This window comes from Flavobacterium sp. W21_SRS_FM3, assembly GCF_052113625.1.
Classification (GTDB): domain Bacteria; phylum Bacteroidota; class Bacteroidia; order Flavobacteriales; family Flavobacteriaceae; genus Flavobacterium.
On record NZ_JBGQOD010000002.1, the window covers coordinates 115,344 to 230,686 of the forward strand.

Genomic DNA, 115,343 nt, shown 5'->3' on the forward strand with positions numbered 1-115,343 from the left:
AAAGTCGGGAGATCGTGTTCAATTTAAAGCCGAGATGGATTTAATCGTAGCTTTAACGGCCTGTTCAGCAGAAGATAGTAATGGCGGAACTTTCAAGCCTATCCATTATATAGTGACTAATGAAAATGACGTAGAATAATAGTATTGCCAGTCTTTGTAAAATCCTTTTTTGAGCAGGCTTTTAGTAACAGCCATCATAAATAGAAAGGTTTAAGATTTTTTCATAAAAAAAGGGAAACGTATCGTTTCCCTTTTTTTTATTTAGTCTCGCAATTTACTTTCGAAAATTTATATTTCACCTTTTCAAAATCTATAGGTGAATCTTTAACAAAATAGGTTGCTCCCATTGTAGTTTCGATTTTCCCATTCCCTAAAATAAGTTGGTCCCCTTTTTTAAGAAAGGCCATCGGATTTTTGTATGTTTTTTTGGTATACCCTCCCTGTACAAAAGTATAGCTTACAAACAAGGTATCGCCACGGTATTCACCAACAATTTCTCCATCTTTTATAGGCATATCCATCACTTTCATAACCATATCCCCGGTAATTTCTCCGTTTTTGGCAGTATTCATTTTTATATCAACAGTATCCTGCTCGTATATGGCTCTGTAACAACTAACATCCATTGCTTGCTCTGCCTCTATTTCGGCAGTTTCTTCCACTTTTTCACTTTGATTATTTTTACAACTTGTGATTCCAATGCAGCTCAATAGCAAACAAAAAAGGCCTAGGTTTTTCATAATAATATATATTTAGTTAGTAATTTGGTTAATTGCTATTGCTAATTTACACAAAAATAGCGTGAAATAATAGTCATTTACTTATTATATCTTTCAATAGTGAGTAATTGCAGGAAGAGTTTTCAAAAAGGGTATTATTCAATTTAATAATCAAAAATGGATAACACTTATCGATTTAAGAACTGGATTTTCTTAAGATGATATAAAAGATGTTATATGGCTAAAGCCAATGAAAGCAGGCGGCAGCCATTGTGATTAATAGTCTTTTTTTAAATCTAACCTGAAAGGTTTACTAAAACAAAAGATTCAAAAATTATATCGCAGCTTTTAATAATTACTTAGTAGCAAAATAAAAATCGAAAATAATTTGATTTTATATTTTCTAAATCAAAAAAAAGTTTAAATTTGCACTCGCAATCAGCAAATGATAGCACAGAATGGAGAAATGGCAGAGCGGTCGAATGCGGCAGTCTTGAAAACTGTTGACTGTAACAGGTCCGGGGGTTCGAATCCCTCTTTCTCCGCCAGTTGAAAAACAAATGGTATCAAAACCCCGTAAATCTTATGATTTACGGGGTTTTTGCTTTTATGACATATTCAAATTATTCATCTAATCTCATCCTTAACGAGATAAAATCGAGACCCTAGAATTTTTTAAAAATCAGGGTCTCGCTAAATCAACTTAAACCTTTCAAACAACCAGTTCAATCTATGTTCCTTGACGGGTTCATCATTTGGACATCTTGTTTGATATTCTTTAGAAATCTAAATTGAATACTAATTAAAAGGTTACCACTATGAAAACTAAAATCACATTGCACTTCTATGCGAAGAGCACAAAAGCTAATGCTGCAGGTCTACTTCCTATTTATGTAAGATTAACTGTCGATGGAAATCGAATGGAGTTCAGTACCAAAAAATTCATAGATTCTGCTAAATGGTCACCTGAGATGTCAAAAATGAAAGGCAACACAGAGAATGCTCGTTCATTAAATGAATACCTTGATTTAATGAAATCAAAAATATTCGACATCCAAATGGAATTAATTCACCGGAATGAACCTCTCACAATTGAAGTTTTCAAAAATAGACTTCTCGGCATCCATGAACGTGAACGTATGCTCATCCCTATTTTCGAAGAGCACAATCGAAAAGTAGAAGAGCTAATAGGGCTCGAATATGCACCTGGAACACTAGAGCGATACAAAACCTCGCTTAAACACACCAAAGAATTCCTGCAATGGAAATACAGAATATCAGATATAGAAATTAATAAAATAGACCATTCTTTCGTAACAGAGTATGAATTCTATTTGAGAAGTGTTCGTAAATGCGCCAACAACACGGCGGTCAAATACATTAAGAACTTCAAAAAGATAATCAAGATCTGTATTTCAAATGGATGGTTAGATAAAGATCCATTTGCAAATTATAAATCAAAAATTCGCGAAGTCGAAAGAGATTATTTAACCCAGGAAGAAGTTCAGGATATCTATTCTAAAGTATTTGTAACCGAAAGATTAAATCTGGTAAAAGATATTTTCGTTTTCAGTTGTTTCACTGGCCTTGCTTATATAGATGTCAAAAACTTAACGGCATCAAACATCAGTATGGGTATTGATGGCGGTAAATGGATATTCACCCATCGACAAAAAACAGAAACAGCTTCAAGAATCCCCCTCCTCCCTATTCCGGAAGAATTAATTCTGAAATATGCCAATCACCCACAATGCATAAATGAAGATAAACTGTTACCAGTTTTAAGCAACCAAAAAATGAATAGTTATCTAAAGGAAATAGCCGATGTTTGCGGCATTAAAAAAGATTTAACTTTCCACATTGCCAGACACACTTTTGCAACCACTGTAACGCTTACAAATGGTGTTCCTATAGAAAGCGTCAGCAAAATGTTGGGGCATAAAAATATCAGAACCACACAACACTATGCTAAGATATTAGATAAAAAAGTGAGTGAGGACATGATGGTTTTACGAAACAAAATGTCAAACTGCAACAATGTAGAAATTATAAAAAAAACTAATTAGAATTTTTTACTAATCTAACTTTAGCCCTAATAAGTTTAGAATATATAGTTCAATTTAGGTAATTAAAGACAATTTTAAATTAATAGCTAATAAATGCAAACTCCGTAAATAGCTAGAATTCAAACATAAGTGGTAATTAAGCGGCTTCTTTTTGCAATTTACAGTACATTTATAATAGTTTAGTAGTTTTATAAAAGTAGAATATCATAAACTTTTATTATTTATTAAATAAAAATAATTCAAATGCCTAAAAAAACTCAATTTCAAATATTTTTTTGCTTGATAGTCATGGCAGTGATATCAATTATGTATTATTACAATCACAAAGAGACTTTGGCCTTGAAAAAAGAACTTTTAAAAATAGACCGAGAACTTTATTTGATAGAAGTCACTTTCGAAAGAAGACAAAAAGAATACAAGGAACAAAGTAAGCTACGCCACGCAAAAATCGAACGTATAATAAAAGAGCTCAAATCAGAGAAATAAAACTTATTAGCGATTTATTTCAAAGCGTATTGCATTGTTTGTACCGCGTACGCAACAAAACTCCAACTCCTATTAGATTGTATCTAATTCAGATTTATCATCTTCCCTAATAATTCTACTGGAGGCATGCAAATAGTAGTTGTAAATCTTATTCCTTCATCATTGTTTTTATGATGTAAGATTGTTGGGAATTTTTCCCATATATTTTCAACTAACAAAATCACCAAGTCTGTATTAAAACTTGAATTTATTTCAAATACTTGTTCTTTATCTTCTTTAGTAAACACTCCTAAAATTACATCGGCTCCAATATATTTTAACTGTTTCAAATGTTCATTTTCTAGAATGAATTTAGGATTTAATCTTTCACATTTACTAACAAATATTATACTGAAAGAGTTTAGTGAAGTTACATCATAAAGAATATCTTGTTTTGGGTCAAAAGTTACATTTTCCTTAAATCTCTTTTTTAAAAATCTAGCTTCAGAAACATTAATACTTTCAACAAAAAAAGGAAGGTAATTAGCTCTGTCTAAATTGAAAACATTTAAGCCAGGATTTAACGTATTGAAATAAATCTTTTTTTTTTTATCGTCTCTTGCTTTCGAGTGAATATTCCCATCAGTATGAAATGAAATATGATCAGGAAGATAACCATCTTCAATTATTCCTGTATCAATAATTTCCACTTCACTTTGAACATTACTCCCATAAGGATAATGGAAAAACAACTCAACTTTTTTATGACTTGCTCTAATGCTACCGCCATACAAAACTTGTTCTTTAATCTTGAAAAAAAATCTATATTCTGTGTTTTTCATAAGATAATTACTAACGTCAGTGGGTCCGATGGAAATCGCACTAAAAAAACCCAAACTAACTTTGTTTTGTTAAATAGAAAGTAAATATATGTGATTTAAACTATAATTATTTTTCTTTTCAAACTACCTCCGCTTGCGTTCAACACAGGTTTCATTAGTAGTGCCACTCATTTAACTCTAACTATTAGCTGCGGTTTTTAAAAATCATCCACGAATATCGAATAGACTCAATCCGTAATCATATTTTTCGTTGTGAATTGTTGGATAGACGGAGTTATTTCTTATTTCAAATACTGGAAGTCCAAAACTGTCTATCGCATTGTGTATAGTTGGATACAATTGACTATCTCTAATTTCGTAAACTGGTAATCCGAAATCATGAACCTCGTTGTGAATTGTTGGATATATTCTTTGTTCTCTAATTTCTAAAACTGGAAGTCCATAGTCATCTATTGAGTTATGAATTGTTGGATAAAATCTTGACATATGTTTTTTTTATTTAATTTTAAACCTTTTAATCGAATTTGAAACTTGTAAATTTTACTTCATCGATAACGAACTTGCTGTGCAAAAATCGCAGCTAAAATCAGTATGTCTAATAACCTGCAAACTACGTTGTTTTTTGCTATTCAGAAAGTAAATATACGGGATTTAGCATATAATTATTTTTCTTTTTTAACTATCTCCGTTTCATAAAATATAGGTTTCATTGCTCGTGCTGCACAAGCAAAGAAAATTTATCTATTATTTTTCGTTTTTGAGATTAAAATCCGTATTGCCTTAACAGATCTGCCTGAAATGTCATTCCTCGATTATATAATTCCTGAACCAAAACAGCCATAGGAGGTGAGTTTCTTAAGAATGATCCAGGTCCTGTATACATTCCGCCTCCAGGTCCTGTATACATTCCACCACCTGGTCCTGTATACATTCCACCACCCGGACCTGTATACAATCCTCCTCCGGGACCTGTATACAGTCCTCCCCCAGGACCTGTGTATAAACCTCCTCCTGGTCCAGTATACATTCCCCCTCCAGGACCCGTATACATTCCACCACCTGGCCCTGTATAAGCTCCTCCTCCAGGTCCTGTGTACATTCCTCCTCCTGGACCTGTGTATAAACCTCCTCTTGGTCCAGTATATCTATCTCTTGGCCACATAATTATATGATTTTAGTAAAGTTAATAATAAAGATTTTAAATAGTTTTTTAATTATTTGTCATTTTAATTAAATTACAAATAACTAATAAACAAGATCAATACGCCATCTAATTTGTAAGTTTCACCACGATTTGCATTATCTTTCTTAATTCGTAAATAAAAGCTTAATAAGTTGCATCCACAATACCCACATTTAGTGATATTTGACACAAATGAAAAATACCATAGAAAACTTTCTTCAGATAAATTAATAGGTAAAAGACACCTCACATTCTTCCCCTACTCCTACTTGTATCATTTTTATTTTAATCCCTCCTAAACTCAAAAACCTTCCCTCTCAGCTAAACACCTAAAAATCAAACCACAATAAATCCAATTATTCCATACCTCAACTATAGAACTCATCAAGAATTACACTTTGATTATGAAATTTAAAATCATTTCACCATTCACTTCTCACTATTCCCTGTTATCCTGAGCTTGTCGAAGGACACAACTCACTTTTTTCTAAAAAACACCTATTCAATTCCCGAATTGAACACTATACTTTTAGCTTCAAATAATTTATTTTGATAGGTTTGCAAAGGTCATTCCTTTTCTTCCACCAGCAAATCACTTCAAAAATATATAAATATGTCAGACCAATTTAATCAGGTCCGGATTAAACGTATTTACCAAATGCTGTTTGAAATGGCAACTGGAAATATGACCTTCCGCATCCAGGATAATAGTAATGATGAATTAAAAAACAGTGCTGTCGCATTAAATAAAATTGCAGAAGATCTCCAAAAAATAAGTCTGGCATCAGGATATATCAGTACTTACTATCCATACCAAAATCTAATTCAATTAACATTTGTATTGGATAATGATTTTGTTTTGTTGAGTTTTAATAATGAGGTGCCACACACTCTTAAATATAAACCGGATACAATTATCAATACCGACTTTGGAAAATTGATCGCTCAGCAATCGAAAGATATTTGGAACGGTATTCTTGATGAATTAGATAAAAACTCCAATTACAACACTACTTTGCAATTAATTTTAATTACTGGTGACAATCACCTACTGCCGTCATTTTGCACAGTATCACGATTACTATATAGCGATGAAATAATTGTAAGTTCAGTATCAACCATACTTGAAGAGATGCGTGACATTAATGACCGTCTCTCTGGTTCAAAAATTCGCAAACACAATGAAGTTACTGCGGTGCAAAATCTGCATGATTATATTTTAAGTCATCTGGATGAACCATTACCCACTTTACATTCCTTGGCTCAAATGTTTGCTATTGAAGAACACATATTAAAAAATGGTTTTAGAACTTTTTTCAAAACAAGTGTCTATAACTTTTATCAAGAGGAACGCTTGAAAAGAGCAAATCTAATGATCCGGCAAACAGCTGTTTCTTTAAAAGAAATTGCATATCTGAACGGCTTTAAGGGCTATCTTAACTTCTATAAGGCCTTCAAAAAAAGATTTGGCTACAAACCAAGTGATCTATCAAGACCCGAAGAAGATCTTCTACCCTAATACTTTTGCACTGTTTTATTTTTTGAATAACGAAATGCCTGATTTGCATAATGTTATATGTTTTTTATTTACAATTTTACAGTACTAAAAAAAACAGTAAAATGAAAGTAACTGCTACATTCAAAGAGAAATTCACGATCAGTATTAGTTACTTATTCATACTGCTTTTCGTCTATTCAGCAGTCAGTAAACTACTGGATTTTCACAACTTTCAGATACAGCTTGCTCAATCTCCTTTACTTACTGCCTTTGCTACATATATTTCTTATGCAGTACTAACAGTAGAATTTGCAATAGCTATTTTGCTATCAATACCAAAAACCAGAATAATCGGATTGTTTTCGGCATTTGGACTGATGCTACTATTTACAATTTATATCTACATAATACTCAATTACAGCTCATTTGTACCCTGCTCTTGCGGAGGCATCCTTGAAAACATGAACTGGACAGAGCATCTTATCTTCAATATTGCAATGGTAATACTTGCAGCGACAGCTTTGTATCTTTCCAATGATTGGCAGAATAAACCGCGATTTCATATCAGCATACGTCTTGTAGCAATATCGCTACTAAGTGTAGTTTTAATGGCTGGGCTGTTTCTTATTTCTGAAGACATGGTGCAACATCGCAATAACTTTGTGAGAAGGTTTCCTCCCTTTCCTGCCAAGCGAATTACTGTAGAAAACCTGAAATTCAATTCCTTTTACTTTGCTGGCGAAAGCAATGGTAAGCTATTTCTGGGAAATACTTCGGCACCAGCATTGATAACTACATTGGATACAGCACTTCAAGTGATCACAACCCAGCACATCAAGATTACGGATACGTTGTTCAAATTCCATAATATTCAATTACGAGTACTTCCACCCCACTTTTATTTATTCGACGGTACAGTTCCCATAATTTTTAAAGGAAATTTAAGTGATGGAAAAGCCGTTTTACAATCCAGAAAAATCCCCGGTTTCACAAAAGCAGTACTCATTGATTCCGCAACCATCATAATTCGAACGCTCAGCAATACTCGAGAAAATCTTTTAGCAACTGTAAACCTCAACGATGGCCAAATTAAAAAATCGGCTCATGAACTTCTTCAGAAACAAATTGATGGATTATTCGATACTGATGGAACAATGCAGTACAGTCAACAGCAAAGAAAATTTGTTTACTTATACTACTACCGCAATCAATATACGGTTACAGATCAATATCTTAACCTTGTGCATCGCGGAAACACAATTGATACCACTTCTAAAGCTAAAATCAAAATTGCATATGTAAAGGCGAAGAAGCAGAGGGTATTTTCAGCACCTCCATTATTGGTAAACAGAGTTAGCGCAATCCATAATAACCTGTTGTTCGTAAACTCAACAATACCTGGGAGATATGATGAAATAAAAATGTGGAAAAATGCAAATGTTATCGATGTATACGACATTCTAACGAAATCCTATTTAATGAGCTTTTACATCTACAAAATTGACGGTGAAAAAATTGATGATTTTATAGTAACCAATACCCATTTTTTTGCAATAATAGGGTCCAACATTGTTTCTTACAAACTAGCTGCAGCATTGAAAAATAAATACAATAATTAAATGAAAGACATACCGGCCAGTATCAGGGGTCAGATCGAAAACCTGTAAAAAAGAGTAGATCACATTAGTTAATTTTTAAATTTTAATATTATGAAATCTTTAGCAATTAAAATGATGTTTCCCGTTGTCGCCTTTGTGTTGGCATCGGCAGGTGCGGTAAGCACCAGTGATTCGACAACTAAATCTGAAATCGCGAGCGTGCAAGGGTTTAAACGTACGGCGCCATTCAATTGTCAGCCACAAAAAATCTGTAATAACATCGGAACTGTGCTTTGTGTTGACGGAACAGATCAAATGTATGCGAAACCTTCGCCAACATCGGACTGTACAGAGATATTGACCCACAAACCTTAAAAAATATTTAAGGTAAAATTAATGCAGGTCATAATTTCTTATGACCTGCATTTCTTATTGTACTCCTTCAGCAATCCATTTTTTGGGCGATTCTCCTTTTAAATAATAGCCAAACCAATCTTCAATTCGATGAGCAAAGTCTTGTTGATTTTCCTTTTTTACCAATGCATGACCGTCTCCGGGATACACTAGCAAGATGGCACTCTTTTTCAGTCGTTGCATCGCAAGATAAAAAGCAACACTTTGATAATAATGAATCTGTCTATCTTCTTCTCCTGTCCAAATGAGCACAGGCGTTTTAATTTTATTGACATAAGTAAGCGGCGAATTACACGCATAGCCTTCCCTATCCTCAAACAGCGATTTTCCCATGCGCCACTGCTGGCTCTCAAATCGCCACATCTCAGGTCTGCCAGCAGTCCAACCGATAGAAAGATACCATCCAGCAAGATCAAAAACAGAAGCCCCTGATATAGCACTTGCAAACAAATTGGTCTGCCCCAGTATAAAATTGGTTTCATATCCTCCAAAAGAGTGTCCAATTAATCCAATTTTAGAACTGTCGACTACGTCTTTACTTACAACCGCTTTGGTGGCAGCAATGACACAATCTGCAGCTGATACCCCTGGATTTCCCAACTCATATTCAATATCAGGGAGCAGCACAAAATAACCTTGAGCAGTTAGGTTAGAGGTATTAAATCCTGCCATATTATGGAGCGATGGATTGATGTAATAATGAAGTAAATAGGATTGCGTTTGGTATATGTGTACAATCATTGGATACTTCTTTTCTGGATTATAAGCTGCAGGATAATACAAGATCCCAGTTAAAAGTGTGTTTTTTGAATCCCGATAATAGATCTTTTCCTGCTTTGCCCACGCATATTTATAATGCTGTAAATTACTCTGATAGAGTTTTTTACTCGTCCCTTCCTTGCCCATGCTTATGCTTAATTCTGGCGGACTATTATATTTCTGTGATTCATAAACATACGCATTCGCTTTGCTGGCTTTTAGTATTTTTGTAGTAAGAAAATCACCAAAAACAATCGGTTCTACGTTCTTTTTTGGACCAAGAATAAAGTAACCACTTTCATTATTCCTTTTTGCACTTAACATTATTTTATTTTTAGTATTGATCGCTGCATCAATATGTCCAGTAAAATAGGGTACAAAAAATTCGCTATCAACTGGCGGAGCTATCCGAAATGTAATTCCCGACTCCTTCCCCCTAGTAAGTCGAACAGCTTTATTTTCTTTAAAATCTATTTGCCAAATATCAAACCGGTCATAAAGTAGAATACATTCGTCATGAATACCCCAGCCTACAATCCGGTAGTTAATTTGCCAAATTTTATCTTCCCAATCCGCTAATTGTAATCCGTGCCTTCCTGTAATATTAGAATGGGTACGAGTCAAAAAATTATACACCCACCAGTCGTTATCTTTAAAATAAGCAAAGTATTTTCCGCTGGGTGACAAACTTGATGCCTCTAGTTCTGTAGACTGGTTTTCTAAAAGCAAATTTTTCCGTCCCGTTTCTAAATCAGTAACATAATAGTTTACATTGCGATCCAGTTTGTATTGCGGTCCTAAATCTTTCGTATTATAAGTAATAGCAAAATCTTCACTAGCATTCAGAAAACCAAAGGGTTTGCTTTCATCGGTAATTAGCATAAAACGATCGCGCTCCGGCCACCATGCTGAGATTCTGGTATTAAATTCGACATCCTCCACAGTCTGCCTTTCAGGATAAACTACCGCATCATTGCCATTCCACAACTGCACACCATCAAACTTTTCTGCAATAGTAATTTCCTTCCTAATAGTAAAAAACACCCTTTTACCATCGGGAGAAAGCGTTAAACCACTCGCGAATCCGCTTTCCACATAAAAACCCTCTGGAATTTTATTGGGCTCCATTTCAAATAATGTAGTATTTTTTACAGAAAAACAGAAAACAGCCGGACGATTAATTCCACTGATACTATCTTTATTTTCTCTAAGAAAAGCAACAGATTGACCATCAGCATTCCATATCAGTTGCGAAAATTTCCCACTACCACTTTCAGCTACTACTGATTTCCCAATAGTTGACCCAAAGGTTACCTTCAGTACTTGGTAAACGCCACCGTTTTCAATGGTACAGACCAGTGCATCTTTGGTACTAGTCATGCGGAATTGATCAATCCCAGCGATGCTTTGCAGTAGCTCTCCTCCACTATTCCTGAGTTGTAATACCCGCTGCTTCGCTTTTCTTTCCACACAAATCAAATAGTCTCCATTTCCCGAAAAGGAATACGATTCCACTTCTTCAATTACACTGATTTTTCCCTTTTCCAAATCAAGAAGAGATAGTCTTCCATCAATATCAAGGCAGACAAATTGGCGATCCCCGCTAAATGCGCCCGCATTCGATTTTGCAAAAGTATACACCTTTTTTCCATCACTTCGCTTCACAAAAAGCGTATCAGGGCTTTCGTCATAGCGCATTGCATAGCTTACCCAGTTCCCTTTATCAGATATTTTGTCAGTATAAAGCGTTCCCCACAAATGATAATCGCTTTCTGTAACTGCTTTTTTTGGTAGTACCTGCCCGTAATTAGGGCAAGCAACTAACAAAAAAATTAAAAAATTAACCCATCGGCAAATAGTGCCACAAAGTGTCGTATTGGTCTTTCTATCGATTAATCGTAGAGTAGCGTTGTTATAATTGATCATATTAATATCCAGAATTTTGAGGTTTTAGAAATGGATTTACTAGTAATTCAGACTGTGGCAAAGGCCATAATTGGTCGGTTGCATTCCATCCAGGTTTCGTACCCAAGACAGCATCCAGCTTCCCAAAACGCTTCAGATCAAAAAAACGATGCCCATACTCGGTAAATAATTCAACCTTGCGTTCTTGTAATACGGCTTCAAGCAAGGTTGTTTGAGTAGTAGCATCCGTATCCGGTAGACCTGCCGTATGTCTTATTTTGTTTAAATCTTCTTTGGCACCTATCATGTCTCCTTGCCTAGCACGTGCTTCTGACCGAATCAGGTACTGCTCTGCTAGTCTGAAAATAATGGAGTATTCTAATGAGGAACCGCTAGCAATGTCTTGCTTGTATTTATAAGGATGATACCAAAGGCCACCTCCTTCGGTAACCGTCTTTATCCAATGACTCTTTCTCAAATCGTTGGTCTCAAATTGGGATACAAAATTATCTGACAAGGCAACCATCTCTGGCGGACCGGAAAAGAAAATAAAGGTGCTGCCTTCATCTGTATTCGCACCTTCACTTCCAGAAGCAATTTGCCATATAGTGCTAGTACTTTCTTTTAGAAATACGGAGTCAAGATTATCATCCCATATATAAAGCGAAGTATCATTCAATACTGCTGAGGCCATATTCGCTGCTTCTGCAAAATCACCATGGTACAAGTACACGCGTGCAAGCAATGCCTGAGCTGTCGCCTTATTGGGGCGAGTTCGGTCTGCTTTACTATAGTCTGAAGGTAGTAAGGTAATAGCAGTTTCAAGATCGGCAATGATGTTTTTATAAACGACTTCGGTCGCCATTCTCGGCACTGTACTGTTGTAAACATAATCGGTTGTACTTACATAAGGCACATCCCCAAAAAGATTTACGAGGTAAAAGTACGTAATGGCTCTTGCAAAAAGGGCCTCACCCTGTAATTGATTTTTATCACTTGGCGCTAATGAAGCCGAATTACCGACTCCTTCAAAAATAGCATTGGCAGCATAAATCTGATTATAGGAACTGTTCCATAATAGGGAAACAAAAGCATCTGAAGCTAGTAAAGAATTATTATAAAAATCGGCTGTCGTGTAAGCACCATTTTCATAAGAAACTAGTTCATCAGCATACGTACCCAACAGGCAAGAAATCCCAAAAGACTTTCCGGTTAACAGTCCGTTCTCTCTCATTTGTGCATAAACATCAACCATAGCTGCATTGGCCGTGGTCGCGTTCTCAAAAACCGCGTCCGTGGTCAACTGCGAATTAGGTCGGTCGACTGCAACAAAATCATCACAGCTTACAATGAAAAGAAAACTAGACAGAGCCAGTAGTTTTATAGAATAGTTCCGAATTCTTATTTGATTTTTCATGTGTTTGGATTTTAAATATTAAAAAGTAAGTTGCACTCCAGCTGAAATAACACGTAAAGGAGGTAAAGTACCGCCTTGGGTAAACTCAGGATCTCCACCTTTGTAAGAAGTGATAGTTAGGAAATTTTGTGCCTGTAGTGACAAACGACACCCCAACTGTGGCAACAATTCACGTGGAAAATCGTAAGAGAGCGAAATGTTTTTAAGCCGTATAAAAGAGGCATCACTTACAGCACCGTCACTCAAACCAAAATATTCACTAGCCTGCATAACTTGTTGGTCAGTGCCAGTAGTATACCTCTGATATGGAGCCAAATCCCCAGCCTGATGCCAGCTGTTGACATAAGCTGATGGTTGATTACTCAATAATCCAGCAAAGCGCTGCGTATTGGCAAAATTGAAATTCTCTTGTTTAACAAACTGGAATAGAAAATCCAATTGTAAGCTTTTTAAAACAAATAGGTTTTGCAGTCCACCATAGTATTTTGGGTTAAAATCCCTAACTGTTTCACGGTCATTTTCATACGATATAGCACCATCGCCATTCACATCTTTAAATTGATACAGTCCAGTTTGTGGATCGACTCCAGTAAAATGAAATAGTTTTCTTATTGTCGTAGGTTGTCCTATTACATAATCGCTTCTGTAGCCAGAAGATTCTAAATCAGGAAAAGAAACCAATCTATTGGTCGCGCTGGTTATATTAAAATTAGTCGTCCACGAAAAATTATTAGTTTTAATCGGTACTAAGCGCAGCGTAGCTTCAAAACCAGTATTTTCAACAGTCGCGTCTAAATTGGCTTGGATGCTACTAAAACCTGTGGTTCCTGCTAAAGGTAAACCAACCAGCTGGTTGGAGGAACGATTTTGATACCAAGCGGTTGTCAAAAAAATACGATCATTAAAAAATCCAAGCTCTAGCGCAGCTTCAAATTTTTTATTAGTTTCCCAACCAAAATCAGCATTATAAAGTCGCGCAGGCTGCAAACCATTGGTACCTCCATATTGATATCCAGAGGAACTGTAGGTGTTTAGAAATTGGTAATCCCCTATTTGATCATTTCCGGTAGTACCATAACTAGATCGTAGTTTTCCAAAACTGAGCCATGAACTATTTTCAGCTAGCAGTGGCTCTTTAAAAAACAACCAAGCCCCGCCTATGGCTCCAAAAGTAGCAAACTGCTTTCCTGGTCCAAAACGGCTAGAACCATCCCTCCTACCAGTGAAATTTACAATATACTTGTCGACAAAGGTGTAATTAGCTCGTCCAAAAAAAGCTTGGTATTTATAAAGTATAGCATTATTATTCAAAATCAGTGTCACCGATGCCGACGCCAAGTCAGCTAGCAAGCTATTACTTGTAAATCCACTGGCGAGGCTAAGTAGCTTTTTGCTATCTTGGTTTTGATAGCTGGCTCCTACCAATACATCAATTTTTGATTTCCCAAAATCCCCCCTCCAGTTCAATTGCGGCTCAATAATCCAAGACCGCCTGCTCAAGGTATTGCTATAAATGGAGGAATACTGACTGCCTAAATTATAAGCAGGATTATACACAGTAGAGGGTATAGAACGATTGTCCTCATTATGAAGATCAGTAAAACCCAAGCTTGTTTTAAATTCTAAATTTTTAGCTACTCGATACGAAAGCAAACTATTCACTATAAGGTCAGTGGTTTGAGCGATATTTTTGCTTTCTAAATTGGCCAATGGGTTTTCCCAAGTACTGTTCTCCCAGTTCAGCTTGTTCTCCGCATCATAAAGTGCGGGAGCATTCGGTGCAAGTTGCCTCGATAAGGTTACAAAGTCAATCCATGGTAAGTCGTTGTGCTGCGCGGTATAGCTTCCCGAAAAAGTAAAGCGAAACTTTTTGTCCTCGGAAGCATGGTCAAAACTAAGTCGAGCACCTCCTCTTTTATATAAAAAATCTCCGGGGAATACGCTGCTTTCCGTTCGATAATTTCCACTTAGTAGGTATTTAGTTTGTTCTGAACCACCACTAACCGAGGCCTGCAATCCCGTGACTTCCGATGTCCCTCCTATCAGTTTTTTTTGCCAGTCTGTATATCGGCTCGGATCCCAAGTACCGTTCACATCATAGGCGTTTGCGGGATAGCTAACAAAACCGTCATTGCCAAAAGCTTCCTGTCGCATCGCTAAATACTGCGAGGTATTCATTATTGGCATCATCTTGCTGACCGTTCCACTACTATGATTGCTGTTAATCGTAAAGGTGGTCTTACCCGCTTTACCTTTTTTAGTGGTAATCAGCACTACGCCATTGGCACCACGAGAACCATAAATAGCTGTGGCATCAGCATCCTTTAATATCTCAAGACTTTCAATATCGCCAGGATTAATACTTGCTAAGGGGTTTCCATCCCCAGGAATAGATGTCGAAGTTTGGCGATCGCTAATAGGATCAGACGAATAGGGCACGCCATCAATAATAAAGAGTGGCGCATTCGCTCCCTCACGAAGACTGTTTAACCCACGAATGTTGATACTGAATCCACCACCTGCAATCCCACTTTCCTGTACAATATTCACCCCTGCCATTCTCCCTTGCATTGCTGCAAGTACATTTGTTACCGGTTGCGCTTCAATGTCCTTAGCTGTAATACGGGCAATACTTCCGGTGCGCTCACTTTCTTTAACGCTATAATAACCCGCATTAATTCGTACTTCCTGCAATTGAGTCGCATCATCTTGTAATTGTACGTTTATTGTTTTTCGCCCATTTATTGGCTCAGTAACCGTTTTAAACCCCATAAAACTAAAGACTAGAATGTCATCAGCCGATGCTGTTAGCGTGTATTGCCCGTTAAAGTCAGATATAGTTGCAGTAGTAGCTTTCCCTTTTATCGAAACGGCCACTCCAGCAAGAGGATTGATACCATCAGTTACAGTACCGCTTATTTGATTTTGTTGTTGTAAGTAATGCATGGGCCTCAGTACTTTGTTAGCTGAAGCTGGGGTGTAGCTTAAGGAGAACCCGAAAATAATCAGGTACCAAAAAGCCGAACCACCCTTGTAAAATGATTTATTTTTCATAATATTGGTATAGTTAATTGAAACGTTAGTTTTGTTAGCGATGGTCCTCTGCGTAGTTGTCCAGACAGTCAGAGGGCCTTTTTTTGTTTGTTCTTAATTCATAGGCATCATTTTAATTTGATTAGTTCTTTTTTCTTTTTTCTTTTTTCTTTTTTCTGCAAGCAAATTGCTGTCTTTCCGGGATTCAAATGTCCTTAGCTTCCGCAGTCGAGTGTCAAATGTTTGAAGAATACGTAAAAAGAAAAGCTGTTTGAGCGGAGCGAGTTCTTTTCTTTTAGTATTTGAAAACTAATTTGACCGACGAGGGAGCAAAGACTTGATTTTTTTGTTTCTTTTTTGATCAAGCAAAAAAGAAAGTTTCAACCATAAACCCAAAGGCATATCAGTATTATTAATGCCACTATTAATGCAGCTTGAATTTGTCTGTAGTATTTCATCGTATCAATTTATGGGGGTTATAAAATGGGTTTTGGTTTTTAGGTTATGAGTTATCTTAAATAAGTGGATCTATTTCTTTATTCTATATTCCTTGTGCACATTTAAAATTTATAATTCAACATTTAAAATAAAAAAACAAGCCTGCATCTTTTACTAACAAATTCAAAATAAATTAACTAGGCGATTATTCAATGGACCTTTCGGTGCAGGTGTTTTATAGAGAGTATTGGTTTATTCAATCATAGGCATACAAGTTTTAGCGGTTTAAACTGCTGCGAGACTATAAAAAAAGAAGATAAAGCGCTAAGAATGAAGTGGAGTAAACACCAAAATTGGGAGCATAAAAAATGGCATGGAACTCAGCTTATTGACTTTGAGGTACTGGTATACCCGGCAACAATAAGTGAGCCCACGCCATGGGACGTGAGCATCATACTTATTATCTCGTTGCAAAATTACCAGTTTTCAAAGTCGAGATTCTAAGCGAATGCTTCAAATATTTTATATGAAGAATCGCAAATATATGTATTCAAAAACAAATATAGTAAAAAAACATCATACCATACATATATGTGTGGGATTAATATTCATTTATAATGGAAATTTATCATGTGGAAGAAAAAGAATTAAATAAAGTCCAAATTACCCTTGGGGCTACCATAAGGAGGATTAGAGAAGAAACAACAGATTTTTCTCAATCCAAGCTATCTATTGAAATAGGAATGTCAGAAAATCAGATTAGAAGAATCGAACTAGGGAAAAGTAATCCAACAGTTAATACTCTTGCCAAAATAGCAAAAGCTTTAAAAGTAGATATTAAGGTTCTATTTGAATAATTAAATTTTTAAGTATTAAAAGAATTCAAAAATATTCATCATGGAATGGTATAAAATAGTAATTGGTATTCTAATATGGATATTAGGCGTCTTTATCTATATGAAGTATAAAGACTTTCAAAAGAATAAATATCACAATGATTCATTCAAAAATAAAAAATTATAGATAATTTAATTAGATCCAGATTTCAGGACTATATAGAGATAAAAAGATGCTTTGAGGCATCTTTTTTTATGTTTATTAATGCTCCCATATTGCATATTGAATTTTCCAAAATGCATATTATATAAAAATTTAAACACCTATTTTGACCTTACTTAAAGATTTAAAATATGCAATGGTATGAAATCATAGGGTTTGCTGTGGTATGACTTTTAGGTCTATATCTGAGAGGAAAGTTAAATGAGTCAATAAGGGATTATTTTTGTAAGGATAGTAGCAGAACTACACCAAAGAAATGAAAAATATCCCACATTAGAATTAGCTTACTATTATACTCTTTAATTAAAGTCAAAATATCACTAAATGTGGGTATTGTAACAATAGTTAAAAATGATTTTATTTACGAACTAGAATATATAGCGTGAAATACGGTAAAACTTTAAAAAAGCGTTACTTGTTGATGTTATATACAAGTTAGCAGAAATTTCAAAAAACGCGGGAGAATTCAGTTACGGTTTTCCGTAATAAACAATTAATTTAATATTTTAAATTAGCAAAATATCAATATTAAGAAAATGCGATTACATACCAAAAAACACCAACTTTATGAATAAAAATTACGGTCAACTAGTTGAAAACATTAATAAAAGATCTAATCCTGAAAATTTAATCCTTGAAAAATACTTCTCCGATGAGTTATCGACTATAAAATATAACGATATTTTACGCTATGTAACATTAGCGATGAACGGAGTTGAACAATCTTATACAGAAATAAGTAAAGAAGCTGGAGAAAGAGTAAAAAATCATTTAAAAGAAACACTTTCTGGTATAGTATATAAATATCAAGGATCTGTAATGACCAATACGCACATAAAAGGTAATAGTGATATTGATTTACTTGTAATTTCTGATAAATTTTACACTTTTGATAAAGCAGGTATTGAGAAAACATTAACTGATTACAATCAAACATATTATCTAAATCAAACTCAAATTCAAAAACTTAAAAATGAATTAGTAGGAGGTGGATATACTACAGCCTTACAAGATTTAAGGGCTAATCGACTAAAATCAGAAAATAAACTTATAGATGTTTATGACATTTGTGATATTGAACATTCAAAAGCAATTAAAATTACCAACAAAAGCCTAAATCGTGATGTTGATATCGTAATCGCCAATTGGTATGATAATGCTAAATCAGTAATTAACAACAAAGATTCAGATTTTCGAGGTATTCAAGTTTATAATAAAGAAACAAATTCAAAAGGAAAAGCAGATCTTCCTTTTCTTAGTATCAAAAAAATAAATGAAAAAAGTTCTTTAACCAATGGAAGATTAAAAAAAATGATACGGTTTTTAAAAAATGTAAAAGCAGATAGTTCAAAAGAGATTGAACTAAGTAGTTTCGATTTTAATGCAATTTGCTATAATATAGACGTAAAATTGTATGAAAATTTAAACAAGTATTTTTTGGTAGCTACTGTCTTTAATCAATTATATGTATTAGCAACAAATGAACAATTAGCCAATAATTTGAAATCTGTGGATGAGCAGGAAGATATTTTTAGAGATAAACCTAAAAAGTACCAATCACTAAAAAATTTAATGGACGAAGTTAGTTCAATTTTAGTAGATATTAAACCACAAATAATATGAGAAAAAAAAGAATTTTTATAGGTTCTTCTACAGAAGAACTTGACTTAGCAAATGCTGCAAAAGCTATTCTGGAATTTGATAAAGAATTTGAAGTTACAATCTGGAATGAGGAAGTATGGGAAAAAGCAGTATTTAAACTTAATAATAATTATCTTAATGATTTAATAAGGGCAACATTACAATTCGATTTTGGTATATTAATTGGAACTCAAGATGATCAAGTTATAGTTAGAGGTAACGAAGAACTACAACCTAGGGATAATATCTTATTTGAATTAGGGCTATTTATCGGTAGATTAGGACTAAATAATTGTGCTTTTTTAATTGACAAAGAAATTAAGGTTCTTTCTGATATTAAAGGAATTTCTTTAGCTCGATTTGAAAGAGATAATTTGGATTCATTTACAAAAGCAATAAGCCAAGTGAAGAATTTATTCAAGAATCAAATGGATTCTGGTATTAACTTCTTTCCTTCATCAACTTTAGCAGCAGTATATTATGAAAATTTTATTAAACCCACGTGCTTACATATTCTTCAAAATAATGGAATAGAAGATGATGATGGGCAAAAATATGAAAATAGTTCAATAAAAGTGATTATACCAGAGCGACTAACTTCTGATGTTAATAGTCAATTTCAAACATTAAAAAAGAGCTTTAAAACAAAAAAACTCACATTTGATTACCTTGGAAGACCACGGAATATAGATATTGAAACTTTAATTAAAGATGGAAAATTATTTGTAATTGATTTTCCTACTGTTTTATCTGGAATTAATTATGCTATTTCAAATTTACTTCCTCACGATTTTAATGTAATGTCTGATGATTATGAATTAATTCTAAATCGTGAATTTGACAGATTTATTTACACATTAAATAAATTAGCATTACGAGATGGATACAATAATTTGATAACAGTACTCAATGAAAAAGATCTGAAATAAAAACTTCTGCTAACCGCCATTCCAATACTTATCAAATTATGAAGATGACTTAAGAAAAGATTCGATTAATGCAGAGGAATTACGTAAATTTTTCGCAAGAAAGATGGACAATCTATTTGATTTTCAACCGGACAAAAATGTTTGGTGGATTAATTAACAAAAACCAGCAACTAAAAACGTTTTGTAACAAGCTTAAAACTGACATTGTAAAATAAAATAATATGGAAAAATGCTTTGTAATTCAACCTTTTGACAATGGGAAATTTGACAAACGATACGTTGATATTTTTGAACCAGCGATTAAAAAGGCTGAATTTGAACCTTATAGAATTGATAACGATTTAAGTGTAAGAATACCAATTGACGATATTGAAAAAGGAATTGCAGAAAGTGCGATTTGTTTTGCAGAGATTACTACTGACAATCCTAACGTATGGTATGAATTAGGGTTTGCTCTTGCTTGTGATAAAGATGTGATTATGGTATGTTCGGACGAAAGAGCAGGTAAATTCCCTTTTGACATTCAACATAGGCATATAATTACTTACAAAACTAGTTCGACAAGTGATTTTAATAATTTAGAAGATACAATAACAAGAAAAATAAAAGCATTTCAACAAAAAACGAAAACTGTAAAACAGCTAAGCGTAACACCTGTTGTTGAAACGGAAGGTCTGAAAGGACACGAAATTGCATTATTAATATTAGTTATGGAAAATCAGCTTTCAAGTGAAGACAGCACCTCCGTTTTTGGTCTAAAACACGAAATGAACAAATCAGGTTATACAGCTATCGCAACAAGTGTTGGAATACGTTCCTTAACAAAAAATGGAATGTTAGAAACCTTTAAAACAATGGATGATTACAATAATAATCAAGAATATATTGCTTGCAAGTTGACAGAAAAAGGTGAAAATTGGATATTGTCAAATCAAGACCAACTTCAATTCAGACTGACAATGAATTCCGCAGACATTGTAGACGATTTGCCCTTTTAAAGTAGAAAAAAGCCAGCCACTAACAGCCATTCGATATAGCTGGAATTTAGTGGAATTACCTTTTCGCATCAAGTTTCGTTAAGCCGAAAATTGAGCGGTTACGAACTTCCAGCCATCTCAAAGTGGCATAACGTTGTGCCTAATTGTATTAAAAATCACGTATGAAAATAAAATTCTTAAAAGCAGGTACAGGAGACTGTATAATTATCAATCATAACTCTAAAAATATTTTTATTGATGGAGGTAATGAAAGTACCTACCTAATCTCTGAATATTATAAAATAAAATCAAGACAAGAGAGAGTTGATTTTCTAATTGTTACTCATCATGACGAAGATCACATCAAAGGAATTTTAGATTTGTTTAAGGAGATTGAAACGAGAAATGAAGATCCATTAATTGATAATATCATTTTTAATTCTCCTAGAAAAATATTAAATAAAATAGAAAAAATAGATGACTCAAACTTGCTATCTTATAAGCAAGCTCACGAACTTGAAAAATATTTGATAAATCATCGCAATATAAATTGGGAAACTTCTTTAAAAACAACAGAAATAGAATCTAAAATAAATTTAGTATTTAATGACCCGAATTTATCATTTAAAATGTTTTCTCCTAATAAAGATATTTTGGAAAAATATGCGTCAAACAAAGGTGCTTATTTAACCAGCGATCATAGATGTGATTGGGGAGCTTCATTATGTACATTAATCAAATCTATAGATGACAAAAGCCAAGATACTTCATCAAGTAATATGACCAGTATTGTTTTATTGCTTACTTATAAAGACAATAATTATCTTTTTACTGGTGATGTTACACCATCTCGTTTAAGCGAAATTATTGATAAAATGAGACTCCAAAATGAAATGGTTAATTTTAAGTTGATAAAATTACCACATCATGCAAGTTACAGAAGTCTTAATTCAGAAATTTTACAAAAACTAAACTGTAGAAATTTTGTGGTTTCTACAAATAGTAAAAAACATTATTTACCTAACAAAAAAGCTTTTTTGAAAATTATTAATAACAGAAAATCAAATGAAATAATCAATTTTTTCTTCAATTATGGTGAGGTCATTAGTAATCTAAAAATATCTAAAATAGATGAGAGAAATTACAACCTTAATTTAGTTTCTAACAATAAAAATTATGGTTATGCCTTTGATATCTGAAACATTAAAATCTTGTTCTGTTAAAATAGAGTCAATTGTTGCTGGAGTTCCTTCTATTGGGTCTGGAGTAATATATCAGACACCTAACAAATGTTATTACAATTATATCTTAACTGCAAAACATCTTTTATCTGAAGATTCTCATACTGAATTTGACTTTAGCAAACTACAAAGTATAGACATTAAATATTATACAGATAAATTTGAAAAATTAAGTTTTTTAAAGGGGAAAAGCTTAAACGAAAATGATATAATAATTTTTGAAAAAGAAGATTTAGTAATCTTAAAAATTCTTAAAACAGAAGGAATAAGTTTTCCATCTATATTAGTTTCAGACGAGTTAGAAAATGATGAATTAACATTTTCTTGTTGGTCGGTCTTTAAGGCAAATGAAGATGCTTTAAGTCTTTTTAAATTTAATAGAAATGACCCTTCAGAGAAAAAAATCAATCTTGAAAATAATGTTACTAAAGAATATCTAAATGGTTTATCAGGAAGTGGTGTTTTTATTCATAATAAGAATACACTATTAGGTGTAATATCTAAATATCCAAATGAGAATTTTGAAAATTCAACAATAGAATGTTCTAGAATATCATTTGCTAATATCAATTCAAAATTACATGGTTTAGGTTTTATTCAACTAGACACAAAAGGAAGTCATTTAAAAAGAGAGATAAAAGGAAGATTAGTTGAATTTTATCAGGCACAGATAAATGGATCATACTTGGATTTAAAAATTGCAATTGAAAGAACAAAAACTGATATGAATGACGATTGGTTTTATGATTCATTACAATATATAGATCTTCTTCACCCAGATTATTTATACGCTCAGTTAAATGACTATTTTTATGAAAATGGGTATAAAGCTACTAAAGCAGAAAAATTTTATATTCCAAAAAACAATTTCACATTAAGAGAAGCCTACATTTTACCATTGATTGATAGAATTATCTATATGGCTATTGCTGGTGAATTAGGAGAGTTAATTGATGATTCTTTAATTCCCAATGTTTTTGCACCACGCTATAATAGAATAAAACAAAATAGTTTGCTTATTAACGGTGTGGAGCAATGGCTAAAAATGAAATATAAAATTGCTCAAGAAATAAATAAAAAAAATAATGATCAGTTTGAATTTAATTGTATTCTGCATGTAGATATTTTAAATTACTATGACAACATTGATAAAAAATTACTTGTTGAAAAATTAAAAAGAATTGCCACAAATAATAATCATTTAAATACAATTAAACTACTTGAAACTTTTTTATCTAGCTATTCAGAGAAAAGTACAGGACTACCACAGAATAATGAAGCCTCTGCATTATTATCTACTTTTTATTTGAATCAAGTTGATGTTTTTATAAACAATCACACACATTCATATTTTAGATTTGCCGATGATATTAAAATATTATGCAAAGATAAATATGAGGCTCGTAAATTTTTAGTTTTACTAGAAAAGGAATTGAAAAGATGTCAGTTGTCCGTAAATTCACAAAAAACTAAAATCGTTGAAATTGTTGATTCATATGAAGAAAAAAGTGAGCTTGTAATACTAAGAAAAGAAGTTGCAGAAATTTTCAACCCTGAAATCGAACTGATTAAAGTACTTTCAAAATCGTCAAATTATCAGTACAGAAACGAGGCTTTTCATTCTGCAATTAAACTCTTAAGTGAAAACATTAATTTTGATGGGAATGAAAGCGACGAGCAATCAAAAAACTTAGTTTTTGCTTTAAGAATAATAGAATTTTTAGGAAAATCAAAAATACATTTTCAAACATATAAAAATGAATTATTACAATCTTTAGCAAAAGCAGTTAAAGTTTTAAAAGATAAGCCTTGGATTACCCCACAAGTTTGTAAAATTTTATCACTAATAGAAGCTGATCAATTCACAAGTGTTTTTGGACTAGACTTAAAGGAACTAGTTCTTAATCAACATTTGAATCTATATCCTTATCAACAGTTTCAAATATGGCTATTATTTGCAAAGCAAAAGTTTAAAAGTAAAGACTTAATAATTTATGCTACTCAACAAATAGAGATTAACGATTCTACTCAAAAGGCTACAACTTCTGCACAAATTTTATATTTGAGTACCGTAGATAAAAATTTCAAACGAATTATTTTAAGAAAATTTGAAGAAAATTTCACTGCAGGATATTTCCAAAACAGAGCCGCTTTAATAGCTATAAGATCTTTTAGTCTCTTAGAACCAAAAAAAGAGGCCATTCATCCAGCTTTATCAAGTTCATTTCCATTCACATCGGAATTTGGACATAAAGACTTAGTTTTTTACAGTGATATTGAATTAATGAATGAAGATGAAGATTTAATAGAAGAACTATTCTCAATATGAAAGAATTTATTATTTACTTTACACTAAACAAATGGTATTCATTAGATATATCTAATGATGAATTTATCGAAGATTATAATATCTCAATTAAAAATAAGTATTATACATTTCAAGTCTCTGATTTGATTAGAGAGATTAAATCTAAAAATTTCAAAATAATTCCTGAAATTATTAATATTGAATCTTTTGACAAACAATTTTCTCAAAAAGGAAAAGATCTATTAGATTTTAAAAAATGGCATATATTAAAAGCCCTAAGAAAAGAAGAAATAATAGACTCACATTATAGAGTTAATGATTTAATGGATTTTTTACTCAAGATCAAAGATTTAATAGATAAATTAAAAGAAGATTCAACTGATGAACTGAATCGTTTTAATAATATCGAGCTAAAAATTAATAAAATTATTCACAAAACATCGTTTGAAGGGATAAAAATTGACAGAGATATATTAGACCAGAAATGCATTGCCTTACATAGAATTATTTATGAAATAAAAAATGAGTTTCAATTTTCACACAACATTTTTCAGCCAGAAAATTTTGAAACACAAGCTGATTATTTAAAAAACAAAAATTATAGAATATTAGTATCCATTGAGAAAACAGTAAGTTTACTTAGAAAATCCGATATAATCTGTGACCAATTTAACCAGCTAAATAGATTGAGTAAAGATTTAAAAACTTTGATGGTACTTAAATCAAGGCTAGGTGGAATTGATTTTGTCAATCCTTATTTTGTAGGTTTTGGATCAATAACATCAAGAATCATTATAAAAGAACCATCACTTCAAAATTTAAGAAAGGAAAATCGAGATATAATCGTTCCAAATAATGGTAAAGAATTATTTTATATTGATTATAGTCAATTTGAGGCTAGTATTTTAGCTCATTGTTCAACTGATAATGAACTTTTAAAGTTAATAAACGCGGATGATGTCTATTCTGATATTGTTATCAAAATATACAATACAGTAGTGAATGAAAATAGTAGAAAAGAGGCAAAAATACTTTTTTATCGCTATTTGTATGGAGATACTTTTGACAACAAAAAAGAAAAAGAACTAAAAAAGAAAGTTGATAGCTATTTCAATAGATTTAAAACGTTAATTAAATTCAAAGAAGATTTAAAGAAAGAGGCAATTAAAAATGGGCTTGTTAGCACCCAAAATGGTAATATTAGAAAACTTGATTTGAATAATATAAATATATGGATTTTAAGTCATCTTATACAATCAAAAGCGTCTTATATTTTCAAGAAAGCTATTATTGAAACATTTCAAAATGTCAAAAAAGCGAGATTGTTAATTCCATTACATGATGGAGCGTTATATGAAATAGACATTGACGATTCTGAAATAATCAAAGTAGAAATAATAAACATTTTTGTCAAAACATTTCAAAACGAATGTAAATCACTAACAAATCCACAAGCAAAAGAACAGAAATTCCACCACAACTAGGCATAAACCCCAGCTGGATCGAGCATTAAGTAACACAGGCGCTGGCCCGGCTGGCTTGAGCATTAAATATCATAGCTGCTGGCGCGATGCGTCCCGCTCGTACCCACAATCAAAATCAATTAAGAGAAGTAATCCCGATGGCGCAGAATTGTATTCCGTGACTGCAATGTGAAGTGTAATTAAAAGTTTTAAAGAACAAATAGAAACTGTAATGCAAAGAAGAAAGGGCTGAAAAGCCCTTTTTAAGATTCTAAAGTCAAAAGAAACTCAGAAAATTTGATATTGTCAGAGTTACAAATCACTTCAGTTTCTTTTTCTAATAGATCTGCTGTAATAAAATCAAAATCATCTTTGTAGTTTTGAATACTCAAATCAAATAAATCGTATTGTAATGTACCTTGAATGGGTTCTTCAAAAGCAATTTTAATTTTTTTAACTGTAGTATTGGCCTTTTTCGCAAAGACATTCAAAGCTTCTTTTATAATTTTTGTTTCATACAAATGAAGCACCACCGTTTGTTCTCCCTAAACTAAAATCAACGATTTGAATGGCACTAATAGCGCCCGATGGCGCGGAATTGCATTCCGTGACTGCCACTTATAATCCTACAACGTCTCAAAGTAAAACAAATTAAGATAGGTTCATGCTATTTTATTTTTCATAATATAAATATTGATTAAATCTTAAATAAAAATGCTAATCAGAATAGATGTTTTAGCATTGATTATAGTCGCGTAAAACAACTTATTTATCTATTTGTAAGTACAGTACGATTAATTTATTACTTTTAACAATTAAACTAATAATTTATGAATAGATATTTGTTAGACATACCCACGGAAGAACTATTGGAAAAATTTGGAAAAGGAAGCCACATTCCAGGTTCGGGAAGTGCAGCAGCTTTTCAAGGTATGATATCAGCTAAGTTATTAGTTACCGTTATAAGTTTAACCTGTGATGAAAAACGAAAAATAACTTATGGCGCAGTGGTTCCGGAATTAATCAAAATGCAAATGAAAATTGTAGAGCGAATCTTCCCCGAACTTACTAATTTATTTCACAAGGACTCCTACCATTTCGATCTGGCAATAAAACTTAGAGAAGCTCGTAATAATGAAAAAGATCCTGCATTGCAAACTAACTTAGAAAGGCAGGCACTAGAGCAACTCAAACTTGCTATTGACATTCCATTAGACATTGCATCTTTAAATATTGAATTAGCTGAAATGGCTAGCTTTGTGTTTGATAAGGGTTGGAAGGCAGTGCGTGGAGATTCTCAAGTGTCATTAAGTGGAGCTGTAGCTGCTATCGCAGGTTGTCGTTCAATAATAAATCTAAATTTACTTTGTTTTGGAGGAGACGAATACAAATATATTGAAGGTATTAGTAAAAAATTAAATATACTTAAATCAATCTATGATGAATTGAATATCAATGCAAATACAAAAATTGAACAACTGGAGAATGAATTGAAAGAAAAAATGCCTTTGTTTAAAGAAGCAACAGAAATATTATTTAAAGTAAAGTCAAAAACCTACCTGTCAGATGCTGAAATCGAAAATAGTGCAATCGAACTGCAGCTATTACTTTGGAAATACAGAAGTCAAATTTGGAAAGAAGACTCTACTACACCTTTAAAAATTTTAAACCCTGCCCAAGCATTGCAAAAAGTATTTGGATATAAGTACTTTTTGATGGAAAACATCTCTCTTGCAGACCAAGAAGACTATACAAACGTTGCAGGTATTATTGACCAGAGAGATAAATTAGTCCTGATTTCAAAGCAATACAACGTTTCAACTCAAAATTTCACAACGGCTCACGAGTTAGGTCATGCAATGTTGCATTCGCAACTCGTTATGCATCGTGACATACCAATTGAAGGTTCTACACAATCCACAAAAAGAAGTAAAGAAGAAATTCAAGCTGATAAGTTTGCTTCCTACTTCTTAATGCCACGAAAACAAATTATAAAAGAGTTTACAGAAAGATTTATTAATTCTAAGTTTACAATTGATGAACAATCTGCTTTCAACTTAATCAAAGATGGTCCTGGGAAATTGAAAAGCGATTGTAAAAATTTAAGAGGTTTATCCAGAAAATTAGCCACAGCAGAAAGATTCGAAAATCAATCTTTTAATTCAATGACTGAATTATTTAATGTTTCTGTTGAAGCTATGGCAATTAGATTAGAAGAATTAGAGCTACTTGTTTTTTAAAATAAGATGGTGCATCCCTTGACTCTCACTACCATAGTCTTATAGGTCTCCTGACTTCGAACTACCAACTTTAAATACAATACCGCAAATAAGAAATATGCGGTGATTATTTTCATTTATCACCGCATATTTGCGGTAGATATAAAGTATAATCACAACATTATTTCAAAAATCAAAGTATGCAATTCGGGAATTACACTATTCAATTCGAGAATCGCACACCATACTATTTGGAAGCATAGCGACCATCAAATAGATTTACAGCCCAATTCAATTACCAAAAAAGTCAATTTGTAAATCTTAAACCGCTTCAATGAAATTATTTTCTGAATCCTTGATGTCCCAATTAGAACAGCAATTAAAAGTAATCCATCTGCAAACAGAAAATCCAATTCAATCGGCTGAATTGTCCATTAAAAGTAGCGTTAATGCCTTAGAGAAACTAAAATCCTTTTTCATAAAATACAAATCGTTGAACAAGAAAGAAGAAATAGAATTCTTTCGCGATATCAAACCAAAGTTTGCGGCTAAACTGATTTACTACAGCGACATCTATACTATAGAAACCAACAAGCCATTGGGTTCCCATAAAACAATAGCTAAATATTATAACTCCGAACTTCTTAAATTAAAAGTTTTCTTCAAACAAAACCAGGAATTTTACCGCTACTGCCGCACGGCTAACAACTGCCTTGATAGCAAATATTATATACGCGAAAAATACGACCTTAAATTAATGATGGACAGTGTTTATTTTCAAATAGACCATCGCTTCGCAACCTCTCACGACTATAAGATGGCTCGCATAATAGCGAACGATGAAATAAAAAATTTTCTGCTGGAGCAAATGGAAAAACTAGAAAGAAAGGCAATAACAGCACAATCGCCTTCCCCACTCCCTAAAAGCCTAAAATGGACAGGATCAAAAGTAGATTTGATAGAATTAATTTATGCACTGCATTCAGAAGGCGTTTTTAATAATGGAGCCACTGGGCTCAAAGAAGTCATCACCTTTTTCGAGTCTTCTTTAGAAATCGAATTGGGGCAATTCAATAGGGTTTTTCTGGAAATCCGCAACAGGAAATCCGATAGGACAAAATTTATGAATACACTCAAAAACAAACTCATAATCCGCATGGATGATGCAGATGAAAATTAAAAAAAAAGCTGCTCACACTAAAATGAGCAGCCTTCTAGCTTTGATTGTAATAACTCCTATCTTAAACCTGGATTCAACTACTAGTTGCTCCCTGTAGTTCCTGTAAAATGGGTGATAAGCTTTTTCCAGTCTGGATCAACGGTTTCATCTGCCTGCATTGCAACTGTATTAGTCGATAAACCTTCCGTAGCGAGCACTGTATCCCCCTTCTTGGTAGTATAATAAGGATTTTCGTTCTTCATATCTGACTTGCCTACAGTATCGCCCGCTACAAGAGGACTATCGGTTGTACAGGAAGCAAGTGCAAAAAGGACGGCCAAACAAATTAATGTACTAAAACCTAAATAGAATTTTTTCATTTTTGATAATGTTTTAAATGTTACTGATTACTTTTTAATCAGTTCATTTCTCCCGGGATAATCTGAACAATTTTGATGGTGGCTTTGCTCATAACAAAACCGTTTGAATTCAAAGCAAAACTAATAGGACCTTTCCCCTCCCACAAGCCAACAACTGTTCAATTCGGGAATCTATGATATGCAATTCCCGAATTGAACACACTACATTTTACTCTAAAATCCAAATAAACAGTAAGTTAAACTCCAGTAAACGAAAGAATCCTTAATAAGGGTAATTCTTGTAATCAATTACATTATTTTAGCTACATTTATTTTACAAAATACAGTCTCAAAGACATTAATCTTATGTTTTCTAATCAGTAAGCCACCCCAATCTCTTAGAAATATGACGAAAAAATATTTACTTATAATATGGTTATGTCTGTATTATAATGCTTACCCACAACAAAATAATTTTGTTATTCCGGATAGTCTTTCAACTAAAGACTATGAATATTTTAGTAAAAACATACTTTATGAGGAAAAGGACAGTATCAAAGAAAGTTTGTATGCACAATCATGGTTAGCTAAGGCAAAACGGGAGAAAAATTACGGACAAATGGCCCAATCCTATAAAGCCCTAATTTATACAAGCGATAAAAAACTACAACTTATATATGCCGATCGTATGCTGATAGCGGCAAAAAAAACAGCTGATTTCGCATTAATCGGATCAGGCTACATGACAAAAGGGGTTATCCAATATGATCGTAAAGAGCACATGAAGGCACTGGACAGCTATCTCATGGCAGACGAATACATTTCTAAGACAAACAACCAATACCAAATTTACAAAGTAAAATATGGCATTGCTCAGATCAAATATTACCTTGGGTTTTACGATGAGGCAATAGCATTATTTAAAGAATGTCTTGGGTATTTCAAGGAAGAAAATAGCCGTGCGTATCTGAATACACTTCATTCTTTAGGGCTTTCTTACAACCGCACAGGTAAATATAAGTTATGCAGCCAGATGAATCAGCTGGGGCAAAGTGAAGGTCTGCGTTTTAAAAACCTAGAAATGCAATCCTACTTTATCCATTCTGAAGGCGTAAATCAATATTTCAAACACAATTATCCTGACGCAATAAAGAAGTTGACAAAGGTACTGCCTGCTTTGAAAGAGACTAAAGACCTTACAAACGAAACGACGGCCTATTTTTACATCGGTAAAAGCTACTGGGCCCTAAAATTGCAGGAAAAAGCAGTACCCTACTTTAAAAAGATAGATGAAGCATTCCAAAAACAAAAGTACATACGCCCTGATTTACGGGAAGCTTATGAACTATTAATTCATTATTATCAGGAACAAAACGACAAAGAATTAGAGTTATATTATGTCACAGCCCTTTTAAAAGTTGACCAAGTTTTGATTAAGGATTATAAATACCTTTCAGGGAAAATACACAAAGAATACGACACAAAAAATTTAATTCAAACTCAAAGAAACATTGAACACTACTGGACCATTATAATTACCATAATGACAGTAATCATTGCAATACTAGTGTACAGACACTATAAAAATAAAAGATTATTTGAAGAATTAATGAATCGCAAACCCGAAACCATCCAATCATTGGTTTCAAACAATACCAGTAAAGAACTCGATATCAATCCTGAACTAATTACTGCAGTTCTAAAAAATCTAGAAAAATTTGAGCGCAATAAAAAGTACCTCGAAAAAGACATGAATTTGGCAAAAATGGCTTCATTACTAAACACCAATACAAAATACGCTTCTAAAATTATTACACGCTATCGAAAAAAAGGAATCGTCGAATATATCACCTATCTGAAGATTGAACATATTGTAGAGTTACTCAAAAACGAAAACCTATACCGCAATTACAAAAATGAGGCATTAGCTGACGAAGCTGGTTTCGGTTCTACCCAAAACTTTACGCGAGCGTTCAAAAATCAAACAGGCCTCTCTCCCACCTACTTCATCAGTGAATTAAAAAACCAACAACATTCATAAATAATAACAAGACATCCAAAATCGACTTCGCAAGACCAGTAATATCAAAAACAAACTTGTAATTACAACCTACTCTCCCCGCCCTTAAATAAAAAGCATAGCAAAACAACGAGGAAGTGAAGTGGCAGCAGTCCGCGAGTTGAGGACGAAGGACGAACGGCTCGGGCTGCGGAACATTTGAAATTAAAAGGAGGACTGCCAGTGGCAGTCAGGTAAATAACTAGCTAGTTTTCAAGCTTTTGATTTTCAGGCTTGAAATCGATGATTCATGAATACAAAAAAACAATAATAACCCATGAATATTTTTTTGTTACTTTTTTCATAAAGGAAAAAAGTAAAGACTTTCTTCAAATATAAAAACAGCAATCAACCAATAAACGTTCAACTATACTCTCCTCACACCGCCCTTAAATAAAAAGCATAGCAAAACAACGAAGAAGTGCAGTGGCAGCAGTCCGCGAGTTGAGGACGAAGGACGAACGGCTCGGGCTGCGGAACGGAACTTCAAGGTAGTTTTCAAGCTTTTGATTTTCAGGCTTGATCTTTTGTTTCTTTTGTATCAAGACAAAAGAAAAGATTTGCTTAAAAATAAAAAATAGCATTCAACCAATACACGTTCAATTACAACCACAACACCCTGAACACTGATTACTAAACACTACTTTTCTTTCACAACTTGTGAACCACTTGTGATATAAAATCAACCAATACCAACACTTTTGTACCATAACAACCTAAAACATAAGTTATGGCACTTGAAAGCAACAGCTCCACCAACACAACTAAAAACAGAATGTACCGTGAGCAATTAATTACAATGGAAGACTTAAACGAATTCCGAACGCTTCTTCTCAATGATCTAAAAGGAATCATGCAATCCAAACCACTCCAGCAGAAACAATGGCTCAAATCAAATGAAGTCCGGAAACTCCTGAATATTTCACCAGGTACATTACAAAACCTTCGCATTAACGGAACACTGACCTATACCAAAATCGGTGGAATTATGTATTACGACCAAACTGATATCGAAAAACTTTTAAACGGAAATAAAGTAAATGCCCTCCCTACACTTTTCAAGTAAAGTCATCGCACGTAACGAATCAATCAAAGTATCATTCCCGTCATCTCGAGCGCAGTCGAGAGACACAATTCACTAAAAATATGAACTACATCAAACACCTCACCGGATTTTTCAATAAAATCAGTTATGAAACAAACCTAAATCCAACCCACATTTCGCTCTATTTAGCACTTTTCCAATGTTGGAACGTAAACCGATTCAAGAACCCAACAAGCATATCGCGAGAAGAAATCATGAAAGCAAGTAAGATCAATTCAAAAGCAACATACCATAAGTGCATGAGAGAATTAGAACTTTTAGGATTTATGATATACAATCCAACATTCAATCCCCATTCCTCGTCCAACATCATTATGAAAAATTTCTCTGAAGAAGTAAACGCAAATTCAAAAACACCACAACCAACCCATTCAAATAATGAACCCGTTCACAATTTGACCAAAACAAAAAATGAACAAGTTATTGAACAGGTTAATGAACAGGTATATATATATAATAAAAAACAAACAACTAAAAACATTTTAAACAATATAAAAATAGATATAAAAAAAAATTCAATTAATCAACCAGTTCAAAATTTAAATCTATTAAAAAATCAAAAAAAAGAAATGCTGGAAGTATGGGCCGATGACAATCGGCAAATAATTTCAGCATTCGCTGACACCAATAAAAAACAAACTGAAAGCGGTCAGCAAAAAGAAAAAAGTTGCGCGAAAAAAGAAAAAGTAATTGAACTCGATTTAATTTTTGACACCACCACTGAAAATCAAACTGAAAACAGTTTGCACAAAATTGTCACTTCGAGCGAAGTCGAGAAGCCTTCACTCGAAATGATACTCGAATACTTCTCTTTCAAGGAAAGTTCCCAAACGGAAGCCAATAAGTTTTTCAATTACTACTCCAGCATCGGTTGGCTCATTGGTGGAAAAACAAAAATGAAAGATTGGAAAGCTGCAGCAAGAAACTGGATGCTCAACACAGCTAAGTTTGCTACTAACACCCAAAAATCCGATTACAATTCCCAACCAAAACCGATGCACCTGCACACGGCAACCCAAAAAAACTATGATGAACCATTGTAAATCCGTCCGTGAAACCTTCGTGATCCACAAAGGTTTCAAAATATATAATTTCCAAAAATGCTTGGAATACCTCGAAAATCAAGGAAAAGCCTCCTATGGAAATTCGTTTCATATCAGCGAAACAGATCACCCTACCATCTATAAATTGTTGATTTATATGATTCAAGATGAGAAAGCAGCTTTAAACCTAAAGTTAGACTTATCGAAAGGTATTTTAGTATCGGGTTCAATTGGTTGCGGAAAAACATCCCTAATGAACTTAGTACGCCCTTTTGCCTATCATTCATCCGAATACAAAATCAAAACATGTAGGGAAGTCTCGTTTGAATTTGCTAAAAATGGCTTTGAAGCAATCAACTGCTACACGCTAAAGCAAGCCAATCAATCGCGACTAACCGGTTATTGCTTTGACGATTTGGGTGCCGAACAGCAAATCAAGCACTTCGGTAACGACTGCAACGTCATGGCCGAAGTACTCATTAGCCGCTATGAACAGTTTGTCGAAAACAAATCCGTCACGCACATCACCACTAACCTTTCCGCCTCCGAAATCGAAAACAACTACGGCAACCGCCTCCGCTCCAGAATGAGAGCCATGTTCAACCTCATCACCTTCGACAAAAACACCAAAGACAAACGATAGATAGCTTGCCCTGAGCGAAGTCGAAGGGTCACTTCGAGTAATTTTTAAGTTTTTCACTTAAAAATTGTATCGAGAAGCAACCTGAAACTTTAAACCTGAAACAAAACAACAAATGAGAAAAATCAACACCTTTTGGAACTGGTTCCAAGACAACAACCAAACCATCAAAAGCCTCATCTATGAAACCCCTAAAAACCAAATTCATATCATCTATTGGTTATCAAAAAACCTCAGCTACTACTGCGAAGAACTAGACTTTATAATTCTATTCCCCAAAAATAATACGGATAAAACGGAACTCATCATAACCGCAAACGGTAATGTCGAATACTTCGGTCAAGTAATTGATTTAGTCGACAATGCGCCACAATTAAGAAAATGGAAATTCACAGCATTCTTACAATCAATCGAAAAAATTAATAAGATAATCAACGGATTGGACCAACCATACAACATCCAGGAACTTACTTTACAATCTAATGAATCTAAATTTCTACCCATAGATTATGATCCAATAAAAGCAAAAATCGACACTATCATTTTCCTGAAAGAATACAATTTGTATTGTAATACAAAAACTTTAGAGCAAGCCATTTTTATTATCCTGCAAAACATTCCAGGAGAAAATATCTTAGTCCAAAGTATTAGTTTAATTCAACTGCCATGTGTAAGCTATACCAAATCATCTATAGAAAACGAGGAGTTGATTCATTTATACGAATTAGAAAACTATTTGGATAGATACAATCAAAATTCTAATTTGTAAGATATATATAGTTTTACATCTATTTAATTATCGAACCAATATCACCAAAAGTGGGTATAGTAAATTCCTTAAATTTATTGTTCTTTTACACCATAAAGAATCAAAACAAATCAATCGAAAGTAGAAAAGCAAGCCATTTACGGTTTCACTCATTTATTCTAATTAAATATTCGATACTTTAGCAAATGAATTATTAGAATTTAATTCTAAAGTCGAATTGCATTAAAATGGTAATATAATAAGTCTATGAACATTGCTCAAATAGAAGAAAACCTTCAAAACCTTATATTAAACTACACCCTAGAAACCTTCATTTATGAATTATTATTGGCTTACGGTTTACCCAAAGCATCCATCACCAGGTTACAAAAAGGAAATTTAAACCTGTCAAAAGTAGAAGGGGAAATTTTTTGGAAGAAAAAACTGTTTTTTAAACCGGTTTTCAATCAGGATTTGCATCTTGCTATTTCCGAAATAAAAAACACACTCAAACAAGACCAGCGCTTTGTTATCGTGACTGATTATAAAAACCTATTGGCAATTGATACAAAAACAGGCGATAGCTTAGACATTGATTTTACTGCCTTACCCAAGCACTTTGATTTCTTTTTGCCCTGGGCAGGAATGGAAAAAGCAACCCATCAAAATGAGAATCCAGCCGATGTAAAAGCAGCCGAAAAAATGGCACGGCTTTTTGACGAAATCAAAAAAGACAATCCCGATAATTCACCGGAATTCATTCATGGACTCAATGTGTTCTTATCCCGATTGCTGTTTTGCTTCTTTGCTGAAGATACCGGTATTTTCGAATTAGGACAGTTTACCAATGCGCTCGCCAGCCACACACAAGCCGACGGTAGTGATTTGACGGATTATTTAGATAAATTATTCGCCGTTTTAAATACCCCACGCAGTATTGATAGTAGAGACGCACTGCAATGCGACTCTAAGGCACAATATTTACAAAATTTCCCTTACGTAAATGGTGGTTTATTTAGAGAACAACAACCCACACCCTTGTTTACCCGTCGTTCCCGCCAAGCCATTATCGATGCGGGACAAATGGATTGGGCTGCCATAAATCCCGATATTTTTGGTTCGATGTTTCAGGCCGTTATTTCAGTAGATCAACGGGGCAGTTTAGGACAGCATTACACCTCCGTGCCCAATATAATGAAAGTTATAGAGCCTTTGTTCTTGAATGATTTATATGCGGAATTCGAAAACGCCAAAGGCAATAAAAACAAACTCGAAGCGGCACTTAAACGCATCTGGAACATCAAACTATTTGATCCCGCTTGCGGAAGCGGAAACTTCCTGATTATTGCCTACAAAGAATTACGAAAACTAGAAATGGGTGTTTTTAAGGAAATAGATAGTTTAAATGGAAATTTAGGGACAGGGAAAATTGATTTTCAAGAGACCTCATTTTCTCAAATCCGATTAAACAATTTTTACGGAATAGAAATAGATGATTTTGCACATGAAATTGCCATACTTTCGCTTTGGTTGGCAGAGCACCAAATGAACCAAGAGTTTTTTAAAGCCTTTGGCCGTACCAAACCCGCTTTGCCACTAGAACAAACAGGATCTATCGTTCATGGTAATGCCACTAGAGTAGATTGGGAAATGGTTTGCCCCAAAAATGAAGGGGATGAAATTTATATATTGGGGAATCCGCCGTATTTGGGTTATGCTTTGCAGTCAGCAGAGCAAAAAGAGGATATGGCTTTTGTTTTTAAGAATTTAAACAATTATAAAAAACTCGATTTTATTGCTTGTTGGTTCTACTTAGGGGCTAATTACATTAAAGGGTATAATGCACAATTTGCGTTTGTTTCTACCAATTCTATTTGCCAAGGAGAACAAGTAGCAATTTTATGGCAAAGTATTTTTGATAAAAATTTAGAAATAAGTTTTGCCCATACTTCTTTCAAATGGAATAATAATGCCAAAGCGAATGCTGGCGTAACTGTAGTTATAGTAGGAATAAGAAATAATTCTAAATTATCTAAGTATTTATTTAGTGAAAATAGAAAGTATAATGCCAGTAATATCAATGCATATTTGGCAAATGCTCAAAATACTATTATCGAGAAAAGACAAAAGACAATTTCAGATTTTCCGACTATGATGAAAGGTAGTCAACCTACGGATGGGGGAAATTTAATATTATCTAAAATTGAAAAAGAGATGTTAATTGATAAACATCCTCAAAGCCAATTATTTATTAGAAAATTAAGTGGTTCGGAAGAATTTATAAACGGCTCTGAGAGATGGTGTTTCTGGATAACATCGGATATGCTAGAAAAAGCTATTGAAATTGATGATATTAAAATACGTATTGAAAAAGTCCGTCAAATGCGTTTGCTTAGCTCAAAAAAAGCAACGCAAGATAGTGCTAAAATCTCATACGCTTTTGGAGAAATACGCTTTTTACCTTCAAACTCAATTATTGTTCCTTCTCATTCATCTGAGAATAGGGACTATATTCCATTGGGTTTTTTGGACGAATCAACGATTATAAGCAACTCAGCATTTGCAATTTATAATGCTCAAAATTACCTTTTCGCAATCCTAAATTCAAATATGCATATGACTTGGGTTCGTGCTGTTTGTGGAAGCTTAGAAACTCGTATTCGCTATTCAAATACATTATGCTACAACACCTTCCCCTTCCCCCCAATTACCGCAACCCAAAAAGAAGAATTGACCCAATGTGTGTTCCGCATTCTGGAAGAGCGGGAAAACCACTCCGAGAAAACCTTGGCGCAACTATATGACCCGGTTAAAATGCCAGAGGGTTTGCGTGAAGCACATCGCTTGAATGATTTGGCAGTAGAGCGTTGTTACCGTAGTAAACCTTTTGAGAGCGATGAAGAACGACTGGAATATTTGTTTAAATTATATGAAAAAATGATAGCAGAGGAAAAGGAGAAAGACACTTTGTTTGCGAAGGAGAAGAAAGCTAAAACAGTAAAAATGTAAATGGAAGTAGCTGACAAAATAATTAAAATAGAAACAACAGAAATTCTAAATAATTTTAAACAACATTTAGAGTTTGATGGCAATAAAAGAATTCTGTTTTCTGGTCCTTTCGGCACCGGTAAATCTACTTTTTTAAAAGAGTTTTCTGAGAAAGAAAATGAGTATTTTTTTTATTTAAAAATATTTCCAGTTAATTATTCTGTCTCGGCAAATGAAGATGTTTTTGAGCTGATAAAGTTTGATTTATTGCTTCAATTAATGGGTAATTTTCAGGATGACATTGAATTAGAAAAGGAAGATTTTACCCTATTATTAAAAAGTCAAATATTTATAATGGAGCGCATGAAGTTTATGCCTCTATTATACGCAATATTAGGATTTAGTGAAAAAATTGGTACTCCAATTGTTAAATTTATTGAAGCACTAGAGAAAACTGTTGGTGATTTCAAAGCATTTAATGACGAAATCAAAATTGATGAAGAAAATGATATTACAGCATTTTTGGAATCAATACAAAATACCAAAGGGAGTAGTCATGAAATGGATGCGGTTTCAGAATTGATTTTTGATTTAATAGGACGAATCAAAACTAAGTATCCAAAAAAAGAATCCGTTTTAATAATTGATGATTTAGATCGATTAGATCCAGAACATATTTTTAGACTCTTCAATATTTTCAGTGCCCATTATGACGAAATTAATGATAAAAATAAATTTGGATTTGATAAAGTAATTTTTGTTTGCGACATAGAAAATATTCGAAAAATATTCCATCATAAATACGGTGCGGATGTAGATTTTTCAGGATATATTGACAAGTTCTACTCTATAAAACCTTTTGATTTTGACAATAGGAAATACATTCAGGAAAAAGTATCCGCCTTTATGAAAGCTATAATTTTTGACGATAAAATAAAGCATTTGTATGTTAATAATAAATTGTTTCATAAAACAGCCATAGCTCTAATTATTTCATTAATAGAAATCAAAAAGCTTAATTTAAGGGTGTTGCTAAATATTAATACAGTAAAGGTTTTTGAAAAAATATTTAAGAACTATCCAAGTGGTGACTCAATCGTCACTTATCAAACTCCAATAATAGTTTTGTTTCATTTGTTGAAAAACTTTTATGGTTCTTTTGAAATTTTACAGATTAGATTAAATCATTTATATACTTCTTTGAACAAAGAAACGCTAACGTCAGATTCTACTTATTCCAATTATTCGGGATATCTTGACTGCACAAAAGGAATAATTTCCTACTGCTTGCCTTTTATCCTGGAGAATGAGGGTAGAGAAGCTAAACCAAACGAAATAAAAACCTCGTTTGTAATAAAATATGATTGTACCATTCATTACAATGAAGATTATTCGGAATACAATTTTAAAAAATTTGACAGTGCCACAAAAGGGAATGATGCTACTTCAGAAGAAGTTGAATTAAATCCGTTTGAAATATTATTGGATACATTTAGAATTTGCCAGAAACGAAGTTTATTGAAATAAATCATTTGAGAGTGATGAAGAACATTTGAAGTATTTTTTCAAACTATAAAAAAATGATAGCGGAGGAAAAAGAGAAAGGAACATTGTTTGAGACGGAGAAGAAAGCGAAAGTAATCGTTTAATTATTAAAAGGATTTTAAAATTAGTGCAAGTATAATGATAAAAAGAAACTATTATTCTGTTCGTGCTGGAAAGCTTGATTCTGATGGGGAAATTGATTTCGAAATGTTAAAGAAACTTTTTTTGAGTAATTATAACATTCTTGATAAAACAGGTTATTTTCAAAAATATTTTGGTTTTGACTGTTCTGAAGGTTTCCAAAGAGGAGAAATAGGTGAACATTTTAATGATTATGTGTTTATAAATATTCGGAAGGAAAATTTATTTCCAATTGAGACAAAAATTCAAAATTATACAGAAAATGATTTTTTTGACGTTTTAGAATTTTTATATGATCATTGTTCAAAAGGTCAAGAAGGTTATTTTCATGACGACAATAGTTGGGGGGAAGGCTGTAAAAGATTTCATGATCAATCTTATGACGATTTGGAAGGACAGAAACATTTCAGGGAGACTATGAATACTATTTTAGTTGATTATAAAGATGGATTTGAAATTTCTGAAAACGGAGAGATATTAATTTTTTCAGATAATGGGCTGTCTCATTTATTTGAAGCTGATATTCCAACTACTGATGCTGATAATATTTCTAATAAGATGAATGCTGCAATACTAAAGTTTAGGAAAGCTAAATCTACATTAGATGACAGAAAAGAAGCTATTAGAGAATTAGCGGATGTACTAGAATATGTGAGACCTGAAATAAAAAAGTATTTAGATAAAAAAGATGAAAATGACATTTTTAATATTGCTAATAACTTTGGCATAAGACATCACAAGGTTGACCAAAAAACTAATTATAACAAAGCGATTTGGTACAGCTGGATTTTTTATTATTATTTAGCAACATTGCATACTGTTTTAAGAATAAGTAAATTAAAATCCTAAAAGGCAAAAAAATTAAATAGATATGGAAAATGAAATCAAACTATTTGAAGATAAAAAAGTACGAAGCCATTATGATGCCGAAAAGGAAATTTGGTATTTTTCGGTTATCGATGTTATTTCTATTCTAACAGGAAGCTCAGTGCCTAAAAGATATTGGAGCGATTTAAAAAAGAAGTTGACCAAAGAAGGAAGTGAAGTGTACGATAAAATCGTACGGTTGAAAATGCTTGCCGATGATGGTAAAAATAGAATTACTGATACCGCTGATACCGAAGCATTGCTAAGATTAATTCAATCTATTCCGTCGCCAAAAGCCGAACCTTTCAAACAATGGTTGGCTAAAGTAGGCTATGAAAGAATAAAAGAAATTGCCGATCCCGAACAAAGTATAGACCGAGCCAGAGAAAACTGGAAACAATACGGCAGAAGTGAAAAATGGATTCAGCAAAGAATGATGGGTCAAGAAACCCGAAACAAATTAACCGATTATTGGAAAGAAAGCGGTGTGCAAGAAAAAAAGGATTTCGCCATACTAACCAATATCATTCATAAGGAATGGACGGGTCTAACAGTAAAAAATCACAAAGAAGTAAAAGGATTAAAATCTCAAAATTTGAGAGATCATATGAGCGAAGCTGAATTAATCTTTACGGCCCTTGCAGAATTATCCACAAGACAAATAGCCGAAAATGATAAAGCTAAAGGAGTGCCCGAAAATGCAAAAGCAGGTAAAAAAGGAGGTGCTATTGCTAAAAATGCAAGAATTGCATTAGAGGAAAAAACAGGGAAAAGCGTGGTAACTGGAGAAAATTTTTTACCGCCAGAGAAGCAAGAAAAAATTGATTGAGGGATGAAAACCCAACTATTATAGATCTACCTAATTAGCTAAAATTACAAGAGATAAATCCCTTCTAAATAAAGGAACCAGCAGAAAACCTATTTGGAAAAAGTTTGTCTAAAATAGGTACAGATAAAAAACACTTTAGACGAACTTAGACAAACTTCAAGAAACAAGCCATGCCAGATATCGTAAATGTAAATTACCACAAAACAGGAAATAGCACTAAAATTAATACGATGGGAATGCGAGAAATGCAAACTCGTGCCTTTGAATCTCGCGATGCACAGTATTTATTATTAAAAGCACCTCCAGCTTCGGGAAAATCCCGTGCTTTGATGTTTTTGGCTTTGGATAAAGTAATCAATCAAGGCATCAAAAAAGTAATTGTAGCCGTTCCTGAACGTTCTATTGGGAGTTCATTTTCTAAAACTGATTTGAAAAAAGATGGCTTTTTTGCCAACTGGGAACCAAACGACAATTACAATCTTTGTACGCCTGGTGATGATGGTAGCAAGAGTAAAGTAAAAGCATTCCATAAATTTATGGATAGTGAGGAGCAACTGTTAATCTGTACGCACGCCACTTTACGCTTTGCTTGTGAGGAATTGGACGACGCAAAATTCAACAACACACTTTTGGCCATAGATGAATTTCATCACGTTTCTGCCGATGCTAATAACAGATTGGGGGAATTATTAAAATCGATAATGAGCAAATCTTCGGCTCATATTGTAGCGATGACCGGTTCTTATTTTAGAGGAGACAGCGTACCTATTTTAACGCCCGAAAACGAAGCCAAGTTTACCAAAGTAACCTACAATTATTACGAACAATTAAACGGCTATAACTTCCTGAAATCATTGGGAATTGGTTATCATTTCTATACTGGAAAATACACTTCGGCGATATTGGATGTTCTCGATACCGATAAAAAAACAATTCTCCATATTCCAAATGTAAATTCAGGCGAATCCACAAAAGACAAGCACAATGAGGTAAATTTCATTTTAGATGCTATTGGGGATGTAATCAAACAAGATTCTGATACCGGTGTAATTCATATCAAACGCCATAGCGATGGTAAACTATTGAAAGTAGCCGATTTAGTGGAAGACAGTTCCAGAGAACGAGACAAGATTGTAAACTACCTGCGAAATAGCAAAGAGGTTGACGATATGGATTTAATCATTGCGCTAGGAATGGCAAAAGAAGGTTTTGACTGGCCCTTTTGCGAGCACGCTTTAACGGTGGGATATCGAGGTTCATTAACAGAGATAATCCAAATAATTGGTCGCTGCACCAGAGATAGTAATAATAAAACACATGCCCAATTCACCAATCTTATTGCCAGTCCGGAAGCCATTCAAGATGATGTAAAAGTGGCCACCAATAATATGCTGAAAGCCATTACAGCTTCCTTATTGATGGAACAAGTATTGGCTCCCAACTTCAAATTCAAAACAAGATTAGATAATGATGACGAAGAGGCTAAGCCAGGTGAAATAAAAATAAGAGGATTCAAAGCGCCAAGTTCAAAGAGGGTAAAAGATATTGTAGAATCGGATTTGAATGATTTGAAAGCATCCATTTTACAAGACGATTCCATGCTGAAAGCGATGCCGGGAAACATAGATCCCGAAGTAATTAACAAAGTTTTGATTCCAAAAATTATCAGAATTAAATACCCGGAATTAACAGACGAAGAAATTGAGGAAATCCGTCAATATGTGGTAGTGGATTCAGTCATCAAATCGGGTGAAATAAAAGAAGTAGGAGACCAAAGATTTATCAGAATGGCAGATAAATTTGTAAACATAGAGGATTTACATATCGACCTGATTGACACGATTAATCCATTCCAAAAAGCTTTTGAAATCCTTTCGAAATCCGTAACGACAAAAGTGTTGAAAATTATTCAGGACACCATTGAAGCCACAAGAATAAAAATGGACTTTGAAGAAGCTAAAATTTTATGGCCCAAAATTATAGAGTTCAAGAAAATGTATGACAAAGAACCAAGTTTAAATGCAAACGACCCATTAGAACGAAGAATGGCAGAATGTATTATTTACTTGAAAGAAGAAAAAAGAAAACGAATGGCCAATACAAATGGATAAATTTCAAACCTTAGAGGACATTTTTGCAAACGATCAATTTGACATTCTAAATGTCAAACCTAAAGTTTCAACAATACGAAATGCGGATGAACGATTATTAGCTTCTTTTGATGAGGTTAATGACTTTGTTGAAAAATACAATAAAGAACCACAGCCCAATCCTGGAAACATATCTGAATTTCAACTCTATTCCCGATTAAAAAGCATTCGATCCGATATAGAAAAAATGGAATCTTTAGAAGAGCAGGATATACATGGTTTATTAAAATTGGAACAAAAAAAAATTAATTCAATCGATGATATTTTTAATGATGATAGTTTTGATTTGTTGGAGGATGATACTGATCTGTTTGATTTCAAACACACACCAAAAACAGAGGAAAGAATGGCGACAGATTTTGTTGCGAAACGAAAATCATTGAAAGACTTTGATAAATATGAATCTTTATTTAAAGAAATTCAATCTGATCTGACCACCGGAAAGAGAAAATTAGTGGATTTCAAAATGGACAATCTGCGTGTAGGGGCATATTATGTTCATAATGGAGTTCTGTTTTTATTAGAGGAAATTAATATTACCAAAAAAGAACATTACCGGGATGACGGTACCAGAGTTCGAGAAGATGGGCGTACTAAATGTGTATTTGAAAACGGTACAGTTTCTAATATGCTCAAACGTTCAGTTGAAAAGATACTCTATGCCAATGGTAAAGTAGTTTCAGAGAACATAGAAAAGGTAAACGAAAACTTCATTGAAAAATTTAGTGCTATTACTAATGAAGATGAAGCTGCCGGATACATTTATGTTCTACGTTCCAAAAGCAAAGACGAACGAATAACCGAAATTGATAATTTATACAAAATTGGCTATTCTAAAGTTGAGGTAGAAGAAAGAATCAAAAATGCAGAGAAAGACCCAACCTATTTAATGGCTCCCGTTAGAATCATTATCTCTTGGAAATGTTACAATATGAATCCGCAGAAACTGGAACAATTACTTCATAATTTCTTTGGTAAATCCTGTTTGAACATTGATATTTTTGATGAGAAAAAAAGGCGACACACCCCTAGAGAATGGTTCATAGCACCTATTGAAGTTATAGAACAAGCTATTGAATTGATAATAAGTGGGGAGGTTATTAATTTCAGTTATGATGCTAAAAATATGGGGATTACCCAAAAATAAAATTTACAATACGATTTAAATTATATAACAAATGCGTTTTAGGAATGAGTAATGAAGTAACAATATATTTTGATAGTCCAAAATCATTCGAACCAAACAATATAAAGCCATTAAATGGAATTGCAGGATTGTATTTTATTTTCAGTCAATCTATTGATATCCAATACCCTTTTGATAAATCAAAATTGCTATATATCGGAATGAGTGAAAGAAAAACGAATAGCATTGCAAGTAGATTATCTGGACATTTTGACGGGAAATCAAAAAATATAGGATTAACGAATTATAGAAAAGTGGAACCACTTTTATTTACATACATCAATTTCGAAATGCTTCAAAATATTTGGCATTTTCGTATTGAGGATTTGGAAAGCTATTTTTTATTAAATTTTGTAGAACATTTTGGTGTGTATCCAATTTGTAACAACAAAACAGGTTTTGAAATTCTAAATAATACATTATCAACAAGTTTTAAAATTGATTGGGACTATTTTAAATAAAACACTATGGAAAGCAAAGTAAAATCTGGGAAAGAAATATTGGACGACTTTTTTGAAAATATAGAGGATATTGAAAATGTAGATAAAGACATCGCAAAGATGTTAGCTGACTTGTACACACAAGGCAAACTTACTGATGTTAATGTAAAAAATGAACTTCCTAAACTCCGTGTAAAAGATGTCAATTAAAATAAATAATCTTAAAATTAAAGGTATTAGAGGAGCAAAAGACACTTTAGAGTTGCCTTTAAACGGAAAATCAATTTTACTCTATGGCGATAATGGTACTGGAAAAAGTAGTATTTCAGATGCTATAGAATGGTTTTATACTAATAAAATCAAACATCTGTCAACACCTGAAATTGATACAAGTGATGCTATTAGAAATGCAAAACTTTTGGATGTTGAAAATTCTGAAGTTAGTATATCATATACAAATTCAAGTTTAGATGCTACAAAAACACTGTCATTAAAAAATAATAAATTAGTTCAAAAAGGCTCAAATACCAGTGAAGATTTCAAAAAATATATTGATGATTCAGAAAAGGAAAATCTAATTTCTCGTTACCAATACATCAGAAATTTTGTTGATAGCACAAAAGGCGAAAAGTTAAAGCATCTATCTGATATTATTGGATTTGAAGAAGTTACTAAAATAAAAGGTGTTTTATTAAAATCTCTAAATAATGCAAAGAGCACTTTAAAAACTCAAAATTTTGAAACACTTATCAATAATGAAAAACAGAAACTTATACTAAACATTGGTGCATCAATTACTCAAGAAAAAAACTTATTTGAAACAATCAATGATAAAATAAAAAAACTAAATACAGGTATTGAAGTAAAATTATTTGAGGATATCCAAAATTTACTTATTCTTTTAGGTAAAGGAGTTGATATAAATCAACAATTTGAATTAAAGTTTCTTGAAGATTCAAAAAGTGCTTTAATACTTTTGAAAAATGAAATAAAATTACTTGACGATGAATATTCAAAATACTTTAATGAATTTGAAACTATTTCAAATGATGTTGAAGCAATAAAACAAACTTTTTTTGGAGATTTACTTAAAGTTGGAACGAAAATTTTATCAAGTAATTATCTTAAGGATGATAATTGTCCATTATGTTTACAGACAAAAAATTCAGACGATTTACTTTCAGAAATTAAAATCAGATTAGCTCATATTGAAGAATCTTCACAAAAAATGGGAAAGTTCAAAATTGCATTAAGTAATGTAAAGGGTATAGCAATTGAAAGAGTTAAAAGGTTAGATGTTTTATTGAATAATAACCAAGTAGATAAAGAAGATAACAAAATCATTAACGAAGGGTTAAATGCAATAAAAATAAAAATTCAAAACTATCAAAATACAGCTGATATCAAAGTAACTTCTGGAGATAAATTACCAGTTTTGGATATAATCAAATTAGTTGAAAATGATTTTGAATTTCTTAAAATTATAAATGATAGAATAATCAAAATCCAGGAATCTCAAAAAGGAGAAACCGCAACGGTTCTATATTCTAAAATTACGGCTTCTAGGGATGCTTTTTTAAACATCAAAAAATTTGAACTACAAAAAGTAGTTTTAGAAAATCAACAAATATCATTTGATTTGATTTATAATGAGTTTGAAAAACAGCAAAAGGATGGATTAGATAATTTTATAAATTCTTTTTCAGTAAAAATTAATGAGTATTATCAGTTTATGAATCCTGATGAACCTTTTCAAGATATTGAAATTATAACAAAAGGAGAACAGGACGAATTAAATGGACTTACAATTAAATATAAGTACAATGATAAATGGGAAATCAATCCATTAAAACATTTCAGCGAATCACATTTGAATTGTTTGGGATTATCATTTTTTTTAGCTTCTGTTTATGCTTTTAATACTGAAAATGATTTTATTATTTTAGACGATGTAATTTCAAGTTTTGATTCAAATCATAGACGAAGATTCGCGGATTTATTATTTGATAAATTCTCAAAGCATCAAATTATATTACTAACCCACGAAAAGGAATGGTTTACAAATGTTATTAGTCCTAAAGCAAAGAAAAAAGGATGGATAGTTAATGAAATTAAGTGGACCGAAGCCAAAGGCACACATCTTAAAGAAAAACCAAGTGATTTAAAAGAATCAATTTTATATCAATTATCTGAAGGCAATATTGATAACATTGGAAATCCAATGCGAAAATATCTGGAACATTTTTTAAAAGATATTGCTTTAAATTTTGAAGCCAAATTGAGTTTCAGGTATAACGATTCCAATGAACACAGAATGCCTTATGAGTTACTTATGGCGATTAGGTCAGAAATTAAAAAATCTAGTGCTGAATTAAAATTACAATATCCATTATTAGATAGAATAGAGAGTTCTGCTTTATTTGGTAATGCACTTTCTCACGCTAATCCTATTAATGTCAGTATAGGGGATATTAATTCTTTTTGGGCAGACATTCTAGAATTAGAAAAATTATTTATTTGCCAGGAATTGTCTTGTAAACGACCAAAAGTAAGCTTACAAAACTATGATAATGTGACTAATAAAATCCGTTGTGGTTGCGATGCAACAAAATATGATTGGAAAAAATAAACTTGTTTTCTATCTGGTATTAAAAAAGTATAATGTATGAAATTAGTAGCAATGTGGGTTGAAGATTTTATGAAAATCAAAAACTCAGGATTTAACTTCGGTAGTAAATTAATTTTCAGTTTCAATTTTGATGAGAAAAAAAGAAATTTAATAATCAGTGCTGAGACAACTGCCGATTACTTCGATTTGTTTTCCGGTTCAGGAATCGTAAATGTTACCGGTATAATAGGAACAAACGGTTCAGGCAAAACAACTTTGCTGAAAATTTTAAATACACTTTACGCTCAAAAACCACTGGAGAATCGTATAATAGCAATATTTGAGAATGAGGAAACTTCCATTTACGAAATATATGATTATAAAACAGTCGACAATTTTTTTGGAAATAAAAATGGAATACACATTTCATTACAAGAAAAAGGCTTGTTTTCAGGTGAGATGCAAAAAAGTGGACAAATAGAAATTAAAACAAATAAAGCCCCATTTGAAAATATTGATTTGATTTTTTATTCTAATCTATATTCAGACCAAAACGATAATTACCTGCTGACCGATAATCATCTAAATAGATCTGTAGATTACCAGACAATAAAATCTTTAACCCCTCACAAATTAAGGGAATATCTAAGGGTTTTTAATCTAAAAAAAGAAAGAAGAACATTTTTCATTGAAGAAAGTTATAATCCACTTTCGATATACCACTATGATAAATTAAGAAGATTAGTAACCTTTTTAGCGGATGTGGATCCGGAACTGGCTATGTTTTTTCACGACGATATTCCTTTTCCGGACGCTATAACCATTTGGCCGAATGAATCCATTCCTGAAAACACTTTTAAAGTTTTCGGAAAATATGAGGTCGATTTTAGGAAAATTGAACCTCTGTATGAGTTCTGTGTTACAAACAACTACGTGGCAGAAAACCCGAAACAACAACTTAAAAATGCGATTATTTACAGCCTTTTTTTCTTCGCTTTTTATAACGATTTTTTTAAAAAGAGTGAAAGGAATGGTACACTAGAAGATATTAAAAAATTTCTTGATGAATTGCCCTTGGATAACTTTGTTTATGAGAACATTAATAAATTTATGCAGTCACAAGAAAGTAGTCGAAAAAATAGCGAAATCAATACAGTTAAAAACAACTTATCCAGACTTGATTCATTGTTAGAAAATATAGTTGTAACTGAATCTACAGGTGCTTTTGGCAAAGGCGGGTATGACTTGGCAATAAACAAAAGCCTATGGCGATTCTTAAGTAGCTTACTTTCTATAACCGATCATAATGATGAAGCAGTCATAATGTATACCCTAAATCCATTTAGTGCCGGAGAAGGAGCTATTTTAGGACAGTTTTCAGAATTTTTTCAAGCTATAAAGCACATTAATAAAAAAAATGTCCTTGTTACCATAGACGAAGGCGAATTGTATATGCACCCAGAGTGGCAAAGAAAATATATAAATGCATTATTTAACTTTTTCAGTTATTTCGCCACAGAAAAAAATGTAAATTTCCAGATTATAGTTACATCACATTCTCCGTTCTTAGTTTCGGATATTCCCAAATATAATCTGATTTATTTGGATAAAAACAAAAATGGCACCACACGTGTATTAGCTTCAGCTGATCAAAAACCGACCATGGGAGGCAATATCTTTGAGCTCTTTCAGAATGGTTTTTATATGAAGGAATTCATCGGAGAATTTGCTTTTAACATGATTAATGAAGCAATAAATTTTTTGAATGATAAAGAGTCAATTTTTCATAACCTTATTGATGTTGAATCTTTTACAAAATTGATAGGTGAAGACATTATCAGGGGCGAATTACAGCGTGTAATCGATATGAAAAAAATAAAGGATTTTGACAAGTATTTTGAAATTGTTACAGATGATCATATTAAAGTAACAGATTTAAAGGAAAATAAAAAAGACGACAAAAAGAAAAAAAATGATTAGTCTGCACTATTCCAATTATAAGTCTTATTTAGATATTCACGTAGAGTCCATATTAGAATATTGCAATTTACCTGCCTCCAGAGTATATAAAACTGCAAAGCTTGATGATTTGGTAAAACTTTATTTTGGTACTATCATAACTGATTTTGAATCACTTTTACGGGCAACGCCAGACACTCTTAAAAAGATTAAAGATGTATTTGATGCTCTACCTTCAGCTACACAAACTAATGTAAAAAATACTTTTAAGGTTAAAGGTCTTTACGATTATTTTAATAAAGATGTTTTTAAAAATAAACGACTAGGAATATCCTATGGCTCGAGGTATTTGTCTGACAAACTCGATGTCTTCACTTGTCCTTATTGCAATGAAAATTTCATTTATTACTTTAATTATAAGGGAGGAACCTCCACTATACGAAGAACGTTCGATTGGGATCATATTTACTCACAAAATGATTACCCATTTCTAGCAATTTCTTTTTTTAATCTAACGCCGTGCTGTAAAGTCTGCAACCAAATCAAGCTGGATAAGAATTTAAACTATTTTAATCCTCATATTGATGTTGATGTCAACAGTGTGTACTTTTTTCATCTTAATCCTATCGGAGCTGGGTTTATAACTGACGGCAGTAAAATACAATTAAATATTGTGTACAAAAAAAGAAACTTCAAAGATGAAATAAAAATTACTGCTGATGCCATTGGTCTGCTAAGCAGGATGCGATGTCACAAAGAAATCGTCAAAGATCTGTTAAATAGACAGAGAATGTATCCTAACCCATATTTACAATCTGTTGCTGGTCAAATGTCTGGATTAAACTCTGGTGTAACACCTGCACAATTACGAAGAACTTTATATGGGACACATTTTAATCATCAAGATTATTTTAAACGACCTTTCTCAAAACTTACTGATGATATTTTAAAACATTCTCAAATTTAATTATATTAAATACTACTATGGTTTGTCAACTGTGCCTAGAAGATAAGGTCCTACTAAAGAATTCACATATTATTCCTAGTTTCCTTTATAAGGGACTATTTGACGTAAAACATAAAATTGTAAATGTGAATCTTAATGATTTTAGTGACGCCACTTACCACCAAACTGGGTTTAAGGATAAAAACATATTATGTGCGGACTGTGATAATGTCGTTATAGGAAAACATGAACGATATGCTAGCAACACCATTTTTGGAAACAATGAAAGCATCGAAATAGAAACTTACTCCGGTGATGAAATTGTTTTACCCTATGTAAGATTTAAAAACCTAAATTATACCTCAATCAAATTATTTTTCCTTTCAATCCTATGGAAGTCTAACATTTCAAAGAATTCCTTCTTTAAAGAAATTGACCTTGGAAATACCTATTCGGAAAAATTGCGTCAAATGATAATTAACAATGACGCTGGAGCGGAAGATGAATTTGAAGTTATACTTGTACGCCCTGAAACAAATGGAACCCGACCAACAAAATCAATGGTTGCTCCCAGACGTATTAAGGTTGATGGCAATACTGCGTATGTTTTCCATATCAATGAAATCACCTATCACTATAATATTTCTCGCTATAATAAGATGTCGATGTTTGAAACAGGCATTATCAAAAAAGATGGTATTTTAGATATAGCCATAGCAAAAGATGATTTTGGAAAAGGTTATTTTGACAGTTTTATGGGAAAGAAGATTACATTTAATTCAAAAAGTTTTTAATTATGGCTGCTTACGGTCGTTCTATAAAAGTTGCATTTGACAAACTTTCCGGAGAAATTCTAGAAGCTGACGATGTATTTGAAATAACGAAAGACGCATTTTCTGTCAGGAGGCAATTTCATATGGATGAGGTCGAATTGTACTGTTGTGAGTGCGACCAAAAGCTCTATGTTTCTACAAGCAAATATGACAGATTACATTTTAAGCATGGACCAAATGCAAATTATTGCTTTTTAAAAGATGCTAATTTTTCTCCTGAAGAAAAGGGGAAATTTAGCAGAATATATCACGCTAAGGAAAGTCCCAGACATCATGAGTTGAAAAATAAAATCGGAAAAGCGCTTTTGAATGTTCCCGGAGTTGATAAAGAATCAGTCGCGATAGACAATAAGTTTATAATTAAGGGAGGTGAGAAAAGAAGACCAGATGTCTATTGTAACTATGAGGATAAGGAACTCGTGTTTGAAATCCAATTATCTGATCTGTCGTTGCGATATATATTAAGCAGATATAACTTCTATAAAAAACATGGTATTTACTTAATATGGATTCTTGATAATTTTGATATTCATAATCAAGGTCAACTCGAGCGCGATATTAAGTATCTGACAAAATTTGAAAACTTTTTCAAATTAGACGAAACAAAGGATATATTTAGTTTAGAATGTCAGTATAAATTTCCATTTTTGACGGATGATAATAAGCTACTTACCAAATGGTTGACAAAATCTGTAGCACTCAATCAAATAAAATTTGATACAGTGGATTATCAAATTTTTTACTACAATCTCGATCGTGGTCGAACTACTGCAGAGGAAGAACAACTGAAGAAATCCGTAATCATTAAGGAACAAAAAAGAGAAAAAGCTGAACAAGCAAAGTTGCTTCGTGCTTCTTCTACATCTGATAAATTAATATCCACAATTAAGGATTTGAAGAAACGCAAAGTTTGCTACTATCTATCAGTAAATAATCTTATTAATGAATTAGATTCATATGAGTTGGAAGTGTTTAACAATAAACTAGCACTCAAAGAAAGAAAAAAGCCCGCCTTGATTGAATGGATTGTCAATGCCGAAAATGAAGACAATTCTTTTATTGAATTTATAGTGCGGTGTGAGAAAATAAAATTTGACATCAATGATGCTTGTGAAGATGGTCTGACTGTATTTCATGCAATTTATAAAAATGATAATATTCATAAAAATACAATAACGAAAGCTATTTTAGAGCGTGGATATAAGTTTACAGCATCAGATTTAAGTTTAATAGATGAACTTCCGAAAACCGATAGTGAAGGACTTTATAAGGTTGGTTTATTTAATGTAATTAAGCGTGTTAATAACCGTATGTTAATTGAGCAAGTTTACAAACATGATAAATTAGTTTTAATTATTGAATCTGCACGGCTTAAGACTATCACAGGTTTTAAATATAAAGCAGACCAATGGGTTGCTTTTGCAAACAATGCAGTCCAATATCATTCAGAATATTGGGAATACATAGAAAGTGCGTTTAAGTATTATGGCTTGTGGGAAACAATCATTGCCCAGGATAAGAAACTGTCCTTTCAAAATAAAGTTACGGAATTCTATAAAAACATGCCTATTCAGAAATTTGATTTTGAGATGATTTATAGCGAACTTTATCCTGAATTAGCATTTTAAAAATTTGGACAGTGGGCGTTAAAACTCTATAAATCCACCACTGGTGAGAGCATCGTGCCCACAACAAAAGTAAAAAATTACTCAAATAGTATACACCGGTAAGATTGTTCACCCAAGTTTCGTTTCCATAAGAAATACTATGATAGAAACATCACGGGCAATTAAGAGGTCTCTCTACGGTCGTTCCCTTTGTTCCGTTCGGCTGTTCCAGTCGGTCAACCTTACATTTTCATAAGAACATTTTGTATAAATAAGTCATTACTTATTTCAACTCTATAGTTAGTTTTCCCTCCGTTCCACAGGCACTTCACAGCACTAAAAAAACAGCAGCTTAAAAATAAGCAACTGTTTTTTCGCACTGTTTCGTTCCTCATCTTCACACGCTCTCTTACTACGTTCGGTCGGGCTTATGCATCCACAATACCGCTTCATTTCGTTACACTCCGCAGGCTACGCTTCACTGCATTCCAGCCATATTGCGTCTGCAGCCCTCCGTTTTTTCAGCGGTTGCTCCTTCGCACAGCCATCGGGTTTGGCTCCACTCACCTCACTTACGTTATCTTAGAAGCATCCATTTTCAATTATCAATTACCCTATCAATTATCAGTTGGTTCGGTCGCTTTGCCCTAAATCAAGGTACACCGCCAAAAAGGCGGTTGCTTTCTATTTTTTACCCGCCGTTTCACGCTCATAGCCGCTACGTTCCGCTCCGTACCTCCGCTCAACTCTCGCGTCTATGGTGGCTGTTCGACTGCCGCAACCCCGCCACGGCGCTCCTCATCCGCAAAAAAAAGTTCCTTGCCCTGAAAACGGGCACCACTTTTCTTGCTCCTTGCGGTGCTTGGGGGTGTTTGATTGCCGATTATACAACAACACCCCTAAGAAATTTCAACAAGTACGATAGTGCATTTTTCTGAAAAGAAAAAGAAAAAAATCCAGCAATAATAGCATTCATTCCTCACTTCCAGTCGGTCATTCTTCCCTCCATTTTCGTTCGTCATTTCTGCTGTTATAACGGCTTTCTTTTTTTCTCTTTTTTCTTTTCCGAAAAATTAAGGTCGAATCTTTAACACCAAAGCGCTATGCCGAATTTCATCATCAAAACACACCAAAAAAATGCTGTTTACAGAGCAAACCAAATCTTTATTCTGAACAAAGGAATGAACAGTGGCAAGCCTCAAAAAGAACCATTTACCAATAGCTTTGTAATCCTATTTCAAAACGATGAAGATGCCGAAACAGTGTATTGGTTAGCTTATAGTTTATGGAAAGCAAAATTCTGGCACCACTCATTATTTGGATCCGTAATTCCATTTTTAAGAATTGCTGATTTTAAAAAGGATTTTATATTAAAAGTTAACGAAATGCTACAAGAACACGAGCTGCATAAAAAACAAATCCAGGCGTTGAGGTTATTGGAACAAAAAGAGGACCTATTAAAGAAGAATATTGTCCTTATCAGTGAAATGAGAAGAGTGATATTGTTGAGGTATTGTAAATAACAAAAAAAAGCCTGATCTCTACGATCAGGCTCTCATATAAATTCGGGAAAAGGTTACCAAGCGAAACCCGAACTATTTCTTTTTAAATTTTGTCAATCCTTTTAAAAGGAGCGAAATAATGAAACTAATAATAGCTCCAATTACCGCTAAGATAATCGTTTTTAGAATATCCTCAGAAACAATATTTGGCATCACACTTAATAAAGTTCCGGATGCGGTTCCAATTTGCAGCGTGTTATTTGATTCCATCACGTGGTAAATTTTGATTGTCTTTTCTCATTCTATTTATTAGTTCATCATCTGCTTTCGCATCATCATCAACTGTCATTTGACTCACTGCAGAAAGCACTCCTCCAGCAACTGCCAAATATCCCGCAACACTAACAACAACTGTTGGCAAAACTACTGGTGCCGCAATCACACTTCCACTTAGTCCCAACAATGCCAAACCAATACTACGCAATACTCTGAAAAACTTCGGAGTGGGCGATTTTGTTCTTTCTACTACATTCATAATACTAACTTTTTAGATTGGATCTTTATTTTCACTTCTTCATTACGTCCCATAGCAGCATAGATCAATGTCGTAAGCTTTTGTAATGCTATTCGGGAGGCACTGCCCTTCCCTATTCCAGTATGTTTGGTTACGGGAGCGATACAGCCCAACAGTTCTTTTTTGGCGTCATTGGCTGGATGGATTAATATAAAATCTCGACCTGGAACATTTTGTAAATGCAAATGCCATTTGAATTTTGGGCTAAAACGCTTCTCTAAAACGTATTCTCCTTCAGGAATACAAGAAATGCGCCTTTGGTTTTCCAACCAAGGCAACTCGATGGTATAGCAAACTAGAGTGCCGTTCCATTCCAAAACTCCTTGTATTCCCTCGGGAAAATAGGTTCTATTTAATACTACAACCATCTTACAGACCGCTTACCTGTACCAATGCTAGTGGATTGTAAGCCCCATTTTTCAAAGGATACATTCTACCATTTACTTCCTGATAAAACTCCACTCCCAAAGCCAAAAACAACGGACTAACACTGTTTGGAGTCACAGCATTCAACTGATTAATGGCAACAACTGCTGCGGAATCCCACGGTTGGATAGCTGTCTCAGAACTGGAAACAACAAAAGTTTCGGCCTCAAAATTGATTTCGGCTCCCGCAGAAATGATTTTATAATGAGTAGTTCCACCTGGAGCAGCAATCATATTTGCAGGAACAAAAGGATCTATAGCAATTGAAATTTCGCCTGCAACTCTATCAATAGTTCCTACAAAAGGAACAAACAAAGTCGTACCTAATTTACCATTGATATTGAAATCAAAACCAACAAGCAATTCCGCTTCGCCATCAATTACATTACGTAATCCCCTTTCGTTCACTAAATCCGCTTGGATTACTTTGATCATAGATTGAGTCAAACGGCTTACCATTCTACTATCCGCAGAATTGATCAGTAATGTTCTAAATGCTGTTCTCAGCGTTTTTCCAGCTTTACCTGCTCTCCCAAACTCAGCTCCGTTTTCACGAGTTCTTTGGAATGCAGGATCACTTTTGATTCGGCTGGCATCAACACCGCCCTTTTCACGAGCTAAATGCCCGTCCTTGGTTTTGTAAAAGGTAATATCTCCGATAGTACCTTTCAATTTAATTATGCCTTTCTGTCTTGCCATAATTCCTAAAATTTAGATTAATTATTCAATTAAAACTCTTTCAATCATCATCCTGTTGCAACACTTTTCGATTGATTATGAAACAAATTTTAGCCAATTAAATCATATAAAAAAGACTGCCCTATCCCATATGTCACTTTGTGACACAAATGGCATAAAATGACCTAAATACCCATTTACAACCAACATTGACGGGAGCTGATTTCCGCTTCTGAACCAAAGGAATTATTTACTATTTTTATGGAATGCCAGAACTTGAACCATAAAGGTTCTAGATTAGGCAAAGCCCAATCAAAGTCATAGATAGAGTATGAGAGCCAAAAACAAGAGATTATGTATCTACCCTAAGGACATACAACGTATAACCGGAAAGAGTTATCGTCAAAGTATTAGACTACTTCAAAAAATGAGGATTAAGTTAAACAAACTAGAAGATGAGTTTGTGTCTATTGAAGAATTTTGCCAATTTACGAGCCTTAAAATTGAACAGGTTGAACCTTTAATAATTGGATAGATTTTATGTTTTAGATAACTAAATTTTGAACCGATTCCAGTTCAATAATAGTACTCAACTAGTTCAAAGTTCAAACAATGAAAGGACTTTTTTTACTTTGATAAACCTTTAATTATCACTATATTTACATTGATAAGTTTACATGATTTTTTACCTATAAATCGTAGGAGTAAAATCGAGACCCTTGTTTTAAAATAGTTTGCGAGACATCGTAAACACTAGCATAAAAAGAGTAATACAAATCCCTCTTTCTCCGCAAAGGAAACCCGAAACGAAAGCTTCGGGTTTTTTGTTTTTAAAATTATGACAAAAGATTTCTTTTGAGAATAAATTTAAAAACAAAAAACAAACTCAAAATTTATTTTGAGTGCAGGTTTGATTTGTAGGTCTCCCCTTCTGGGATCATGAAATAATCCCTCTTTCTCCGCAAAGGAAACCCGAAACGAACGTTTCGGGTTTTTTGTTTTTAAAATTATGACAAAAGCTTGCTTTTGAGAATAAATTTAAAAACAAAAAACAAACTCAAAATTTATTTTGAGTGCAGGTTTGATTTGTAGGTCTCTCTTACAGTTTGACCACCAGAAATCAACTTCTCGGAGGACAATGTAACCCAATGTATAGGAAGGGCGTTAAATAATAATTAAACACTACCTTATTCAATAGCTATCAATTCTTCTCTCCAATGGCGTTTATTTAAATGATAATCTGCTTTACGACAAATCAAAAATTAGTAGTTAAAAGGGGGCACCATCAAACTGTGATCTATTTTACATCTTAAATTTCATCAACAATAGGTTCACTAATAAATAGAAATAATACCCCAATCATTGCAATTTATATCATTTCCAATAAAAGCTTATGTAAACATGTTTCTATCCTATTTAGGAATAACTATTTTAGCTTTAAAACCTTTATTGGTTTGTGAGTCAAAGGTAAGTATTCCGTTAACTGCCTGAATACGGTTTTCCGCATTCTGCAGACCATTTTTTAAAATGAGCTTCTCCGAGAAACCAACACCATTATCTGAATAGCTAATTTTGAGCGTATTTTTCTCTACATCAAAACCAATGATTACAAAACTAGCATCACTGTATTTTTTCATATTTACCATAAGTTCTTGTAATACTCGGTATATCGCAATCTTTTTTTCTGTTGCAACTTTTGACCAATCAATGGGGTTTCCAATTTTAATAATAACTTCGGTACTTATACTTTTATAGCTATTGAGCATTTGTTTTAAATTTTGTTCAAAATTTGCTCCCGTTTCTATAGGACTATTCACTTTAGAAAAATTTCGCGTTCTAGTATATATTTTATCAAGATTTGCCAAAAGGTTTTCTTTTCTAATTGGATTCTGCAAATCTTGGGTTTCAGCAAAAGTCATGGCATAAAAAACATCGTTAGCCAGTTCATCGTGGAGCTGTTTGGATATTCGGGTTTCAGTTGTATAACTCGCTTGTAGCTGTTCCCGTTTGGTTTTATTTTTATAATAATTGATTATAAATACAGTCCCACCAAGTAGTAAAACAAATCCAAAGAAGAAGAGGTGTTTTTGGTTTTTTTGTGTCGCAAGTTGCAAAAGGATTTCTGCTCTTTGCCCCTTATATTTGATGTTTTCCAAAATTGCTTTTTCAGAATCATATCTAATTTTAGCAAATTTATTTTTGGCGTTACTCCTAACTTTTTTAATACTATCGTTTAGATTTAAATACAAAACGGCGTATTTATTAGTCCCTTGTTCATGATTAAACGACATTAATAAACCCAAAGCATCCAATCGTTCATCAATACTGTGATGTTTCGTTGCTTCATTGTAAGCTTGCAATGCATAACTTTTTGATTTTTGATAATCTTTATTTTCATAGTATTCAGCTAAATGCAAATAGCTTTCGATACTACCATAGGAATCTTTGCTGTTAGTTCTCATTGCTAAAGCCTGATTCATTAAAGCTAAACCTTTAGGAATCTGATTGTCTTTGTAATAAGCAAATCCTAGGTTATCCATAACTCTCGCTTTTTTATTCTGCAATGAATCTAAAAGGGCAGACGTTAAAAAGGGCTCTAAAAGTATTATCGCTTTTTTGTACTTTTTTTGTTCCATATAAACAGTAGCGATATTATTAAGAACAGCCACTCTAGACACTGAATCTTTTACCGTCTTTAAAATTGTGGAATAATAACGAACGGCTTCATCGTAATTTTTTAGTTCTTTGGCTGCGATTCCAAATAAATTATTTGCCGCCACCTGATATTGCAAATCGTTGCTTATGTATGGCAGAGATTCGGTCAATGTTTCTTCGCTACTATAGTAATCACCATAGGTCTGTTGGATATGTGCCATTCCAACTAAATTGTAGGCAATATAGCTGCTGTGGCCCTCTTCTTTAAAAAGTTCTGTTGATTTTAAATAGTAATAAAAAGCACTATCCAGTTTATTTTCCTTGCTAAAGGAATCACCCAATTCTGAATATTTTTCGGCTATCTTTTCTTTCTGAGTTTCTTTATAATTAGAAGTATCAGCACTTTTTTTTTCTTTCTTTTGACAAGAGATTATAAAAAGCAAAAGCACTAAAATAAAAAACGGGGAACGTAACATATAATGTTTTTTCCCCGAAATTAGTATTTTAATACAATTACTGCATTAAATTATGGTTTTTTTGGAGGTGTTATAATAATTATTTCGTCCCCAGGACCGTCACTTGCCATAATAGAGCTTGGATTAGATAAGTTACTTGTACCGGTTGCATTGAAGTTAAGACCCGTTTTATGAACTCCAGAACTTTTTGCTTGAGGACTTGAACTATCAATACCATCCGCTTCGCACGATACCATGACAACGGCGGTTACTGCAATAGCTGCTGTAAAAAATATTTTTTTCATAATTTTAATTGTTAAAAATTGGACATAGGTGTGGCCGTTCGATAAATGAAATCGAATAATTAGTAAGAAGCACACCATTAAAATGAGAACTGTTTTTTGGGTTGCGGGAAGTAATGTGGACTAGTACGGAATAGCTTAATTATACTTCCCGGAATAAAAATTCTGTTCTGTATAGCCTCACATGTATAGAAGTAGTTTTGTACATTTGTTCGTATCGCGAAATAGAACAAGAACTAATTCTGAAGCAAAGAAAAGACGCTTCCGCAATAAAATTGATGCGGAATTCCTATTATTCCCAACAATGCCGTGGTTTCCTTGAAATTCCTAAAAATTCCTTCAAGCTTATGATGAAAAATACTTTAGAAGATTACAGAGCGGCGGTTAAAGTCAAATATGAGAATGAAAAAACTGGAAGCTATTCTAGTTTTTTGCTAAGTCCTTCTCGTGCCAAATTAAGAAAATTGTGTGGCGAGTTATTTAAGAATAATTCTAACACTGATGACTTAAAAAGTTTTTCTGCATTTTTCCATTTTGATTATACGTTAAATTGCTCCAATAGATTAAAAGAACAAACAGATAAATTTAGGCCTATTGAAACATTCTTTAAAGGTGAAACAGATTTAAGTGATATTGAGGCAGTTAACATTGCAGCCATATTAGTCGATTTTAATCCAAGGCCATACCTTAAATTTGCTAAACAAGAAGCTATAAAAAAAGAGTTCATAACCAGTACTAATTTAGATAGTGCAGATACTGATGATGTTTTGTTAAATTCTACGATTGTTAGAAGCAATAGAAATGAAGAACCAATTCAACCCCAAAATTTTGTTAAGAAAGAATCAACTTTTTTTCAAAACAAGCTAATCTTTTCTGTATTGATTTCAGTAATAATCTTGATTGCTATTGGATACACTTTTTTACCCAAAAAGGAATGCATGCAATGGCAACTAGACCATTATGAAGCAGTTGATTGTGAATCTAAAGCAGTTGGTTTTGTAGATTTGTATTCAACAATGCCTTTAAATAAAAACATGCTGAATTTTAGAAAAATTAAAATTTGCGATACCACGACTTTTTTTAAAAATAATAAACCAGTAGTGTGGTATTGTAAAACGGATAATCAATTGTATTTTTTTAATGGACCTGGATTTAACCCTGAAAATGAAAAGCCTTTAAAACCGATTACGCAATATATGATAGATAAATATTTGAAGTAAACGGAAACAGCTGATGTGTATTCTTCTTATATGAAAATAAGCATAAAACATAGATCTTTTGTATCGAGTATTTTGTTTTAATATATATATTGCTTCTGTCTAAGGTTACAAATAGTTATTAAGGTGGTTACTGTTGTAGCCAAGGTTTGCGCGTTAAATCTAAATCTATAAACAACTTTCCTAAATAAAATTAAAGCAGCTATTCCTATTTTGTAAATGCTATATAAATGATTTGACGGTTTAAGAAAAATGTAGTTCTTCCTTTTTTATATCAATTGAAATATAGATATTCGTATTAAATACAAAGAATCCATGAATGATTATTTAATAGGTATAGGAAAGAGAATTAAAGACATTCGAAAAAAAAATAAAAAAACTATTAATACAGTTGCCTCTGATGCAAACGTAAGTAATGGACTGATCTCAAGAATTGAAAACGGTAGAACCATTCCTTCTCTACCTGTTTTACTGAGTATTATTAATGCCTTGGAAGTTGAAGTCTGTGATTTTTTTGAGGGTATGTCTAATAGTCCTGAAAATAGTTATATCATCTCTCGTAGTCAAGATAATGCAATGATCGAAAAAGAAGATGATGCTAAAGGCTTTGCCTATAAATATATTTTCGGAAAACAACTTTCTTCTTTAGGTTTTGAAGCTGTGTTGCTTGAAGTACAACCGAATTCTCAGAGAGAAAAAGTAGAAACAGATGCGTATGAATTCAAATACATACTTTCTGGAGAATGTTTCTATACTATTGGTGATGAAGAAGTATTATTAAAAGAAGGCGACTCTATTTTTTTTGATGGAAGAATACCCCATGTCCCAATCAATAGAAGTAAAACAGTCGCTAAAATGTTAGTAATTTACTTTTTTATTTAATTCTCGAAAAAGCTAAAAAAAACTCTCCTATTTAGTTAATCAAAAAGGAGAGTAAAAAAAACAAAAAATGAAACAAATTATAATAGTACAGCTCTTAATTCAATTATATTATCCATTATAAAACTAGGATTCGCCTTTTGAATTTGTTCTCTAGTTTGCGCTCCAGAAAGGACTCCAACGGTTATACCACAATTGGCATTTTTGCCCTCTTCAATATCTATTGCGGAGTCTCCCACTTTCATTACTTTTTCAGCATCAAGGACGCCCGTATTTTTCATAGCCAATAAAATCATATCCCCTTCTGGTCTTCCATTTACTACATCATTAGCAGTTACTAATCCATCAATAGTTTCTCCAACAATCCAGCCTAGCTTATTTAATAATAAATTAGCCGTTTTACGATCATAACCCGTATTTAAAACTACTTTTATATTACTACTTCTTAAATCTTTAAAAAGTTGCTCTGTCCCTTCAAAAGTTTTTATTTCTAAAGTATTGTAGGCCATTTCTAAAGCTGTTTTGAAATTAGTAAACACTTTATCTGCTATAGCATCAACAGAAATTAATGTAGTACACTCTTCTAAAACATCTCTTATCGCTTGGTGCTTTTCCTTTCCGGCTGCATATTTTAGGACTTCAGTTAAAGTGACACTATAGCCTTCGTCATTAATTAATTTTTGTACTGTTTTGTATACAACATTGTCCTCATCTACAGTTGTTCCGGCCATATCAAAGACGACCAATTCTATTTTTTTTATCATTCTTATGTATTAAAAATTTCATTAATATTTTCTTTTGAAAATCCAGCACTACCCGTCATTCCTTTTCCTCCTATTCCTGTTATAATATGAATATTGTTCCCTATCGTATGCTCAAATATATCTTTGGTTTTGCATTGGGAATACATACCATACCATCTGCTTTGAATTTCATAATTGGGTAAATCAATAATTTTTTTTGCTTCTTGTATCATGAAATTATCAATATCCATGTCTAAGTCAAAACCCAAATCATCTTTGTTTTTTGCATCAGCATACTGATGAGAATCGCCCAAAATGATAGAACCATCAGCTGCCTGTTTAAACAATATATGTATACCCCATTTCTTTTCTAAAGCATCGGGATTTTCTTTTGCTTTTATCGAATTAAAGGAAGGACATTCATAAAATGCCTCATACCTTCTAATAGACAAACCAGTAAGTATTGATCCTGGAAGAACATATTTTTTTTGTGGCTTCGTCTGCATCATTTGCAACTTAGAAACCTCTAAATCACTTTTATTAAAGAGTTCTGGATACAAATTTTTAAACTCACTACCGTTACAAATAATCACCTTGCTTGCAGAGAATTCTAAATTAGAAGTACTCAAAAGTGTAACTCCATTTGGCGTTGATTCACAATTAATAATACTTGTATTTGTAATTAGTTTTAAACCCATTTTCAAAGTCATAAACTCTTGTAATCTGTAAATCATCGTTCGTGGCTCAACAGTAACTTCTTCAGGAAAAAATAATCCTGCCTTTACATAATCAGATCGCAAACCCTGATATTTATCTAAGCATTGCTGCTTAGTCAACAAATGAGATTGATAATTATTGGATTGATTGATTTGATACAACTCTTCTATAAGTTGAATTTCTTCTTCGTTCGAAGCTAAATATACTGATCCATTTTGCCGAACTGAAATATCAAATTGGCTTTGAATCTCTTTATAAATATTCAAACTCTCTCTACCATAAGTTTGCCATTTTGAGTCCATTCCAGAGGGAACTACTTGTCCAAAATTTTGAATAGTCGCTCCTATTGGCATTTTATCTTTTTCAATAATAGCAACTCTAAGCCCCTTCCTTAAAGCGTGATAGGCGTGAAAAGTTCCTAAAACTCCACTACCAATAATTATAAGATCATAAACTGGTTTCATCTAACACTAAATTTAAATTTACACTATACCTTTTATCTTTTTTAAATTTTCTATTCAAATAAAGAGTGGAACTGATGGTTACAATGATTCCAATTCCTGCAACGAAATAGGCACAGTCCATATAAAAGTCTATCCAGGATAAATCATCTTTTCCAAAATTTTTATATAACAAAATACTTACACTTCCTAAATAGCCAAAAGCATCGGCAAGATAAATAAGGAAACCAGCGTTGCCTTTGATTTTAAATGCTCCTATAAAACGGTCAAAAAACAGACAGTTAAAAGGCACATAACAAATGTATAATCCAAAGCCCGAAATTACCATCCATGTAAATGGGTCTAGTCTCCCGGAATGAAATATGTATGTTGAAAAACCTAACAAAATGGATCCAGCCAAAAGTAAAATTTGATAAAAGTACAAGGCCTTCTTATTGTCTCTTAAATAAAAGGCAAAACCCAAAACTAATAATACAATAAAAGCGATCAATGTTTCTGAAGTGGAATAGACCGATACATCTCCTTTATACCCATTGGCATCCCATAATTCACGGGAAAAATTATCCCTAAAATCTCTAAAAGCAGTTAAAAAGGTATAAAACAAAACCCAGATAGTAATGGGATATAAAAATTGTTTTAACAATTTCTTCCTGTCTTTTGTATTCATAGGAACACGTTCAGAGCGCAGTTCGATATCTTCTTGAGTTGGCTTTGGAATTTTTTCTAATAACCAAGTAAAAAACAATAAGGGCAAGACAAATAATGCACCTGTAACTGAAGGCATCCAAAACTGAGAAAAACCCCAAGAATTCATCACGAAAAATCCGACCGATTTCACTACACCACTTGAAACGATGAAGCTGGTACTCAAAGCTACCCCTAATATTTCAGTAAATTTTCGGCCTTCTATGTATGAAAAAACAATTCCCCAAATCATTCCCAAGGGAACACCATTAAAAAACATAAAAATAACATTATAAGGTTTTGGCACTAGGGCAAATAATACTAACGCAGCTTCAGCTATTAAAATTAACCCCAACAAATAATAAGCACGTTGATTTGCTTTTAATTCTGAAACAACTTTAATTCCAATAAATTTAGAAAGCACATAACCCAATACTTGTGCGAAAATTAAAATAATTTTATAATCAATATGGAATACTTCCATCCCTTCAAATGTGGCTACACTAAATGGTTTTCTAAAGGCATACATACAAAAGTATACCCCAAACGAAGCCAGCGAAGCGTTCAGTACAAAAGGGATATTTGATTTTTTCGCTAACTTTTGCATTAGTTTTTGAATACTTTTATCGCTTTTCCTTTCATTTCAGCATCTATCAATTTGCTGTCTAAAACTTGTAAAACGGTTGGTGCAATTTGAATGCTAAACAACTGTTCTGCTTTTTTAACTTCGCCTAATACCTCAACATTATTACCAAAAGCAACTAACCAAACTTGGTCAGCCCCAACGATATCTGATCCATGACTTTTCCATGTTTTTAATGGCACAGTTCCGCGTCCATGATCCGTAGAAAGAATAAAAACAGTATTGTCTTTATAGAAAGGATCACTTTGTGTAAAATTCCACAATTGTTCTATCAAAGCATCTGCAGTGCGTGCCGATTTTAAATAAGCATCGTATTGTCCTTCATGAGCAAAATCATCCGTTTCGCCATAGGAAATATAGACCAACTCTGGATGCTCTTTTTTCATGTACTCCAAAGCATAATTTGACGTAAAAGCATCTAATCTTACAGATCCCCAAGGCGACGGAACTTTATCTTGCAGGTCGTTTAAAAACAATTCTCTATCGGAAAGCTTTTTAGATTTAGCTGTTTCAAAACCTGCATTTACAGGAATTCCAGAACGCTCTGCATTTATAATAAAAGGAAATACATCCCAGCTACCAAAAGCAGCTACTTTGCCCTTGTATTGTGGCATGTTATTAATTTTCTCTAAAACTGTCGTATTAGGATTATTAATCTTACTGTTACTATTAATTCTTTTATCGTCTGCTGATCCTGATAATATTTCGTTATATCCAGGATACGAAAACCACATGGTATTCGTCAAATTAACATTGCTTCCTAAGTTTCTGTTTCCGTGAATTTGTCCCATTGAAACCACTTTGTTCCAAAAAAAGGGCATTAACGCTGCTCTTCTATCTTCAGGAGTTGCTCTCCAAAATTTTTTCTTTAAATCCAATGTGTCTTCAACATATTCCTTATTAGCAATCAGTTTGGCATCAGCACCAGTAAAAAGTTCCTGCCAACGGAAACCGTCTAAAGTAATTAGCACAATTTTTGTTTTTGGGGATTCTAATTTCTGTTGTGCGTGAATTCCCAAAAAGAATAGTGTAAATAAGCTTGTCAGTAAAATTGATTTTTTCATTTTATTTTATTTTTTTGATTTTGTAGCATTATTGAACAAACCAGTTGCCTATTTAATCAGCCACATTGCTGCATTGATATCATCGGAACCTCCAAATTGCGAACTTAATGCAGCTTTAACATTTGCAGTATTGTTCTCAAATTCACTTACAGGGTATTTCCAACGCAAAGGAATTTTCGCTCCATTATTATTTGCAGGTCCAATATCAAAAGTTGGAACGCCTGTTCTTCTATAATTAAAATAAGACTCGCGACCCGAATTATTAAAAAACGCAATGTATTTTTGAGTCAAAATCTGATTCAATCCAGTTCCATTATTTCCTTTATAAACAACATTTGTATTTAAAAGAAACGTATCTATATCGGCTTGCTTTACACCATAAAATTGCATTGAGGCTTTAATGCCATTCAAATAATGACTTTCAGCATCACCTCCAGTAACCCATCCTCTATTTATCGCTTCTGCAATTGTAAATTCTTGTTCAGAATAACCAATTTGAATGTAGGGTTCACCTTTAAAATTACTGTAATATCTAGATTCATTAGGATAGCTATATTTACCTGCATCAGAATCAGTTTGCATTTGCCCTTGGTCATCACCAGTTTTAGCACCAATATAGGCATTCAAACTTTTTGGATCATTTGCTTTAAAGTAAAACGCAGCTGGATCTGCAACTATATAGATTCTTGGGTCATTATTATTTTTAAGCAAGTTTAAATACGTCGCTCCCATAATATTTCTATTTCTGTTAAACCCATAATTACTAGGGTTCAACTCATACCTATTCCCTTGTTCATCAGCAAAATTGCGAACCATATTATCATCTATTCCTCTTAATAAAGGATATTTGGAAGGATTAGAGATTATAGCATTAAATTTACTTGCAACATTTAATTCACTATTCTTTTTACTTAGATTAATCAACACTCTTAAATGAAAAGAGTTAATCGTTCTTTGCCATTTGTCTAAATCGCCATTAAAGAAAAAATCTCCTAAAATTCCCGAAGTACCTACTTGTGCTTGTGCTGCAGTAATTTGATCGTTTGAAGCTTCTAACAAATCCAAAATAGCCGTATAAATATCTTGTTGAGAATCGTATTTTGGCTGCGTAATTGCGGGATTAGCATCGGCTTTTAATGACTCGCTTAGTGGAATATCTCCAACTCGTTTAGTCATATAATCATAAAAATAGGCTTTAAAAAACTTAGCTAAAGCCTCGTATTTATCTTGATTGTCAAGACCTTTAGCCTCCTTTTCCATGGCAATAACATTAGCCAAGGTTTTGTATCTATAACTATTTATAGCGCCCCAATTATAATCTTGGTTTCCATAGTAATCAAATGAAATTACCCAAAACTGATTGTCTCTTTGAGCATCACTCCATGGTCCTTCGCCTCCAACATTGTTTACTACACTTAACACCTCCGACAACAACATTGACGGCGGCACACTTGTTGCTTTGTTTGGATCATCAGTTAAATCATCAAACTGAGTACAAGAAAACAGGAGTACTGATGCCATTAAAAGTGTTAATCCCTTTTTTAAATTATATGTTTTCATCTTTTATTTATTTAGAACTTAAGGTTAATATTTAAGCCGTAACTTTTTACAGTTGGCGTTTGCAATGGCGATCCTTTTTCATCATTAAACTGATCTAAGTCAATATCTTTATGTTTAGCGAAATAAATTAAATTCCTTCCTATTAAAGATATAGAAGCATTGTTAATAAACGTTTTAGATAAAACTTTCTTAGGAAATACATAGGTTAGATTAACTTCTCTTAATTTAAAAAATGTTTTGTCTATAATGTTTGCTGCTGTTTGACCATTGTATGATTTTGAAAAATCTTGATAGAAGATTTTTGTTGTATTTGGAGCAAAAGTACGCGTGTCTGAAAGTACATTTCCTTCTCCATCTGTAGTCAATACTCCAGCTGTAACCACAACTGCATCTGCTACATATGATTTTATTCCTTGAACATCATTAGCTCTTTCTGGAGTATCAGTTCCTATTTGTCTACCACTTTGCCACATTTTACGTGCAACATAATCTTCAATTTTCCCTCCATATCTACCATCTAATGAGAAATCCAATGAGAAATTCTTGTAACTAATATTATTTGCTATACCTGCTGACCAGTCCGGTGCTGCATAACCAGCTTTAGTTTCGTAAGCATTTTTTAATGGTTTACCATCAGAACCAACAATTAATTGCCCGTCGGGAGTTCGCATAAAATCTGTGATGTAGTACGCATCTACTCTATCACCAATTTTAATTTTACCATTGTTTGTTATGTCACCATAAACCTGTTGTAAATATTCTTTATAGGCTGACCAATTTATTCGAACATTCCAACTAAAATCTTTCGTTTTTATAGGTGTTGCAGATACCGCTAATTCCCAACCTTTGGTTTTTGTAGTAATACCATTTTGTTTTTTTCCATTATATCCCGAAGCCTCAGAATACTTTAAATCAAATATTTGAGGACCATTTTTATTTTCATAATAGGTAAGATCAAAACCTAATTTATTATGAAATAATTGTGTTTCCATACCAAACTCAGTTGAGGAGTTAAAAGCAGGCTCTAAATCTTCATTGGATAAAACAGAATTTACATAGGCTGGATTATAAGTTGTACCGCCTACCGTAAAAGGGTTATTTAACGCATAAGTATTTAAGTTACTATATATGTCTAATGAACTTCCCACTTTTGCAAAAGAACCTCTAACTTTTAAGAAATCTATACTAGGAACTTCTAATACTTCACTTAAAACAGCACTTAAAGACACTGAAGGATAAAAGAAAGTATTATTTTTCTCTGGTAATCTAGAATCTTTATCAATTCTACCTGTTGCACCTAAAAATAAGAACGATTTATAAGAGAAATCAGCGGAGGCATAATAGCCATACGTTTCGTAGTGACTTCTATAGTTTGTAGGTTGAACTGGAGTTTGCGTATTACTTAAGGTATAAAGTCCTGGTACTATCAAATAGTCTGTAGTTGCATAGGAATTTCTTTCTTTTTGAATATTTATATTTGCTCCTAAAGTAGATTTCACAGCAAAATCGCCAAACTTATTATTATAGTTCAACATTAAATCAGTGTAGCTTTTTAACTTATAGTCGTACCATTCTTTATAATCTCCTTGCGCTTTTTCTCTACCGTAGGTAGTCATCGAATAAGGGAATTTTTCATTACTGAACTCATTTTCCAAAGCTGCATTAGTTCTTACACTGGCGTCAAAATTATCAGTTATTTCATGTTTAAGGGTTACTTGTCCAGTAAAATCATTTGTTTGTTTACCTTTCAACCATTCATAAGCCATAAAATAAGGATTGTTGTAGCGTGTGTATTCAAAATTCTTTTGTTGAATACCTTCCTTACCTTCTTGCCAATAATTTCTAAGATCTCTAACATCATAATCAGCACCTCCCCAAATAAGCATATTGTATATGTAGCTATTTGGACCATACTCTACATTAGGATTGTTAGGTGATGTCTGAAAATTAAAATTAGCACTTGCGTCTATAGATGTTTTTTCGTTAAAGTTGTATTTACTACTTAAATTGAAATTATAAATATTCAGTTTTGTATTAGGATTAATCCCTTTTTGATAGGTATGTGACAAGGAGAAACGAACATTTCCCTTATCAAATTGAGATGCTATGGCAAGATTACTTGTTTCTAAAATCCCCGTTTCCATAAAGTTATTAAAATTATTTGCCCCTCTTGCTAGCCAAGGTGTAGGTATTAAATTACCACTTGCATCTAATGGACTGTCGTATTGTGTAATCAATTGACCATCAAATCGAGGTCCCCACTGATCATAATCTGCATCATTGATACCACCTCCTTTACCATCTTTAAAGGCATAATTCCCATAAGATCCCGGGCCATAGTTATTTTGTGTTTTAGGTACCGCATTGAATCCACCTTGAAATATGGTATTTTGATTAAACTCTACAACAAAACCCCGTGCATCTTTTGTGCCTCTTTTAGTAGTGATTTGCACAGCTCCATTCCCTCCATCAGATCCATATAATGCAGCTGCATTTGCTCCTTTTAAAACATTTATACTTTCAATATCATCTGGACTGATATTATAAGTGTCAGTCCCCAAAGGCACACCATCTACAACTATTAAAGGTTTTTTTCCACGTAAATATAATTTTGGTGCTGTGAAAAATTCTGCTGAAGAAGCCACTATCAAACCTGAAACTTTACCCGACAATGAGTTCATCACATTTGGATCTCTAGATTTTGTTAAATCACCTTTTACCTCTTGAACAGAATATCCTAACCTTTTTTTCTCTTTTTTGATTCCTAAAGCAGTTACCACAACTTCTTCTAAATTTTCAGAATTTGCTTTAAGTACTATAACAGCACTTTTCAATTTTGATGTATTAAAATCAACTGCATTAAACCCAATGTAAGAGATTGTAATAATTTCATTTCCCTTTGGTATTTGTATTTCAAAATTACCATCAATGTCCGTCACAGCACTAGTAGTTTTTCCTTTAATAAGGACTGTTGCTCCAGGTAGTGACCCATTTTGTCCATCAACCACCTTACCTTTAAACGGGGTTGTTTGCGCAAAAATTAATGATGTCGTCAACATCAATAATAAATTCATTACAGTTTTCAATTTTTTCATCAGATAATTAAATAGTTACTATTAGTAAATTTTACAAGGCAAATTTGATAAAATATTTACTATTAGTCAACTTTATAATTTTAAGAAATCTTTAACAGGGCATTATTGTATCATCAATTTAATGTTATATCATGCCGATCAAGTGTTTTATAAATGCGTTTATCATGATTAAAAAAAAAGCCAAACAAAATTATTATTGACAGGAATAATTTTGTTTGGCTGGTTAATAAAATAGAAATAATTATTAGTTAAATGCTATTTTTCTTTTTCTCTATTTTCTAATCGATAAGCATCTTGTTCCTTACTATCCCGAAACATATCTTCTACATTATCAATTTTAGGAGAATCCTTAAGTGCTTTCCAATTGAATTTTTCATCAAAAGGGTCTAGGGCCTTTTGAGGGTTAAAAACCTTAGGATCAACTTCTAAAGCATTGTACGGTTTATAATCTGGTGTAGTTGTAAAAAGATCACTTAAATCAGTTGCTCCAGCATCATATTGATTTAAATAAGGCATATCGAGAATATTCCAAAATGATTTAAATATACTTCCAAAACTATAATGTTGGTGACCTACATAATTTCTTTTGATCCAAGGAGAAATCAGCATCAGAATACTTCTATGTGCATCAATATGATCGACTCCATTTTGAGCATCATCTTCAGTAATCACGATAAGCATATTTTTCCAATAAGGAGTATGAGACAAGTACTCAACAATGCGACCCACAGCCAAGTCATTATCTGCCATATAGCTTTCTTTAAAAGGATATCCAGCCTCAGGTACATCTCCTGCTCCATGATCATTTGGTATTATAACTGTCGTAAATGGTGGCATAGTCCCTTTGCCATTCATCCATTTCATATTAAATTCTTTAATGAATTGATCTATCCTGAATTGATCAGGTATGGCGGTGTTATAAGTAGGATACATTTTAGAAGTCCTTTCAAATAAAGGTGCAGGCATTGGAAAATTAACGTATTGTTGAATTCCTGTATATTTAAACTCCGCTTTGTACAATGCTGGTTCAAACATGATACTAAAACCAAAATTATAAAAATCAACATTATGACGAGACAAATGATCCCACATAGAACCAGCTTCATTATAATCTTCTGGATAAATGGCTCCTGCCGCACCATTCATAGCAAAAACTCCTGGTGCTTTTGAATCTTCTTTAAAATTGCGGTTTCCCCCATAACTAGCAGCGGTAGCAGTTTCGCACCATTCGTTAGGATACGTATTAGTTAGCCAACGATGACCATCCGCTGAAACATCTGCATCTACATAAAAATTATCTGAAATACTAAATTGTCTGGCTAAAGCTAAGTGATTGGGCATAACGGTAGTATTAGATACAGAATCTGTTTTCTTTCGGTTTGAAAAAGAAGCATTTTCACCATATCTGGCTATTGTTGCATCTCCATCCCCTTTCTTAATCTGACCAAAAATTTCATCATAGGTTCTATTTTCTTTCGATATAAATACAATGTGTTTTATTGGACTTTCTTTCTCTCCGGGATATAAGGGAACAGGATTATCCACTCTGTTTTTCAAACTAGGATTTGTTGCATTGGTAAATTGAAAATTATTAGAAACCACCTGCTCGGTCATCTCTTGTAATTGTACGTCTTTTGGAATGTCAACTACTTGAACCGTTCCCTTCATCAAAGATCCAATATAACTTCCATCAGCACCTAATTTAAAATTTGCACCTCCATTTGGGCCACTTCCAAACCCTTTAGCATTAGCAATTATGAGTTTTTTTCCATCCCGACTCACCTCAATTTTAGAAGGAAACCAAGCTGTAGGTATGTGTCCTAAAACTTTCTGATTTGCTACATTTATTACTGCTACAGCATTTATTCCAGATTCTGCTACATACAAACGTTTTTTATCTGGACTTAAAGCCAATCCAAAAGGAATAATACCTCGAAAATGTTTTATACGATCATCCAATTTTAGCGGAATGGTATTCACTACAGAATCCTTCGCAATAGAGATTACTGAAATATTATCATTAGTACCATTACTAACAAAAACATAGTCATCAGTTGCTACAATTGAATTAGGACTAGAACCACCTACTGCAGGAATATCTTCCACTAATGCGCCAACCAAATTCCCTGTTTTTATTTTCGCAACAACTTTAGGATTTAAAGTATCCTCAATATTTATGGAAAATATAGAAAAAGCATCAATAGCATTAAGATCTCCTAACCCCTTAATGGCTATAGTGTCATTTTGAATACCCGTTTTCATTTCCTCTGAACCATAGGCGAAAGCTGGATAGTTTATTGATTTTATCTTGGCGTCTATTTCCTTACTTTCTTTTATATAATCGTATTCAAACATCCCAACATTAGCGACATATATTTTTTTCTCATCAGCTGATAAACATATTCCAAAAGGATAACGTCCGACGGGAACAGAATGAGTTAGCTTTTTTGTCTCCGTGTTTATAATTATCATCCTAAAACCAATTTGGTCCACAGCAAAAAGTTTTTTTCCATCTTTTGACAACTTCATGTCACCAATATACCCATGAGAATAATCAATACCCTCAGCACTAAAAGAGCAATCTATAGAGTCTTTCTTCACGCCTGTATTCAAATCAAATAAATATACTTTGTTCTCCTCTCCACCAGCAACATAGACCGTTTTATTATCAGGAGCTACTGCCAATCCCATGAATACAGAAGCCAAAACCCCTTTATCTGTGGCGGGACCGGGAGGAACTTGTTGCGCTACTGGATTATCTGACATAATATCACGAATAATGGTAATAGATAAAGGATTTGTTCCTGAATTAGCTGTTACTGCAATATTTCCGTTTGGACTTAAGGTCAATCCATAAGGATGTGGTGCAGTTATAATATTTTTTCCAGCAGCTGTAATAAAGCGACCATTCGGTATAACAGTTTTCCCTTTTTTATCAATTTTTGTTATTTGGTTTCCGCAAGGCGCACCTATAATCCACAAAGGTTTTTTTGTAGCAACAGGTTTAACTACACAAGCAGTAAACATAAGTAATAGTAGAACTCGAAAAATTATTTTCATCTTTGGTATATTTTGGATAGCCTACAGAATCTTTTAAAATTAGATTCAATGTTTAGGATTAATAGTGTGGTAACAATTATTCATTTTAAATTTATAAAAATTTACTATTGTTATATCCTTTTCTCTTAATTGCTGAAAACAAAATTAAAAGATTTTAATAATTTTCATGAATTTCACATATCAATCTACTGTTACCATACTGTTAGATTAATAATTTAAAAAGTGTTTTAGCCTAATTATATAAGACCATTTTGATATCTAAAACGTGAAAAACTCAACCTTATCTGACGATCTAGTTAAGTAGCTGTTTAAAGAAACTATTATAATAGGGACTATTTACTTAATAATAAGAAAGCAACTAAATATTTAACCTTACTATAAAATTAAAAAAAGACCTTAAAAACAAATGTTTAAAAGGTCTTTTATATTTATTCCGACAAAAACGTAAAAAATGCTTCTTCCCTTACGATTTAATATTAAATTATAATTTGAAAACGTCAACGCTATTTTCTCTCACCTATTTGTTGTCTCCACATTGCATAATAAAGTCCTTTTTCATCTAGAAGATCTTGATGTTTTCCTTGTTCAATGATGTGCCCTTGTTCTAGTACAAAGATTTTATCAGCGTGCATAATCGTTGATAGACGGTGAGCAATTAAGACCGTGATCTGATCTTGCTTAGATGAAATGCTTCTAATTGTTTTGGTAATTTCTTCTTCGGTAATAGAATCTAATGCCGATGTAGCTTCGTCAAACAACAATAATCTTGGATTTCTTAATAAAGCTCTTGCAATCGACAAACGCTGTTTTTCTCCTCCCGAAACTTTAATTCCTCCTTCTCCAATTGTGGTATTCAAACCGTTTTCAGCTCTTTCTAATAAATTCTGGCAAGCAGATTTTTGCAAAACATCATTTATTTCTTCATCAGTGGCTGTTGGTTTTACAAATAGTAAATTGTCTTTTATAGTCCCTGAGAATAATTGTGCATCCTGAGTAACAAATCCTAATTGTTGCCTCAACTCGGTTAAATCAATATCATTAGCATTCTTATCGTTATAAAATATGGCACCTTCAGCGGGTTTGTATAATCCAACTAACATTTTGACTAATGTTGTTTTTCCGCTTCCGGAAGGCCCTACAAAGGCAATTGTCTCTCCTGCTTTTGCTTCGAATGAAATATCTTTCACTGCGTAACTATTAGCGGTGATGTGTTTAAAGGAAATATGAGAAAACCTTAAGTGTTTAATAGCCCCGATAGTCTTAGGGTGTTGTGGTGTCTCTTCACTTTTTGAATTCATTAAATCTCCAAAATTATCCATAGAAGCTTTGGTTTCATTGTAAGTGGCAATCACATTTCCCAATTCTTGTAAAGGATTGAATAAAAAGAAAGAAAAGAACATCAACGTTATTAAATCTCCAGGTTTAATGATTCCCTGAAAAATAAACATATATAAAGCGAAAACTAGTCCTGTACGCATAAAATGAACCGTTGTTCCCTGAATAAAACTCAACGAACGAATAAAACGTACTTTCTTTAACTCTAATCCTAATATCTTGTTAGTGGTTGTATTTAAACGGTTCACCTCTTGTTCCGTCAAACCCAAACTTTTTACTAATTCAATATTTCTTAAAGATTCCGTTGTCGCACCAGCCAAAGCGGTTGTTTCTCCTAAAATTTGTTTAGAGACCTTTTTAATTCGTTTACCCAAAAAAGAACTTACTACAGCAATAACAGGAACGGTAGCAAGGAAAATAGGACCCAACAGCCAGTGAATATTAATCGCATAAATAACCACAAAAGTGATTCCGATGAGACTTTGGAAAACCATAGAAATAGACAAAGTGATAAACTTTTCACAATCTATTTTTACTTTTTGAAGCTTCCCTAAGGTCTCTCCACTACTCTGGTCTTCAAATTGTTGAAAAGGCAACTGCAATGCTTTTTGAATTCCATCAGTATACATATGTGCACCAGTGCGTTGAATAATGATGTTGGTAAAATAGTCCTGAAAGTTTTTGGCTATTCGCGAAAGCATGGCTGCTCCTAATGAAAGTCCTAACCATCCTAAAACGGCTTTTACAAACTCGGTATAATTGTTATTAAAATTGGCTACTCCTACTCCGCATTCATTAAGAAGTTTACCAATGATTATAGAATCATAAAGGGAAAAACATTGGTTGATGGCAGCTAAAAACAAAGCTAGAAATAATAATGGCTTATGCGCCTTGATGTAAGTATATAGTATTTTCATTGTAAATGTTGTAGAAAAAGAAGTGTAAAATTAGTACGTATTTATTTAATAATTTAATATTGAAAGTTAAAAAACACAATCTACAATTGTTGATCATTTTTTTTTTGAACTTTGTAATTCACATGCAACACTATCTTCATATTTAATATTCCAGTCAGAGATCGTTTTTAATATAGGAACTAATTCTAGTCCCTGTTTTGTTAATGAATATTCTACACGTGGCGGAATTTCTTTATAAGCAGTACGAGTTAGAATTCCGTCTTCCTCTAATTCTTTTAATTGTTCCGTCAATACTTTACGGGTTATTAAAGGAATAATGGCATCAAGCTGACCAAAACGGACCGTTCTATCTTGAATGACATTTATAATTATGGGTTTCCATTTATTCCCAATCTTGCTAATTGCCCTAGTTAAAGGACAATGGGAGCTACAAAATCTTTCATCTCTCATCATGATTTATTTTAAGTAGTTACCTGGTGGTAACCACTATTTAACCTATTAGTATCTTTTACATACTAATGATAGTATCTTTGTGGTACAAATGTAAAATTAATAATTTAAAAAAACTTAGATATGAGCAAATTAAATCATAAAGTAGTTATTGTAACTGGAGCCTCAAAAGGGATTGGTGCTGAAATTGCAAAACAAATGGGTGCAGCAGGAGCTAAAGTTGTTGTCAACTATGCTTCTAGTAAAGAAGGTGCTGATGCTGTTGTGGCAGAAATTGAAGAAAATGGAGGAACAGCCGTTGCTATTCAAGGAGATTTATCTAATTCAACAGAAGTAAAAAGCCTTTTCGCGGCAACTAAAAAAGTATTTGGTACACTTGACGTTTTAGTAAACAATGCGGGTGTATATCAATTTGCACCAATTGAAGATATCACTGAAGAAGAATTTCATCGCCAATTTAACATCAATGTTTTGGGTCCTATTTTAGCTACTCAAGAAGCGGTGAGGTTATTTGGCGAAAATGGTGGAAGTATAATTAACATGAGTTCAGTAGTGAGTAAAAATGCTTCTGCGATGGGCTCTGTTTATTCTGCAACTAAAAGTGCAGTTGATTCGCTTACACAATCATTTGCAAAAGAATTAGGTCCTAAAAAGATTCGTGTCAATTCTATATGTCCAGGTATTACAGAAACTGAGGGTACAAATGCAATGGAAATTATTGGTTCCGACTTCGAAAGACAAGCAGTTGCGAACACTCCTTTTGGTCGTGTGGGTCAACCCAATGATATTGCAAAAGTGGCTGTCTTCTTAGCCTCAGATGATGCTGCATGGATTACTGGTGAAAGTATTAGTGTATCAGGCGGACTTAAGTAATCTATTTAGCAGAACATACTAGAAAAAAAGCTGTAAATAACTCTTATTTACAGCTTTTTCTATAATTGATACACCATATTATTTGGACGTAGTATTCTTCCTGTAGCATGCCTCAGTCCTAAACTTCACTTTATCGCTATACTCTTGCGCCTTTACGCAAAGATTTAATAAAAATACTGAACAGCTACTCCATCTTTTTTACCCTGATGAAGAAATAGTTTTTCAACTAAAAGGTCCATATAAGTAGCCTTAGCTAAGGCTATCAGATGGTACATTAAATAACAACTCTTTAGCAGAAATTACCGTTAATAAATTTACTGCTACAAAAGAATAATTGGAAATAATAAAAAAAATAGCTCGCATAAATGATACAATCACACCTATAAATATTTCTTTAAACCATTCTGAAAGCTATCCCAATATGGCTTTTTATAAAACTCCAAATGCTAAATCTAAAGGACAACTCGTTCCGCCTCAAGAAATGTTGTCAAAATGAAATTTATTTCCCAATTGTTCACAAAATTATCCGTCTGCACATTTCGATAGGTCGTCGACTATTTCCTGAAAACTTAAATATAGCGGGAAGCAGCTGTACTACAATCGAATTTAATTAACTCTGTGAGAATAAGATTTTAAGACGTTTGAACCTTAACCATAGACTGTTTAAGATTATAACACAATTTCCTTTTCCTGGAAATCCTGTAATAGTGCAAGAGAGACTTTTTTGAAAGTAATGCCGAATCAAACAAACTCCTTTAATAGCTATTCGATTTAGAGTTTATCTCTTTTTCAATAAGCCACTAAAGAGACCACGAGCAATTACAATTTTCATGATTTCATTAGTTCCAGCATAGATACGTGCTACCCTATTATCAGCATACATTCGGGCAATAGGATAATCCCACATGTATCCATAACCACCAAACAGTTGCAAACATTCGTCAACTACGCTGCCGCACATATCTGTCGCCGAGTATTTGATCATGGAAGCCGTTTCGGTTGTTAATTGATGTTCTGCTAATAATTCAATACATCGGTCTAGAAATGTCTGATGAATTTGCAACTGAGTAGTGCATTCGGCCAGCTTAAATTGGGTGTTTTGAAATCCTGCAATTTGAGTTTTGAAAGCAGTACGTTCTGTGGTGTAAGCTACTGTGTCTTGAATAGCACCTTCTGCTGTTGCTACTGCAAAAATTCCAACAGTTAAGCGTTCCCGAGCCAATTCTTCCATCATAATCTTAAAGCCCATTTTTTCGTCACCAAGCCTATTCTCTTTTGGGACTTTCACATTGTCAAAAAACAATTCACAGGTATCTTGAGATTTCATTCCGATTTTTTTAAACGGAATACCTTTACTGAATCCATCCATAGTTGTTTCCATAATAAGCAAAGTCACTCCTTCCTCCTCAGTATTCACATTCGTTTTTACTGCAACTATTGCCATATCGCACATAAATCCATTGGTAATAAAAGTTTTTTGACCATTGACTAAATAATGATCGCCTTTATCCTCGGCAGTGGTTCTAAGGGCTTGCAAATCACTACCACAATTAGGCTCAGTCATTCCTATCGCAGTAATGATTTCTCCTTTAGCCATGAGTGGCAAATAGTTCTTTTTTTGCGCTTCAGTTCCGTATTTCAATAAATAGGGAGCCACAATATCAGAATGCAAAGAAAAACCCGGTCCGCTTATGCCTTTTTTGGCAAATTCTTCAATTAATAAAGCATTAAATGTAAAATCCAATCCCCCACCACCGTATGCTTCTGGCATATCAATACACAGCAGTCCTAACTCTCCTGCTCTTTTCCAAATTTCCCGGCTTACCATTCCATTTTTTTCCCATTCATCAATATGATCCATAATTTCAGTAGCGATGAATTCCTGAATCATGGATTGCATCATTTTATGTTCTTCAGATGCATAAATCTTTCTATCTAATAATATATTCTGTAACATATTTTAATATTTTTTAGTTTTTAATTTTTAGTTTTTATAGAAAACACGGTTGGTTCCCGCTATTTTAATTCTTTCTTTTAAGCTTTCGGGTAATTGAAAACGTTCCCCGTATTTAAGCGCTAATTTTTTGCTGTAAGCAGCAAATTCCGCTGCTCCTACATAATCAATATAGGACATCACTCCACCAGTATGAATTGGGAAGCCCAATCCTAAAATAGAGCCTACATCAGCATCTTTTGGTTCCCGAATTACACCAGAATCTAAGCATTTATAGGAATCGATAACCATTGCAAAAAACAATCGTCGTCCAATTTCTTCTTCGTCAAAATCAGTTTGAGTAGGATAAATTGTTGCCCATTCTTTCCAAATTGATTTTCTACCCTCTTTTGGATAATCATAAAAGCCTTTCCCTTCTTTTTTACCAGTTCTTCCATGAATTTCAATGATTGAAACTAATTTACTTTTCAATTGCATTTCGTGTTCATCTAAAGTTGGATCTTCGCTCATAATATCCAATATCAATTTCAAATTAACCTCATCCGAAACTGCCAAAGGTCCCACAGGCATCCCTATTTTTTTAGCCACATTTTCTATTACTGCTGGCGGAATGCCTTCAGTAAGCATGGCTATTCCCTCATTGATATATTTCCCAAATACTCTGGATGTAAAAAATCCGCGACCGTCATTTACAATTATCGGCACCTTTTTAATCGCAATTACATAATCTATGGCTGCCGCCAAAGTTTTATCGCTGGTTTCTTGACCTACAATAACCTCCACCAAAGGCATTTTTTCTACTGGTGAAAAGAAATGCAATCCAATAAATTTATCTGGTTTAGAAGAGGCCTCTGCTAGTTTTGATATTGGAATTGTTGATGTATTCGTAGCATAAATTACCTCCTCGTGAATTACTTTTTCAGTTGCATTGGTCACTGAATTTTTAAGCTTTTCATTTTCAAAAACAGCTTCTATAACCAAATCACAAGTGGCTAAATCAGCATCTGAATCCGAAGGTTTAATTTTTTGAAGTAAATCATTAATCTTAGCTTCAGTTGTAAATTCGTTACTTAGCTTTTTTTGTTCTTGTGTTTTTACATACTCTTTACCCTTTTCTGCTTTTGCAAGACTCACATCTTTTAGAACAACATCAAGGCCTGCCTTTGCATTTACATAGGCAATTCCAGCTCCCATCATACCTGCACCTATCACTCCAATTTTTTTAAAAGAGACATTATCATAACCTTTGGGTTTTGATTTTCCTTTAGCCGCATCATTAATATAAAGAAAGGAAGCGCGAATTATGTTTTTAGTTTCTTTACTAAACAAAGTGTCTACAAAATACCTCGCTTCAACTTCTAATGCTTTATTAATATGGCAAGCTGCGCCGTAATAAATAGCACTCAGTACATTTTTAATATGTGGTAGATTCCCGTGTGTTGTTTTGTAAGCCATCGCATTCGAAACACTAAAAAACTCACTTACACCCGAAACCTGCCCTACACCTAATGGAGTTCCCGGAACTTTAAATCTTTTATTATCCCATGGTTGCTCGCATGTTCCTTTGGTTAAAATCCAATTTTTTGCCAACGCAATAATATCGTCTTCTGGACTACAAACTGCATCTACAAGTCCATCTTTTAATGCTTGTTCTGCCCTTAATTTTTTGGATTGGGTAATGTATTGAATGGTTTTTTGTGAACCCATCATTCTTAAAAAACGCTGTGTACCTCCTGCACCTGGGAACAAACCTACAGAACATTCCACCAATCCTATCTGACTCTTAACATGATTACTCATAATCCTATGATGACATGCCAATGCGACTTCACAACCTCCTCCAAGTGCTAAACCATTTATCGCTGCTACGACAGGTTTTCCACAAGTTTCCATTTTCCTCAAATGAGTATTGGTTTCCATCAACATATCAAAACATTCCTGTTTGGATTTATCATAATTCAAAAACCATTTCAAATCGCCACCAGCAATAAAATCTTTTTTGGCGGAAGCAATAACAATCCCTTTTACAGCGTCATCTTCTATAGCTTGATTTATAATCGAAAAGAATTCAGCCATAGTAACCTCATTCATGATATTTACCGGAGAATCTGCCACATCCCAAGTGACGATTGCAATACCTTCTTTATCAATACTATATTTTATATGTTTACTATTATTCATAATCTAAAAGATAATCAATTTTTAAATACGTTCAATAATTGTTGCTATTCCCATTCCGCCTCCAACGCATAAAGTAGCTAGAGCCGTACTCTTGTTCTGACGTTCTAGTTCATCTAACGCAGTTCCTAAAATCATACAGCCGGTAGCTCCTAATGGATGTCCCATAGCAATTGCACCTCCATTAACATTCACTTTTGAATGATCAATATTAAAATGATCCATCAATCGCATGGGTACAACAGCAAAAGCTTCATTAACTTCAAAAAGATCAATATCCGTTACATTCATCTTAGCATTGTGCAATGCTTTTATGGTAGCCGGAATTGGACCTTCAAGCATAATCAATGGTTCGCTACCTATTACAGCTCCCATTTTTATTCTTGCACGAGGTTTTAATCCCAATTTCTCTCCCATTTCTTTAGAACCAATCAGCATTAAAGACGCACCATCAACAATACCAGATGCATTTCCTGCATGGTGCACATGGTTAATTTTCTCGACTTCTAAATATTTATCTATAGCGGTTTGATCAAATAACATTTCTCCCATTTTTTCGAAAGCAGGAGATAAACTCGATAAGATTTCGAGAGTGGTATTGCTTCGGATATATTCATCCTTGTCTAGATGCACTAAACCATTGATGTCTTTTACAGCAATTAAAGATTTATCAAAAAACCCGTTTTTTTGTGCCAATGTAGCACGTTGTTGAGAAGCTAAAGCAAAATGATCTACGTCATTTCTAGAATAGCCATACTTAGTCGCTATCAAATCAGCAGAGATTCCTTGAGGGACAAATTTCCCAAAAGCAGCTTCTGGTTCCATTACCCAAGCAGAACCATCAATTCCCATAGGAACTCGAGACATCGATTCTACCCCTCCTGCTATAATTAAATTAGACCATCCTGACTTTACCATTGCTGCCGCTTGATTAACGGCTTCTAATCCTGATGCGCAATACCTATTTAAAGTTACCGCAGATAAGTGATCTCCGTAATTCGAACATTGGGCAGCCACTTTAGCAATATTTCCTCCTTGTTCACCGGTTTGCGTTACACAACCTAGAATTAAATCTTCGACCAAGCTCGTATCTAAATTGTTTCTTTCCTTTAAAGCATCAAGCAATGTAGTTAACAATTGCACCGGACTTAACTGCGCTAATGAACCTATGTTTTTTCCAATTCCTCGAGGGGTTCTTACTGAATCATAAATATATGCCTCCATTTTTATCATTTAAAGTTACCAAGTGGTAACATTTACAATAAAAATGTTACCACTTGGTAACAAATATACTTTTATTTATCTATATTTAAAATTTATTTTAAATAATTAAAGTATTAATATTGCAGCTAACCATTAGGTTACATAATTTATTCGCTATGGAACAATACACCCAGGAAACCTATCATTTTGATTTTGCCAATGAAAAAATACAATCCTTTCATGCTTTGATAAAAAAGGAAAATACCAGTTCAAACAAGGAATTTGCCATCAAAGCTTATGAATATGTGAGGGACAACTGGCCTTATTATCCGTATCGTTTTAGTTTAATAAATGAAGATTGGCGTTCCTCAGAACTAGTGACTCATAAAAGCGGACATTGTATTGACAAGGTCATTATTTTGATAGCCATTCTTAGAGTCGAAAAAATTCCGGCTCGTCTGGGTCTGGCGAAAGTAAGAAACCATATTGCGGTGGATCAAATAGTCGAAAAATTTGGTTCAGATGTACTCGTGCCTCACGGATACATCGAAATTTATTTAGACAAGAAATGGGTTAAAGCAACCCCTGCCTTTAATAAAGAGTTGTGCGAATTACTAAATGTGAAAGTACTCGATTTTGATGGAGAGAACGATTCCATTTTTCAAGAATTTGATCAAACGGGAAGCAATGCCTTTATGGAATATTTAGAAGATTACGGTACCTTTAATGAAGTACCTTTGCCCTATATGTTTCAGTTAATGCAAGAACATTATCCAAGAATAACCGCCTCGGGTATTACGTTAGGTAGTGTATTAAATTTATCCAAGTTATAATGAAAAAAGACAGAGGGCTAACCGAAGAGAAAATATACAATGCATTTTTAGATATTCTAAAAGATAAAGGTCCGCAGGGTGTGGGTATTAATGCTATTGCAAAAGAAGCTGGGGTTTCTAAAACCTTAATTTATCGTTATTTTGGTGGTATGAAAGGCTTATTATTGACCTTTGCTCAAAAAGGGCACTTCTTTAAATCTTTATTATCTATTGACGAAAATAAAGACAACTTAGACAATTTGCGAAGTTTTATTAAAGAAGGAACAAAGGAACTTCGAGAGAATAGCTTAACACAAGAAATTTTGCGTTGGCAACTGATTGAAAACAATGAAGACACTAAAAGCCTTTTTAAATACTTCAATGCACAGGTGGGAAAAACCTTTACTATAAATGAAAAAGACGAATCATTGAACGCTGCTTTTCAATTGATGTTAGGTGGATATGTATATTTTACTCTATTATCTAAGTTTAATAAAACATTTATTTCAACGGACTTAACCTCAGCCAAAACTTGGGAAAACTATGATGAAGCGATTGCCAAAACGATTGAAATGTTTAGTAAACTATAATTCTTTCAGCAAAGGATACACCCGTTTGAATTTGGCGAAAGCCTGTTCATAGATCGCTTTATTATTTCTATTTGGCACAAAAACCTTCCCTTCCACTGGAGGAGATGCTGTTATTTTAAAAGCGTCAAAACCAATTAATACAGCTCCCCAGGCGGAGGCTTCTACCGTCTCGGCCACTACTACTTTCATCTGAAAAATATCGGCTGCCATTTGCAACCAAAAATCACTTTTGGCAAAACCGCCACTAGCCATAATTGTTGTTGCTAATCTCTTTTGTGTATTGGGAATCAGTATTTCAGTAATACTCAATAGCCCGTACAAAATTCCTTCCATGGTCGCACGAATAAAATGACCTTGCTGATGGGTGATTGCAATTCCTAAAATTGTTCCACGAGCAGCTGCATCCCATATAGGTGCTCTCTCTCCTAATAAATAGGGAACAAATAATAAACCTTCTGAACCTGCTGCAATGCTTTCGCCTTTTTGAAATAATTCTTCAAAAGACTCCTCAGTTTTAAGTACAGCTTCTTTAAACCATTGTAAAACTACGGCTCCATTGCTGACAGCTCCTAATGTCAAATACTGTTTTTGATTTACATGGTAACATTGCGTTCGCATCTCGGAGTCAATAAAAGGTTCAGATATAGGCAAGCGAACAGCACCACTTGTTCCTATTGTTAACGCCATTGTACCTGGCTCCATAGCAGCAGTTCCTAAATTAGCCAGTGCTCCATCACCCCCACCTATTACATAAAGTTGGCTGTCTTTTATCCCTATGCAAGAATGTGTAGGACTTACGACTTCCGACAATTGTGAAGGTTTTATATCCAAAAAATCTACGATATCAAGATCCCATTCTAAGCTATGGATATTCAGTATTCCTGTACCAGATGCCATCGAGGAATCAATAACATATTCACCTGTTAGGTAGTGCCATACATATTCTTTTAAACTAATAAATTTAAATGCTTTACTGAATACTTCTTTATCATGCTCTTTCAACCACGCTATTTTGGTCATTGGAGAAAAAGTGTGAATGGGTATCCCCGTTTTCTGATAAAACAAGCTTCCTTGTGCTGAATTTTTTAGGACTTCTGCCACAGCATGCGCCCGATTATCGGCCCAGATAATTGCTGCTGTAAGGGGTTTTCCATCCTCATCAATGATCATAATACTTTGCATGGCCGAACTAAAACTAATAAACTCGGCACTATTTTCTTTGGTAATTTCAGCAATACAATCTAAAACGGCTGCTAGAACTTCTGCAGGTTCTTGAACACTCCAATCATTTTCTGGGTGGTACATGGCATACTCCTTTGAATATTCTTGAATTACTCTTCCCTCAATATCAAAGCAAACTGCCTTAGTAGCAGTTGTTCCTATATCAATACCTATATATAATTTCGTCTTCTTCATTGCTGAGATTTAATTACCCTACAAATAAATTAAGTACTAATACGCCAGCTAATCCCATTACACCAACAATGGTTTCCATTGCGGTCCACGAACGAAAAGTATCTTTAATACTGATGCCAAAATATTCCTTGAACATCCAAAAACCCGTATCGTTGACATGAGAGCACATTAAACTTCCCGCACCTATAGATAATACCATTAATTCCGGGCTTACACCTGAAGTAGCTACTAATGGTTGCACAATACCTGCTGCGGTTAAACCCGCAACTGTTGCAGATCCTAGGGCTATGCGTATAATAGTCGCGATTAGCCATCCCAGTAATAAAGGAGATAGGCGTGAGTTTTCAAAAGAAACTGCTAGATCAGTACCAATGCCACTATCAATTAGCAGCTGTTTGAATGCGCCTCCTGCTCCAATAATCAGCACTATCATCGTGACTGCCCCCATAGAAGAGCCTAATTTTTCCATCACCTCTTCCATTTTTTTTCCTCGCTTAAGACCTAGAAAAACTATTCCTAAAAGAACTGCTAGTAACATTGCTGTAGTGGGATCTCCTATGAATTCTATCGTAGAACGCAAAGGAGAATTAGCCGTTAAAAAAAGAGCACTTGCAGTGGCTAGGCCCATTAAAATAACCGGAGTCAATGCAATTAAAAAGCTAACTCTGAAGGAAGGCATTTCCGCTTCTGCGAAGTTTTTACTCACAAATAAACCTTTGGGCGGATTTGTGGCTATTTTTTTGACAAACTCTGGAAAAATAATTCCCGCTGCGAGCAGTGCTGGTATTGCAACCAGAATTCCATATATCAATGTCTTACCAATATCTGCTTTAAAAATAACTGCGATAGCTGTGGGACCTGGATGCGGAGGCAAAAATCCGTGCGTAATAGAAAGTGCTGATGCCATTGCAATTCCTAAATAGATGAAGGGTTGCTTTGTATTTGTCGCAATCGTGAAAACCATTGGCACTAAAATTACAAAACCAGCATTGTAAAACATAGCTATTCCCACCGCGAAGCCCGTAACTAAAACTGCCCATTTGACTCTTTTAACTCCGAAGGAACGAATAAGTACGGAACTGATTCGTTGAGCAGCTCCACTTTCAGAGAGTAAACTCCCGAGCATGACACCAAAAGCCAAAATAAGAATCAGAGATCCCAAAGTACTCCCTACACCGGACTGTATGGAATTAATAATCAAATGAAAAGGCATTGCCTTTGCTATTCCCACAAAAAAGGAAGCTAAAAGCAGTGCGATAAAAGCATTGAGTTTAAATACACTAATAAAAACAAGCAGTAAAATAATGCTGGCAACTAATATGGCTATGGACATGGTAAGGGCGGTTTAAGGTACAGAATAGAATAGATGAACGCAATTATGTGCTATTCGTTTTTTTCTACAGCATGACCTCCAAACTCATTTCTAAGTGCAGCTACCACTTTGCCTGAAAAAGTGTCTTGCATTTGGGATCGGTAGCGCATCATAATAGACAAGGCGATGACAGGTGTGGGTACTCCCAAATCTAAAGCTTCTTCTAATGTCCACTTGCCTTCGCCTGACGAATGCATGATTCCTTTAATGCTATCGAGTTGTGGATCTTTAGAAAAAGCACTCTCAGTTAACTCCATCAACCAACTTCGAATTACCGATCCATGATTGAATAATTTGGCTGTTTTCTTAAAGTCTATATCAAATTCGGAATGCTCAAACACCTCAAATCCTTCTGCTATAGATTGCATCATCCCATACTCAATACCATTGTGCACCATTTTTGTAAAATGCCCACTTCCAGCTGCGCCAGTATACAAAGAACCGTCAGGAACTGAAATAGCTTCAAATACTTTGGCCACATACTCATATACCTCTTTATCACCCCCAATCATCGTACAAGCACCATTTAAAGCTCCAGAAGTTCCACCAGAAGTTCCACAGTCCAAATAATCAATTCCTTGTGCTTTTAAAGCCGCATAACGCCTCTTTGAATCTTTATAATTGGAATTTCCGCCATCAATTATAATATCTTTAGGCTGAAGATGAGGAAGTAATGAATCAATCACGGTATCGACTATCGCACCAGCAGGCACCATCATCCAGATCACTCTTCTGTCTTTTAATTTTTCTGTTAATTCATTTAGCGTCACCGCTGTTTGAATTCCTTCTTTAGAAATATTTTGAAGAAATTCACTATTGACATCATTAGCTACAACATCATAACCATTTCTTTTTAAATTAAGAGCCAAATTAAATCCCATTTTTCCTAAACCGATAATTCCTATTTGCATTGCTTGATTGTTTTAATTTTATTGAAAAGTGTTGTATAAAACACTATAAGTGAAGATCCTTATGTAAAAATATTAGTTTTAAATTTTAATTAGCCTTAATAATTAAAAAATATTCAATTTTTGTCTATGAAGTTAATTGCAGATGATCTTGTTGTCAGGAAATAAATTTTTAGACGTCTATTAAATTAAATACCTTTATAAAAAAATACCATGCTTCGTTACTTCCTTTATATCTGCCTCTCCTTTTCATTAACGCTTTCTGCACAAAGTACCATTCCGCAAGTGCTAAAAAAACTGAATAAAGAAACGGTACCTTACATAAAAGTGTCCGAACTGCAGCAGCACAAAACCAGTGTTTTTTTAGATGCTCGTGAACCAAAAGAATTTAACACTAGCCATATAAAAGGAGCTATTCCGGTAGGTTTTGAACATTTTAATGCCAAGAGAGTTTCAGCAGCAGTAAAAGATAAAAATACCCCGCTAATTGTTTATTGCTCGATAGGTGTGCGAAGTGAACAAATAGGTGAAAAGCTACAAAAACTGGGATATAAAAATGTCTATAATTTATATGGCGGAATTTTTGAGTACAAAAATACGGGTGGTAAAGTAGTAAACAATCAAAACAAGGAAACAGACAGTGTTCATGCCTTTAATAAAACATGGAGTAAATATCTAACGAAAGGAATCAAAGTGTATGAAGACTAATGCTTTACTCATTTTTACTCGCAACCCAGAACTAGGTAAAGTAAAAACCAGACTAGCTAAAACAATTGGTGATGTAAAAGCATTGGCTGTATACAATGACCTATTGTTGCACACCATGCAGGAAACACAACAACTAGATTGTGATAAATTTGTATTTTATGACAGTACAATTGTTGAAGATGACATTTGGGCCACTGCAAATTTTCAAAAAAAGCTACAAGCCGGTGGCGATTTAGGGCAGCGTATGCGGCAGGCTTTTGAAGATCTTTTTGAATTAGGTTACCAAAACTGTATCATTATAGGCAGTGATTTATTTGACTTGAAAGCGATCATTATTGAAGACGCTTTTGAAAAAATGCTGACTAACGATGTCGTGATGGGACCAGCAGAAGATGGAGGCTATTATTTGCTAGGATTAAAAAAAAGTACCGCTTTAATCTTCGAAAATAAAAAATGGGGAAAAGAAACGATATTCCAAGAAACATTGAAGGATTTAAAGGGCCAGCAAGTTGGCCTTTTACAAACATTAAATGACATTGACACTTTTGAAGATTTACAACAAAGCAGTTATTCCTTTTCAAAACTAGATAAAATCTAACAACTAACAATAGCTCTTAAAAATAGGTTTCACTTATTTACGATTGCGGAAAAAATACAATTAGACATTAATAATGAAAAAATATATTGACGTATTACTCAACTCTTATGGCGGTTATTTTAACTACCTTAAAAATGAAATTCTGTACTGGAAATGGGATAACTATTTTTATGGATTAATTGCTATTTCACTAGTAGTGTGGCTACTCGAAATCCTTTTTCCTTGGCGAAAGAATCAAGCTATTTTTCGAAAAGACTTCTGGCTAGATTTATTTTACCTTTTCTTCAATTTTTTCCTGCTCAATTTAATTCTTTTGATTGCACTCTCGAATGTCACAGAGCAAATTATAAATGATGTGCTGCAGCTTGTAGGTTTAGAGCTAACTTCAATTCAGCTGTTTTCGATTTCGCAATTACCCAAACCGCAAGCTCTAATTTTGTTTTTTATTATTAGTGATTTTATTCAATGGAATGTGCATCGACTCTTGCACACGATTCCTTTTCTATGGAAAATTCATAAAACCCATCATAGCGTTAAACAAATGGGGTTTGCAGCCCACTTTAGATACAACTGGATGGAACCTATTGTTTACAAATCCATTTTGTACATTCCGATTATTCTTATTGGAGGTGTGAATCTTGAAGATGTATTTATCGTGCATTTTATCTCGATTGCCATTGGGCATTTGAACCATGCTAATGTAGGCTGGGATTATGGATTTTTGAAATACGTTTTTAACAACCCAAAAATGCATATTTGGCATCATAGCAAAAAGTTGCCCAATAAATACGGGGTTAACTTTGGAATATCATTGAGTCTATGGGATTACCTATTTAAAACAAATTACATCCCTACAGACGGACGCGATATCGAACTTGGATTTCACGATGAAAACGAATTTCCAAAAGATTTTATCCATCAAGAAATATATCCTTTAAAAAAATAAGCTTTTTGTGTCAGGAACAACGGTTTCCTCTGTCTATACTATTATTCAAATAAATCAATACCGATGAAAAAATATTTTCTAATCTTGCTCCTTTTACCTTTACTTTCTTGTGGCAAAAACAGTAATAGTGCGTCACTGCCTCCAGCTGCCTATCAAAGTACTGCATTAGAAACGATTAAAAACTTGGATCATGCTAAGTGGGATGCTTTATTGCACAGAAACGTTTCAAAAAACGGAAATGTTAACTACAAAGGTTTTCAAAGAGACAGTAAAGAGCTGCAAAGTTATTTGAGTGAATTAGCATCAAATGTACCTGCAAAATCATGGTCAAAAAACGCGACTCTTGCCTATTGGATTAACGCTTACAATGCATTTACAGTAAAACTAATCATCGATAATTATCCCACAAAAAGTATTAAAGACATAAATGACCCCTGGGGTAAAAAATTATTTAGTTTAGGTGCTAAAAAATACAGCTTAGAAGAAATAGAACATGACATCCTTCGTAAAATGGGAGAGCCTAGAATTCATTTTGCCATTAACTGCGCGTCCTTTTCTTGCCCTAATTTATTAAATGAGGCTTACACTGAAAGTAAATTAGACAAACAATTAGCTACTGCTGCACAAGGATTTATCAATGACAGATCAAAAAACATCTTGACTGCAAACAAGTTAGAAATTTCAAAAATATTTGATTGGTTTGCAGCTGATTTTAAGAAAAATGGGACTGTCATTGACTTTTTGAATCAGTATAGTAAAGTAAAAATCAATAGCAATGCTAAAGTATATTACAAAGAATACAACTGGAGTTTAAATGAATAAAATTTCGATTATCATTCCTGTTTTTAATGAGGCAAAAAACATTAACCAGCTCCTATCCCATTTAGAACAAAGTGCTGGTGAGGGAAGTAATTTGGAAATTATTATTGTTGATGGTGGGAGTTGTGATGGAATAGCTGAAATAATTAAAACCGACACAAACGTACATTTTATTGAGAGCGAAAAAGGCAGAGCCAAACAAATGAACACGGGCACAAAAATGGCCAGTGGGGCAATCCTGTATTTTTTACACTGTGATAGTTTTCCGCCTAAAAATTTTGATTTATTGATTCAGAATGAAGTCGATAGAGGGAATAAAGCAGGTTGTTTCAAGATGCAATTTGATTATGGCCATCCAGTTTTAAGGATATCACAATGGTTTACGAGGTTCAATCACCTATCTTGTCGTGGTGGCGACCAATCATTATTTATTACTAGAGATTTATTTGAAGAAATTAATGGTTTTAATGCCCAATTAATAATTTATGAAGACAACGAAATCATCTCCAGACTCTATCAACTGAAACAGTTTACAGTAATTCAAAGAAGCATCACCACCTCAGCAAGAAGGTACCGAAGAAATGGAGTATGGCGATTACAGTATCATTTTTTTATGATTCATCTAAAATACAGATTGGGGCATTCGCCAGAAAGTATACTTCAATATTATAGGAAGAAAATAATATAACCGCAACAAATGCCAAACCATATTAGATTACAAAAACATTCTAACAAAAAAATGAATACCACAATGAGAAAATTAATTTCTGCATCACTTATCGCCACTTTCGCATTTATAGGATGTAAATCCACTGATGAAAAAGAAAAATTTACTGAGAAAATTGGAGAGGCACATCAAAAAGAGGCTTTTTTATCAAAGGAAGCGGTACAGTTTAAGATGCAGCTCAATATTGGTGGTAAAGAAAGAATGAATGCTCTTTTTACCGTTCTAACCAATTCTAGTAAGGCAGTTATTGAATATGAAAATGGAGCAAAAATTATTGTTGACAAAGATAAAGTCTACTATTCTACTGCGATTCCTAATAAGGAAAATGTGCGGTTTGATGCGTATACCTGGCAATACTTTTTTCTTTTCCCCTACAAGTTAAACGATCCTGGGACCAAATGGAATACCTATGACAATAAAGAAGCAAATCATGCCGATTATTTGACTGAGAAACTGACTTTTGAATCAGGCACTGGAGACGCTCCTGATGACTGGTATGTGGTGTATGCTGACAAAGCAACTCATTTATTAGAAAAAGCAGCCTACATTGTAACCGTAAGAGGGAACAAAGAAGAGGCCGAGAAAAACCCGCATGCCATTCAATACTTGGAATATAAAAAGGTAGAAGGTGTTCCCATTGCTACAAAATGGATTTTTTGGGAATGGAAAAAGGACGAAGGACTGACTAAAAATATAGGGACTGCAAACCTGACAGCTATACAATTTGTAAAAGAAGATCCTACATATTTTACTCCAACTGCCAATTTTAAAACAAAGTAATACAACCAACACTACTTCTTATGGAACATATTGTCATCATCGGTAACGGCATATCTGGAGTAACGCTTGCGCGTCACATTCGAAAAAAATCAAAAGCTAAGATTACTATAATCTCATCCGAAGCTACTTTTTTCTTTTCCAGAACGGCTTTGATGTATGTTTTTATGGGACATATGAAATTTGAGCACACACAGCCTTATGAAAATGATTTTTGGAAAAAAAATGATATTCAGCTCATAGAAGGTTTGGTAGTCAGTGTCGATGCTCAAAGTAAAACAGTACAACTGCAAGATAATAGCAGTATCTCATTTGATAAATTAGTACTAGCTACGGGTTCTAAGCCTAATAAATTTGACTGGCCAGGACAAGATTTAGAAGGCGTTACGGGCCTGTATCACAAACAAGATTTAGAGGCATTAGAAAATTGGGCGCCAAGCACTAAAAGAGCGGTTATTGTAGGTGGAGGCTTAATTGGAATTGAACTAGCTGAAATGCTTCATTCCAGAGCTATTCCTGTTACATTTTTAGTTCGTGAGAAAAGCTTTTGGGGAAATGTTTTGCCTTTGGGCGAAAGCCAAATGATCAATCGCCATATTCGGGAACACGGTATTGAGCTGCGTTTAGAAACTAATCTAGTCCGTATTGAAGCGGATGAAAATGGTCGTGCAAAAGCAATTATTACTGATAAAGGAGAAACCATCCCTTGTGAAATTGTAGGTCTTACCACGGGAGTTTCCCCTAATATTGCGTTTTTAAAGGATTCTGGAATTGAACTGGGAAAAGGTGTTAAAGTAAATCGTTTTTTAGAAACAAATATTAAAGACATCTACGCAATTGGTGACTGCGCTGAACAACAGCAGGCTATTGGTATGCGACGACCTATAGAAGCCGTCTGGTATACTGGCAGGATGATGGGAGAAGTCTTGGCACAAACGTTGACTGGAAACCCCGCTCCGTACCAACCCGGACATTGGTTTAACTCCGCTAAATTTTTAGATATAGAATACCAAACTTACGGTTGGGTTTGGGCTAAAGCCAAAGAAAATGAAGAACATTTTTATTGGGAACATGCCTCTGGAAAAAAAGCAATTACCATTGCTTTTGACAAAGAAAACCGCACTTTTTTAGGAATTAATACTTTTGGTATCCGCATGCGTCATGAATTCTTTGACCAGGTACTCTCCACTAAAAAAACGGTGGATTATGTTGTTACTCATTTAGCAGAGGCTAATTTTGATCCAGAATTATTTACGTCCCATAATAAAGAAATAAAAAAGCAATTTATCAGTCAGTTTGCTGATGCAAAAAATACAGAAGCATGAGTAAAACAATTAAAAATACGGCCGTAGTTTCTCACGAAAACATACAAATGGACGGTATCCAAAAAGGAGCTATTGCTTTAGGGTTATTTGGGCTTTTCATAATGGCTCTTTCATTATTCAATATTAACTTCCCTAATAAAGCATTGTGGCTAACTGGTTCAATTGTAGCTATTTTTACAGGAATAGTACTTTATGCTAACCGCACTTATTTAAATCAGCCTGAAGGAATAAAAAATAATGGAGTGTGGCACAAAGACTTTAGCAGCAGAGGCAGTTGGGCATGGATGATGGGCGTTATTCTTACGTTATTTTATATTGTTCTATACTGGTTTCCCCAATATCTTGGTCTTAGTCAAGATGGCAGTGCTAATACGGGAATTGTGGCTTTCTTTGACCCCTTGAGTAAAGTATTAAATGGAAAAGCAGCGAGTCAGTGGTTTGTTTATGGAACTTTGTATACTATTGCTATTCTTGGTCTGGGATATAAATTTATTTTAAAGTACCGTCACAATAAGTACCAATTAGTTAGAACCCTATCTGTAATGTTTTTTCAATTAGGATTTGCATTTTTAATTCCTGAAATTTTAGAAAAACTGAATCCAGAGAAAGCTTATTTTACTAAAGACATCAAAAATATGTGGCCGTTAAATTATTATTTTTTTAATGATTGGCATCTTAAAAACATGTTAGAAGGCGGCAATTTAGGTATGTTCATGTTGGTTTTTGGGATTGCAATGATTTTTATTATTTCGCCTATACTTACCTATTTCTATGGCAAAAGGTGGTATTGTTCCTGGGTTTGTGGGTGCGGAGGACTTGCCGAAACTGCGGGAGATAGCTACAGGCATCTCTCTAGCAAATCAACAGTATCCTGGAAGATAGAGCGTTGGATGATCCACTCCGTACTCGTGTTTTCCTTTGTTATGACAATTGCTGTTATTTTTACTTTTCTTACAAATAATCCCGAGATGAGTTTTATTACTAAAGATCAGTTCATATATGGTACTGTCTCTTTTTTAGTGGTATTCACAGCCGCACTCTATATTTTTAAAAGGAAAGACCTGGATACAGATGCTGTTTATACCCTTTTGTCTTTAGTAACTATTATAATTATTTCTTTATTAATTAATTATTTTTCTGGAAATCAAAACATCCTTTTCATAGACAGTAATGCTTTACGAGAATGGTATGGTTTTGCTATAGGTGCCGCATTTAGTGGTGTTGTAGGTGTGGGCTTCTATCCCATTTTAGGAAATCGTGTATGGTGCCGTTTTGGTTGCCCCATGGCCGCCATTTTAGGATTGCAACAACGTTTATTTTCGAGGTTTAGAATCACGACTAACGGTGGTCAATGCATCTCTTGTGGTAACTGTTCTACGTACTGCGAGATGGGAATTGACGTGCGAAGCTATGCTCAAAAAGGAGAAAACATTGTGCGCTCTTCCTGTGTTGGCTGTGGTATCTGTGCTGCTGTTTGTCCGCGTGGGGTGTTAAAACTAGAGAATGATAGTCCAGCGGGAAGAATTAATTCAAACGAAATACTACTAGGAAATGATGTTGATTTGATGGACTTAATAAACCAAAAATAAGTCAGGCATTTTTATATTAATTCTTAATTTGCAAACCAGAAAAAACATTCCTAGGAGTCTCTAAAATACTATGAAAAATATTAAAGTTATTATTCCAGCATACAATGAAGAGAAAGCCATTGCACATGTGATTCAGGATATTCCTTCTTATGTTGATGAAGTAATAGTCATTAGCAACAACTCTACAGATAATACGATCCAAGTTGCTCAAAGCGCTGGTGCTACAGTACTCTCAGAAAGTAGAAAAGGCTATGGCCATGCCTGCTTAAAGGGCATGGAATACATAGCCCAATTAGACGTAAAACCGGATATTGTTGTTTTTTTGGATGGTGATTATTCTGATTTTCCTGAGGAAATTACACAAATTGTAGCTCCAATTGTCACTGATGGAATTGATTTTGTTGTAGGCGCGAGAGTTGCCCGTTTACGATCAAAACATTCAATGACACCGCAGCAAGTTTTTGGAAACTGGTTAGCAACTACCTTAATGAAAAGCTTCTTTTCTGCTAGATTTACTGACTTGGGTCCGTTTAGAGCCATTAAATATGATAAGTTATTGGCCTTAAACATGGAAGACAAAACCTATGGCTGGACAGTCGAAATGCAACTCAAAGTCTTGAAACAAAAAATGACCTATGTTGAAATTCCTGTTCGTTATAAAGATAGAATTGGTGTTTCAAAAGTGTCTGGAACTGTAAAAGGAACCATTATGGCAGGAATAAAAATAATAGGTTGGATTTTTAAATATACCTTTAAATAAAAGCCCAGTAAAAGGGTACATTACAAACATGCTACAACTTTCTTATATCATTGTAATTCTATATGGCATTTCTATTTTGCTACTGTTTTTCTATAGTTTGGCACACTTTAATTTGTTACTAAATTATTTAAAAAGTAAAAAGAATACAGATAATGCACCTAAGTTTGATCTTTCAAATCCAAACGAAATTCCTCTAGTAACAATACAGTTGCCTATTTATAATGAGAAATATGTAGTGGAACGTTTGTTAGCTGCTGTTGAGCAAATGAAGTATCCAAAAGACCGTTTAGACATACAAGTTTTAGATGATAGTACAGATGAGAGTGTCATCGATACCGCAGCGCAAATTGCTACTATGGTGCAGTCTGGTCTCGATATAAGTCACATCAGGCGAACGAATAGAGTTGGATTCAAAGCTGGCGCTCTGAAAGAAGGTTTACTTACAGCTAAGGGAGACTTTATTGTTATATTTGATGCCGACTTTGTCCCGCAAAAGGACTGGCTTTATCAAACCATTCCTTATTTTAAAGACCCCGCAATTGGCGTGGTGCAAACGCGCTGGGGGCATCTGAATCGCAATTATTCTTTGTTAACCAAAATCCAAGCTTTCGCCTTAGATGCTCATTTTACGTTGGAGCAAGTGGGTCGCAATTCTAAATTGCATTTTATCAATTTCAATGGCACTGCGGGTGTATGGCGAAAAGAATGCATCTTGGATGCTGGAAATTGGGAAAGTGACACCCTAACAGAGGATTTAGACCTTAGTTATCGCGCACAGTTAAAAAACTGGACATTTAAATATTTAGAAGATGTAGTTACGCCAGCGGAATTACCGGCAATTATAAGCGCGGCACGTTCCCAGCAATTTAGATGGAATAAAGGTGGTGCCGAAAATTTCAGTAAAAACGCCTGTCGGTTACTGAAATCAAAATCCATTGGATTTAAGACAAAAGCGCACGGCGTTTTACACCTATTAAATAGTACGATGTTTTTGGCTGTTTTTACAATGGCTGTACTTAGCGTACCGATGCTGTACATCAAAAATGAGTACAGTGAATTCAACAAAGTATTTGATCTTCTGATCTTTTTTATCATAACTTCTTTGCTCTTTTTTATAAGCTACTGGACTTCTTATAAAAGTATTCATGGCGGTGGTGTTAAAAAATTTGTAAAATACAGTAGTTTATTTCTATCCTTTTTTACAATTGTAATGGGATTTTCATTTCACAATAGTATTGCCGTTCTAGAAGGTCTATGGGGAAAGAAAAGCGAATTTATTAGAACTCCAAAACTAAACATAGAAGGTTTGAAGGAAAAATGGAAGCAGAACTCCTACTTAACACATACCCTTTCAAAAAATCTTATTATAGAAGGATTGTTATTATTATACTTCCTTTTTGGAATTTATAGTGCCTATACTTTAAATGATTACAGTTTAATTAGCTTGCATATTATGCTCTTTGTAGGCTATGGGTATGTATTTGTAAAATCCATTCAAACTAAGTGATGAGTACAAACAGATTAAATTTGGTCAAGTCCTACGGCTATCTAGTTTTAAGCGCAATTGTTTATAGCTTTATTGCGTATGGATTACAAAGAACCGACTTTACAAGTCTGCTACTTTCCTGCTGCCTGCTGTTTTTTTTAATGTACCAATTGGTACAAACCAATAAAAACAATGCCTCTTTTTTGATAGGTGCAGCAATCCTTTTCAGACTTATATTTCTAGTAGCGCTGCCTGAATTATCACAAGATTATTTTAGATTTATATGGGATGGCAATTTAATTTTAAATCACATTAACCCTTATTTACAACTCCCCAATGATTTAATAGCTCAAAGCAATTTTACACTGCCCAATGCGCAAGCGCTTTATGAGGGTATGGGAAGTTTAAGTGCCAGTCACTTCTCTAATTATCCTCCTATCAATCAGTTTTTATTTGCCGGTGCGGCCTTTTTTAGTAAACAATCTATCCTAGGAACAGTCATCGCTATGCGAATAATAATTATTGCTGCCGATCTGGGAATTCTCTATTTTGGAAGCAAATTATTACCATTATTAGGAATAAATAAACACCGAATATTTTGGTACCTCCTGAATCCATTAGTAATTATTGAATTAAGCGGTAATCTGCATTTTGAAGGTGTTATGCTTTTCTTTTTTGTTCTTGCGATGTATTTTTTGCAAAAAAACAAATGGCCACTCGCTGCCTTCATTTTAGCGTTGTCCATATCTGTAAAATTATTACCACTGCTATTGCTACCCCTATTTTTAAACAAATTAGGTTGGAAAAAAGCAACTGCCTTTTATAGTATCGTTATTGGAATAAATGTTGCTTTATTCCTCCCTTTTCTATCTGAAGAGCTCATTCAGAAATACAGTGCAACTATAGGCTTGTGGTTCACGAATTTTGAGTTCAACGCCAGCCTCTATTATCTTATTCGTGCCCTTGGGTTTTGGATAACAGGTTACAATATTATACACATTACAGGACGGATTATCCCTGTTTTAATGATTGCTTTTATTGCTTACCAAGCCGTAAAAGGGAAAAATAAAACGACTGAGCAATTGTTTGAAGGCATGTTGCTCGTTTTAACCGTTTACTTTTTTACTGCTACTACAGTGCATCCTTGGTATGTAATAAACCTTGTATTAATAAGCATTTTTACTAAATACAATTATCCTATCATCTGGAGTTTAACGGTAATACTGAGTTATAGTGCCTACTCAAAGCCTGAATTCCAGGAGAATTTTTGGCTCATAGCGCTAGAGTACATCGTGGTCTTAGCGTATTTAATTTATGAAAAAACTGGCTTTTTACAGTCCAAAAAAGCAGTACATTTGGATTATTAAAACCACAGATGGCTATATTCATGAGCGAGATTACAGATAATAATAAAATAGTTTTAGAAAAATGGGTGAATCAATTTAGTGACGAACTCTACTCTTGGGCGCTATACAAAACATCTTCTAAAGAAACAGCCGAAGATTTAGTTCAAGAAACTTTTTTAGCAGCTTTTCGTAAATTAGATACATTTCAAGGAAAAAGCCAACCCAAAACGTGGTTGTTTTCAATACTTAATAACAAGCTGATTGATTATTATAGGTCAAGTGCTAAAACTACAAAACAAAATTTTAGCTTGACTGAAACTAGCGGGGTTGCATTAGCCGAAGGCCTTTTTAATCAGTACGGTTGCTGGAAAAATAATGATGTTAATCCTATTTGGGATCAGGAGGAAGAGTTATTGGATAATCCCGACTTCAATAACACCCTAGAAATATGTATGGAGGAATTACCAACTAAATGGAAATTGGCCATCACGTCTAAATACCTGACTCATAAAAATGCTACCGAAATCTGTCAGGAACTAGAGATAACGGTGTCTAATTATTGGCAGATAGTGCATAGATCAAAACTGCTAATAAAAAAATGTTTGGATGTCAAATGGGTTTACTAACACTTTAATGAAAAGAGCATGCATATAGTATTAAGAAAGCTATTGAGAAGTTGCCAAAAATCAACAGAACTCATCGATAAACAATTTTTTGTTCCATTAACGGTGACCGAAAAAGTACAGTTAACTGCACATAAGGCAATCTGTAAAACCTGTAACAGTTATGAAAAGCAATCTGAATTAATTGATGCTGTTCTAATGAAATGGTTTAATAATAACAAATCCATGTTAACAATGCATACCGCTAAAAAATTTGAGATTATTAATACGATCAAAGAATTATAAAACTCTGCTACACCTTTTTAGATAGTAAATAAAAAGACTAAACGATAAAAGACACCATCTTGTAAACCGATAAACCACCCTATTTATTGGTTTTTTTATTTTATATTTAAACAATGATACTTAGCTACGTTTTTATAGCTAACTAGTAATAACTCATCTTCAGAATGTTATGATAAAATCAAGTTAGCCTTATGAAAACTAAATATCTTATCTTCTCATTGTTTTTTGTTCTTTTAATCAGTGGCTTTGCGTATTATAATGCTAACAAAACGGTGCCAGCCAAAAACTTTTTGATGGACTACAAGGGAATGAATTTAGTAGCTCCAATCAGTGAATTAAAAAATAGCACTTTAGAAGATTTAAAAAATAACCATGTTAACGCGATATCCTTAATACCATATGCATTTGTAAATATTGATGATGCCTCTATTCATTATAATGACAACCGCCAGTGGTGGGGAGAAAGAGCTGAGGGAATCAGAGCAAGTGCTAAAATGGCACATGAGTTTAAAATGCGTGTGATGCTAAAACCTCACCTTTGGGTTAACCATAATTTTTATACAGGAGATTTAGATTTTACATCTGAAATCGAATGGAAACATTGGGAAGCAGATTATGAAAAATACATACTTGATTTTGCTAAACTAGCTCAGGAAGAGCATATAGCGCTTTTTTGTTTTGGCACCGAATTAGGAAATGCTGTTGCAAAAAGACCTGCGTTTTGGAACCATTTAATTTTAAAAATAAAAACGATCTATAAAGGAAAGCTTACTTACGCTGCTAATTGGGATGATTTTGATACAATTCCCTTTTGGAATCAGCTGGACTATATTGGGATAGATGCTTATTTTCCTTTATCCAATGAAGAAAAACCAACCACTGAATCCCTAAAAGAAGGATGGGAAAAACACATTAAAAAAATGGATGGCGTACAGCACAAATTCAACAAAAAAATGCTGTTTACCGAATTTGGTTATAGAAATTCTAAACATGCTGGGGAAGCTCCTTGGAAAGAAACCAACAATGAAATAAACAATGCTGCTCAGACAAATGCATACGATGCATTATTTCAAATGATGACCCAACAACCATGGTTTGCAGGAGGATTTGCCTGGAAATGGTACGCCGATGATTATCACAAACGAGCTAAAAATAATATTGATTATACGCCGCAGGGAAAACCTGCACTTGAAACCATTAAAAAATGGTATCGCTAATTTAAAAGTAACAAAAATGACTATTCACAAAAACAAACCACTAATTGTATTTGATGTAAACGAGACTTTACTCGATATGACTCCGTTAAAAAAGGCAGTTAATGAATTGCTAGATGAAGAGCAAGGATTCCGAATTTGGTTTGGAACATTACTACATTTCTCCACTGTATCGAATAACATTAATGAATACCACAATTTTACAACTCTAGCTGCTGCAACCTTGAAGATGACGGCAACATCATTGCAGAAAGAAGTTACTGAAAAGCAGATTCAAGCATCCTTATCTATTATAAAGTCACTAAAGACCTATCCAGATGTCATTGAAGGATTACAGCTTTTAAAAGAAAATGGCTTCCGATTGATTACTTTAACTAACTCTCCTGAGATTGCTTTACATGAACAATTAAAAAACTCGAATCTTACGGATTATTTTGAGCAAGCCTTGAGTATTGATACAATAAAAAAGTACAAACCCGCAGCTGAAACCTACTTATGGGCAGCAGAAAAACTAGCGGTTACACCCGAAAAAATGTTGATGATTGCGGCACATGGTTGGGATTTAGCTGGAGCAGCACATGCTGGTTTAGCAACTGCTTTTGTTGCACGTGAGGGACAAGCATTGTATGAATTGTCAAAAAAACCTGATTATGTAGCCTACGATATTTTACTAATGGCTAAGCAATTAGTTGCTGTATATAGTAAATAGTAAAACCCAAAAGGGCGTTTGTTTCAGTTGAAACAAACGCCCTTTTTTTGAACAAAAATAGTAACCAATTTTTTATTTTGATTCTTGAAATAACATGGCTGCTGAATTCATACAGTAACGCAAACCTGTAGGACTAGGCCCATCATCAAATAAATGCCCTATGTGTCCACCACAACGTGCACAAACTATTTCACCACGTTCCATTCCTAAACTTTTATCTACAACCTCTTTAACACGGTTTTTATTTATGACATCATAAAAACTAGGCCATCCTGTTCCCGAATTAAACTTGGTCTTTGAAGAGAACAAAGGTAATTTACAAGCTGCACAAAAGTAATTTCCCTTCTTGTGGTTGTCATTAAATTCATTTTGAAAAGGTCGCTCTGTACCTTTTTCACGCAAAACATAATACTGATTTGCGGTCAATACTTTTTTCCACTCCGCATTTGTTTTTTCTACCTTCTTAAGTGAAGTATCGTTTAAGGATAAAACGGGTTGTTGCGTCATCGTATTTTCCGTATCTGTAACCGCATGATCACTTTTATTAGCTTGCATGCAGGCCATGAATCCAAAAGCAACAGCCGGTAGCAGTAAGAGTTGTTTGTATCGTTTCATAATATTAAGATTTAGGTTTTAATTTTCCCTTATATGTTTTTTTAAACTTATTGTAGCGCGGAATAGAAACTGCCTTAACATAAGGCTGATTCGGATTATTTTTTACATAATCTTGGTGGTAGGCCTCCGCTTCATAAAAGTCAGCAACGGGTTTAACTTCCGTTACAATAGGATTAGCAAATACCTTATTAGCAGTTAGCTCCTTAATTTTATCTTCGATAATTTTCTTCTCAGTTGCATTTTTATAAAAAGCGATAGAACGGTACGAAGATCCTTTGTCCGGACCTTGCTGATTGGGTGTCGTAGGATCTTGAGAAGCAAAAAACACCTCAACTAACTCCTTAAACGAAACAACTTTTGGATCATAAAACACAGCCACTGCTTCTGCATGACCCGTTCTATTAGAGCCTACATATTCATAGGTAGGATTTTTTACATGCCCACCAGTATATCCTGATATGGCTTCGTCTACTCCTACTACTGCTTCAAAGACATGCTCACTGCACCAGAAACAACCTTCGGCAAAGACCGCCACGGCTTTTCCTTTTTTAGGTTCTAAAGACAATTTTTTTGTCTGTGCATTGCAACTCAAAATGGTAAACAATACAATTACATAACTTGCTAATTTAATTTTCATAATGGAAATGTTTTATACTAATATACGTTAGTTTGATCGTTATGGTTTTTAAACAAATCTTAAAACTTTGTTAGATTAACCTTATGCGTTTTAAGAGATTAAATAGGCTCATTATTGCATTACTTCGTCATATTAACAACAGCCACCACCATTATAGTGGAAGGTGCTTTCGCTGATAAAAATATCCTTCCTTTCAAGACTTGCCAATGCAGCGGCGGTTTTATCACAAACTGCCAAAGGTTGATTTTTCAATAAGAAATGCCCCTTCTGGTCATCAAAATGATCTTCTGTCCCATAATAGATGGCAGCTTTGCCTGTAAACACACAAGGACCATCGGCAGGCATTGGGTCTTTAATAGCACAGACTTCGATACTTTCAATAAAAACTAGCTCATCAGTTGGATAGTTTGCTGGATCTAAAATTCTATAGGGTCTGCGACCTCGAATTTCAATTGTTCCAAAACCAACATCAGTTAACGCTTTGATATATTCTTTAATGGGAATGCTTCCGCTTAAGCATAATGCTCTTAGGTGATCGTCATTCCGTAACGTATCATTCATCGGCTGTTCGCAGGTGGGATCACTCATTACCAGTCGTCCGTGTGGTTTTAAAACGCGATACATTTCCTGCAAGGCTTTCTTTAAATCCTCAGCCTTAAAAATATTAAAAAGACAGTTTTGTGCTGCTACATCAATACTTTCATCTGCAATGGGCAAATTGAGAGCATCTCCTTTTTTCAGTTCAACGAACTCGCTTTTAAACCAATCGTTTTGTTGCTCTGCAAGTAGGAAATTTTTACGAGAAGCTTCTAACATTTCGTCCACAACATCTACACCTATTACCCCTGACTTTTGTCTGGAAAAGTACGAGAACTGCAACAGCTCCATTCCTCCTCCTACACCCACATATAGTATTTTAGGGTTATTCACTAAGTCTTGAGCCGATATGGTACTTCCGCAACCATAGTTCATTTCTTGCATGATCATAGGAATTTCCAAACCAGGAAATTTCCATATAGGCGTTGTGGTACAGCAAAGTCCCACATCTGGTGTCAAGGCAGCATTTTTATATAAATCGTTGGTTGCGTCTAAGTAGCTCATAATTCAGTATATTATCTTTAAATATTAATCTAATCTTTGAATCAAAGTTTTGAAAAGTGTGATCATTCTGGGTTCAGCCATTCCGGCTATAGCAATTATTTCAGCAATATTTACTGGTTTTAAATCATCAGGATTACATTCATCTGTTAAAACAGAAACTGCAATTACGGGCAACTTTAAATGATTTGCCACAATTACCTCCGGTACAGTGCTCATTCCCACGGCATCAGCTCCAATTACTTTTAAATAACGATATTCAGCGCGGGTTTCTAATTGTGGGCCTACTACTGCGGCATAGATCCCTTTGTGCAACGTTATCCTATTTTCTTTGGCAATAGCCAACATTTTTCTATTTAAATCTTCATCATAGGGAGCACACATATCGGTAAATCTTTCACCAAAATCAGCTACATTTTTAAATGCCAAAGGAGACCCTCCTTGTAAATTGATGTGATCGTCTAGCAACATTAAATCGCCTTTTTTATAGTCTAAATTGATGGCACCTGCTGCATTCGAAATAAATAATTTAGTGATTCCTAGCGCTTTTAAAATTCGCACTGGAAAACTAATTTCCTGCAAACTATATCCCTCATACAAGTGGAAGCGTCCCTGCATTACGATCACTTTTTTATTTTCTAGGGTTCCAAAAAGTAGTTTACCTGAATGGAATTCAACTGTTGAAATAGGAAAGTTAGGAATGTCAGTATAATTAATTTCGGCTTCTATCGTAATACGATTTACTAATTGTCCTAATCCTGTGCCTAACACAATTCCAATTTCTGGTGCTAAAAAACCTTTCGATTTTAAAAAGTCAACTGTGCTATGTATTGTTTCTATATTCATATTTATAAAATTGTCTGTTATGCAACGGTTCCTTGACAACTGCTGCCAGCTCCTGCAGTACAACCGTAGCAATGTTGTGAAATTAAAATGGTTCTGTTTCTTAAACTTTCTTCATTAAACATCGAGATATGATTCTCCTTTGAAGCTACTTTCAAACCTAACATTTGATTGAAATCACAATCATAAAGCCATCCGTCATAACTCACCGAAATAGTATTGGTACACATCACATTAGGAACAGCGTTAGGATTAAAAGCTTCTACTAAAGAATACATATAATCTTCATAATTATCTGATGCTATTAAGTAATCTAAAAACCGACTTATAGGCAAGTTTGTAATTGCAAAAAGGGAATTAAATTCAATATTAAAATCTTCCTTTAGTGCTTTTTTAAAGTCTAATTCCAGTGCATTTTGGTCAGTTGGTAAAAAAGCACCTGAAGGGTTGTATACCAAGTCCAATTTCAAATTACTATTGGCTTGACCATAACCTACTTCATTTAACATTTGTAAAGCCTTTATCGATTTATCAAACACCCCATCGCCGCGCTGTTTGTCCGTTTTTTCTCTTTTATAGTAAGGCAGCGAAGAAATGACATGGATATTGTGTTTTGCAAAAAAAGCGGGTAAATCATGGTATTTTTTGTTAGCCAAAATAATCGTCAAGTTAGAACGTACAATAAAATCTTGAACACCTAATTTGGAAGCTTCTTCAACAAACCATCTAAAATTTGGATTCATTTCGGGCGCACCTCCAGTTAAATCTAACGTATGCACTCCAGTATTTTTTATGATTTCGATACACTGCTGCATCGTTTCAACAGTCATTATTTCTTTTCGATCAGGTCCTGCATCTACATGACAGTGGGCACAAACTTGATTGCACATATAGCCCATATTCAGTTGCAGAATTTCAATTTTTTTTGGCCGCAATGGGAATTGATTTGCTTCTTTAATCTTTTCATTAAAAGTAGGCAAACTGCCATCTTTAAAAATACCTGATGACAGAATTTCTAATTGCTTTTCCGTTTTAGATAGCGCACTTTTAATGGCGTGTAGTGATTTTAAAGTCATTGTCTTTTAGTTCTACTGTTTAGTACCTACATCGATAATTTATCATATTTATTCATCATTTGAACACTATGAACTAGTGTTGCCCCACCTCTTATCGCTGCTGCAACATGCACTGCTTCCATCATCTCTTCTTTAGAAATCCCTCTTTTTAATCCGTCACCAGTGTAGGCATCAATACAATAAGGACATTGCACGGTGTGAGAAACAGCCAAGGCAATTAATGACTTTTCACGTGCAGATAAGCTTCCTTCTTCAAAGACTTTACCGTAATACTCAAAGAATTTACTCCCAAGTTCTTCATTCCAGTCACTTATTTTTCCAAATTTTTTAAGATCAGCAGGATCATAATATGTTTTATCCATGTTTTATTGTTTTTAAAAAGATTGTTATCAAAAATACAATCTTGATTTGAAGATTACTATTTACACACAACTATTAACGCTTTATTTAAGGATAGTAATAAATTCCCTTTTGCTTAAAACTAAAAAATATCTAAAAATAGTTTCTATGTTACTCCTCCTTATAAGTGACGAAACAGATTCACTTTCCTGACAAGTACACTCCATTATATTATAAGTTATACATAAGAGTAGTACTTTGTAAAACAGAAATAAAAGCACAACGTATGAAGCTAATGTAATCCTAAAAAGAATTATTCCTTACATAATTTTAACTGTATGCGGTACGAAGACTATCAAGAATTGCTTTAAAATAGGGTCCTCCATATAATTTTGTACCTTTGCCCCATGCAGAAAAAAATTTCCAAACAATACCTAAAAAGAGAAAGCTTCCCTAGCCTTCCTATATTATGGTTCTTAACTAAAAAGCGTATTCCTTCTTAGAAATTATTTTTTTTTCGCAAATTATTTCATTTTTTTAATTCCCAAAAAACAGTAGATGTTTTCAAAAATCACTTTGATAATTGGCTTTGTGCTATTATCAACTGGAGCTATTTATGCCCAAGACAAGCCACAAGTAGAAATAGGTGGCGCTTTACGATTCAATTATAATTTATCTTCTTGGAAAGAAGGACAAAAGAAACGCGGTGGCGATTTTGGCTATGATGTGTTCCGGCTTAACGCCAAAGCAAAATACAAAGGCATCAAATTAAACGCTGAATACCGCCTGTACTCTGAAGGATTTGGAGGAGGCATGTTGAAACAAGGTTGGTTAACTTATGATTTTGATTCTAAAAACGAACTGCAAGTTGGACTTACTCAAGTTCCTTTTGGTAACACCACTTATAACTCCCATAACTGGTTTTTTAGTGTAAACTATTATATAGGTCTGGAAGATGATCATGATATGGGTGTAAAATTTACCCATACTGCCAAGAAATGGAATTATGCTATAGCCTTTTTTAAAAATGCAGAAGAAGTCGATTTTGGTAACAATTCTGATATTTCTAACAGTAGGTATTCTTACGATGTAGCTTCTATTGATCTGGATGGCGATGGAATCTTAGACCTGCGTAATAAAGAAGTGAATCAGGTAAATGGCCAACTTAATTATGTAATAGGAAATGACAGTATTAGTCACAAAATAGGCAGCTCTGTCCAGTATGGAGGACTTTATAATTTAGACACAGAAAAAATGGGGTCTCATTATGCTGTAGCCTTACAGTACCAGCTAAAATACAAACGCTTTGGAGTAAAAGCACAATTGTCGAAATATAAGAAATCTACAAGAGGTCCAGTATATGAAAACAAAGAAATAGTTGCCATGACGGCTTATGGGGCACCTTACCTTGTTGCTGCAGCCGGCAACAGCTATACTGTAGGAGTCCAATACACCCTTCCTGTACAATGGGGTCCCGTGTCATCATTACAGTTTTATAACGATTATGGTTATTTAGAAAAATTAAATGCTGATTTTGAAGATAGTGCAATGAACGTTACAGGAGTGTTAGTATCTGCTGGAAACGTGTATACCTACTTTGATGTAGCAGCCGGTAAAAACCAACCTTGGTTAGGTCCAGTATGGAAAACTGCTTTAGCAGATGGAACACCGAATGCCAATTGGGAAGTTCGTTTCAATATGAATATTGGGTATTATTTTTAAAACTTAAAATTCGTCACTATCAAAATATAGTACAATCTGTTTTTTAGCATTGCCGCTAAAATAGATAGCAGCCATAAAACATTTATAATAGCTAAACAGCCTTTAATCTAATGTAGATTGAAGGCTGTTTTTTTGTTTTTAAATCACAAACATCAAATTCATATATTTTTCAACATACAATTAACCCCATATAAAAAACAAGTAATTACCAAAAATAGCAACCATATTAAGATTTTACTATTAAATATATCAGTATAGAAAAATTTACCCCTTAAAAAAATAGAGGTATAACTAAAAATATATCGTTACGAATATTTCAAAATAGTTTAATAAAAAAATTGAATTGTTAAAATTTGCTATTGAATTTTGCTTATTGATAATTCTGCAACAAAAGCGTTAAAAAGACCATTTATTTTTTTTTGTCTTAAAGAAAAGTTAATAAATTCGTTTTCATCAAGGGTAAAAAAGCAACACTATTTATCAAATATTTGAAAGCCGTTTGACATTAAAAAGAAGCACTATTTAATGCTAAATCCATATAAAAAACCAAAATCAATTAATTACTAAAAATCATTAACTAATGAAAAAAATTGAAGCAATAATTAGAAAATCTAAATTTTCTGATGTAAAGAAGGCACTACATGAAGTAGGTATTAACTTTTTCACTTACTGGGACGTTACCGGTGTTGGAAATGAAAAAGAAGGCCACGTTTACAGAGGTATAACTTACAGCACAAGTGATATTCAAAGACGGTACATATCAATCGTGGTATCTGATCCATTTTTAGAAAAAACAGTTGATGCCATTTTAGAATCTGCCTATTCTGGACTAGTAGGAGATGGAAAAGTATTTGTTTCTGATATTCAAGAAACGTACAGAATCCGTACTAAAGAAAAAGGAAATGATGCTGTCAACTAACTAACCAAAAACTAACTAATAAATAAAATATTATGGATACAAATGCTGTATTAGACTTAATGTGGGTGGTAATCTGCGGAATACTAGTGTTTTTTATGCAAGCAGGATTTACACTTGTGGAAACAGGTTTTGCTAGATCAAAAAACACTGGAAATATAATTATGAAAAACCTTATGGATTTCTGTATAGGTAGCGTTGGTTTTTGGGCCATCGGTTATACTATTATGTATGGGGATTCTATTGGATCATTTATAGGCAATCCTACATTATTTTTTGATAGTGTAAAGGACATGCACAGTTTGTTTTTTCAAACCGTATTTGCAGCGACTGCCGCGACTATTGTTTCAGGAGCTATTGCTGAAAGAACAAAATTTTCGACTTATCTTATCTTTTCTCTAATGATGACCGTCTTTATTTATCCGATATCGGGTCACTGGGTATGGCAAGGTGATGGATGGTTGACCGAACTAGGTTTTATTGATTTTGCCGGATCTACTGTTGTGCACTCTGTAGGAGGTTGGGCCGCTTTAGTAGCCGCTATATTAGTAGGTCCCAGAATAGGGAAATATACTGATGGTATCTCAAACGCTATACCGGGACACAACCTGATGTTAGGCGCTTTAGGAGTTTTTATCCTTTGGTTAGGTTGGTTTGGATTTAATGCCGGTTCTCAATTAGCGATATCAGGAGATAGTGCGAATGCTGTTGCTGGAATTATTATTACTACTAATCTTGCGGGAGCGGCAGGCGCTTTGGCTGCCATGTTTGTGACTTGGGGTGTGTATGGAAAACCAGATATTTCGATGACTTTAAACGGTGTGTTAGCAGGTTTAGTTGGTGTAACTGCAGGTTGTGCTGTTGTTAGCCCAGTAGGCGCTGCATTAATCGGACTTATTTGTGGTACCGTAGTGGTATTTGCAATTGAATTCATCGATAAAAAATTGAAAGTGGATGATCCTGTAGGTGCTGTTTCTGTACACGGTGTTTGTGGTGCATTAGGTACAATTTTAGTAGGTGTCTTTGCCACTGATGGAGGATTACTTTACGGTGGGGGCTTCCATCAACTAGGTGTTCAGGCAATAGGTGTATTTGCTATTGGTGCGTGGGCAATCGTAACCTCATTTGTTGTTTTATTTATTCTTAAGAAAACAATGGGATTACGCGTAACTAAAGAAGAAGAAATTGATGGATTAGATATCCACGAACATGGAACTAACGTTTATAACGAACAAAACTAATAAGTATATAGTTTACTACTATTAATTTCAATTTGCTGTTTACTAAACTTAAATCTGCCTATTTATAGGCAGATTTTTTTTATGTAATAGTATCGTTGAACTTACTATTTTATTTGTTCCTACCATTAATCAAGCAATAGCAGCAGTTAATTAAAAACTAATTAACAATACGACTGTTAGGATAAGAACGAAACTTTGATAATTTTACTGTGAAATTAAACTTTGTACCCAAGTCCCCATGTCAAAAGAAAAGCTCAGAATAGACAAAACCTGTCTCAATTGTAACCATGTTGTGGAGCAGCGTTATTGCCCCCATTGCGGACAGGAAAATACAAAGACCAGTCCAACTTTTCATCATTTATTTATTCACTTTTTTGAAGATTTGACGCACTATGACAATGCCTTCTGGAGAACTATTTTTTATTTATTTTTTAAGCCTGCTGCCTTAACGAAAGCCTATGTCGAAGGTAAACGCCTCAGCTTCTTAGCACCTGTACGGCTCTATATTTTTATCAGTTTTATTACTTTTTTATTGATTTCGCTTTTTCCTAATCATCCCAATGAAAGAACTTTAATTGCTGCTGATAAAAAAGAACAACTAATTATTCCTACGATTGATTCCTTACATATCGAGGAAAAAGGGATGGATGGACTGACAAAAGTGGGAATACTATCTCAAGAAAACAATGACACAATAAAGAAGATAATTGTACAGACAAAAGATGTCGTAAATGCAAAAACAGCTGAAGCTGAAGTAACTAATTTTGGTTATAACTCCAGTAGCGAACTGGATTCCATTCAAAAACATGGTAGTACTCAAACAAAAGTTAGTGGCACCGAGTATTGGTTTTTAAAAAAATGGCTAAAGGTCAAAGATAAAAACACTAATGAAGAGATCATTAGTAAGTTTAGTGAGTCATTTTCTGGTAGTCTTCCTACCGTGCTTTTTATGTACATGCCTATATTCGCTTTTATTTTATGGCTTTTTCACGATAAAAAGAAATGGCTGTATTTTGATAATGGAATTTTTACGTTGCATTATTTCTCCTTCTTACTGCTTCTAATCCTCAGTTTGTTTTTTATTGAAAAGCTATTTCTATTTCTGGGAAATAATACCATCTTAGAATGGATTCATTTTATAATACGCACAGCGGGGATCTTCTGGATGACTTATTATTTCTTTCCCGCGCATCGGCGTTTATATGGAGAGCGGTTTACAGTATCCTTGTTCAAGAGCTTTGTGATTATTACACTTAACGTAGTAATAGTTACCATTCTTATGGTATTGTTTGCCTTCTATACCTTCATTAATATCCATTAAAAAAACGTCCCTGATTAGTTTTTCTAATCAGGGACGTTTTTTATATAACATCATCATTGTTTTCTTCTAAATCATTGTGATTATCGCCACCTATGCTATAATGATTGTTTTCTTCATCTTCACTCCCAACTTGTTCTTGGGCGTCATCTAATTCTGAACCTGGAATATCTAAATCCGCAGCAGACATATCCCCTTCTGGATTTATTTCATTAAAATCATTGCGATTATTTACATCAATAGGGATTTTCTTTTTTGTGATATCATCTGGGTTAATATCACTCTCCTTTTTTAATTGATTGTAAATATCTTCGCTTGGTGGATAAAGCAAAGATTCAGGTAATTTATCTTCTTTATTTTGTCCTTCACTATTGGATTTCTTATCTTTATTTTCCATATTTAAGTATATTATAGTTACTGAATTTTATACCTACTAAGTTACTGATTTTAAATTGTAATTAACCATTTGTTTTTGAATCAAAACCTGGTGTGCGCTAATTTTGAAAAACATAAACAATTGACTTCCATACCCTAAAAATAAATATATTTTTCTATTTCACTGCCTTCACCTTCATATATTATAACATATAAACAGCAGAGTATAAAAAATAGCAGTAGGCTTAAGACTAACTTTATACTAGGTTAAAAACGCAATTAATTAATATAAAAAACAAACATATGAGCTTGATCGACGATAATGTAATTCCAGGAAACCACGGTAAAATTTTTGGAACAAATGCCCAAGAAGAGGCTGACTTAAACGCTATTAAAGAAAGCATTTTAGAGCTAGACGGTATCACTAATGTAATCATCAACAACACTATTTTTCCAAGAGAATTTACAGTTCATACTGATAAATTGGTTTCAATTGAAGCTATTGAAAAGAAAGTGATCGAAGCTGGTTTTCATGCAATTCCTAAAAGTGCATTCCAGCTATAAAAGCAACGTGTAACTAACACTAATCCCGTTAGTTATCTGAATTTAGATTTCAGTAGCTAACGGGATTTTTTTTTACCTTTTATCAATAAAACATTCTAAAAGATAAGTTTGAATGTACAACAAGAATACTTGACTAATGACACAAATTCTTCACTTAACCATTTGTCGTAAACCCTGGATAACAGGTCATTCCTCCGTCTACAAAAATGGTCGTTCCATTGATGTATTCTGATTCATCAGAAGCTAGCCAAACGGCAGTATTTCCTATGTCTTCTGGCACTCCAATTCTTTTGTAAGGAATTAATTTATTCAATTCCGTCAAAGCTTCTGGTGTTTCCCAAGCTGCCTTATTAATTGGAGTTCTAATAGCACCCGGAGCAATACTGTTGCATCGTATTTTTTGAGGCGCATATTCTTGACAAATACTTTCCATTAACATGACAATAGCACCTTTAGAAGCAGCGTAGTTAGCGTGACCTGCCCACGGAATTATTTGGTGTACAGAGCTCATCTGAATAATTTTACCTAGCGATTTAGAGACATCAGGCCGCATTCCTCTTCGCATAAATTCCTTTATCGCTTCTCTAGCACATAAAAACTGTCCGGTTAGGTTAACATCTATAACTAATTGCCAATCTTTAAGCGTCATTTCATGCAAAGGGGCATCCCGTTGTAAACCAGCGTTAGGGACACAGATATCTACAGTTCCATAATGACTTATGGTTTTCTTAAACATGTTCAGCACTTCATTTTCTTTACTAACGTCACATTTAACGGCTATGGCGTCACCACACTGTTTATCCATAGCAATTTTATGCGCTATCTCTTCTGCTCTTTCAGGATGGGAATTATAATTAACAATAACATTAGCGCCATCTCTTCCCATAGCCATTGCTACTGCTTCTCCTATACCTGAACTAGCTCCAGTTACGATGCAGGTTTGTCCTGCCAGTCTATTATTTGTTTTTTGCATAGTACTTGTCTTTAAATTTAATATATCAAATCTTATCGCATGTTGTGATAGCGTTAATAAGAAATACGAACAGCCCTTTCCTAAAAAGCCCAAGAAGTAATATAAATAACACTCTTACCTTCTATTACTCTTTGATCACTTCTATAAAAATACAACTATAAGACAAAACAGCTATTTTTTTAATATTTTATTAGGATTTCCGTTACGCATCTACACCGTCTGTGCACTTCTTTGGTTTTTATCTTGCTTGTTACATTAGTTTATCGTAATATTGCAATATAAATATATCACAATGGGAATTACAAAAACCGAACATTTTACAGAAGAGCAAAATGAATTGGCCATTTTAGCCAAAGCGATTGGCCATCCAGCGCGTATTGCTATCATTCAACATTTGATCAAAGTGAATAGCTGTGTATGTGGTGATATCGTAAATGAGCTTCCATTGGCACAGCCTACCGTGTCTCAACATTTAAAAGAATTAAAAAATGCGGGACTTATCAAAGGGAATTTTGAAGGAAACGCCATCTGTTATTGCCTTAACGAAGAAGGATTTGAAAAAATAAAAGGCTTTTTCGAAAGCATCAATTCCTATTTAGAAAATAAAAATCAATGTTGCTAATTTTTAAAATTTAGAATTATGAAATTATCTGAAATTAAAAACCATTTAAATACACTAGACAACGTAACTTTTGTATTACCAAATGGGACCTACGTTCCAGAACATTTTCACGTTACTGAAGTGGGTTTAATCACCAAAAACTTTATTGATTGTGGTGGAAAAGTGAGAAAAGAAACTGTAGTCAACTTCCAATTGTGGGATGCCAATGACTTTGAGCATCGCTTAAAACCAAAAAAATTATTGGATATTATTGAACTATCAAAGAAAGTCCTAGGTATCGGAGATTTTGAAATTGAAGTCGAATACCAGGCCGGAACTATAGGAAAATATGATTTGGGTTTCAATGGTAAAGATTTCACTTTGTTAAACAAACTTACTGCCTGTCTCGCTGAAGATCAATGTGGGATTCCGCAGGAAAAACAAAAAGTAAAATTATCAGAGATTCCAGTTCAAAACAATAGTTGTACGCCAGGAGGCGGATGTTGCTAATCTAAATGTATTGTATAAAATGATGCCATCAAAAACACAAATTTTTCCTGCTATCGAAAAGGAAATAGTATCCCTTCATCCAGAAAATATTACTTCAGAGCGTAAAGCTATTTTACAACCGCTTATTGATTATATCCAAATAAAAGTAAGCAATCAAGACGAAATTAGACTGAATTTCATCTGCACACACAATTCTAGAAGAAGCCATTTATCTCAGGTTTGGGCACAAACGGCAGCCTCTTATTTCAATTTCAGCAATGTATTTTGTTATTCTGGAGGTACTGAAGCTACTGCTTTATTCCCTATGGCGGCACAGACATTAGTTAAATCTGGATTTAAAGTAAAAACACTTTGTGAGGGACCAAATCCCGTGTACAGCATAAAATATACTGATAACGAACATCCTATTATTGGTTTTTCTAAAACCTATGACGATGATTTCAATCCACAGGCTGAATTTGCCGCTATACTAACTTGTTCTAGCGCAGATAATG

At 33.8% G+C, this 115,343-nt stretch carries 101 protein-coding genes and 1 tRNA gene (2 of these 102 cut by a window edge); 64 read left to right on the top strand and 38 right to left on the bottom strand.

The genetic code is table 11. The features are described 5' to 3' along the window. Positions 1-139: the end of a DUF1989 domain-containing protein gene (locus ACEN2K_RS04030; protein ID WP_441758036.1), read on the top strand. 464 nt of this gene lie to the left of the window's left edge; 139 of the gene's 603 nt are visible here — the last part of the coding sequence; the start codon falls outside the window, past its left edge; the stop codon is at positions 137-139. A gap of 118 nt (positions 140-257) precedes the next feature. Here ACEN2K_RS04030 and ACEN2K_RS04035 read toward each other — a convergent pair whose 3' ends face one another. Further along, on the bottom strand, positions 258-740 hold the full coding sequence (locus ACEN2K_RS04035) for a hypothetical protein (protein ID WP_441758037.1): 483 nt from the start codon (positions 738-740) through the stop codon (positions 258-260). Positions 741-1,179: 439 nt separating this feature from the next. On the opposite strand from ACEN2K_RS04035, the gene ACEN2K_RS04040 reads away from it, so the two are divergent. The 3 genes from ACEN2K_RS04040 to ACEN2K_RS04050 all read left to right on the top strand — a co-directional run bounded on the left by ACEN2K_RS04040 (position 1,180) and on the right by ACEN2K_RS04050 (position 3,271). Then, positions 1,180-1,267, top strand: a tRNA-Ser gene (locus tag ACEN2K_RS04040). Between the two features lie 270 nt (positions 1,268-1,537). Next, a complete protein-coding gene (locus tag ACEN2K_RS04045) occupies positions 1,538-2,785 on the top strand; it encodes a site-specific integrase (RefSeq protein ID WP_441758038.1) in 1,248 nt (415 codons plus the stop codon). Between the two features lie 288 nt (positions 2,786-3,073). Beyond that, on the top strand, positions 3,074-3,271 hold the full coding sequence (locus ACEN2K_RS04050) for a hypothetical protein (protein WP_441758039.1): 198 nt from the start codon (positions 3,074-3,076) through the stop codon (positions 3,269-3,271). An 83-nt stretch (positions 3,272-3,354) separates the two neighbouring features. Here the strand turns inward: ACEN2K_RS04050 and ACEN2K_RS04055 are convergent, their stop codons facing one another. The 3 genes from ACEN2K_RS04055 to ACEN2K_RS04065 form a co-directional block, all read right to left on the bottom strand. Then, positions 3,355-4,092, bottom strand: coding sequence for a hypothetical protein (locus ACEN2K_RS04055; RefSeq protein WP_441758040.1), 738 nt, complete (start codon positions 4,090-4,092; stop codon positions 3,355-3,357). Between the two features lie 204 nt (positions 4,093-4,296). After that, on the bottom strand, positions 4,297-4,578 hold the full coding sequence (locus ACEN2K_RS04060; protein WP_441758041.1) for a hypothetical protein: 282 nt from the start codon (positions 4,576-4,578) through the stop codon (positions 4,297-4,299). A 277-nt stretch (positions 4,579-4,855) separates the two neighbouring features. Continuing rightward, positions 4,856-5,254, bottom strand: coding sequence for a hypothetical protein (locus ACEN2K_RS04065; protein WP_441758042.1), 399 nt, complete (start codon positions 5,252-5,254; stop codon positions 4,856-4,858). A gap of 634 nt (positions 5,255-5,888) precedes the next feature. On the opposite strand from ACEN2K_RS04065, the gene ACEN2K_RS04070 reads away from it, so the two are divergent. The 3 genes from ACEN2K_RS04070 (at position 5,889) to ACEN2K_RS04080 (ending at position 8,746) form a co-directional block, all read left to right on the top strand. After that, complete coding sequence (locus tag ACEN2K_RS04070; protein WP_441758043.1) at positions 5,889-6,794, top strand: helix-turn-helix domain-containing protein; 906 nt, start codon at positions 5,889-5,891, stop codon at positions 6,792-6,794. A gap of 101 nt (positions 6,795-6,895) precedes the next feature. Then, complete coding sequence (locus ACEN2K_RS04075) at positions 6,896-8,392, top strand: MauE/DoxX family redox-associated membrane protein (protein ID WP_441758044.1); 1,497 nt, start codon at positions 6,896-6,898, stop codon at positions 8,390-8,392. A 90-nt stretch (positions 8,393-8,482) separates the two neighbouring features. After that, the gene (locus ACEN2K_RS04080) at positions 8,483-8,746 is read left to right on the top strand and encodes a DUF6520 family protein (protein WP_132109417.1); all 264 of its coding nucleotides are present in this window, start codon (positions 8,483-8,485) and stop codon (positions 8,744-8,746) included. A gap of 54 nt (positions 8,747-8,800) precedes the next feature. Here ACEN2K_RS04080 and ACEN2K_RS04085 read toward each other — a convergent pair whose 3' ends face one another. The 3 genes from ACEN2K_RS04085 to ACEN2K_RS04095 are packed head-to-tail and all read right to left on the bottom strand — an operon-like array spanning position 8,801 to position 15,920. After that, complete coding sequence (locus ACEN2K_RS04085; protein ID WP_441758045.1) at positions 8,801-11,470, bottom strand: alpha/beta hydrolase family protein; 2,670 nt, start codon at positions 11,468-11,470, stop codon at positions 8,801-8,803. A 1-nt stretch (position 11,471) separates the two neighbouring features. Continuing rightward, positions 11,472-12,866: a RagB/SusD family nutrient uptake outer membrane protein gene (locus ACEN2K_RS04090; RefSeq protein WP_441758046.1), complete on the bottom strand. Its 1,395-nt coding sequence runs from the start codon at positions 12,864-12,866 to the stop codon at positions 11,472-11,474. 18 nt (positions 12,867-12,884) lie between these two features. Continuing rightward, positions 12,885-15,920, bottom strand: coding sequence for a SusC/RagA family TonB-linked outer membrane protein (locus ACEN2K_RS04095; protein ID WP_441758047.1), 3,036 nt, complete (start codon positions 15,918-15,920; stop codon positions 12,885-12,887). A gap of 747 nt (positions 15,921-16,667) precedes the next feature. On the opposite strand from ACEN2K_RS04095, the gene ACEN2K_RS04100 reads away from it, so the two are divergent. The 8 genes from ACEN2K_RS04100 to ACEN2K_RS04135 all read left to right on the top strand — a co-directional run bounded on the left by ACEN2K_RS04100 (position 16,668) and on the right by ACEN2K_RS04135 (position 25,976). After that, complete coding sequence (locus ACEN2K_RS04100) at positions 16,668-16,841, top strand: hypothetical protein (protein WP_441758048.1); 174 nt, start codon at positions 16,668-16,670, stop codon at positions 16,839-16,841. Positions 16,842-16,954: 113 nt separating this feature from the next. After that, positions 16,955-17,194: a helix-turn-helix domain-containing protein gene (locus tag ACEN2K_RS04105; RefSeq protein ID WP_441758049.1), complete on the top strand. Its 240-nt coding sequence runs from the start codon at positions 16,955-16,957 to the stop codon at positions 17,192-17,194. Positions 17,195-17,963: 769 nt separating this feature from the next. Then, on the top strand, positions 17,964-19,019 hold the full coding sequence (locus tag ACEN2K_RS04110; protein WP_441758050.1) for a nucleotidyltransferase domain-containing protein: 1,056 nt from the start codon (positions 17,964-17,966) through the stop codon (positions 19,017-19,019). After that, positions 19,016-19,966: a CBASS system CD-NTase-associated NAD(+) hydrolase Cap12 gene (cap12, locus tag ACEN2K_RS04115; RefSeq protein ID WP_441758051.1), complete on the top strand. Its 951-nt coding sequence runs from the start codon at positions 19,016-19,018 to the stop codon at positions 19,964-19,966. Before ACEN2K_RS04110 ends, cap12 begins: the two co-directional genes overlap by 4 nt. A gap of 221 nt (positions 19,967-20,187) precedes the next feature. Then, complete coding sequence (locus ACEN2K_RS04120) at positions 20,188-20,964, top strand: hypothetical protein (RefSeq protein WP_441758052.1); 777 nt, start codon at positions 20,188-20,190, stop codon at positions 20,962-20,964. A gap of 161 nt (positions 20,965-21,125) precedes the next feature. After that, positions 21,126-22,142 (top strand): ComEC/Rec2 family competence protein, encoded by a 1,017-nt coding sequence (locus ACEN2K_RS04125; protein WP_441758053.1) that lies wholly within the window; start codon positions 21,126-21,128, stop codon positions 22,140-22,142. Then, positions 22,126-24,513, top strand: coding sequence for a reverse transcriptase domain-containing protein (locus ACEN2K_RS04130; RefSeq protein ID WP_441758054.1), 2,388 nt, complete (start codon positions 22,126-22,128; stop codon positions 24,511-24,513). The genes ACEN2K_RS04125 and ACEN2K_RS04130 overlap by 17 nt, the downstream gene beginning before the upstream one ends. Next, positions 24,510-25,976, top strand: a complete 1,467-nt coding sequence (locus ACEN2K_RS04135) for a DNA polymerase (protein ID WP_441758055.1) — start codon at positions 24,510-24,512, stop codon at positions 25,974-25,976. The genes ACEN2K_RS04130 and ACEN2K_RS04135 overlap by 4 nt, the downstream gene beginning before the upstream one ends. A gap of 242 nt (positions 25,977-26,218) precedes the next feature. Here ACEN2K_RS04135 and ACEN2K_RS04140 read toward each other — a convergent pair whose 3' ends face one another. Next, entirely contained in the window at positions 26,219-26,446 is a 228-nt protein-coding gene (locus ACEN2K_RS04140) for a hypothetical protein (protein WP_441758056.1), read from the bottom strand. 339 nt (positions 26,447-26,785) lie between these two features. Here ACEN2K_RS04140 and ACEN2K_RS04145 point away from each other — a divergent pair, with 339 nt between their 5' ends. After that, positions 26,786-28,195 carry a cyclodeaminase/cyclohydrolase family protein gene (locus ACEN2K_RS04145; RefSeq protein WP_441758057.1) on the top strand — a complete coding sequence of 470 codons (1,410 nt, stop codon included), beginning with the start codon at positions 26,786-26,788 and terminating at the stop codon, positions 28,193-28,195. 313 nt (positions 28,196-28,508) lie between these two features. Next, positions 28,509-29,354 carry an RteC domain-containing protein gene (locus tag ACEN2K_RS04150; protein WP_441758058.1) on the top strand — a complete coding sequence of 282 codons (846 nt, stop codon included), beginning with the start codon at positions 28,509-28,511 and terminating at the stop codon, positions 29,352-29,354. A gap of 80 nt (positions 29,355-29,434) precedes the next feature. Here the strand turns inward: ACEN2K_RS04150 and ACEN2K_RS04155 are convergent, their stop codons facing one another. Then, on the bottom strand, positions 29,435-29,713 hold the full coding sequence (locus ACEN2K_RS04155; RefSeq protein ID WP_441758059.1) for a hypothetical protein: 279 nt from the start codon (positions 29,711-29,713) through the stop codon (positions 29,435-29,437). 385 nt (positions 29,714-30,098) lie between these two features. Here ACEN2K_RS04155 and ACEN2K_RS04160 point away from each other — a divergent pair, with 385 nt between their 5' ends. From ACEN2K_RS04160 to ACEN2K_RS04250, 19 genes are all read left to right on the top strand, one after another. Continuing rightward, entirely contained in the window at positions 30,099-31,733 is a 1,635-nt protein-coding gene (locus ACEN2K_RS04160; RefSeq protein ID WP_441758060.1) for a helix-turn-helix domain-containing protein, read from the top strand. Positions 31,734-32,481: 748 nt separating this feature from the next. Further along, positions 32,482-32,817 carry a helix-turn-helix domain-containing protein gene (locus tag ACEN2K_RS04165; RefSeq protein WP_441758061.1) on the top strand — a complete coding sequence of 112 codons (336 nt, stop codon included), beginning with the start codon at positions 32,482-32,484 and terminating at the stop codon, positions 32,815-32,817. An 80-nt stretch (positions 32,818-32,897) separates the two neighbouring features. Continuing rightward, on the top strand, positions 32,898-33,899 hold the full coding sequence (locus tag ACEN2K_RS04170; protein ID WP_441758062.1) for a transcriptional regulator: 1,002 nt from the start codon (positions 32,898-32,900) through the stop codon (positions 33,897-33,899). Further along, positions 33,883-34,542 carry an ATPase gene (locus tag ACEN2K_RS04175; RefSeq protein ID WP_441758063.1) on the top strand — a complete coding sequence of 220 codons (660 nt, stop codon included), beginning with the start codon at positions 33,883-33,885 and terminating at the stop codon, positions 34,540-34,542. Before ACEN2K_RS04170 ends, ACEN2K_RS04175 begins: the two co-directional genes overlap by 17 nt. Positions 34,543-34,654: 112 nt before the next feature. After that, positions 34,655-35,308, top strand: a complete 654-nt coding sequence (locus tag ACEN2K_RS04180) for a hypothetical protein (RefSeq protein WP_441758064.1) — start codon at positions 34,655-34,657, stop codon at positions 35,306-35,308. Positions 35,309-35,554: 246 nt separating this feature from the next. Beyond that, on the top strand, positions 35,555-38,296 hold the full coding sequence (locus ACEN2K_RS04185) for a class I SAM-dependent DNA methyltransferase (protein WP_441758065.1): 2,742 nt from the start codon (positions 35,555-35,557) through the stop codon (positions 38,294-38,296). Then, entirely contained in the window at positions 38,297-39,802 is a 1,506-nt protein-coding gene (locus ACEN2K_RS04190) for a P-loop NTPase fold protein (protein ID WP_441758066.1), read from the top strand. Between the two features lie 156 nt (positions 39,803-39,958). Next, positions 39,959-40,810, top strand: coding sequence for a hypothetical protein (locus tag ACEN2K_RS04195; protein WP_441758067.1), 852 nt, complete (start codon positions 39,959-39,961; stop codon positions 40,808-40,810). 22 nt (positions 40,811-40,832) lie between these two features. Next, a complete protein-coding gene (locus ACEN2K_RS04200) occupies positions 40,833-41,657 on the top strand; it encodes a BRO family protein (RefSeq protein ID WP_441758068.1) in 825 nt (274 codons plus the stop codon). Between the two features lie 170 nt (positions 41,658-41,827). After that, on the top strand, positions 41,828-43,768 hold the full coding sequence (locus ACEN2K_RS04205) for a DEAD/DEAH box helicase (protein WP_441758069.1): 1,941 nt from the start codon (positions 41,828-41,830) through the stop codon (positions 43,766-43,768). After that, positions 43,761-44,954, top strand: coding sequence for a GIY-YIG nuclease family protein (locus tag ACEN2K_RS04210; RefSeq protein WP_441758070.1), 1,194 nt, complete (start codon positions 43,761-43,763; stop codon positions 44,952-44,954). The genes ACEN2K_RS04205 and ACEN2K_RS04210 overlap by 8 nt, the downstream gene beginning before the upstream one ends. A gap of 44 nt (positions 44,955-44,998) precedes the next feature. Then, positions 44,999-45,454: a hypothetical protein gene (locus ACEN2K_RS04215; RefSeq protein ID WP_441758071.1), complete on the top strand. Its 456-nt coding sequence runs from the start codon at positions 44,999-45,001 to the stop codon at positions 45,452-45,454. Between the two features lie 6 nt (positions 45,455-45,460). Then, positions 45,461-45,643 (top strand): hypothetical protein, encoded by a 183-nt coding sequence (locus ACEN2K_RS04220; RefSeq protein ID WP_441758072.1) that lies wholly within the window; start codon positions 45,461-45,463, stop codon positions 45,641-45,643. After that, positions 45,633-48,062 carry a hypothetical protein gene (locus ACEN2K_RS04225; RefSeq protein WP_441758073.1) on the top strand — a complete coding sequence of 810 codons (2,430 nt, stop codon included), beginning with the start codon at positions 45,633-45,635 and terminating at the stop codon, positions 48,060-48,062. The genes ACEN2K_RS04220 and ACEN2K_RS04225 overlap by 11 nt, the downstream gene beginning before the upstream one ends. Before the next feature lie 36 nt (positions 48,063-48,098). After that, the gene (locus ACEN2K_RS04230) at positions 48,099-50,021 is read left to right on the top strand and encodes an AAA family ATPase (RefSeq protein WP_441758074.1); all 1,923 of its coding nucleotides are present in this window, start codon (positions 48,099-48,101) and stop codon (positions 50,019-50,021) included. Beyond that, the gene (locus ACEN2K_RS04235) at positions 50,014-50,967 is read left to right on the top strand and encodes a hypothetical protein (protein ID WP_441758075.1); all 954 of its coding nucleotides are present in this window, start codon (positions 50,014-50,016) and stop codon (positions 50,965-50,967) included. The genes ACEN2K_RS04230 and ACEN2K_RS04235 overlap by 8 nt, the downstream gene beginning before the upstream one ends. A 17-nt stretch (positions 50,968-50,984) precedes the next feature. Then, complete coding sequence (locus tag ACEN2K_RS04240; protein ID WP_441758076.1) at positions 50,985-51,740, top strand: hypothetical protein; 756 nt, start codon at positions 50,985-50,987, stop codon at positions 51,738-51,740. Positions 51,741-51,742: 2 nt separating this feature from the next. Further along, positions 51,743-53,407: a DUF6035 family protein gene (locus ACEN2K_RS04245; protein ID WP_441758077.1), complete on the top strand. Its 1,665-nt coding sequence runs from the start codon at positions 51,743-51,745 to the stop codon at positions 53,405-53,407. Positions 53,408-54,489: 1,082 nt separating this feature from the next. Continuing rightward, positions 54,490-54,909, top strand: coding sequence for a DUF6943 family protein (locus ACEN2K_RS04250; protein ID WP_441758078.1), 420 nt, complete (start codon positions 54,490-54,492; stop codon positions 54,907-54,909). 72 nt (positions 54,910-54,981) lie between these two features. Here ACEN2K_RS04250 and ACEN2K_RS04255 read toward each other — a convergent pair whose 3' ends face one another. The 6 genes from ACEN2K_RS04255 to ACEN2K_RS04280 all read right to left on the bottom strand — a co-directional run bounded on the left by ACEN2K_RS04255 (position 54,982) and on the right by ACEN2K_RS04280 (position 59,981). Beyond that, complete coding sequence (locus ACEN2K_RS04255; protein WP_417974666.1) at positions 54,982-55,158, bottom strand: hypothetical protein; 177 nt, start codon at positions 55,156-55,158, stop codon at positions 54,982-54,984. Then, positions 55,145-55,423 (bottom strand): hypothetical protein, encoded by a 279-nt coding sequence (locus ACEN2K_RS04260; protein WP_369765318.1) that lies wholly within the window; start codon positions 55,421-55,423, stop codon positions 55,145-55,147. Before ACEN2K_RS04260 ends, ACEN2K_RS04255 begins: the two co-directional genes overlap by 14 nt. Continuing rightward, a complete protein-coding gene (locus ACEN2K_RS04265; RefSeq protein WP_441758079.1) occupies positions 55,420-55,830 on the bottom strand; it encodes a DUF5675 family protein in 411 nt (136 codons plus the stop codon). Before ACEN2K_RS04265 ends, ACEN2K_RS04260 begins: the two co-directional genes overlap by 4 nt. A gap of 1 nt (position 55,831) precedes the next feature. Next, the gene (locus tag ACEN2K_RS04270) at positions 55,832-56,587 is read right to left on the bottom strand and encodes a hypothetical protein (protein WP_441758080.1); all 756 of its coding nucleotides are present in this window, start codon (positions 56,585-56,587) and stop codon (positions 55,832-55,834) included. Positions 56,588-57,978: 1,391 nt separating this feature from the next. Continuing rightward, positions 57,979-59,697: a tetratricopeptide repeat-containing sensor histidine kinase gene (locus ACEN2K_RS04275; RefSeq protein WP_441758081.1), complete on the bottom strand. Its 1,719-nt coding sequence runs from the start codon at positions 59,695-59,697 to the stop codon at positions 57,979-57,981. Positions 59,698-59,747: 50 nt separating this feature from the next. Further along, on the bottom strand, positions 59,748-59,981 hold the full coding sequence (locus ACEN2K_RS04280) for a hypothetical protein (protein ID WP_441758082.1): 234 nt from the start codon (positions 59,979-59,981) through the stop codon (positions 59,748-59,750). Positions 59,982-60,325: 344 nt separating this feature from the next. On the opposite strand from ACEN2K_RS04280, the gene ACEN2K_RS04285 reads away from it, so the two are divergent. Together ACEN2K_RS04285 and ACEN2K_RS04290 are read left to right on the top strand one after the other, a co-directional pair. After that, positions 60,326-61,198, top strand: coding sequence for a hypothetical protein (locus ACEN2K_RS04285; protein WP_441758083.1), 873 nt, complete (start codon positions 60,326-60,328; stop codon positions 61,196-61,198). A 312-nt stretch (positions 61,199-61,510) separates the two neighbouring features. After that, entirely contained in the window at positions 61,511-62,077 is a 567-nt protein-coding gene (locus ACEN2K_RS04290; protein ID WP_441758084.1) for a helix-turn-helix domain-containing protein, read from the top strand. 77 nt (positions 62,078-62,154) lie between these two features. On the opposite strand, the gene ACEN2K_RS04295 is transcribed toward ACEN2K_RS04290, so the two are convergent. From ACEN2K_RS04295 to ACEN2K_RS04335, 9 genes are all read right to left on the bottom strand, one after another. Further along, positions 62,155-62,838, bottom strand: coding sequence for a phosphonatase-like hydrolase (locus ACEN2K_RS04295; RefSeq protein ID WP_441758085.1), 684 nt, complete (start codon positions 62,836-62,838; stop codon positions 62,155-62,157). A gap of 2 nt (positions 62,839-62,840) precedes the next feature. Next, positions 62,841-63,998, bottom strand: coding sequence for a TIGR03364 family FAD-dependent oxidoreductase (locus ACEN2K_RS04300; RefSeq protein WP_441758086.1), 1,158 nt, complete (start codon positions 63,996-63,998; stop codon positions 62,841-62,843). After that, complete coding sequence (locus ACEN2K_RS04305) at positions 63,982-65,286, bottom strand: DUF5690 family protein (RefSeq protein WP_441758087.1); 1,305 nt, start codon at positions 65,284-65,286, stop codon at positions 63,982-63,984. Before ACEN2K_RS04305 ends, ACEN2K_RS04300 begins: the two co-directional genes overlap by 17 nt. Continuing rightward, positions 65,286-66,386, bottom strand: a complete 1,101-nt coding sequence (locus ACEN2K_RS04310; RefSeq protein ID WP_441758088.1) for an alkaline phosphatase family protein — start codon at positions 66,384-66,386, stop codon at positions 65,286-65,288. The genes ACEN2K_RS04305 and ACEN2K_RS04310 overlap by 1 nt, the downstream gene beginning before the upstream one ends. Before the next feature lie 48 nt (positions 66,387-66,434). After that, entirely contained in the window at positions 66,435-67,946 is a 1,512-nt protein-coding gene (locus ACEN2K_RS04315; RefSeq protein ID WP_441758089.1) for a SusD/RagB family nutrient-binding outer membrane lipoprotein, read from the bottom strand. 11 nt (positions 67,947-67,957) lie between these two features. Further along, positions 67,958-71,041, bottom strand: coding sequence for a SusC/RagA family TonB-linked outer membrane protein (locus tag ACEN2K_RS04320; RefSeq protein ID WP_441758090.1), 3,084 nt, complete (start codon positions 71,039-71,041; stop codon positions 67,958-67,960). A 255-nt stretch (positions 71,042-71,296) separates the two neighbouring features. Further along, entirely contained in the window at positions 71,297-74,101 is a 2,805-nt protein-coding gene (locus ACEN2K_RS04325; RefSeq protein ID WP_441758091.1) for a hypothetical protein, read from the bottom strand. 503 nt (positions 74,102-74,604) lie between these two features. Next, positions 74,605-76,353: an ABC transporter ATP-binding protein gene (locus tag ACEN2K_RS04330; protein ID WP_441758092.1), complete on the bottom strand. Its 1,749-nt coding sequence runs from the start codon at positions 76,351-76,353 to the stop codon at positions 74,605-74,607. A gap of 93 nt (positions 76,354-76,446) precedes the next feature. Further along, on the bottom strand, positions 76,447-76,803 hold the full coding sequence (locus ACEN2K_RS04335; protein WP_441758093.1) for a winged helix-turn-helix transcriptional regulator: 357 nt from the start codon (positions 76,801-76,803) through the stop codon (positions 76,447-76,449). Between the two features lie 123 nt (positions 76,804-76,926). Here ACEN2K_RS04335 and ACEN2K_RS04340 point away from each other — a divergent pair, with 123 nt between their 5' ends. Continuing rightward, positions 76,927-77,676 carry an SDR family NAD(P)-dependent oxidoreductase gene (locus tag ACEN2K_RS04340; protein ID WP_441758094.1) on the top strand — a complete coding sequence of 250 codons (750 nt, stop codon included), beginning with the start codon at positions 76,927-76,929 and terminating at the stop codon, positions 77,674-77,676. Between the two features lie 778 nt (positions 77,677-78,454). Here the strand turns inward: ACEN2K_RS04340 and ACEN2K_RS04345 are convergent. The 3 genes from ACEN2K_RS04345 to ACEN2K_RS04355 are packed head-to-tail and all read right to left on the bottom strand — an operon-like array spanning position 78,455 to position 83,032. Beyond that, a complete protein-coding gene (locus ACEN2K_RS04345; protein WP_441758095.1) occupies positions 78,455-79,633 on the bottom strand; it encodes an acyl-CoA dehydrogenase family protein in 1,179 nt (392 codons plus the stop codon). Between the two features lie 27 nt (positions 79,634-79,660). Next, a complete protein-coding gene (locus tag ACEN2K_RS04350) occupies positions 79,661-81,811 on the bottom strand; it encodes a 3-hydroxyacyl-CoA dehydrogenase NAD-binding domain-containing protein (RefSeq protein WP_441758096.1) in 2,151 nt (716 codons plus the stop codon). Positions 81,812-81,832: 21 nt separating this feature from the next. Then, positions 81,833-83,032: an acetyl-CoA C-acetyltransferase gene (locus ACEN2K_RS04355; protein WP_441758097.1), complete on the bottom strand. Its 1,200-nt coding sequence runs from the start codon at positions 83,030-83,032 to the stop codon at positions 81,833-81,835. A gap of 155 nt (positions 83,033-83,187) precedes the next feature. Here ACEN2K_RS04355 and ACEN2K_RS04360 point away from each other — a divergent pair, with 155 nt between their 5' ends. Together ACEN2K_RS04360 and ACEN2K_RS04365 are read left to right on the top strand one after the other, a co-directional pair. Continuing rightward, positions 83,188-83,844, top strand: a complete 657-nt coding sequence (locus ACEN2K_RS04360) for a transglutaminase-like domain-containing protein (protein ID WP_441758098.1) — start codon at positions 83,188-83,190, stop codon at positions 83,842-83,844. Further along, a complete protein-coding gene (locus ACEN2K_RS04365; protein ID WP_441758099.1) occupies positions 83,844-84,413 on the top strand; it encodes a TetR/AcrR family transcriptional regulator in 570 nt (189 codons plus the stop codon). Before ACEN2K_RS04360 ends, ACEN2K_RS04365 begins: the two co-directional genes overlap by 1 nt. Here the strand turns inward: ACEN2K_RS04365 and ACEN2K_RS04370 are convergent. Genes ACEN2K_RS04370 through gnd form a run of 3 tightly spaced genes read right to left on the bottom strand, consistent with a single transcriptional unit; the run spans position 84,408 to position 88,112 of the window. After that, entirely contained in the window at positions 84,408-85,829 is a 1,422-nt protein-coding gene (locus tag ACEN2K_RS04370; RefSeq protein WP_441758100.1) for a gluconokinase, read from the bottom strand. The genes ACEN2K_RS04365 and ACEN2K_RS04370 overlap by 6 nt on opposite strands. Positions 85,830-85,842: 13 nt before the next feature. Beyond that, positions 85,843-87,162, bottom strand: a complete 1,320-nt coding sequence (locus tag ACEN2K_RS04375; RefSeq protein ID WP_441758101.1) for a gluconate:H+ symporter — start codon at positions 87,160-87,162, stop codon at positions 85,843-85,845. Between the two features lie 50 nt (positions 87,163-87,212). Then, entirely contained in the window at positions 87,213-88,112 is a 900-nt protein-coding gene (gene gnd / locus ACEN2K_RS04380; RefSeq protein WP_441758102.1) for a phosphogluconate dehydrogenase (NAD(+)-dependent, decarboxylating), read from the bottom strand. Between the two features lie 210 nt (positions 88,113-88,322). Here gnd and ACEN2K_RS04385 point away from each other — a divergent pair, with 210 nt between their 5' ends. The 15 genes from ACEN2K_RS04385 to ACEN2K_RS04455 all read left to right on the top strand — a co-directional run bounded on the left by ACEN2K_RS04385 (position 88,323) and on the right by ACEN2K_RS04455 (position 102,021). Further along, the gene (locus ACEN2K_RS04385) at positions 88,323-88,817 is read left to right on the top strand and encodes a rhodanese-like domain-containing protein (protein ID WP_441758103.1); all 495 of its coding nucleotides are present in this window, start codon (positions 88,323-88,325) and stop codon (positions 88,815-88,817) included. After that, a complete protein-coding gene (locus ACEN2K_RS04390) occupies positions 88,807-89,415 on the top strand; it encodes a TIGR04282 family arsenosugar biosynthesis glycosyltransferase (protein WP_441758104.1) in 609 nt (202 codons plus the stop codon). The genes ACEN2K_RS04385 and ACEN2K_RS04390 overlap by 11 nt, the downstream gene beginning before the upstream one ends. A 73-nt stretch (positions 89,416-89,488) precedes the next feature. Then, entirely contained in the window at positions 89,489-90,361 is an 873-nt protein-coding gene (locus ACEN2K_RS04395; protein ID WP_441758105.1) for a sterol desaturase family protein, read from the top strand. Positions 90,362-90,424: 63 nt separating this feature from the next. Further along, a complete protein-coding gene (locus ACEN2K_RS04400; protein ID WP_441758106.1) occupies positions 90,425-91,183 on the top strand; it encodes a DUF547 domain-containing protein in 759 nt (252 codons plus the stop codon). Next, positions 91,176-91,868 (top strand): TIGR04283 family arsenosugar biosynthesis glycosyltransferase, encoded by a 693-nt coding sequence (locus ACEN2K_RS04405; RefSeq protein ID WP_441758107.1) that lies wholly within the window; start codon positions 91,176-91,178, stop codon positions 91,866-91,868. Before ACEN2K_RS04400 ends, ACEN2K_RS04405 begins: the two co-directional genes overlap by 8 nt. Positions 91,869-91,931: 63 nt before the next feature. Beyond that, positions 91,932-92,687, top strand: a complete 756-nt coding sequence (locus ACEN2K_RS04410) for a DUF6503 family protein (protein ID WP_441758108.1) — start codon at positions 91,932-91,934, stop codon at positions 92,685-92,687. A gap of 20 nt (positions 92,688-92,707) precedes the next feature. Further along, positions 92,708-94,009 (top strand): NAD(P)/FAD-dependent oxidoreductase, encoded by a 1,302-nt coding sequence (locus ACEN2K_RS04415; protein WP_441758109.1) that lies wholly within the window; start codon positions 92,708-92,710, stop codon positions 94,007-94,009. Further along, positions 94,006-95,598, top strand: coding sequence for a 4Fe-4S binding protein (locus ACEN2K_RS04420; RefSeq protein WP_441758110.1), 1,593 nt, complete (start codon positions 94,006-94,008; stop codon positions 95,596-95,598). Before ACEN2K_RS04415 ends, ACEN2K_RS04420 begins: the two co-directional genes overlap by 4 nt. Before the next feature lie 70 nt (positions 95,599-95,668). After that, the gene (locus ACEN2K_RS04425) at positions 95,669-96,358 is read left to right on the top strand and encodes a glycosyltransferase family 2 protein (RefSeq protein WP_441758111.1); all 690 of its coding nucleotides are present in this window, start codon (positions 95,669-95,671) and stop codon (positions 96,356-96,358) included. Positions 96,359-96,386: 28 nt separating this feature from the next. After that, positions 96,387-97,865, top strand: a complete 1,479-nt coding sequence (locus tag ACEN2K_RS04430) for a cellulose synthase family protein (protein ID WP_441758112.1) — start codon at positions 96,387-96,389, stop codon at positions 97,863-97,865. Beyond that, positions 97,865-99,211: a glycosyltransferase 87 family protein gene (locus ACEN2K_RS04435; protein WP_441758113.1), complete on the top strand. Its 1,347-nt coding sequence runs from the start codon at positions 97,865-97,867 to the stop codon at positions 99,209-99,211. The genes ACEN2K_RS04430 and ACEN2K_RS04435 overlap by 1 nt, the downstream gene beginning before the upstream one ends. Positions 99,212-99,231: 20 nt before the next feature. After that, on the top strand, positions 99,232-99,816 hold the full coding sequence (locus tag ACEN2K_RS04440) for a sigma-70 family RNA polymerase sigma factor (RefSeq protein WP_441758114.1): 585 nt from the start codon (positions 99,232-99,234) through the stop codon (positions 99,814-99,816). An 18-nt stretch (positions 99,817-99,834) separates the two neighbouring features. Beyond that, positions 99,835-100,098 (top strand): hypothetical protein, encoded by a 264-nt coding sequence (locus ACEN2K_RS04445; protein WP_441758115.1) that lies wholly within the window; start codon positions 99,835-99,837, stop codon positions 100,096-100,098. Between the two features lie 191 nt (positions 100,099-100,289). Continuing rightward, entirely contained in the window at positions 100,290-101,315 is a 1,026-nt protein-coding gene (locus ACEN2K_RS04450) for a glycoside hydrolase family 113 (protein ID WP_441758116.1), read from the top strand. A 16-nt stretch (positions 101,316-101,331) separates the two neighbouring features. After that, complete coding sequence (locus tag ACEN2K_RS04455; protein ID WP_441758117.1) at positions 101,332-102,021, top strand: haloacid dehalogenase type II; 690 nt, start codon at positions 101,332-101,334, stop codon at positions 102,019-102,021. A gap of 72 nt (positions 102,022-102,093) precedes the next feature. Here ACEN2K_RS04455 and msrB read toward each other — a convergent pair whose 3' ends face one another. The 6 genes from msrB to ACEN2K_RS04485 all read right to left on the bottom strand — a co-directional run bounded on the left by msrB (position 102,094) and on the right by ACEN2K_RS04485 (position 106,652). Then, positions 102,094-102,636, bottom strand: coding sequence for a peptide-methionine (R)-S-oxide reductase MsrB (msrB, locus tag ACEN2K_RS04460; RefSeq protein ID WP_441758118.1), 543 nt, complete (start codon positions 102,634-102,636; stop codon positions 102,094-102,096). Between the two features lie 4 nt (positions 102,637-102,640). Further along, positions 102,641-103,273, bottom strand: coding sequence for a peptide-methionine (S)-S-oxide reductase MsrA (gene msrA / locus ACEN2K_RS04465; RefSeq protein ID WP_441758119.1), 633 nt, complete (start codon positions 103,271-103,273; stop codon positions 102,641-102,643). 132 nt (positions 103,274-103,405) lie between these two features. Then, entirely contained in the window at positions 103,406-104,374 is a 969-nt protein-coding gene (arsM, locus tag ACEN2K_RS04470; protein ID WP_441758120.1) for an arsenosugar biosynthesis arsenite methyltransferase ArsM, read from the bottom strand. 24 nt (positions 104,375-104,398) lie between these two features. Next, a complete protein-coding gene (locus ACEN2K_RS04475) occupies positions 104,399-105,217 on the bottom strand; it encodes a purine-nucleoside phosphorylase (protein WP_441758121.1) in 819 nt (272 codons plus the stop codon). A gap of 17 nt (positions 105,218-105,234) precedes the next feature. Next, complete coding sequence (arsS, locus tag ACEN2K_RS04480; protein ID WP_441758122.1) at positions 105,235-106,290, bottom strand: arsenosugar biosynthesis radical SAM (seleno)protein ArsS; 1,056 nt, start codon at positions 106,288-106,290, stop codon at positions 105,235-105,237. A 26-nt stretch (positions 106,291-106,316) separates the two neighbouring features. After that, complete coding sequence (locus ACEN2K_RS04485; RefSeq protein ID WP_441758123.1) at positions 106,317-106,652, bottom strand: arsenosugar biosynthesis-associated peroxidase-like protein; 336 nt, start codon at positions 106,650-106,652, stop codon at positions 106,317-106,319. Positions 106,653-107,187: 535 nt separating this feature from the next. Here ACEN2K_RS04485 and ACEN2K_RS04490 point away from each other — a divergent pair. From ACEN2K_RS04490 to ACEN2K_RS04505, 4 genes are all read left to right on the top strand, one after another. Then, complete coding sequence (locus ACEN2K_RS04490) at positions 107,188-108,351, top strand: hypothetical protein (protein ID WP_441758124.1); 1,164 nt, start codon at positions 107,188-107,190, stop codon at positions 108,349-108,351. A gap of 580 nt (positions 108,352-108,931) precedes the next feature. Then, positions 108,932-109,270, top strand: coding sequence for a P-II family nitrogen regulator (locus tag ACEN2K_RS04495; RefSeq protein WP_441758125.1), 339 nt, complete (start codon positions 108,932-108,934; stop codon positions 109,268-109,270). Between the two features lie 32 nt (positions 109,271-109,302). Then, on the top strand, positions 109,303-110,508 hold the full coding sequence (locus ACEN2K_RS04500) for an ammonium transporter (protein WP_441758126.1): 1,206 nt from the start codon (positions 109,303-109,305) through the stop codon (positions 110,506-110,508). A gap of 238 nt (positions 110,509-110,746) precedes the next feature. Further along, complete coding sequence (locus ACEN2K_RS04505; RefSeq protein WP_441758127.1) at positions 110,747-111,829, top strand: DUF3667 domain-containing protein; 1,083 nt, start codon at positions 110,747-110,749, stop codon at positions 111,827-111,829. A gap of 40 nt (positions 111,830-111,869) precedes the next feature. Here the strand turns inward: ACEN2K_RS04505 and ACEN2K_RS04510 are convergent, their stop codons facing one another. Further along, on the bottom strand, positions 111,870-112,223 hold the full coding sequence (locus tag ACEN2K_RS04510) for a hypothetical protein (protein ID WP_441758128.1): 354 nt from the start codon (positions 112,221-112,223) through the stop codon (positions 111,870-111,872). 281 nt (positions 112,224-112,504) lie between these two features. Here ACEN2K_RS04510 and ACEN2K_RS04515 point away from each other — a divergent pair, with 281 nt between their 5' ends. Continuing rightward, the gene (locus ACEN2K_RS04515; protein ID WP_441758129.1) at positions 112,505-112,765 is read left to right on the top strand and encodes a heavy-metal-associated domain-containing protein; all 261 of its coding nucleotides are present in this window, start codon (positions 112,505-112,507) and stop codon (positions 112,763-112,765) included. A 154-nt stretch (positions 112,766-112,919) separates the two neighbouring features. On the opposite strand, the gene ACEN2K_RS04520 is transcribed toward ACEN2K_RS04515, so the two are convergent. Beyond that, complete coding sequence (locus ACEN2K_RS04520) at positions 112,920-113,738, bottom strand: SDR family oxidoreductase (RefSeq protein WP_441758130.1); 819 nt, start codon at positions 113,736-113,738, stop codon at positions 112,920-112,922. 292 nt (positions 113,739-114,030) lie between these two features. Here ACEN2K_RS04520 and ACEN2K_RS04525 point away from each other — a divergent pair, with 292 nt between their 5' ends. The 3 genes in view from ACEN2K_RS04525 to ACEN2K_RS04535 are tightly spaced (at most 19 nt apart) and all read left to right on the top strand, a layout consistent with a single transcriptional unit that may run on beyond the window. Beyond that, complete coding sequence (locus ACEN2K_RS04525; RefSeq protein WP_441758131.1) at positions 114,031-114,360, top strand: ArsR/SmtB family transcription factor; 330 nt, start codon at positions 114,031-114,033, stop codon at positions 114,358-114,360. 18 nt (positions 114,361-114,378) lie between these two features. Further along, positions 114,379-114,849: a DUF6428 family protein gene (locus ACEN2K_RS04530; RefSeq protein ID WP_441758132.1), complete on the top strand. Its 471-nt coding sequence runs from the start codon at positions 114,379-114,381 to the stop codon at positions 114,847-114,849. A gap of 19 nt (positions 114,850-114,868) precedes the next feature. Further along, a protein-coding gene (locus tag ACEN2K_RS04535) for an arsenate-mycothiol transferase ArsC (protein WP_441758133.1) crosses the window boundary here: on the top strand, positions 114,869-115,343 show its 5' portion. It continues 158 nt past the right edge of the window; 475 of the gene's 633 nt are visible here — the first part of the coding sequence; it begins with the start codon at positions 114,869-114,871; its stop codon lies beyond the right edge, outside the window.

Bases quoted from the DNA above. Each gene is read 5' to 3' on its own strand.
- ACEN2K_RS04035 (WP_441758037.1), bottom strand. From the start codon at position 740: ATGAAAAACCTAGGCCTTTTTTGTTTGCTATTGAGCTGCATTGGAATC.
- ACEN2K_RS04045 (WP_441758038.1), top strand. From the start codon at position 1,538: ATGAAAACTAAAATCACATTGCACTTCTATGCGAAGAGCACAAAAGCT.
- ACEN2K_RS04050 (WP_441758039.1), top strand. From the start codon at position 3,074: ATGGCAGTGATATCAATTATGTATTATTACAATCACAAAGAGACTTTG.
- ACEN2K_RS04055 (WP_441758040.1), bottom strand. From the start codon at position 4,092: ATGAAAAACACAGAATATAGATTTTTTTTCAAGATTAAAGAACAAGTT.
- ACEN2K_RS04060 (WP_441758041.1), bottom strand. From the start codon at position 4,578: ATGTCAAGATTTTATCCAACAATTCATAACTCAATAGATGACTATGGA.
- ACEN2K_RS04065 (WP_441758042.1), bottom strand. From the start codon at position 5,254: ATGTGGCCAAGAGATAGATATACTGGACCAAGAGGAGGTTTATACACA.
- ACEN2K_RS04070 (WP_441758043.1), top strand. From the start codon at position 5,889: ATGTCAGACCAATTTAATCAGGTCCGGATTAAACGTATTTACCAAATG.
- ACEN2K_RS04075 (WP_441758044.1), top strand. From the start codon at position 6,896: ATGAAAGTAACTGCTACATTCAAAGAGAAATTCACGATCAGTATTAGT.
- ACEN2K_RS04080 (WP_132109417.1), top strand. From the start codon at position 8,483: ATGAAATCTTTAGCAATTAAAATGATGTTTCCCGTTGTCGCCTTTGTG.
- ACEN2K_RS04085 (WP_441758045.1), bottom strand. From the start codon at position 11,470: ATGATCAATTATAACAACGCTACTCTACGATTAATCGATAGAAAGACC.
- ACEN2K_RS04090 (WP_441758046.1), bottom strand. From the start codon at position 12,866: ATGAAAAATCAAATAAGAATTCGGAACTATTCTATAAAACTACTGGCT.
- ACEN2K_RS04095 (WP_441758047.1), bottom strand. From the start codon at position 15,920: ATGAAAAATAAATCATTTTACAAGGGTGGTTCGGCTTTTTGGTACCTG.
- ACEN2K_RS04100 (WP_441758048.1), top strand. From the start codon at position 16,668: ATGAAGTGGAGTAAACACCAAAATTGGGAGCATAAAAAATGGCATGGA.
- ACEN2K_RS04105 (WP_441758049.1), top strand. From the start codon at position 16,955: ATGGAAATTTATCATGTGGAAGAAAAAGAATTAAATAAAGTCCAAATT.
- ACEN2K_RS04110 (WP_441758050.1), top strand. From the start codon at position 17,964: ATGAATAAAAATTACGGTCAACTAGTTGAAAACATTAATAAAAGATCT.
- cap12 (WP_441758051.1), top strand. From the start codon at position 19,016: ATGAGAAAAAAAAGAATTTTTATAGGTTCTTCTACAGAAGAACTTGAC.
- ACEN2K_RS04120 (WP_441758052.1), top strand. From the start codon at position 20,188: ATGGAAAAATGCTTTGTAATTCAACCTTTTGACAATGGGAAATTTGAC.
- ACEN2K_RS04125 (WP_441758053.1), top strand. From the start codon at position 21,126: ATGAAAATAAAATTCTTAAAAGCAGGTACAGGAGACTGTATAATTATC.
- ACEN2K_RS04130 (WP_441758054.1), top strand. From the start codon at position 22,126: ATGCCTTTGATATCTGAAACATTAAAATCTTGTTCTGTTAAAATAGAG.
- ACEN2K_RS04135 (WP_441758055.1), top strand. From the start codon at position 24,510: ATGAAAGAATTTATTATTTACTTTACACTAAACAAATGGTATTCATTA.
- ACEN2K_RS04145 (WP_441758057.1), top strand. From the start codon at position 26,786: ATGAATAGATATTTGTTAGACATACCCACGGAAGAACTATTGGAAAAA.
- ACEN2K_RS04150 (WP_441758058.1), top strand. From the start codon at position 28,509: ATGAAATTATTTTCTGAATCCTTGATGTCCCAATTAGAACAGCAATTA.
- ACEN2K_RS04155 (WP_441758059.1), bottom strand. From the start codon at position 29,713: ATGAAAAAATTCTATTTAGGTTTTAGTACATTAATTTGTTTGGCCGTC.
- ACEN2K_RS04160 (WP_441758060.1), top strand. From the start codon at position 30,099: ATGACGAAAAAATATTTACTTATAATATGGTTATGTCTGTATTATAAT.
- ACEN2K_RS04165 (WP_441758061.1), top strand. From the start codon at position 32,482: ATGGCACTTGAAAGCAACAGCTCCACCAACACAACTAAAAACAGAATG.
- ACEN2K_RS04170 (WP_441758062.1), top strand. From the start codon at position 32,898: ATGAACTACATCAAACACCTCACCGGATTTTTCAATAAAATCAGTTAT.
- ACEN2K_RS04175 (WP_441758063.1), top strand. From the start codon at position 33,883: ATGATGAACCATTGTAAATCCGTCCGTGAAACCTTCGTGATCCACAAA.
- ACEN2K_RS04180 (WP_441758064.1), top strand. From the start codon at position 34,655: ATGAGAAAAATCAACACCTTTTGGAACTGGTTCCAAGACAACAACCAA.
- ACEN2K_RS04185 (WP_441758065.1), top strand. From the start codon at position 35,555: ATGAACATTGCTCAAATAGAAGAAAACCTTCAAAACCTTATATTAAAC.
- ACEN2K_RS04190 (WP_441758066.1), top strand. From the start codon at position 38,297: ATGGAAGTAGCTGACAAAATAATTAAAATAGAAACAACAGAAATTCTA.
- ACEN2K_RS04195 (WP_441758067.1), top strand. From the start codon at position 39,959: ATGATAAAAAGAAACTATTATTCTGTTCGTGCTGGAAAGCTTGATTCT.
- ACEN2K_RS04200 (WP_441758068.1), top strand. From the start codon at position 40,833: ATGGAAAATGAAATCAAACTATTTGAAGATAAAAAAGTACGAAGCCAT.
- ACEN2K_RS04205 (WP_441758069.1), top strand. From the start codon at position 41,828: ATGCCAGATATCGTAAATGTAAATTACCACAAAACAGGAAATAGCACT.
- ACEN2K_RS04210 (WP_441758070.1), top strand. From the start codon at position 43,761: ATGGATAAATTTCAAACCTTAGAGGACATTTTTGCAAACGATCAATTT.
- ACEN2K_RS04215 (WP_441758071.1), top strand. From the start codon at position 44,999: ATGAGTAATGAAGTAACAATATATTTTGATAGTCCAAAATCATTCGAA.
- ACEN2K_RS04220 (WP_441758072.1), top strand. From the start codon at position 45,461: ATGGAAAGCAAAGTAAAATCTGGGAAAGAAATATTGGACGACTTTTTT.
- ACEN2K_RS04225 (WP_441758073.1), top strand. From the start codon at position 45,633: ATGTCAATTAAAATAAATAATCTTAAAATTAAAGGTATTAGAGGAGCA.
- ACEN2K_RS04230 (WP_441758074.1), top strand. From the start codon at position 48,099: ATGAAATTAGTAGCAATGTGGGTTGAAGATTTTATGAAAATCAAAAAC.
- ACEN2K_RS04235 (WP_441758075.1), top strand. From the start codon at position 50,014: ATGATTAGTCTGCACTATTCCAATTATAAGTCTTATTTAGATATTCAC.
- ACEN2K_RS04240 (WP_441758076.1), top strand. From the start codon at position 50,985: ATGGTTTGTCAACTGTGCCTAGAAGATAAGGTCCTACTAAAGAATTCA.
- ACEN2K_RS04245 (WP_441758077.1), top strand. From the start codon at position 51,743: ATGGCTGCTTACGGTCGTTCTATAAAAGTTGCATTTGACAAACTTTCC.
- ACEN2K_RS04250 (WP_441758078.1), top strand. From the start codon at position 54,490: ATGCCGAATTTCATCATCAAAACACACCAAAAAAATGCTGTTTACAGA.
- ACEN2K_RS04255 (WP_417974666.1), bottom strand. From the start codon at position 55,158: ATGGAATCAAATAACACGCTGCAAATTGGAACCGCATCCGGAACTTTA.
- ACEN2K_RS04260 (WP_369765318.1), bottom strand. From the start codon at position 55,423: ATGAATGTAGTAGAAAGAACAAAATCGCCCACTCCGAAGTTTTTCAGA.
- ACEN2K_RS04265 (WP_441758079.1), bottom strand. From the start codon at position 55,830: ATGGTTGTAGTATTAAATAGAACCTATTTTCCCGAGGGAATACAAGGA.
- ACEN2K_RS04270 (WP_441758080.1), bottom strand. From the start codon at position 56,587: ATGGCAAGACAGAAAGGCATAATTAAATTGAAAGGTACTATCGGAGAT.
- ACEN2K_RS04275 (WP_441758081.1), bottom strand. From the start codon at position 59,697: ATGTTACGTTCCCCGTTTTTTATTTTAGTGCTTTTGCTTTTTATAATC.
- ACEN2K_RS04280 (WP_441758082.1), bottom strand. From the start codon at position 59,981: ATGAAAAAAATATTTTTTACAGCAGCTATTGCAGTAACCGCCGTTGTC.
- ACEN2K_RS04285 (WP_441758083.1), top strand. From the start codon at position 60,326: ATGATGAAAAATACTTTAGAAGATTACAGAGCGGCGGTTAAAGTCAAA.
- ACEN2K_RS04290 (WP_441758084.1), top strand. From the start codon at position 61,511: ATGAATGATTATTTAATAGGTATAGGAAAGAGAATTAAAGACATTCGA.
- ACEN2K_RS04295 (WP_441758085.1), bottom strand. From the start codon at position 62,838: ATGATAAAAAAAATAGAATTGGTCGTCTTTGATATGGCCGGAACAACT.
- ACEN2K_RS04300 (WP_441758086.1), bottom strand. From the start codon at position 63,998: ATGAAACCAGTTTATGATCTTATAATTATTGGTAGTGGAGTTTTAGGA.
- ACEN2K_RS04305 (WP_441758087.1), bottom strand. From the start codon at position 65,286: ATGCAAAAGTTAGCGAAAAAATCAAATATCCCTTTTGTACTGAACGCT.
- ACEN2K_RS04310 (WP_441758088.1), bottom strand. From the start codon at position 66,386: ATGAAAAAATCAATTTTACTGACAAGCTTATTTACACTATTCTTTTTG.
- ACEN2K_RS04315 (WP_441758089.1), bottom strand. From the start codon at position 67,946: ATGAAAACATATAATTTAAAAAAGGGATTAACACTTTTAATGGCATCA.
- ACEN2K_RS04320 (WP_441758090.1), bottom strand. From the start codon at position 71,041: ATGAAAAAATTGAAAACTGTAATGAATTTATTATTGATGTTGACGACA.
- ACEN2K_RS04325 (WP_441758091.1), bottom strand. From the start codon at position 74,101: ATGAAAATAATTTTTCGAGTTCTACTATTACTTATGTTTACTGCTTGT.
- ACEN2K_RS04330 (WP_441758092.1), bottom strand. From the start codon at position 76,353: ATGAAAATACTATATACTTACATCAAGGCGCATAAGCCATTATTATTT.
- ACEN2K_RS04335 (WP_441758093.1), bottom strand. From the start codon at position 76,803: ATGAGAGATGAAAGATTTTGTAGCTCCCATTGTCCTTTAACTAGGGCA.
- ACEN2K_RS04340 (WP_441758094.1), top strand. From the start codon at position 76,927: ATGAGCAAATTAAATCATAAAGTAGTTATTGTAACTGGAGCCTCAAAA.
- ACEN2K_RS04345 (WP_441758095.1), bottom strand. From the start codon at position 79,633: ATGTTACAGAATATATTATTAGATAGAAAGATTTATGCATCTGAAGAA.
- ACEN2K_RS04350 (WP_441758096.1), bottom strand. From the start codon at position 81,811: ATGAATAATAGTAAACATATAAAATATAGTATTGATAAAGAAGGTATT.
- ACEN2K_RS04355 (WP_441758097.1), bottom strand. From the start codon at position 83,032: ATGGAGGCATATATTTATGATTCAGTAAGAACCCCTCGAGGAATTGGA.
- ACEN2K_RS04360 (WP_441758098.1), top strand. From the start codon at position 83,188: ATGGAACAATACACCCAGGAAACCTATCATTTTGATTTTGCCAATGAA.
- ACEN2K_RS04365 (WP_441758099.1), top strand. From the start codon at position 83,844: ATGAAAAAAGACAGAGGGCTAACCGAAGAGAAAATATACAATGCATTT.
- ACEN2K_RS04370 (WP_441758100.1), bottom strand. From the start codon at position 85,829: ATGAAGAAGACGAAATTATATATAGGTATTGATATAGGAACAACTGCT.
- ACEN2K_RS04375 (WP_441758101.1), bottom strand. From the start codon at position 87,162: ATGTCCATAGCCATATTAGTTGCCAGCATTATTTTACTGCTTGTTTTT.
- gnd (WP_441758102.1), bottom strand. From the start codon at position 88,112: ATGCAAATAGGAATTATCGGTTTAGGAAAAATGGGATTTAATTTGGCT.
- ACEN2K_RS04385 (WP_441758103.1), top strand. From the start codon at position 88,323: ATGCTTCGTTACTTCCTTTATATCTGCCTCTCCTTTTCATTAACGCTT.
- ACEN2K_RS04390 (WP_441758104.1), top strand. From the start codon at position 88,807: ATGAAGACTAATGCTTTACTCATTTTTACTCGCAACCCAGAACTAGGT.
- ACEN2K_RS04395 (WP_441758105.1), top strand. From the start codon at position 89,489: ATGAAAAAATATATTGACGTATTACTCAACTCTTATGGCGGTTATTTT.
- ACEN2K_RS04400 (WP_441758106.1), top strand. From the start codon at position 90,425: ATGAAAAAATATTTTCTAATCTTGCTCCTTTTACCTTTACTTTCTTGT.
- ACEN2K_RS04405 (WP_441758107.1), top strand. From the start codon at position 91,176: ATGAATAAAATTTCGATTATCATTCCTGTTTTTAATGAGGCAAAAAAC.
- ACEN2K_RS04410 (WP_441758108.1), top strand. From the start codon at position 91,932: ATGAGAAAATTAATTTCTGCATCACTTATCGCCACTTTCGCATTTATA.
- ACEN2K_RS04415 (WP_441758109.1), top strand. From the start codon at position 92,708: ATGGAACATATTGTCATCATCGGTAACGGCATATCTGGAGTAACGCTT.
- ACEN2K_RS04420 (WP_441758110.1), top strand. From the start codon at position 94,006: ATGAGTAAAACAATTAAAAATACGGCCGTAGTTTCTCACGAAAACATA.
- ACEN2K_RS04425 (WP_441758111.1), top strand. From the start codon at position 95,669: ATGAAAAATATTAAAGTTATTATTCCAGCATACAATGAAGAGAAAGCC.
- ACEN2K_RS04430 (WP_441758112.1), top strand. From the start codon at position 96,387: ATGCTACAACTTTCTTATATCATTGTAATTCTATATGGCATTTCTATT.
- ACEN2K_RS04435 (WP_441758113.1), top strand. From the start codon at position 97,865: ATGAGTACAAACAGATTAAATTTGGTCAAGTCCTACGGCTATCTAGTT.
- ACEN2K_RS04440 (WP_441758114.1), top strand. From the start codon at position 99,232: ATGAGCGAGATTACAGATAATAATAAAATAGTTTTAGAAAAATGGGTG.
- ACEN2K_RS04445 (WP_441758115.1), top strand. From the start codon at position 99,835: ATGCATATAGTATTAAGAAAGCTATTGAGAAGTTGCCAAAAATCAACA.
- ACEN2K_RS04450 (WP_441758116.1), top strand. From the start codon at position 100,290: ATGAAAACTAAATATCTTATCTTCTCATTGTTTTTTGTTCTTTTAATC.
- ACEN2K_RS04455 (WP_441758117.1), top strand. From the start codon at position 101,332: ATGACTATTCACAAAAACAAACCACTAATTGTATTTGATGTAAACGAG.
- msrB (WP_441758118.1), bottom strand. From the start codon at position 102,636: ATGAAACGATACAAACAACTCTTACTGCTACCGGCTGTTGCTTTTGGA.
- msrA (WP_441758119.1), bottom strand. From the start codon at position 103,273: ATGAAAATTAAATTAGCAAGTTATGTAATTGTATTGTTTACCATTTTG.
- arsM (WP_441758120.1), bottom strand. From the start codon at position 104,374: ATGAGCTACTTAGACGCAACCAACGATTTATATAAAAATGCTGCCTTG.
- ACEN2K_RS04475 (WP_441758121.1), bottom strand. From the start codon at position 105,217: ATGAATATAGAAACAATACATAGCACAGTTGACTTTTTAAAATCGAAA.
- arsS (WP_441758122.1), bottom strand. From the start codon at position 106,290: ATGACTTTAAAATCACTACACGCCATTAAAAGTGCGCTATCTAAAACG.
- ACEN2K_RS04485 (WP_441758123.1), bottom strand. From the start codon at position 106,652: ATGGATAAAACATATTATGATCCTGCTGATCTTAAAAAATTTGGAAAA.
- ACEN2K_RS04490 (WP_441758124.1), top strand. From the start codon at position 107,188: ATGTTTTCAAAAATCACTTTGATAATTGGCTTTGTGCTATTATCAACT.
- ACEN2K_RS04495 (WP_441758125.1), top strand. From the start codon at position 108,932: ATGAAAAAAATTGAAGCAATAATTAGAAAATCTAAATTTTCTGATGTA.
- ACEN2K_RS04500 (WP_441758126.1), top strand. From the start codon at position 109,303: ATGGATACAAATGCTGTATTAGACTTAATGTGGGTGGTAATCTGCGGA.
- ACEN2K_RS04505 (WP_441758127.1), top strand. From the start codon at position 110,747: ATGTCAAAAGAAAAGCTCAGAATAGACAAAACCTGTCTCAATTGTAAC.
- ACEN2K_RS04510 (WP_441758128.1), bottom strand. From the start codon at position 112,223: ATGGAAAATAAAGATAAGAAATCCAATAGTGAAGGACAAAATAAAGAA.
- ACEN2K_RS04515 (WP_441758129.1), top strand. From the start codon at position 112,505: ATGAGCTTGATCGACGATAATGTAATTCCAGGAAACCACGGTAAAATT.
- ACEN2K_RS04520 (WP_441758130.1), bottom strand. From the start codon at position 113,738: ATGCAAAAAACAAATAATAGACTGGCAGGACAAACCTGCATCGTAACT.
- ACEN2K_RS04525 (WP_441758131.1), top strand. From the start codon at position 114,031: ATGGGAATTACAAAAACCGAACATTTTACAGAAGAGCAAAATGAATTG.
- ACEN2K_RS04530 (WP_441758132.1), top strand. From the start codon at position 114,379: ATGAAATTATCTGAAATTAAAAACCATTTAAATACACTAGACAACGTA.